Here is a 115,343-nt window from a genome sequence, read left to right on the forward strand (position 1 = left end):
TAATATCCACCCCATAAGCCCATGCCATAGCCACCAAATCTATTTCTTCCTGTTGGTTGAATGTAAACATGGCTTGGAGATACTCTGACAATTCTCCCGTGGTGGGATGAACCGTCACGACATCTAACCGTGACATTTTGTCCTTGGTAACGACGACACTGGTTGTAAAATTGAGACATGATTCCTTCCTCCTATCATAATTTATCACTAGTAGACTATTCTCCCTTTGTCCCTTGTGCCTGTATGTTTGTCTTGGTTTGTCTTAATATAAAAAAATATAATTAGGACTCCCTTACTTTGAGGAGGGATATAGATGAAGAAAAAAATCTTATTATTTGCTGACTTTGGGATAGATGATATAATGGCAATCATTTATGCTTATTATGAGAAAGATATAGAGATTGTTGGAATAGTTGCAGAATACGGAAACGTTGATAAAAGAACAGCTATCCGCAATGCAAGATATCTGCAAAGAAATACAGGAAGATATGATGTCCCGCTTATTGGCGGGGCGGAAAGGTCCATGATCGGTGAACCCCCTATCTATTATCCTGAGGTCCATGGACCTGAGGGTTTTGGAGGATATGTGCTGTCTCAAGATTTTCAGCCGGGAGATGATGTCTTTGAAAACTTTCATCAGATTTATGACATTATAGAAAAATATGATGGCGACTTAACCATTGTCTGTGTTGGAAGGTTAACCTCATTAGCTACTTCTTTTATTCTTTATCCGGAAACGGTAGCAAAGGTAAGGGAAGTATATGTGATGGGAGGTACATTTAATTTTCCAGGTAACGTTACTCCAGTTGCAGAGGCAAATATATTTGGAGATCCATACGCGGCCAATATTGTTATAAATTTCGCAAAGAATTTAACCATCTTCCCATTAAATGTAACTCAGAGAGCGATTTTGACTGCGGATATGGTAAATGATATTGATAAAATAAACAAGGAGAAAAACAATCAATTAGGATCCATTATCAAACCTATGATGGATTACTATTGGCAATTCTACAAATCACAGATTCCAAACATTCCAGGTGCTCCATTACATGATGTAGTCACTTTATGGGGGGTGTTTAATGAACGTGAAATAGTGTATGAAATGAAACCTGTAAAGATTGTAACATCTCCTGGTTCGGCATTTGGGCAAACAATTGGAGATTTTCGTGAATTTGTTCAACTGGCTGAATATCCGGTTCATCGAATAGCAATGGGATTCAACTACCCCTCATTTATAAAACGAGTAATGGATGTATTAACCTTAGAATTAAATAATTTTAATAATCAATAAACCGTACCTTAAAAGAAGCGTACGGTTTTTTCTATAAGAAGAAAAATGATCAAGTTTTATACAAGAGATTTTCATAAAATATCATATGTTGGTAAGCCTACTTATATATGGGGAAATTGGAAGGGTGGTCCATATGAAGAAAAGGAATCTTACTACATACGATATAGGCGATCTTCAGGAGCATTTCAAAAAGACCTTTCATGATAGTCCTGATCTTTTTTTCTATGAAATGAAAAGAAATGATTCATCTATCCTTTTCATATATTTAAAAAATCTTGTTGACCTTACTGTGCTGAATCAAACAATATTACCATCTATTATAGAGAAAACTAAAGATAGTTCTGTAGACTTTCAAGAATTAATTTATCAATTGCCAACTACCTTAGCCAAGCTGACAGATGATATGGATGAAATAATCAATAAGTTATTGGATGGAAATGTATTTTTATTTACCACTAAGGCGGAGAAAGGATTATTAATAAACATAGAAAAAAAAGTGGAAAGAGGTTTGGAAAAAGCAGAAACGGAATCGCTTGTCTTTGGTCCAAAGATTTCTTTTACCGAATCATTAAGCACAAATATTAGTATTATTAGACAAAATATAATCTCCGAAGACCTTTGTACAGAAAAAATGACTGTAGGGAAAAAGAATGAGACGGAAATAAGAATAGTTTACTTAAAAGGAATGGCAGACGAGGAAATAGTCCAATCAATTAGGAGTCAAATCAACTCGTTACAAGTAAATGATATTCTTGATACTTCTGTTTTGGCCCAATTAATAGAGGACAACAGCTATTCGATCTTTCCACAGTATGTTCAAACAGAATTGCCTGATAGGGTGACATATAGCGTAGAAAGAGGAATGGTTGCAGTATTTGTGGAAAGGAGTCCAATGGTACTGCTTGGACCTGCTTCACTTTTTAATTTCTTTGAATCTACAGAAGACGTTTATATGCGATGGAATATGGGAAGTTTTATCAGGTTCTTGCGTTATTTGACCATGTTTCTTTCTGTAATTCTGACGCCTGCATATGTTGCCATCATTACATACCATTATGAAATGATCCCATCTACCTTATTGGTCTCACTTGGAGAATCAAGATCAAAAGTACCCTTTACCCCTATATTTGAAGCATTATTATTAGAAATAATGATTGAATTGCTTAGAGAAGCAGGAGCAAGGCTTCCTACTAAAGTGGGGCAAACAATGGGTATAGTTGGAGGTATTGTATTAGGACAAGCGGCAGTGGAAGCAGGATTTACTAGTAATATTCTCATTATCGTTGTAGCTCTAAGCGCTCTGGGCTCCTTTACTGCACCAAGTTATTTAATGGGGACTGCAGTGAGGGTGATAAGATTTCCGATATTAATTCTAGCAGGTTTATGGGGAGGAATTGGGATTAGTCTTGGGTTATGCTTTTTACTCATTCACTTAATTCGCTTGACAAGCATTGGCGTACCTTACCTTAAACCTATTTATCCATTCGATAAAGAGCATGCATTAAATACTATTTTTCGGATGCCAATCCATCTATTAAGGACCAATCCGGATAAGAAAGGATTTTTTTCTTTTCGTCATCAAAGTTCTCAGGATATAGATGAATAAGGTGAAAAAATGATGAATACTGCTAATAAGAAGAATTCTGTCGTACTATCTGCATATTTGGTCTTCTTTATTGTCCACACAAACCAAACGGGTGTTGGAATTGCTGGTATACAACGTATCATTTTCCTTGAAGCTGGCCAAGATGCATGGATTTCCATCATCATCAGTTATATTGGGATGGCAGTAGTTGTATATGCCATGTGCTACATTCTCAAAACATTTGAAAACAAAGACTTGTTTCAAATACATAAGTTATTATTCGGTAAGTGGATAGGGAACATAATTAATTTAGTCTTAGTCCTCTATCTTTTAGCAGGACTGATGGCGATACTTTTAGGTTATACGGAAATTGTGCAGGCTTGGATTTTTCCAGATTTAGAAACGTGGGCAATCGTCTTAATTTTACTCCTGATTTCCATTTATGGTGTATATGGAGGGATAAAGACTATAGTTGGTGTAAGTTTTTTAGGGTTCTTTTTAACTATTTGGCTTATTTTCATGTTAGTAGTTCCCATACGATACATTGATTGGACAAATTTTTTCCCAATCATGGAAGCTTCTCCAAAAGAATTGCTATTAGGCGCATATAAGACTTCTTTCACTGTTTTAGGGTTGGAGATGGTGTTATTCGTTTACCCGTATATACGTGACAAACAAAGAGTGCATAGATACGCTCAAATCGGAGTTTTTTTCACATTCGCTCTAATTTTTGCAGTAACCTTTGTTGGACTTGGATACTATAGCGGTGAGCAACTCGAAAAAACTATATGGGCAACACTGTCGATGTTTAAAATAGTACAATTTCCAAATCTAGAGAGATTTGAATTTCTTGCAGTGTCCTTATGGCTTGTGATCATTCTACCTAATACATTGTTTATGCTTTGGGCTGCTTCTAAAGGTTTAAAAAGAATTTTTAACCGAAGGCAGAAAAGTTTGGTCATCATATCTAGTGTAATTGTCTTTATTTGTTCCAGTTTTTTTCAAAAACGTGCCAACATCAATGAATTTGTTGATATTGTAGGATTGTTTGGATTTTATTCTATTTTCGTCTACCCCATTCCCCTAGCTGTTATAGCATGGATCTGGAAAAAAACGAAAGGTGGGGACAAGTCTAGATGAAAACAATGATATGGATTTGTTTAATTCTCCTCTTAAGTGGTTGTGTCACCCAAAAACAACTAGAGGAACTCGGGTTGGTGACAGCCGTAGGTTATGATAATGAGGATGGGATGTTAAAAGGGTCCATCATCTATTATGAATTCGACCCGTTGCATCCAAATAACACCAAGATGGTCACATCGCTAGCACACACAAGTAAAGGAGTGCGCCAAAAAGAAAATCTTGCTTCTAGTAGGAGACTAGTATCCGGACAATTGAGAGTGGCGATATACGGTGAGGAGTTAGCGAAAGGTGGTATAATCTCCATTATTGATACATTATCTCGAGATTCTGAAGTAGGAACGATGTCTTATCTTGCGGTAAGTAAACCACAGGCATATGATCTTCTTCAACTTTCTCAAGAATCAGAAGATGTAACAAATGCGGGGACTTTTCTATATGACTTAATTACTCAAAACGTAGAAGCGGATTCACTGCTTTCTCCAACTCTGCATGAATTTATGCAGTGTTATTACAGTGAAGGACGCGATCCAGTACTTCCTTTATTAAACTTCAAAGACGGAACAATTATTATCGAAGGTATTTCCCTATTCCAAGAAGATAAGGTAGTAGGACAAATAGATAGTAGTGATTCTTTCTATTTAAAGCTGCTGTTGGATCCTTTTGAGGCAGGGAGTACGGAAATAATTCTTCCTAAGGAAAAGGTTAAAGAATTTATTCTTACCAATAACAATAAACAAAAGGAAAGTGTATATATTTCACTTGATCATCTTAGAAGTGATACGGACATAAAATTGCAAGAGAAACAAACCCCAACATTTTCAATAAAAATTAAAGTGAAAACCCGGATGCAAGAGATATCAGAAAACTATGATTTAGGCAATCCCGTAGCTATAAAAAAGATGGAAGAGGCAATAGGAAAAGACATGGAACAGCATTTAATACAGGTGCTCAACAAAAGCAAAGAGATGGGCGCAGATCCTATTGGATTTGGTAACTATTATCGAGCCGAAGTAGGGTATGACTCATTCAGTAAAGAGGAATGGAAAGAACATTATCAGAACGCAGAGTTTAAAGTGAAAATTGATGTCGAAATCTTACGCACCGGCGTGATGGATTAAAAGAAGGGACAAAATCCCTTCTTTTTTATTAAATTTGAAACTTTTTCCTATAAGGGTACGTCTAAGAGATAGTTATTTATATATAGAGAAGAGAGATTGTTACATTTAGGGGGAAAAAATGTGAAAGCATGGTTGTTAGTTAAAAAATGTTTGTTATTGATGGTGATTGGTCTATTTTTATATCCGTCATTTTCAAGCGCGGAAACAAACTTGGAAGTGAAAGTGGAATTCGGTGTAGATAACAAAAGTTCAAATGGGCAAAGGTCATCCGATCAAGATTGAAGTAGTGAAATAAAGGCGATGCGATTAAAGGTGATATCGTTGTATTCTCAAGCCCTACATATAATATGTCCGGAAGTTATGTCATCCCGGTTGAGTTAGAAGCAGGAGGATCCAAAACGTTGGAACTAGCAGTTAAAGGGACCTCTGATCATATGTCTTATAACTACTCAGGGACAAGGAATAACTTTGTTAGTTTTTATGAAGGCGGAGTAGAAAATGGGAAAGAAGTAAACATAAAAGGTAATGCAAATGCTCAACCAAGATATATCGGAGATAAACAGAGTGGTCCTAGGAGTACTCAGCAAATAAACATGATGCCGTCAACTTCTTGAAACTAGTAAAGTATACAAAACGAAAGTATGGAATTGTTAAACATCGGCAGTGAGAACATTCCCAATGAATCACATGGACTGGAAATGTTTGATATTCTTTTGGTTCACGATTTCCCACTCGCCACACTTACAGCTCAGCAGCAACAAGCTATTAAAGACTGGGTAAATAACGGTGGTTCTTTGATGTTTGATACAAAGGTAGGCCTTAGTCAAGATTTAGGGGAACTTCAGGAGTTTCAGCTTTTAGATCCTACAGATGAAACATCCCTTTTAAAATTGAATAAAGAAAGTAGTTTTCCAGACCTTCCTGTATTCACTGGTGATCTATTAATAGAAGATACAACGGTATTGACAAAGGATGGAAATACGCCGCTTGTTCTTATGATGAACGCAGGGACGGGGACAGTGACCCAAATAGCAAGTAACTTGGCTTCTCCTCTCTTTGGAGAATGGAGTGAAATAAATACTTGGTGGGGTAGCGTTCTTCAAAAGGTTACATCCAAGAGCCCGAACTACTATAAAATGCCTATCATGGAAGAATTAAGTCACCAATTGAGTCCCATAGGCGAAGCGTTTCCAGGTTCTATCGTTTCGGTACCACTTTTAATAGGTGCCTTTGCAATATATTTAATCTTAGTAATTCCCGTTCTGTATATTATTTTGAAAAGAACAGATAAACGTGAACAGGCATGGTGGATTATTCCAACTGTAGCTATCTTTACAAGTATTGCTGTCTTCGGAATTGGTGCGAAGGACAGAATTTCAGGAACACAAGTGAATGAAGCAAGTATTCTTCTTTTGGACAATGAGACGGCAACTGCCAGTGGCTATGGAGTAGCTAGCATTCTTACGAATAGTGGCGGCGATTACAAAATGGAAACGGGAGAAAATACTACACTTTTCCCAATGACATACGGATATAATGACAATTTCGAATTGATGAAGAACTATGCATACGTCAGTTCTTTATCTAAAGGAACAGAGATCACATTTAATGATGTGGAGTATTGGTCAACCCGTACAAGTATTGGTAACGTGAATGCCTTGTCACTAGGGAAAATAGATCATGCTCTCTCTATAAAAGACGGCAAAGTACAAGGGACCATATCGAATCAGATGCAGTATGAGTTAAAGGACGCTTTTCTACTATCAGGACGCGACTCTGAAGCACTTGGTGACATTAAAGCAGGCCAATCAATAGACCTGGAATATGAGGTATCTGGGGGGAATATCGCCAATGCATTGACTGCACCAAGCAGCACTTCTGCTACTAAGGCCTTTCCAAATTTCCAAAGTTATTATAATCAAGGACCTGGAGCTAATCAAATTGAAAAAGATGAACTTGTAGACTACAAAAAGTTCCAAATGCTGGACTTACTTGTCAATAGAAAAGATATTTTCTCTATAGCCCCTCAACCTATATTGGTTGGTTATGTAACAGAAGGAGTAATGGGGACGAAGGTGGACGGAAAATCCGGAAAATTGAACGCCTCTCATCTTGTTGTATTACCAGTTACAATCACTAATTCAGGTGGAGGAAGCTTTAGTTTTACAGAAGAACATTTGTCTCCTAACCTTGCAGTGACAGAAGGTGAAACAGGAATGGTGCATCATAACGGACTGGATTTTGGAGAGCCATATGTATACCTGGGTGGAGGGACGTATGACTTTACCTACAGCCTTCCGGATATGGTGGATATGACGAAAGATGAATTGAAAGAAGTAAAACTAAAACTTCGTACAAGAGACGGTAGCGTAGAATATTTTATATTCAATCAAAAGACGAAAGAAGCTGAACTTCTTGAAAATAAAGGATCTGTCACTTTAGAAGGAAACCTTGCTGATTATTTCAATGAACAAGGGAGTATAACCGTTCGGGTAACGATACCAAATAATTATGACAGAGATATACAAGTACCGGGAGTACAGGTAGAGGGAGCGTTAAAAGAATGATAGAGACCATTAATCTTACAAAAAAATATGGTAAATTTACTGCGTTGGATTCGTTAAATTTAAAGGTTGAAAAAGGTACAGTATTTGGGTTTGTCGGACACAATGGAGCGGGAAAATCTACCACGTTTTCCATATTATCTACCCTTCTTGCACCTACATCCGGGACTGCTTTTGTAAACGGATATGATGTGACGAAAAACCCAAAAATGGTCCGGAAGTATATTGGATATATGCCTGATTTCTTTGGGGTGTATGACCAGTTTAAAACAGATGAATATTTGGACTTTTATGGAGCAAGTTATGGAATCCCTTTGGACGAAAGGCAGAAGCTGATTCCTCAGCTTCTAGAGCTTGTAAATCTGACAGATAAAAAAGATGCTTATGTAGATGTATTATCAAGGGGGATGAAGCAGCGTCTTTGTCTTGCAAGAGCACTAATACATGACCCTGAGGTATTAATTTTGGATGAACCGGCATCTGGGTTGGATCCAAGAGCAAGAATTGAAATGAGGGAAATATTAAGGGAATTGAAAAGCATGGGCAAAACCATCATGATTTCTTCTCATATCCTGCCTGAACTTGCGGAAATGTGTGATGAAATTGGCGTTATCAACGGTGGTAAGCTTGTTGCTACTGGAAGAGTAGAAGAAATCCATCAACAATTGCAAGCCAATAAAGTATTGAAAGTACTCATACTTAAAGATATTGATAAAGCCATCAGATTTTTTGAAGATATTCCTAGTGTCTCTAACATTCAACTAAGCGAACAACGCGCAAATCTTCTATCCTTCTCATTTGAAGGAACCGACGAAGAACAAGTTGAATTGCTCAAAAAAGCATTAGATTCAGGTGTGATGATTCTTAGTTTAAGTCAAGAAGAATCGAACCTGGAAGATATCTTCTTAGAAATTACAAAGGGTGTGGAATAATGAAAGCTCAACTTATTAACCCCATGTTAAATAAAGAGTTCAAGTTACGCTTCAGGAGTTTTAAAAGCTTCTTGGGAATATTATTCTACCTTGGAGTTTTAGGTTTAATCGCCTTGTTTTATATTTACATGGAAACAAGGTTCAATACGATGGGAATGTTCCGGGCAGAAAATAGTAAAAACATGTTCATGATCTTAGCATTTGTGCAGCTGGCTTTAATCTTCTTTATGACCCCTGGTTTGACAGCAGGAATCATAAGCAGTGAACGCGAAAAGCAGACATTGAACATTCTTTTGACCACACAGCAATCATCAACAAGTATCATTGTCAGCAAGCTGGTGTCATCCCTATCATTTTTATTATTAATTGTAATCTCAAGCTTGCCGTTATATAGCATTGTATTTTTGTTTGGGGGGAATTTCACCAAAGCTACTGATATTGACTTTCGGTGTTTATTTGCTCTCCATGGCTACTTTGGGAAGTATTGGCGTTTTCTTCTCCACGCTCATCCGTAAAACGATTGTAGCAATGGTTTGTACATACGGTGTAGCCTTTTTCCTTGCTGCAGGGACAGCGATTATTACGATGTTCACTATTAGTTTTACGCAATATGGAGCAACTGGACCACAGGCAAACCCACTTCCATACTTTATCGCCATGTTTAATCCCTTTGGTGTCATGCTTGCGCTGTTTGAGCCTGGGGCAGCAATGGAATTGAAGAATGTGACAGGAATAGATATGCACCTGGGTGTAGGATTGATCATTTCATATATCACCATATCTATCGTTTTGATTTTACTTAGTATTAAAAAGTTACGCCCAAATATGAGATCACGAAAAGGGTAGAGGACCTATGAAGGAAAACGATCAAATAGTTAGATTTCTCATTTCCATCAGAAGAAAGCTCAGGCTTCAACACATTTCGAAACACACGCAAATTGCAATCTTGGCATTTTGCATCAGCATTTTAAGTGTGCTCATCGTTGCGAGAGTTGTCGTAACTCCGTACTTATTGGAAAAAGCCCTTTGGTCAGCGGGAGGCGTCTGTTTAGCAGTATTTCTTTTCTACTGGAGAAAGAGACCTTCGACATGGGATGCTGCAAGATATTCAGATGAGTTTCTTGAAGAAGATAGACTTACTACAGCCCTTGATTATGTTAAGGATACCTCCTTGGTCGCACAACTACAGCGCAAGGAGGCTTATCACCATCTCAAGAGAAAAGAAGATGATATCAAAGAGGCAAAATTAAAACATTTTCACCCGAAAATATTACTCATGATTTTGTTAACCGTTTGCGCCATTACCCTATTAATTTTGTTTCCCAACACCAAAATGCAGGAGGCCGAGGCGGTAGAGGCGGAACGTGAAATTGTAGAGGAAACGCTTGAAAAAGTAAAAAAAGATGCTGAGGAGTTAAAAGATAACGAAGGCATTAACGAAGAGTTAGAAGAGCTCAAAGACCTTAAAAATGAGAAAGATGCAAATGAGCTATTGAAAGAGCTGATGGAAAAAGAAAATAACTTAGCTGAAAAAATGAAAGAGCTTCAAGAAAAAGAAGACAGCTTGAAAGAACTTGCAAAGGAACAGCCAGATAATTCATTGGCGAACCTTGCATTAAATAAAAAAAATGAGGAACTAGAAAAACTTCTTAAAGAAATGAAGAAAAATATCGGTTCCTTATCTGACCAAGAGAAGAAAGAGTTGTCGGAACTTTCGGAAAGCCTTTTAGACCAAGCGAATTTGGATATAGAGGAAATGTCTGAGGAGGAACTGGAAGCATTATTAGAACAACTAGAAGAACTGTTACAGGACATTTCGGCACTATCAGATATGGAAGCCTTACAAAATGCTCTACAAGCAGCCGCTTCTAATCAACACGGACAAATGTCGCAAGCAGGGTTGAATCCATCTAAGCTGACTTTATCAAATTCTAACAATACTACTACAAATCAAACTGCGCAAAACCAAGGCCAAGGTCAGGGACAAGGCCAAGGCCAAGGTCAAGGACAGGGTCAAGGCCAAGGTCAGGGTCAGGGACAGGGTCAAGGACAAGGCCAAGGTCAGGGTCAAGGACAAGGCGCAGGAGGAGGCAGCCAAGGACAAGGACAAGGTCCAGCAGGTGGCGGCCTTGGGGCTGGTGTTGGTGTAGGCGAACAAACCTTTACCGTTCCCTCCAACGTTCAAAGCGATATCCAAAATGAAACGGATGGCGGTCCAACCGGAGAGGGACAATCAGAATATGAAGATGCGCCTGATTCTCCGGCGTTAAGAGGGGAAGCTAGACCGTATGGAGAGGTATTCTCTTCCTATGAAAAGTCCTATAGGGAATCACTTGATAGGATGCAATTGCCAGCAAAGTTAGAAAATGTCGTCAAACAATACTTTAGTGAAGTGGATCCGAAGGGAGCAGATTAAGTGATCAGTTTGGAAGAGAAAGAAAAGGAACTCAAATATTATCAAGATACATTGCATGAAGTGAAACAAGAAATTGGAAAGGTCATTGTTGGACAGGAGGAAGTGATTGAACAACTAATTTGGGCGATGGTCTCAGATGGCCATGCTTTGCTTGAAGGGATGCCTGGAGTGGGGAAAACCATGCTTATTCGTACGATATCCGAAGTTTTAAGCTTTGATTTTTCAAGAATCCAGTTTACTCCTGACTTGATGCCATCTGACATTACCGGTACGAAAATGATTGAGATTCATGAAAACGGAAAGCAATCCTTCGTGTTTCATGAAGGCCCTATTTTTTCAAATATTGTTCTTGCCGATGAGATAAATCGTGCCACTCCTAAAACACAAAGTTCCTTATTGGAAGCGATGGCGGAGAAGACCGTGACCATTATGGGTGAAACGAGAAAGGTTTCCTCTCCATTCTTTGTGCTCGCAACTCAGAACCCCATTGATATGGAAGGAACGTATCCTCTGCCGGAAGCGCAAATGGACCGTTTTCTTTTGAAAATTAATATGGGCTATCCAAAGAAAGAAGAGCTATATAAGATTATCAAAAGAACAACAGGTACGGAATCCTATCAGGTTCAAAAACTCTTAACTACGGAGAAGATGCAAAAAATTCAGTTGGCTGTAAAGGAAGTACTAGTTTCCCAGGATTTGTTAGACTATACGGTACAACTCATCATGGCAACACACCCTGAAGAAGAACATGCCAGTGGGCTTGTGAAAAAATATGTCCGATATGGTGTGGGCCCGCGTGGTGTCCAAAGTTTAATCAAGGTAGCAAAAGCAAGAGCTTTTTGCTCTGGCCGCTTTCATGTATCTAAAGGGGATATCAAGCTTGCTGCCATTCCAGTCCTTCGTCACCGCTTATTCTTAAATTTTGAAGGGGAGGCTTCAGGGGTGAAAGAAGATCTTATTCTTGAAGATGCCATTCAGTACACAGATAAAGTGATGAATGTAAGGTAAATGCTATGTTGAATTCAATGATAACCAAGCAGCTACAGGCTCATACTCTACAAGCAGGAAAGCTTAAGAGAAGCTGGCATAAAGGAACAAGAAAGTCGACAAGGTTCGGAGCCTCCCATGATTTCTCTGATTATCGCATGTATGAGCAGGGAGACGACCTTAGGCAAGTGGATTGGAATATTTATGCACGTACGCAAAAGCACTACATTAAAAGATACCTAGATGAACAAGAACTCTCTGCTTCCATTTATCTAGATTGTACAAATTCTATGGCAAGTTCCCCTGCCAAATGGCAGCTAGCCAAAACACTTACAGCTTCCTTTGCCTACATTGGGCTAAGTCAGGATGATCGTATATCCATCATAGGGGTCCATGGAGAGCAGGCTCCTTATTTATATCGTAAAGGTAAAGGCCATCTCTATCAAATGCTTCAATATGTAGAGGAGATAAAAGCGAAAGAGTCCTCCCTACTATTCTCTGAGGCTGCTTTAAACCATGTGCAAAGGAAAAGCAGTGTATCCATTGTTATCAGTGACTTATTGGAGCCTCTTGACTCGGTCATCCACACGTTGAAAATTATCCAAGCTAATAGACAGCAAATCTATTTGTTGCAAGTGTTAGAAGAGGATGAAGTAGACCCAAGTTTTGATGGCGACTATATGCTGATTGACAGCGAAACCAATCAGGAAGTAAATGTGACAGTTTCAGACTTTACTAGGAAGAGTTATAAAGAAAAGATGCAACAAAGGATGGAGTTCTTGGAGAGCTTTTGTTTTGAAAGGGGAATCTCATACCTTGTGTGCCATACAGGAGAGAAAGTAGAAGATATTTTATTCAAAAGGATGACCTCTAAAGGTTGGATTAGGTGATGGGGATGGGTTTTACAGAACCAATATATTTTTTGTTCAGTGCATTTTTACTTTTAGTTATCTTGATGTATTTTTTCCGGAAGCAGTATGATAAAAAAGCGATTCCTTCTGTTTTGTTATGGCAGGAATGGATGAACGAATTTGAAGCCCAGGCTTGGTGGAGGAAGCTACAGCACCATCTGCTGTTATATCTTCAGTTATTGGCTCTTTTATTTCTAATTTTCACTTTGACGCAGCCTTTCTTTGAGAAGGAAGGAATAGAAGGAGACCATCTCATTTTCATTGTGGATACATCCGCATCCATGACCGCACTCGAAGGAGAAAAATCGCGCCTGGAGTTGGCCAAGGAGAAAATGGTGCAAACACTTGATAAAGTGGATGATCAAGAAATGACCATTATAGTTGCCAAAGAAACTCCTGAGATATTATTGGAAAGGTCTCAGTCACAAATAGAAATAGGTAAACTTGTAGAAGACCTTGGACCTACTTACGCCTCAGTAAATTTGATGGATTCCATCAATCTGGCTAAGAGTCTATTAGGAGAAGGGAACGGAAACATACAGCTTTTAACCGACAATTTTTCCAAAGAAACATCATTGGAACTTCATAAGAACACGACATTTTTTGCACATAACATAGGTGAATCCCACCAGAACTTAGCAATAGAAACATTTGGGGTAACCATGCGTGAAAACAAAGTAGTTGGTGTAGTTACTGTGAAAAATGAAGGAGACGTTTCGGCCGACTTTGACTTATTTATCTATAATGATGTGGAGGAAGTCTTACAACAAGTTACTGAGACGGTGGAAGGCAACAAAGTAAAGACTATTTATCTTGAAGAACTGCCACCTGCGACAATGTATAGAGCTATCGTGAGTGGAGATAAGCAATATAAGTTGGATAATGAGCAATTCGCTTTTCTGGGGCAGCAACAAGATCCTACAGTTTACGTTCATAAGGACATTCACCCATTTGCGAGAAAGGCTGTTGAAATAGCAAGCACCAATGTCATCCACCTTTCCTCAAATTCAACAGAGGAAATTAACTTCGATGGTGTCCATCTCATTAAAGGGGTGGCGAGAAGCGACTGGCCTTCTGGTCCTAAGTTAGTGTTCCTTTCAGGTGAAGATGGGGAAAAAGAGGTAGAACTTACTGGTGAAGTTTCGGCAAATATGGAAGATCCATTAACGCAATCAGTGGAAATGGAGAATGTTTATGTGGAAAAGGCATTTACTTCAAATGAACTTTCCTCATTAGATGTTGTTGCAAGCCGGGGAGAAACGCCGCTGATTCTCTCAGGAATTTATGAAGGTGACCCTATAATAGTGGTTACATTTGAACTTGGTTCGAGTGATTGGCCGCTTCATGCGGGTTTCCCGTTATTCATGTTCCATTCTATTCAGGAATTAACAAAGAACAAGGGCATGCTGGGCTATTTTTATCCCGGTCAGACGATGGACTATTTTCCCGCAACCGATGTTAGAAAAGCGGAAATCCTCAATGGGGAAGATGAGGTGGTCTTCGCTTACGATACCTTTGAACAACCAATCGAACTTCCTCATACTCCAGGTTTGTATACATTAAGAGAGACAAAGGACCAAACAGAGGAGTCCAGGACTTTTACTATCATGTTAGAGGATACAGAAAAGTCGATCCAGTCAGAAGAGAGCTTTACCATATCGGCAGAATCCTCTGTCGATCAAGAAAAGGAGACAACAACAAGCCAAAACATATCTTATTTGTTTTTAATACTTGCTCTTGTCGTACTATTGGTAGAATGGGAGGTTTACAGACGTGGAATTTCAAATTGAACACCCTCTCATGCTTTTATTCCTTATTCCGGTCCTAATCAGTCTTGTTCTGTTTTGGCGTAAGAAGAAAACAAAGCGGAAAAAGGAGTATGTGATCATCTCCTTAAGAAGCATTATCTATTTGTTATTGATACTTGGATTATGCATGCCATCTTTTCTTTCCCCTGTAAAGGGGACACATACCGTTTTTCTTGTTGATCAGTCCGACAGTGTAAAAAGAATGGAAGGGGAAATCCTTTCCTCGATTAATCAAGCAATCAAGCAAAAAAAAGAAGAAGATAGTTATAGCATTGTTACGTTTTCGGAAAAACCGAAACTGGAACGCTCCTTTACAAATCAACAAGAGACGATTCAACAACTTTCTTTAAATGACAGTTCTCAATTCACGAACATAGAAGAGGGATTAGAATTTGCTGCAAATTACATTCCGGAGAATCGTAAAGGAAGAATTGTTTTGATGACTGATGGAGTTGAGACAAACGGGAATAGTGCAAGGCAATCCACCTTTTATTCAGGGAGAAATATAGAGATGGATGCCATGGCTTTTCAGTCACCATATGTGGAAGATGTGTCGCTTCAATCCTTTCATACGCCACAATCAAGCTTTGAAGGGGAAGCGGTCCCCTTCCAAATCGGTTTAGAGGCCAATGTAGACACAACAGCCACCCTGCATATCACTCAAAATAATGAAACCATCATAAAAGAAGAAATTGCTATCGCAAAAGGATCGAATAACTATTCCTATTCCATTCCATTAACAGATCCTGGATTGTACACATTTAAAGCAGAAATTTTTCCTAAAGTAGATGAAATTGTAGAGAACAATATCTCTCATTCTCTAACGCAAGTATCGGGAGAGCCTAAAGTACTTATGGTCGACCAAGAGGGTGAGGGGGATAATGTGTTCCGCGCACTAGATGCAAGCGGCTGGAAGATAGATCGCATTCATCCAAGCCTGTTGCCGACGACACTAAGTGGTTTCTTGGCTTATGAAAGTATTATTTTCCATAATGTTTCCGGTCATTTATTAAGTGCTACTCAAATGGAACTAATTGAAACTGCAGTAAAGGATTTTGGTGTAGGCTTTACCATGACAGGAGGCAATGAATCCTATGGTCTCGGTGGATATTTCCAGACTCCGATAGAGAAAATTCTACCGGTCGATATGGATGTAAAAGGGAAAAAGGAAATTCCTTCACTTGGTTTAATCATTGTACTGGACCGTTCAGGAAGTATGATGGGAGAAAAATTTGATTTAGCGAAAGAAGCTGCAGCACGTTCAGTGGAACTGTTAAAAGAGGAAGACACATTTGGATTTATTGCGTTTGACACGGAGGCTTGGACAGTCGTAGAAACAGAACCGATCAAAAATAAAGATGAGGTTATTGAAACTATTCGTTCAACAGCATTGGGCGGTGGAACAGATATTTTCCCAGCCCTAAACCAGGCTTATCAGCAATTAAATGAGATGGACCTAAAACGAAAGCATATTATTCTATTAACGGATGGACAATCCAATGATGGGCCTTATGAGGAAATCATCGAAGAAGGGTTAACGAACAATGTAACATTATCCACCGTAGCGATCGGTGGAGATGCAGATACGTCCCTGTTGGAGGAACTTGCAGAAATAGGAACAGGTAGGTTTTACGAAGTATATGAGGCTAGCGCAGTACCAAGTATTCTTTCAAGAGAAACCGCCCTTACTACCAAAACATATATTGAAGACAATCCGCATGTACCGACTGTCTATGCAGGATATGATTGGTCCAAAAGATTTGAAAGTGGGACACCGTTTTTAAATACGTATATTGCAACCACCTTGAAATCCAGGGCAGAACAGATCATATCAAGTGAAAAAGAAGACCCGATCCTCGCTCGTATGAATTACGGCCTTGGGAGAACGATCGCCTGGACCTCCGATGTTTCCGGAGCCTGGAGTGGTGGATTTCCCTCGTGGGAAGAATGGACCTCTTTTTGGAACGAAATGGTGACATGGTCATTGCCATCCTATGAGCAAGGTGCTTATGACATCACTACCTCCGTTGATGGAGGTAGAGCTTCTGTGAAGGTGGAAGCAATTGAGGATCTATTAATGCCGGTTTCTATATCCATATCAAACAATAAGGGGCAGATTATAGAAGACGCTAAAAGTAAAATGGTGGGACCCGGCCAGTACGAAGTAGAATTTTCAGCCATTCCCGATATTTACTTCCTCAATATTACACAGGAAGAGGAAGGGGAGACAGTCTCTACCTTTACAAGTGGAATGGTTGTCCCTTTCTCCACGGAATTTGAACAAAGGCCTGTAAATTTGGAGTTACTTGAAAGTATTGCTTCTAATCAGAATGGGATGCTTTTACAAGATCCTAAGGATGCCTTCCGTCCATTTCATAAAAATGTGTATCAATCTCAGACGGTTTGGGTGCCTTTTATCATCCTTGCTTTTTTCCTGTTGATACTTGAAATCTTTATAAGAAGGTTTGGATTGATATCCCTTGCCTTCTGGAAAAAAGGGAAGCAGAAAGAGGAAAAGGTCAAATCAGAGAGAAAATGGAAAGCGCCTGTAATTAAAAGAAAGAAAGAGCCACTCATATCAAGTCAACCTGTAAAAAGAGAAGAGCCGAAAATGGAACAAATGAAAGAATTTAAACCACGTAAAGAAACAGAAGATAAACTAAAAGAAACAAAAGCGACAGAGGATCGTATGAATCAACTGTTAAAAGCAAAGAACAGAAAACGTAGGTAAATGAAAGAGGTTGACAGTAATAAAGTCAGCCTCTTTGTTTTTTTCTTGATGGTATGTGGAAGATAGAAAACCAGTTAATGATGGTCTGAATCGAAATGTTCTTATTTTTTTTATCTAAATAAAAGAAGCAAAGGACGGCTTGGATAAGGCAGAGTAATGAAGATAAAACAAAAATCGTGGAAATAGAGACATCCATAAAATAGCCAAACACAATAGGTCCAAGCGCTATTCCAACAAATCTGACCGACCCGTACAGAGCCGTTACAAACCCTCGCGCTTCTTTTCTTACAGAATTAGTGATGATGGCATTCATACATGGTAAAACAATACCAATGGAAGTACCAATAAATGAGAGAATCAAAATTGTCCACCAAAGGCTTTCATTAAGCAATATCGCCAGTAGAAAAAGACTCAGAAGCAAAAAATTCACAATAAGAATTCGATTGATGTAATTGCTGAACTTTCCAATTACGTTTCCAGTAAGAAAAGAAGCAACCGTTAAAAACAAAAGCGGGAAAGACAGTATAACGCCATTCATAAATCCATGCGTCTCAAACTGACTCTCCAAAAGGTCAGAAGAATAAAACAAAATGCCAAAAAGTAGGAAAAGACAAAGTGCACCTGCACTATAACTAGTAAGTAAATAAAACTTATTCTCCTTCATAACCCTTGCTAAATGACTTACATAGTTCTTGAAAACCAATTTTTCAGAAGGTGACTCCTCATTTTTAACATACAAATAGAACAAAACAAACAATATGCTACAAGCAAGTGGAAAGACGAAAAATACATAATGCCACATAATCAATGCAATAAATGCTCCAATCAATGGCGACACAACTTTGCCTAGACTATTGGTTGCCTCCATTAGACTTAATACCTTCAACTGTTTACTTCCCGAAAACATATCTGCCACGATGGCCATTGCGATAGGAGCTGTTCCTGCCGAGCCTATCCCTTGAAGAATCCTGCCAAAAATAATTCCTTCAAAAGAGAAAGATGCTTCTAGAATGGAAGCTATTCCTGAAACCAATCCGCCAAAACCATAAAGCAGTAGTGATGCAAGTATAATATGCTTTCGTGAAAACCTATCTGACAAATATCCGATAAAAGGGATGGTAACTGCTCCCGCAATGGAAAATATCGATAGGATAAGGCTGGCTTGTACTTGAGTCAGTTGAAGATCGTGACGGATTTCAGGCAGCACTGGAATAAGCATGGAATTTCCAAGCACAAGAATAAAGGAAGTAGACGTGATGGAAATAATACTAATATTCTCCGATTCTCTTCGCATCGATGTACCTCCACTGTAGTAAATGTGATTTTTTTATGAATTTGATGTGCAGTGCCTTTTATATCCCAGTGATAAATGGTACGATTTGATTGAAAAATGGAAAATACCAAGAGAAAAAAGGTGAAGCACGTGTTAAATTACAGTAAAATACTGCTAATTGGATTATTCTCAGTCATTCTGGCTGCTTGTGGCGGTAATATACCAGATACTACAGATTGGAAACTGGAAAATTTTCAGTACATAAATCAAGATAACGAGCAGGTTAGTTTAGAGGATTTGAAGGGTGAAGTCACAGTCGCAAATATGGTCTTTACCAACTGCACCACTGTTTGTCCTCCAATGACGGCCAACATGGCCAGGTTGCAAAGAATGGCCGATGAAGAACAATTAGATGTTCAATTTCTATCTTTCTCTGTTGATCCTGAAGTTGATAGTCCTGAAGTACTTAAGGAGTTTGGAAATAACTTTGAAGCGGATTATACTTCTTGGGACTTTTTAACAGGCTATACCCAGGAAGAGATAGAAGCGTTTGGAATGGAAAACTTCAAAACAATTGTAGCTAAACCCAAAAACGGAGGAGAAGTTGTCCATGGAACCAGTTTTTATTTAATTGACCAAGAAGGGACAATCATAAAAAGTTATGACGGGTTGGATGTCCCTTACGAGGAAATATTGGAACATGTAGAAATTCTCTTAAGCCAATAATGAAGTAGTTAGGATCACTCTTTTTTATTCCGAGTGATCCTTTTGTTTTTTATCAAGCTCTTCTTCTCTGCTGGCACTCAATCCATCAGTGACTATTACATGTAATTCCTTTGAAAATAGCTCTTTGGAAACCTCTTCGTTGCAAGCAAGTATTTCTTTTTCCTTCAATTTGACAGCCTCCTAACCTTTTCATTTTTGAAAAATACACTATAGTATGTTATAAAAAGTGTACTGTCGTATAATGTAAGTGAGATTTAAATCCTTAAAAACAATAAGGAGAATGCCTGATGGTTAAATTTTGGAAAATAGCCTTACTGGGCCTTATAATAATTAGTATGGTTAGTTGTTCTGCAGAAAATTCTTCCAGTTACGTTTTAGAAAAAGCGAAAGAACGAAGAGAAAGCCAAAGTGAGAGAAAACTTTTTAAAGATTTTTTTAAAGAAGAGTCTGTGGAGAATCAGAATAAAATAATAAATATTGAAGAAAAAGAGGAAGTTACGGAAGAGTTTTTTGACAGGTCCTTTAAGTTAGTCTTTTTCGGCGATTCCCTTACGCAAGGGGTTGGAGATAAGTCCAAAAAAGGAGGATTCACTTCCATTATCAAGCAACATTATGAAGCTAAACCGTATATCGATAACGTAAGTGTCACCAATCTCGGTGTTAGGGGAAACCGTACAAATCATCTATTAAAAAGACTTGAAGACCCAGAAGTGCAAGAGGCTCTTGCAGAAGCCGATGTGATCTTCATGACAGTTGGCGGAAATGATTTAATGAAGGTTATCCGTGAGAATTTCTTAGATTTAACCTTTTCACTCTTTGATAAAGAACAAGAATTGTACGCCAAAAGGTTGGATAGCGTCCTAGGGGAAGTCAGAAAACATAATGACTCCAGCAGAATTTACCTTGTAGGACTATTCAATCCTTTTTATCACTTCTTTCAAGAAATAGAAGAAATGAATGAGGTAGTGACTAATTGGAATACTACAACCATTTCAATTCTTGATGAATATCCTAATACAGCCTATGTTCCTATACAGGACATCTTTATTGACCCTAAAGAGAATTTGCTTGATGATGATCAGTTTCATCCGAACCAAAAAGGGTATCAATTAATAGGCAATAACATTATTAATGAAATAAAACGATTTAATGAGGAGACCTCATTGGAAGAAATGTTAGAAGAAGAGTAGTGGAGAGGATTATGGTGAAAAAAGTTGTAAATTGGAAAACGGCATTTCTAAGCTTGCTTGTTATAAATATTTTAATTGCCGGAATCGCTATATTTTTGGTGCTATTGCCAAAACACTCGAAATTCAACCTATCCAGCAGGGAAGATGATCGGAAAAGGGTCGCATTTACCATCCAGTCTGATAAAGAAGATTTAAATGAACTTATACGTTATTATTTGGAAAGAGAAACGCGACGCCCTTTGAATTATGAAGTGGTACTGACTGACAGGGTGGAGCTCAGAGGTGAAATGACCGTGTTTGAAAGAGACATTCCCCTGACCATGACATTTATTCCTGAAGTGCAAGAAAACGGCGATGTTGTATTAAAACAGGACTCCATGTCGATTGGAAGGCTGCAAGTACCTGTGTCCATGGTTTTAAAGTATGTAGGTGATAATTATCCATTACCACCATGGGTTAAGATCATACCAAACGAACAGAGCATCTATGTTGCTTTGCAAGAACTCGAGTTACAAAGTGATACAAAAGTGGAATTCACAAAATTCGATGTCGAACGCGACGACATCGAATTCAAACTCCTAGTCCCTGTTGAGGACTAACTCTAAAAAGGATCGGGCATAGACTGCCCGGTCCTTTTTAAGCTGAAAAAAGCTGAAAAATTTTGGTTGGTTGATTAATCGCCGCTGTTCCTTTCCGCAAATAGCTTCTCTTTCCGCGGGACGGTGCTTGAGCCTCCTCACAACGCTTCAGGGGTCTCAACCTACCGTTACTCCCCCGCTGGAGTCTACGCCATTTGCTCCAATCCACAGCTGAAAGTTACTTAAACAATTCGTTAATACTTATTGCGGTAACTCGATCAGATTTCTTTTCAAATACCCTTCGATAAATGAGGTCACCTTGTTGATTGAAGTGGAAGGCGCGTAGACGCCCGCGGGAGGAAGGGAAAGGGGAGACCCCGCAGGCGAAGACGAGGAGGCTCCCGGACCGCCCGCAGGCAAGCGAAGCGCCTGGAACGGAAATCAACGGTACTATATTCTTATTTATCTTTTTAAACCATTTTTATTTTATAAAATTTATTTGGTGCTACAGCGCCAAGGGGCTTAGTAATATAATCCACCCAATTTTTTTGGAACTGGGCATATGCCTTTACCATTACGCTCCCCATGAATACATTATGTATTAGGAAAGAGGGGGAGGTGTAGAGCATGGGTGGTTCTGGTTATGGATCAGGATTCGCATTAATAGTTGTTCTGTTTATCTTATTGGTGATTGTTGGTGCGGGAGTCCTCCACTATTAATTACTAATGTTCGATAGTACCTTTTGTAGAGGAGGTGACAGCTATGAGTTGGTGTGGTTGCGGTTACGGTCAAGTAGCAGGTGCAGGATACGGCGGTGGTTACGGAAGCTCTTTCGTATTAATCGTAGTATTGTTTATTCTATTAATCATCGTTGGTGCTGCTTGGTGCTAATGAAATAGAACAGGGTGCTCAATCACAAGTTGATTGAGCATTTTACATGTTACGGCGCTAAAAAAATTGCTTCCAAAGGTGGACGATTGTTGACAAGTCCAACAGCCACGATAGTATAAGCAACATCCGGTTTCAAGCTTACCCTGTTTAGGGAGAGTACGACATCTTTTGTACCTGCAATACGTACTTCAAGATCGACAGTCATCGGCGTAAGTCCGAGATAGTCTGATATGCCGGTATAAGGAATATCAGAAAAAACTACATCGCCCTTCTTGACCCCAATATCAACAAACGGTGCATCAGGGGACAAGTGCCAAAAACGCAGCTTAGATTCACTTTGAGGTATAGAGGATTCATCTTCTACAGGTATTAGTTGCAGACTATCCTTTGTACTAGCTATTGCAACAGTATAAGACTTACCAGTGCTTGCCTGAAGGGTACCTTCAAATAGTTTTTTACCACTTTGGAAAATTTCTATTTTAATGTTAGTTGGTTTCATTTCTACATAACTGCTGCTGTTCGTATAACGTAGATCTGTCCATCTGGGGTTGTTATTTACATGAACATCCACTGCCTCTGTTCCTGGGGATGCATGGAGAACTCTTAATCGTGAGCTTACACTCGCTTCAAGGTTTCTTTTGGGTGGGTCTTGTATAGAATTCACCCATTGCTGCAAATGAAAGTAGTGCATTTGATAAAAATAAATATGCCGTTGTGGATCTATATATTTATAATAATCAGCCAGTAATTGATATTGTCCTGCGAGGAAGTAATTTTCATCATGGTTCATGTTTGCATACACCCTCCAATTATTCCTGATGCTAAATGGATATGCGAAGAAAAGGGAAATATAACAATATTAACGGTTCCATAAAAAAAGGATAAAAGGCGAGGTGCGCCTTTTATCCTTTTTGGTATTCTGCATGCTTGATGAAAGTGATTTCCTCATCTACATTGCCACAAGTGGCACATTGAATTTTTTGTGAAGGCCCTTTATAAGGGATATGAAAAGGATCCATGGTACCGGATGTATATTCCTCCACAACCTCGCCTGATTGAGGATTTAACTTCACGGATTTTGCCACTTGTTCGATGATGTTAAAGCGTGAACGGTTAGTTTTACAATTTGGGCATAGATATGGGGATGCCATATTAAATCCGCCTCCTTTGATAGTAGCTTTTTCAAACCAGGTAATTTTTATGCGAAACCAAAAACAACCGGTCCTACTAAAGTAGAACCGGTTGGAAATCATGCTGCTTTTTCATTTGAGATATCACTTGAATCAAGTTCGAAATCTGTCTTTCTAGCTGCAATAGCTTTTACATAGAACAACCCAATAATAATGATTGTAAACATAGTAGCACCGATATATGATGCTTCAATTGGTAAACGGAAGCCTATTGGAGCATTTAATATATATGTCGTTGTTGCCATTGTCATAAATATTGCTGGAATCATGGCTATATAATATTGTTTTCTTGCAATGAATAGATACATGGCGCCGACCCATAATGCTATAACAGCTGTGGATTGATTTGCCCAAGAGAAATATCTCCATAACAATTCGAAATCAATCTTTGTCAGTACAAATGAAATGACAAACAAAGGAGCTGCGATCCAAAGGCGGCTGATAATTTTCTTTTGTGAAATATTGAAGTAATCTGCAATAATCATGCGTGCACTTCGGAATGCAGTATCACCAGATGTAATAGGAAGGATAATAACCCCGATGACCGCCATCGTTCCACCGATAGCTCCTAGCATTGTTACAGAAACTTCACTTACAACTGCACCAGGTCCACCATTGGCTAAGATTTCGCTCAATCCTGCTGACCCATTGAACAAACTCATACCTGCTGCTGCCCAGATCATGGCAATGATACCTTCTGCAATCATCATGCCGTAAAAAATTCGACGGCCTTGCTTTTCATTCTGAGTAGTTCTGGAAATAATAGGTGTTTGCGTTGCATGGAAACCAGAAAGTGCCCCACATGAAATAGTTAAGAATAATAATGGGAAGATAGGCACGTTATCTGGGTGCATATTGGTGAAACTTAATTCGGGAATTGGAGCTCCTGTCACAACTAATGATATGCCCACACCTAAAGCACTTATTAATAATAGTGCTCCAAAAATAGGATATAAGCGACCGATAACCTTATCAATCGGTAGCATCGTTGCGAAAATATAATAGATGAAAATAGCTAAAATAATGATACCTAGTGCAACTTTTCCTTCTGCTAGCGTATGAATTAATCCCGCCGGCGCCGTTACGAAAACGGTTCCAACTAAAAGTAAAAGTAAGATAGCAAATGCATTGACTGTATGCTTCATGAATTTTCCGAGGAACTTACCGGCAAGTTCAGGCAAATGTGCACCGCGGTTTCGAATGGATATCATACCTGTCAGGTAATCATGAACCGCCCCGGCAAAAATACAACCTAGGACAATCCATAAAAATGCTACTGGACCATATAAGGCACCCAAGATCGGTCCGAATATTGGTCCGACCCCTGCTATATTTAATAACTGAATCAATGAATTTTTATTTTGACCTAACGGAAGATAATCAACCCCGTCTTGATTGGAATAAGCAGGTGTTTTTCTAGCATCTTTTATACCGAAAACTTTTTCTACAAATCTACCATAAATAAAATAACCTACTATTAATAAGGCAATACCTGTTAAGAATGTATACAAAATGAAGACCCCTTTCTCTTTTATGGAGTATCCTCATTATAAATGAAAAGGCTTTCATTTGTTGTTTGAGTGGCCAAGATGTGCAAAAACAGAAATAACATGTCGGTATAGAATACTGACATGTTATAGTTCGAGTTTCTTTCTAAGTGCTTTTACATAATTACGGCTTACAGAGAGCTTTTCGGAGCTGCCAGTAAGCTCCAGCATATATGCGCCATTGAACCAAGGTGTCAATTTTGTCACATAATTTAGATTAACAAGATAGCTTTTATGTATCCTGAAAAATGGGTAGTCTTGCAATCTTTCCTCCAAATCTTTCAAAGCAAACTTCGACTCAAAGTTGCGGGTGTTTGTATGTATTCGTGAAATTCGATCGTCTCTGCTGATATAAAGGATATCAAGAGGATCTAGGTAATAAATTTCATTTTCATATTCCACTGCCAGCTTAGAGGAAGCAGGTTGTTGTTGAGTTTCCTTTTCTGGTGCTAAATGTTTAATAAGTCGGCACACGGTTTGGGATAATTGCTCCTCATCGAAAGGTTTTAATAGATAATCAACCGCTTCATGTCGAAAAGCATCCACTGCAAAGTTAGGAAACGCAGTGGCAAAAACAATAAGAGGTGATTTTTTTAATTCTTTTAAATGCTTCGCAACATCCAAGCCGTTCATTTTTGGCATTTCTATATCTAAAAAGACGACATCGGGTTGATGTTGCATGCAGAGTAAAAGAGCGTCTTCACCTGTTGCTGCTTCTCCTATTACTTGCAGACAATCATGCTCTTCTAATAAATGCTTAAGTTCATCACGGCTGTATGGTTCATCATCCACGATGATTGTTTTTATGTTATCCATTTGTTTTATCATCCTTATTTAGTTTTTTGGCAATGGTAAAAGAAACAGTGGTACCAATGCTTGCTTCACTATGAAAATGCAATTTTGCTTGATTGCCAAACATCATTATAAGTCTTTTATTAATATTGTAAAGGCCAACCCCAGTACCAGTAGGGGAAGAGACCTGATCTTGCCCAAGCTCACTTATTCGTTCTCTGGTCATGCCTATTCCATTGTCGCTTATGGAAATGAAAATATCAGATTCGCGCTCTCTTATTTCGATAATTAAATGTGCATTTTCCTCCCTGTCTTTAAGTCCGTGTTTAACCCCGTTTTCAACGATCGGCTGTAAGGAAAGGGGGGGGACAAGATAGGAAAGTGCCGATTCATCAACATGATAGGTTACGCTTAATCGATCGGAAAACCTTGCTTCCTCAACAGAAAGGTATGCTTGTACATGTTTAAGCTCTTCTTGGACGGTGGTCCATTTTGCAGTCGTGGCCGTAAGGTTTTGCCGAAAGAAATGCGAAAGTGATATCAATAGTTTTCTAGCTTTTTTTGGATCCGTACGTATTAATGAAACAATTACATTCAAAGAATTAAATAAAAAATGGGGGCTGATTTGAGCTTGAAGCGCTTTGATTTCAGCTTCTTTCACTAGCTTGGATGCATTTTCAGCTTCAGAGATTTCCAACTGATGACTCATTAAAGAGCTGAGTCCTGTAATTAACTGAATAACCACATTATCTATTTCCTTATCGGAAGAAAAGTAAAATTTAAGGGTGCCTACTGTTTCATCTCTCTTTTTTAACGGAGCAATAACTACAGCACCTAGAGGACAAGACGGATCCTGACACTGAATATCATGTTTTCCTGCTACCAATAAATTTCCGTATTTCAGTACTTGTTTTGTGCTATGAGTCTGGATGGGAGAAAGGGGTTTATGATGATTATTCCCCAGTCCAACATGTGCTAGGATCTTTTCCATATCTGTTATGGCTACAGCACTAGCATTTACTTCTCGATAAATTATTTTGCACGTCTCTTCAGCTGATTCCAGTGATAATCCTTTTCTAAGGTGTGTCAACGTATTCTCTGCTAACGACAAAGCTTTTTGGGCTTGAACTGCTCCGACTTTTTCCTCTTCGTTAATCACGGTTAAGATAATGAGGAAAAAGAGAGCAGATCCAACTCCGTTAGCAAAAATCATGGGTAGGCCAATACTCTCCACAAGCGCGAGAGCCTGGGAAAACGGTTGTGAAGTAAGGAGGATGATGCCCATTTGAATCGATTCTGCTAATGCTCCGGTTAGAAGCGCCACAGAAACACTAATTCTTTTCCCCTTATACTTGCTTCGTATGAAACCTGCCAAAAGGCCAGCTACTATAGCAGAAAAGCCGCAAGAAAAAGCTGTAAATCCACCAAGACTCATACGATGTATACCAGCAATTAACCCTGCACCAATTCCTACTTTATATCCACCTAGCAGACCTGCCATCACAATTCCTATCACACGGGAGTTAGCAATTGCCTCTGACTCGTTTAGTTCTGTGATCCAACGATTAAAACCTAATGTTTCCGTACTAAAAGCGAGACCTGTATAGGTACCGATAATGCCGAAAAAGCCAAAAAACAGAATAGCATATGCTTGCTGTTTTCTATCAATTTGCTGCCGGTTGATCAACTGTCTGAAGAAAGATAGCCTAGTCATGATAAAAGCAACAGTTACTATAATACCAAGTCGCTCTAACATGGTTAATAATAATTCAAACATACTTCACGCTCCACTTAAAACCTGATGTGCTAATGGTAGCATAACCAAACATTTCCGTTAAGATTAAATTCAGTTACAGAAAAAAGCATGATTTCCTCCAATGAGATAATCATGCTTAGTTTCTATTTTGTTTAAAATGCGCTTGTATTTGCCCTTTTAACATTTGTTTTTTCCAATTTTCATTCTCTTTTTCTTTCTTTTTCCACTCTCTGCGTATTTCATGAGTCTGAACGCCTTCTTCCATCTGATTGGCAATTTCCATTAGCCTTTCTACATCAGAGAAGGAGTACTTGCGAATGCCTGAGCCTGATCTGGCAGGAAAGATTAACTTTCTTTCCTCGTAATATCTAATCTGTCTTTCGGATAAACCTGTAAGATCGCGTACCGTGCCGATTGAAATGACTTTTCTCTCTTTCAAAGATGGATCTTCATGTGTCATAGCCATTCACATCCTATTCTAGAGCTCTTACAGTTATTATAGTACATTTCTTTCGTGAATTCCTGTGTGTTTGTAAGAAAACCTTACATTTAAATGATACCTTTTATATATTCCGTGTGATAACTTCTGACAAAAATAAAGAATTCAACTTATATGTTAATTAAACTGGAATAAAGAGAGGTGAGTGGAATGGCAAAGATACTAAACAAGGCTATCAATGATGCCAAAGAGTATTATATTACCAAACTTGTTAATGCGGGTTTCTTTATGAATCATAGTGTTCTTTCCACCTACACGTTAAGTGAATTGAAAAAAGAATATACGAATTTAATTGAAAAAGGGAGGAGATAAAGTTGCAGGAGTATCTAAATAATGATTCTTTTAAACTTGCTCACGATATAATTAAACTGGATTGCCGACGAGATCAAATATGGGAGGAGCTTCTTAGAAAGGAAGGAGACCGTGCTTTGGAAATATTAAGGTTAGTCCAAAATTCTAAATGAAAGAGGCCGGCTCCAACGTGGGAGCTGGCCTTTATTGATTAGGAAGGTAAGATCGATACAAGTAGAACAAATACCGATCGAGGGAAATGGAATTCTTGCGGTGGATAATGACTGGATGTTGGTGTTTGGTTCGTCTATTTTGTTGGGAAAATAACTTTGCCAAATGTGTAAAAGATGGGCGGGCAACATAATCACTCAGATAAGCGGGCTTAGTAGCATCTAATTTTCTGGTGCCATTCAAAAACTCAATGATATAGGCTTCATCTTTTATTCCAAGACCGTGCCCAAAATACAAATCGTCACCCATCACGACAGCATTCTCACCTCTCCACCAATAGGTCAGTGGATTGAAATCAGGATTTTTAAAGTAAACAACATCACCAGGAATCGTATAGTAAGTATAGACGGACTGCATAACAAGATCGGAATCAAAATGCCAGCTGTAAAGTAACAAATCTTGAAAGTATTCATTAAAAAGTTTAGGGCCAATTGTATTTAAGATGGCGTGATAATATAAGATTAGTATGGCTGTTGCACATTCAAATGCATAAAGTTGACTGTTTTCAAAAATATCAGTTATGGCATCTGATGGATTGACATCGCCCCGTATTAAAAAGCCGCCAGTCTCCGTTATATTCCAATACGCAGGGTTGCCTTGTGAACCGGCAAATGTTTCAAAGCGCGCTTCTCCCTGTGCCATTAATGCGGCACTTGCGACAATGTTATACCGTAAGGCAATCTCAAATCTTAATTCCTCCATAGAATCATAAGAGTATACCTCTTGATCATTAAGTAAGCGTTGAAAAATGGTTTTTTCGAGGCCTTTTAGATTAGAAAGAGTACTATCTGTAATTGATTCTCCGTTTATAACAATCATGAAATCCCTCTTTTCACAAAAACAGTATAATTCTCATTACTAATCAACATATTCAAGTTGATGGCATTCATGAATGAATAAAAATGAAAAGTGCTGTGCAAATCCTCATTGATTTGCACAGCACTTTCGGTTATCGCTTGTTCTTTTCCAAATTTTGTAATTGTTCTGTTAAAAACTCTACTTTCAAGTCTTCTCCAATAATGACAAGATTCAATGGAACTTTAACCAATTCTTTTAAATAAAGTGGAGTGCCATAAGAATATTGAAACAAATAGATACTGTTTGAATGCTCGAAAGTAAGATAGCCCTTGATGCGGTACACAGAGTCAGGAAGATTTCTAAGCCAGTCTTCAAATTCATCTAAGTCTATTTTAGTAGAAAACTGATACACGAATGTTTTCAAATGAAGAGAATCCTTCACATGTGCACTAGAATGACTTCCTTTTTCTATCTGCTTCGTTCTCTTCCAGCTGTTTTCAGGAATCTTAGCATAGGTGGTTAGAAGAGTGGAAGCATGTGGATTAATGGATTGCAATTCAAACAAAATGCTTGAAACCTCTGCTTCACTTATTAAATCCGTTTTGTTTAAGATAAGCATATCTGCGTGCTTCACTTGTTCTCTTATCAACTGTTTGACTTGAATAGATAAGCTGTCACGTTCTTTCCATCGTAATACATCTAAAAGGGTGATGATTCGAGCTTCAGAAAACTTGTTGGCGAAAATAGGAGAAAGAACCGTGTCCAGCACTTCTATTGGATGTGCAGCACCTGTCGTCTCTATGTAAATGGCATCCAGATCTTTATCAAGTAAAAGGCCTTGCATAGTTGATTCCAATTTCTCTTGAATGGTACAACAAATACAGCCATCAAATAATTCAGACAGTGGGGTTTCCTCCGGTATGGAATCGGAATCGATCGAGACTTTGCCAAGTTCGTTCATGACCACTGCGACTCTTCTATTATCCGCTTGTTCCTGTTGCAGCATTTGGGTCAAAAGGGTAGTCTTTCCGCTCCCAAGAAACCCAGCTAATATATAAACTTCCACTTTTTTGCTCATAAATGGTACCTCCTGAGATATGTACCCCTCATTTTACCATATCTATTATCTTTCTGTAATACGAGCATTCCATTAGGAATTCCTCTATGATATTGCTATAATTCACGTAAATAAATCTAAAAAGGGTGGGTAACTACATGATGAACAAATTAGAGAAAGCAACGTTTGCAGGAGGTTGCTTTTGGTGCATGGTTAAACCTTTTGACGAGCAGGATGGAATCGAAGAGGTAGTTTCTGGTTACACCGGCGGACATAAAGAAAACCCAACATACAAAGAGGTATGTTCTGAGACGACAGGCCATTATGAAGCGGTACAAATTACTTTCAACCCTGAAATATTCCCATATGAAAAAATACTAGACGTTTTCTGGAGCCAAATTGATCCAACAGATGCAGGCGGACAATTTCATGATAGGGGTGATTCCTATCGTACCGCCATTTTCTATCATTCCGATGAACAAAGGGAGATCGCTGAAAAATCCAAGCAGACCTTAAACGAAAGTGGAAGATTTAAAGATCCGATTGTAACAGAAATCCTTCCTGCTAAGCCATTTTATGCAGCAGAAGAGTATCACCAAGATTATTACAAGAAAAATCCTTTTCGCTATAAGATGTATCAAGCAGGATCTGGGAGGGCTGCCTTTATCAAAGAGAATTGGAAAAAAGAAAACAATGCAGACTTGAAAAAGAAGCTAACACCGATGCAGTATGAGGTCACACAAAATAACGGTACGGAATCACCTTTTAAAAATGAGTTCTGGAATCATACAGAAGAAGGAATCTATGTTGACATAGTTTCCGGGGAGCCACTTTTCTCTTCCCTTGATAAATATGATGCGGGTTGCGGATGGCCAAGCTTTACTCAGCCGATTAATAAAGAACAAGTAAAAGAAGAGATGGATGTAAGTCATAGAATGGTGCGGACTGAGGTAAGAAGCAAAGAGGGAGATTCTCATTTAGGTCATGTGTTCGAAGACGGTCCTGTAGACAAAGGCGGTTTAAGGTATTGCATTAATTCCGCTGCTTTGCGCTTTATTCCAGTGAGCCAACTTGAACAAGAGGGTTATGGAGAATACAAAAAGTTATTTTCATAATGATTCATAAAACGGAGTGTACATCACACTCCGTTTTTCTTGATAAAAATGCGGTTTACTTCATTAAAATAAGGTATTATATTTGTTGAATAGATTATTATTTAAAACGATAAAAGTAGGTGAACAAAGTGGGGAAGTATCAATTGGATAACAAAGGTAAGGTAGCTGTGGCAAAGTTTCATGAAAAACAGACACCTGCTAAATTTGATAAAAAGCAGCAACTTGAAAAATTACGTGCAGAGTATTTGAAAAAGAAGCAAATACAAACAGATAAATAATATGTATGAAAACATAGGCAGATTAAATCTCCCTATGTTTTTCTTTTTCTCTGTCAAAATTCAACAAAATAACAGAATTATTGCAGGATAACAGAAGGAACATGAAGAATTAAAAGATATAAAAGATACAAAAGCAACAAAGGATGATGGAGTGGGGGATTATTCAATGTCAGCGGTAAGTGTAAAAGAATTAAAGTTTCAAGACTTAATCAACAAAAATAAGCTTATGTTTTTTGTGATTTTTATCTCTTATGGTGCAGGACTTCTCGTGAATTACTTTGTACCAGCGGCAACAGTGATAACCGTAACTTTATTCGTTGCCTTATGTTTAGGAATTGTTTTACTGTTTTTGACTAGATGGAACACTTGGTTTCATTACTTAGTGCCATATTTTACAGTGGGAGTAACTTTCACCGTATTCTTTATCATTCTTGTTAGCCGAGGAGCATCTTTATCAGGATTCATTCTACCTTTCTTTGTTTTGATGCTTGCAACCGTTTACTTTAATAGAAATGTTTTTATCGTTGGAGGGGTAGGGAGTTTAGTCCTTTTCGCTTATTCTCTTTGGTCATTTCTAAACGGCAACCTGATGACAGACGGACAGCTAGGAAATATAGTCTTGTTATTCTTTTTACTGTTTGTTATTACTTTTGTTCAAGTGAAAATAGGGAAGAAACTGTTTGCTCAATTTGAGGGAATTGTAGACACGATGCAAGCTGTAAGTGAAGAGCGACAAAAGAAGCAGGAAGCCTTTCAGCAGGATGCGATGACTTTAATTGAGCAAGTCAATAAAGTCCATGAGCGCTTGAACATGAATATTCAATCGCAAAAAGAGGTGTCTTTAACGATACAGGAGCTTTCTGTGGGAAGTTCAAAACAAGCAGATCAAATTGGTGGCATAGCGGAACAGACGAATGATGTATCTACTTTGATGGACAATGTTGTAGATAAATCAAATAATTTATATCAAACAACTAATACAACAAAATCTACAGCCGATCAAGGGAAAGTGTTGGCAGTAGAACTTCAGGAAAACATGAAAAGTTTTTCGCAAGATGTTGCGGAAATGGACGCAGTATTCCAGGTTCTTACGGAGAAAATTGATGAAACGAATATTTTGACCCAACACATTAAAAACATTACGGATCAGACAAACTTACTGGCTCTTAATGCTTCGATTGAAGCTGCTAGAGCAGGAGAAGCTGGAAGAGGGTTTGCGGTGGTAGCTGAAGAGATCCGCAAGCTTGCCACATCAACCGGAGAAACGACAAAAGAAATTACAGAAAACCTTTCTTCTCTACATCAAACAAAAGAAGAGGTATTACAACAGTTGCAACTCAACATTGCAAAAATGGGGAAAAACCTTGAAGCAACAAATCAGGTCAATCATTCCTTCCATCAGATTAGTGAAACACTGAAAACATTATTAACCGATGCACAACAATTCCGTGATTTTGCCGGAACAGTAAAAGAAAAAACGGCAAATACTGACTCCTATACGAGTGAATTTGCAGCATTAATGGAAGAAGCGACTGCTGGACTTGAGGAAATCAGCGCGACAGTAGAACAAGTTACAGAGGATAACACGCATATTGAAGAGACATTGAAGAGCATGGTCAAAGTTATTGATAAAATGGAGGAATATAAATAGATTTTTTAAAAATGGGCATATGCACATACAGGACAGCCACCTAGTTCATAAAGTAACAGTGTAAATATTAAACAGGAGTGATGACCATGCACGATTACTGTTACTACACTTGTGGACCATGCGGCTATCCATCTCAAGTTGCCCCGGCACATGGCTGCGGGAATACATTCGTTTTGATCGTAGTTCTATTCATTTTGTTAATCATTGTTGGAGCTTGCTATTGCAAATAAGATAATGTCAGGAAGTATCACTCGGGAACTGTGAGTGATGCTTTTTTATTTGGAGTGTAGATATGATAATACTGTTGATTTCCGTTCCAGGCGCTTCGCTTGCCTGCGGGCGGTCCGTAAGCCTCCTCAGGCTACGCCTTCCGGGGTCTTACCTGTCCCTTCCTCCCGCGGGCGTCTGCGCGCCTTCCACTTCAATCAACAAGGTGACTACATTCAACTTAAGGCGAAAAAAAGAAATCTAACGAGTTACTGAAAAATAATTACTTTTATGTAATTTTCAGCTGTGGATTGGAGCAAATGGCGGAGACTCCAGCGGGGGAGAAAAGGTAGTTTGAGACCCCACAGCGCAGCGAGGAGGCTCAAGCACCGTCCCGCGGAAAGCGAAGCATTTGCGGAAAGGAACAGCGTCGATGCACAAACAACTAAGACTGTTTATTTATCCATAAATTGAACGAAAGATTTCGTTCGAGTGAACATAGAATGAAAGTAAGCTAGCTTATCGACAGCCTGGATTTACTAAGCCTCTTAAAGGATGGGGCTACCATTGCTAGTAAACGGTTACAGGACAGTTGTGGAAAGGAGTAATCGTTTATGGATCAATCCTATCTTATTAAGCCTTTATTAGATAAAGAGTACCCGGTGATTAGCCACGGTAACGGAGTGTATTTGTATGATGTCACCGGTAAGAAGTATTTAGATGGTTCTTCTGGTGCTGTAACGGCAAGCATTGGTCATCATGTACAAGCTGTAATAGATGCGATGGCCGACCAGGCAAGCAAAGTATCATTTGTTTATCGATCCCAATTCAGCAGTGTTCCTGCAGAAAAACTAGCAACAAAATTAAGTTCCATCACACCAGGAGATATTAATTGGTCATTTTTCGTTAATAGCGGCACTGAAGCTGTGGAAACGGCGATGAAAATATCCATCCAATATTGGCAAGAGGTAGGAAAACCAGACAAAAACCAAATCATCTCCCGTTGGAAAAGCTACCACGGTATTACGATTGGAGCACTGTCTTTATCGGGGCACGCTGATCGCAGGAAGAGATTTGAACCTTTGTTGGAAAAATCACCTGTTGTAGAGCCGCCTTATTGTTACCGTTGTCCCTTTAATTTAGAGTACCCTTCCTGTGGGTTGAAATGTGCAGAGGACCTTGAGCGTGCCATCCTCGAAATCGGCAATGGAAATATCGCAGCTTTTGTAGCGGAGCCGGTTATAGGAGCAGCAGCTGGAGCAATCTGTCCGCCTGATGGGTATTATCAAAAGATTTCAGAGATATGCAAAAAGCATGACATTCTTTTTATTGCAGACGAAGTGATGACAGGCATCGGGAGAACCGGAAAAATGTTTGCCATGGAGCATTGGGGCGTAACACCAGACATCATCTGTATTGGCAAAGGCATGAGTGCAGGCTATACACCTATTGCCGCAACACTTGTCAGTGAAAGGATTGTTGAAAGCATTCTAAAGGGATCTAAGGTGATTATGAGTGGGCATACGTATAGTGCCAATCCTCAATCGGCCGCAGTCGCATTGGCGGTTATAGAATACATTGAAAGCCAGAACCTTGTAAGCAATGGCGAACAACTGGGAGATTATTTGTTGCAGAAATTATCTCAATTAAAACAGACGTACTCTTTTATCGGCGATGTTAGAGGCAAAGGGCTATTACTTGGAATGGAGATAGTAGCAGATCACGCGACAAAGTATCCGTATTCCCAGGAAAAGGCGGTCACTCCAAGGCTTGTGGAGCTTGCCCAGAAGAATGGATTACTTATCTACCCTGCATCCGCGGGTATTGAAGGAATCGGAGGGGATGCAGTCATTATTGCACCGCCACTTTCAATAAACCAACTAGAAATGGATGAACTGATTACCATCCTAGAATTGACACTAAACGAACTTCAAGCAGAATTGTAAGGAGTGGAACGGGATGGAAAAAGTGGAGAATACATTTAATAAAATCGTTGAGTTGGAAAAGGTCCGTCATTTATTTTTTGATGGAATGACATTGATGTTCGGTGGCTTTGGGGGAGTGGGGACACCTCCGAAACTGGTTGATACACTGTTGGATTCAAGTGTGAAAAACCTGACCTTAATCGGAAATGACGCCGGGTTTCCAACGATAGGTATTGGAAAAGTGGTTTGTGCAGGAAAGGTAGATAAATTAATAGCCTCCCATATCGGCTCTAATCCTGTAGCAGGCAAAATGATGACAGAGAATAAGATGCAAGTTGAGTTCAGTCCTCAAGGGACATTGGCGGAAAGAATTAGAGCCGGTGGAGTTGGGCTAGGGGGCATTCTGGTTGATGTTGGGATTACAAGTGAAATAGTAACAAGAAACAAGCAAATACTTACATCGGGCGGAAATGATTATATCCTTGAACCGGCGCTTACTGCAGACCTTTCCATCGTTTTTGCCAAAAAGGCAGACCCTTATGGAAATCTTATTTTTGATAAAAGTGCCAGAAATACAAATCCGCTTGTGGCGATGGCAGGGAAAAAAACCATTGTCGAGGTTGAGGAATTTGTTCCCTTAGGGGAGTTGAACCCAGAAGAAATCGTCGTGCCTGGTGTGTATGTGGATTATATGGTTCAAAGCGAGGGGGTGAACTGGACATGGGTATGGGAGGAAACATACGGAACTTAATTGCCAAAAGAGCAGCGAAAGAAATAGAAAATGGAATGGTTGTAAACTTGGGGATTGGCATTCCGTCATTAGTACCCAATCACTTGCCTGAAAATACTCATGTCTTTTTCCAAGCCGAAAACGGTGTGTTAGGGATGGGATCCACTCCATTGCCGGGAGAAGAGGATGAAAATTTATGCAATGCAGCAGGGTATCCGGTGTCTGTCCAGCCAGGTGCATCCTATTTTGATAGTGCACTTGCTTTTGGAATGATCAGAAGAGGGAAACTCGATATTACCATTTTGGGATCGCTCCAAGTTTCAGAAAAAGGAGATCTAGCAAACTGGATTGTACCAGGCAAAAGGGTACCGGGAATGGGTGGCGCGATGGAGCTTTCCCAGAAAGCTAAAAAAGTGATTGTCCTAATGAGTCATACTGATAAATTTGGAAACTCAAAAGTGGTTAAGTCGTGCAGCTTGCCTGTAACAACACCCAATTGTGTGGACATGATAATTACCGATTTAGCAGTTTTTGAGATTAAGAAAGATGGAATGATGCTTACAGAATTGATGCCAGGAGTTAATTTGGAGCAAGTAAAAGAAAAAACAGAAGCAACCTTTACACTATCACCAGCAATTTTATAAAGTAAGCAATTTGATGGATGGAAAAGGGGGGTTGAGATGGAACAGAAATTGATCAAGGAGTGGTTAGGCAAAAATAAGGGAAATGCTGTCAAGCTCCTAAGGAAACTTATTCAAGAAAGAAGTATCCAGGGAAGGGAAAGTTCCGCTCAAGCAGTGGTGATTGAAGCGTGCCGGGAACTAGGCTTGGAAATAGATATTTGGGAACCGGATATAAAGGAAATGAGTGCTCATGTAAACTTTGTATCGACGCGCGACACTTTTGAGGACTCCCCCAATGTAGTAGCAATTTGGAGAGGGACTGGTGGAGGACGCTCGATCATCCTAAACGGACATATTGATGTGGTTCCTGAAGGAGACATACTGCAGTGGGATTGTGACCCCTATGAAGGTAAAGTTCAAGATGGGAAGGTATACGGACGTGGGAGCACAGATATGAAGGGAGGAAACGTTTCCTTACTTCTTGCTATAAATGCATTAAAATCGATCGGTGTAAAACTTAAGGGTGATGTTATTTTCCAAAGTGTAATTGAAGAGGAGAGTGGAGGCGCCGGAACGTTGGCGGCAATTCTACGAGGTTATTCTGCAGATGCGGTACTAATCCCTGAACCTACCAATATGAAAATCTTCCCTAAACAACAAGGGTCGATGTGGTTTCGCGTAAAAGTAAAGGGGAAATCGGCTCATGGTGGTACTAGGTATGAGGGGGTAAGTGCCCTAAGAAAAAAGTGTGATTGTTATGGATAAAATAAAAAGAATTGGAAACGATTCGTAACAGCAGAGTCAATGATCCTTTATATAGCGGGATACCAATTCCACTTCCAATTAATATTGGAAAAGTAGAAGGAGGAAGTTGGCCATCGTCTGTGCCCGATTTGGTAGTTTTAGAAGGAAGAATAGGCGTTGGACCGGAGGAAACGCTAGAAGATGTTAAACAAGAGTTAGCTGCTTTTCTTACGTTCATTGAAGGAAGTTGATACGTGGTTTGGAAACCACCCGGTAGAGTTGGAGTGGTTCGGGGCTCAATGGGTGCCAGGTAGGGTTGAGGTAAACCATCCGTTTGTCAAAGTGATTGATCATGCATATAAAGAGGTTGTTGGAAAGCCTGCCATTGTGGAAGCCTCTCCTTGGGGAACAGATGGTGGATTGTTTACCCAACTTTGCAACATCCCGACAGTCGTATTTGGACCGGGTACAACAGAAGTTGCCCATTATCCAAATGAATATATCTCTATTGATCAAATGATGAATGCTGCTGAAATTATTGCGTTGGTATTGATGGATTGGTGTGAAATCTCCGAAGAAGCATAAATGATGGGATCTCTTACAATAGAGATTCTTTTTTTATATTGAGAAGGGGGCGTGATGGGAGAATAATGTTGAGCTATGTCGTTTTCTTGATATAATCTGTTTTTTCTTGATATATCTCAAAATTTATTGATAAATCCCCCAACTTATTGATATATTGATTTTTTCTTGATTTCCCATCCTGCCCCTGCCCCAACTTTCATCCAATTCATTTACACTATTTTACATATCCTGTCGTAATTAGAAAATACTATCAAGTATATGAAGACCGGAGGCAACTTGATGGTGACATTTTTTACTATCCTACTATTTATAAGTATGGTGCTTTTCACTACCATTTTGGATTGTTATTACTATGACAGTAATATCTTAGATTGTTTTACACGTTTGTTTATTTTTGATCCGGGATTAAGAGAGTGGATGGTTTATTTGACGTTTATATTTGGGATTCTAGTTGCTGTCATCCAGGATGTACGTTTCAAAAATAATAAAGGCAGAGGTAAAGGTGCTAATGAGAAATAAAGAAACAATATCATTATGGCAACTATTTATCTTAATGCTTATTTTTGAAATGGGCAGTGCCACTGTTGTGGGGATAGGAGGAGAAGCCAAGCAAAATGTATGGATGGCCATTAGCCTGGCTGGATTAATTGGAGTAGGGTATATATATGTACTGCATTTCATGCTTGGTAGAAAAAAGGGCTATAATCTATTTGCTCTTATTGAATTCTGTCTTGGCAAGTGGGTAGGGGGAGCAGTAAGTTTTCTTTATATCATGTATTTCATCTACATTTCCTCAAGGGTCTTGCGGGACTTTGGCGAGTTAATTGTGTCCACCATTTTTATCTATACACCAATTGAAATTATTAGCATCACTATAATGCTTACAATTGTTTATATGTTGAATTCAGGCATAGAAGTGATGGCAAGAACCTCTGAAATTTTTTTCCCCTACGTGTTCTTATTTACATTTTTAGTAGGAATATTTATTTTGATGTCAGGCGAAATTCAATTTGAGAACCTGAGGCCATTCCTAGATGAGGGCATAAAACCGATTTTTCAAGCAATTTTTCCTAGCCTATTGACCTTCCCATACGGAGAGCTTATTGCTTTTGCGGTTGTATTACCACTCGTTACAAAATATAAGAAGGCAAAAGGTTTTGCTATGGCAAGTATCATCCTTAGTACATCAGTACTTGTCTATTCATCTGTCATTCAAGTGATGACTCTTGGGCATGAAATGAAAGAGAGGTCGAATTTCCCGCTCCTTTCGGCAGCACGTGAAATCTCTTTATTGGATTTTGTTGAAAGGGTGGATATTGCGGTTGTCTTTGTGGTTATGTTTGGCATTATCGTGAAAATAGGAGTTTTTCTTTTTTGGTGCATTAAAGGGTTTAGAACATATCTCCAAAAGAGAGTACCGCAAATATCTTTTTCCTGTTGGTTCCATAATTTGTTTGTCTTCTATCATCATAACCGATAATTTCGCTGAACATATTGAGGAAGGTTTACAGATTGTCCCTTATTTTGTCCACCTTCCTTTTCAGTTCGCTTTGCCGCTTTTATTACTTGTGATCGTGCTGATCCGTACTAGGAAGAAAAGTGGAAAGAAAAGGAGTGAAGTGGAATGGGAAAGTTGAAAAAAATTCTGTTAGGGGAAAGTGAGAATATCAGTTCTACAGATAAAGAGCTATATTCTGAGGAAGAAACGTCAGAACCACTACTGCAATCACTAAAGGATAATGACGAAATCATACAAAAAGAATTTTCACTTTCCATTGATTTTCATTATTCTACTTTAGTAGTTGGAAAAAGGGATGCCATTGCTTATTATTTCGATACGTTAATTTCAAAAGACAAATTAACTGAAGAAATTTTTGAGCCGCTCGTTGCAGCAGAAGAATCTGAAACGGTATTACAGTCTAGGAATTTGGAAGAGTTTAGAAAAGAATACTTTGCGTCTGTTCCATATAAATTTGCGGAGAATTATCATCAGATTTTTTGGAAACTCCTCAACGGGTATGCAGTCATTATTATAGATGGAATAGAGAAAGCTTTATGTGTCAATTTGGGAAGCATTGAAAAAAGAAGCGTATCAGAGCCAAGTACCCAAACGATCATCAGGGGACCTAAGGACAGCTTTACAGAAACAATGAATACAAATATTAGTTTGATCAGACGCAGAATCCGCAATCCCAACCTTTGTTTTGAACAGTACCGTGTAGGACAGGATACAAAAACGGCGGTTGTGGTAGGGTATATAAAAAACATTACCAACGAGGATCTAGTACAGGAAGTGAAGAGCCGGATAGAAAAGGTAAATGTAGTTGGTCTTTTTGATAGTGGGAACATCGAGGAATACCTGACAGACAAATCAATGACACCTTTTCCGCTTACTTTTAACACGGAAAGACCTGATAATATCGCGGCGAATCTTATAGAAGGTAAAGTTGCAGTGTTAGTGGATGGCAGTCCTTTTGCTTTAAGTGTGCCAACCGTATTCACGGATTTTTTTATTTCAACGGAAGATTATTATCAACCTTTTTTTATGGCTTCTTTCATCAGGCTTATCCGTTATGTGTCATTTATGCTTTCCTTGTTGCTGCCATCCTTGTATGTAGCCATATCTACCTATCATCACGAGCTGATTCCCACGTCGCTCTTAATTAGTGTTCAAGCTCAAAGGGAGGGAGTGCCTTTTCCGGCTGTAATAGAAATACTGCTGATGGAACTTACTTTTGAGGTGTTAAGGGAAGCTGGGGTCAGAATGCCAAGAGCAGTAGGGCAGACGGTTTCTATTGTTGGCGCATTGGTAATTGGACAAGCAGCTGTGGAAGCGGGACTGGTTTCAAGCGTTTTAATTATTATTGTCGCATTAACGGCAATCGCAAGTTTTGTTTCCCCTATATATAACTTTTCCATTGCTACTAGGATTTTAAGATTTGCCTTTATCTTAATGGGTGCATTGATCGGGTTGTACGGGGTACTTCTTTTGGTTGTCATCATGGTTATCCATTTAACGGGTTTACGATCATATGGTGTCCCGTATCTGGCTCCAGTGGCTCCTCTCCTATTGGAAGATCAGAAAGATGTTTTTGTCAGAATGCCTGTTTGGGATAATATTACCCGGCCTTCCTATTTAAAACCCAAACATACGAAGAAAACTACTGATCAAGGAAACAACACTGGCCCATCACAAGATAAGGGGAATTTCTCATGAAGAAATGGTTATGTATTTGCTCTGTCTTAGTGTTATTAACTGGATGTTGGGACAAAGTCGAGCTTAATGAAATTTCCATCGTCACAGGCATTGCAATCGAAAAGGGAGAAAATGCAAAATTCCGAGTCACTGTCGAGACGATAAACGCCCCGCAACTTTCCGCTGACCAGCCTGGTAGCGGAACACCTGTCATTACTTTTCAAGAGGAAGGGAACTCACTTGCGGAACTCTCAGAAAGAATGAATGTCGGACTTTCTAGAAAACTAATCTATTCACACACTAGAATCATTGTTATTGATGAATTACTCGCTAAAGATGGTGTCGGGGATGTATTGGACTTCTTAGAAAGGACGGGAGAATTCCGCAATGACTTTAACATCCTGATATCTAGAGGTACTAAAGCCTCTGATATCGTAAAAACAACCTATCCGTTAGAATTGGTACCCTCTATAAAGGTTCATAAGCAAATTGAGGTGTACTTAGAAGAATGGGGCGGGGATCCTTACGTACGCCTTACAGATTTCATATCCTCGCTGACTTCAAATGGACGACATCCGGTGACGAGCGCTGTTTCCATACAAGGAAAGCCGGAAGCCGGGAAGAATATTGAACAAAATTCGAAGACGGAGCTTGATTCCACTGTTGTCATCTCTGGTCTTTCTGTTTTTAAAAAAGACAAGCTGATTGGATTTTTATCTCGTGAAGAAGCAAGAGACTACCTCTGGACACAAGGACTTAGCAGGACCAGTCTAACTGTTCCATGTTATGAAGAAGGTAATGAGGAAGAGGACAATTTTCTAGATATCCGCATTATTCATTCCCATTCAGATGTAAAAACGATAGAGAAAGCTTCTGGTGTGAAAATAAAAGTGAATATTAGTGGAGAAGCGAAAATACAAGGAACACAATGTCATCAAAACCTAGAAAAAATAAAAACATATGAAAATCATGAAGACGCCCTAAATAAGTATATAGAAGAAAAGATTTTGGCAACCATCCAAAAAATGCAAGAAGAGTATAAAGCTGATATTTTTGGATTTGGGGAGGTATATTACCGTACATCTCCCAAGAAGTTCAAAAAGGTTGAAGACAAATGGGACGAAATCTTTGCAGAAGCGGAAGTGGAGGTCCGTGCAGATTACCGCATCAAACGTTCTGGAATACGAAATAAAAGCTTTTTAACAGATGAACCAGTTTCTGGCCAATAGAAAAGAAATAAATAGGGGAATTTCCTGTTCGATAGCGAATTGAATTAGGAGGGGGGATACAATGAGTACAAAAACAGGTAAAGCCTTACGGATAAAAAATCAAGCCATTTATGTGGACGCATATGAGGATTATTATAATAAAAGATTGAAAATAGAAGATTTCAGAGGAAATATAAAGCAAATCATTGAAACTATAGAGGAATGGAGCAAACAGCCATTTGTAGAGAAAGTAATTATAAAATCTAGACCAGAACATTTAAGCACGCTAATGGAAAGAGGCTTTCTATTGGAAGCATCTGTTCCTGGATACTTTCTTGGTGGAGATGGGTATTTTTTGTGCAAATACAGGAAGGTTGATCGATATAACAGTGATAGATGGTGTGAGGAAGACAGTATCCTTGATACGGTCTGGCAAAAGAAAAATCAAAAGGATGTGCTGCTTGATTCGAATTTAACGTTACGTGTGGCAAAGATATCAGATGCTCAAGCTTTATCCCAATTTTACAAAGATGTTTTCCCAATCTATCCTGTGCCAATTGAAGATCCAAATTTTATTATGGAACAAATGGAAAGTAATACACTTTTTATGCTTTTGGAGGAAAAAGGAGAAATCATAGCGGCTGCCTCTGCGGAAATGAACAAAACATATAGAAATGCCGAAATTACGGACTGTGCGACATCACCTTCCAAACGTAAAGGCGGTTACATGAACACTCTCATTCGTGAACTTGAAGCGGAATTAGTGAAAAAGCAAATTTATTGCAGCTATTCCATTGCCAGGGCTCTTTCATTCGGGATGAATGCTGTCTTGCACAATCTCGACTACACGTATAAAGGAAGATTGAAAAATAACTGTTATATTTTCGATAAGATTGAAGATATGAATGTGTGGAGTAAAGACCTTTCGCTAATGAATGCCCAAAAACCGGCACCAAATGCCGAGAAATAGGCGGTGCTGTACATGCAAACACATACACTATCAAAAGAGATGCTTATCGCTATTTTAGATGGAATTGATGAAGCTATTCATGCCGTAGATAAAGATGGAATCACCATTTATTATAACAAGGTGGCAGCGGGCTACGATGGCATGAACGAAGAGGAAGTACTAGGAAAACATCTTTTACATGTTTTCCCTTCCTTAACGGAAGAAACAAGTACGTTGCTGAAAGTACTGAAAACGAAAAAGCCAATCTATCACGAAAATCAACGATATGAAAATAGAAAAGGGCAACTGCTTGAAACAGTGAATACTACCATCCCCATTCTCAACGGTGACAATTTATTAGGAGCAGTGGAAATTGCCAAAAATTATGGTCATTTAAACACACTATCTAATAAACTGATGGACTTGCAAGCTAAATTTAATAGGTCAGAAGGATCAAAGAAGATCTCACCTTTCCAATCCGCCTACACTTTAGATGACTTCATTACAGATGATCCGGATTGTATATCTATGCTCCAAGACGCCATGTTATTTGCCTCCTCACTATTACCTGTTGTTATTTGGGGAGAAACAGGGACAGGAAAGGAAATCATTGCTCAAGGGATTCATCATCAATCTCTTAGAAAACGCGGACCATTTATTGCGCAAAATTGTGGAGCGATACCGGCTACACTGTTAGAAAGCATTCTGTTTGGTACGGAAAAAGGCAGTTACACCGGTGCAGTTGACCGCAAAGGACTTTTTGAGCTGGCGACGGGGGGAACCTTATTCCTTGATGAAATGAATTCCATGCCATTAGAACTGCAGGCCAAACTGCTGCGAGTCCTTGAAGATGGATCCATAAGGAGAGTTGGAGGAACGACTACGATTAAAGTGGATGTCAGGATTATCACTGCAATGAATGAGTCTCCCGAGACCTGTGTAGAGAATGGATCATTTAGAGCAGACTTGTATTATCGATTGAACACTTGCCCAATATATATTCCACCATTAAGGGAACGACCTCATGATATCCGCCTCCTTTTGCAAAAGAAATTGCAAACCAGAATTCCCTATTTGTTGCCTAAGGTAATGGAAGAAATCTTTGGTTCTTATCATTGGCCAGGTAATGTAAGAGAATTAATCAATACGATAGAATATGTCCTATTAATATCTAAAAAAGAAACCATATCTACTAAACATCTTCCTGCAAAGTTGAACAAAATAAAGAAGCGAGCTCCAACTTTAAAAAATCAGGGTTCATTAAGGACAGAATTACAGAAGACAGAAGAATCTATGATACGAAATGCCATGGATCAGACAGATGGGAACGTAATGAAAGCCGCAAAGATTCTGGACATACCTCGTCAAACTCTTCAATACAAACTGGCTAAACTTGAAGAAAAATCTAATGCTCTTGAAGTGCCAGAAATTCGGCACGCGGATTGATAACAAGTTTCTCCTATTCTACATATATAAGTAATAACTGGGCATCAGCATAGTTGGCACGGTTATTGCATGGTGTAGAACAGGGAGGAGATAGAGATGAAAATGGATCTATATAAGCCCGCACGGCATTGGAGTGAATTTGAACTTTGGAAAGATGTAACCGAAGAACAATGGAATGATTGGATATGGCAGTTGACCAATACCATCCGAACACTTGAGGATTTAAAGCAAGTCATTAATTTAACACCGGAAGAAGAGGAAGGGGTAAAGATCTCCACCAAAACCATTCCTTTAAATATAACGCCATACTACGCTTCGTTAATGAATCCAGATGACCCTAGATGTCCTATACGGATGCAGTCTGTACCAATTTCAAAAGAAATTTATAAAACCAAATACGACCTCGAAGATCCTCTGCATGAGGATGAAGATTCACCAGTTCCCGGTCTGACACACCGATATCCAGACAGGGTATTGTTTTTGGTTACCAACCAGTGCTCAATGTATTGCAGGTACTGTACACGGAGAAGGTTCTCCGGCCAAATCGGAATGGGAGTGCCGAAAAAACAATTGGATGCTGCCATTGCTTATATTGCATCCAATGACCAAATCAGAGATTGTTTGATTTCCGGGGGAGACGGTCTCTTGATCAATGATCAAATCCTTGAATACATCTTAAAAAACCTGCGAGCCATTCCACATCTTGAAATTATCAGGATAGGAACAAGGGCACCCGTCGTGTTTCCTCAACGAATTACAGAGAACCTTTGCAACATCTTAAAGAAATATCATCCTGTCTGGTTAAATACTCACTTTAATACTTCTATTGAAATTACAGAAGAGTCTAAGCTTGCCTGTGAAATGCTTGTGAATGCAGGGGTTCCTGTTGGAAATCAAGCGGTCATACTAGCCGGGATCAATGACAGTGTGCCAATCATGAAAAAACTGATGCACGACCTTGTCAAAATCCGTGTTAGACCTTACTACATCTATCAATGTGATCTTTCGGAAGGAATCGGACATTTCAGGGCCCCAATTTCAAAGGGACTTGAAATAATTGAAGGGTTACGTGGACATACGAGCGGGTATGCTGTTCCAACATTTGTAGTAGATGCCCCTGGCGGCGGTGGTAAAATAGCAGTACAACCGAATTATATTATCTCACAAAGTGCGAACAAAGTAGTGTTAAGAAACTTTGAAGGAGTTATCACCACTTACCCGGAACCAGAAAATTATGTCCCAGGAAGAGCAGAAGCCTATTTTGGAGAAATTTATTCAAACATGGAGGATAAGCGTTCGAATATAGGGATTGCAGCACTGATGAATGATTCCCAATTCAATCTCGTTCCAGAAGGATTAAATCGTTTGAATCGACGCAAGGACTATGAAACTAATCCTGAACACTCCTCTTTAAAAGATAAACGCGACAAACGGGATGAATTAAAAGAAAAGAAATTCCAGGCCCAACAGAAGAAATATATTGTTGGAGAAGAAGAAAACAAGAGTGAATCAAGTTAGGAGGGTACTTGATGAAATGTAATTGGTGTGAAAGCTCACAAGCAGCCTCTTCATCCGGTACAGTTTATTGGGAACTGCCCGATGGTACAAAAGCCGTGACTATAACGGAAACACCCTCTGTCATTTGTGGGGATTGCGGAATGGAATACCAAGAAGAAACAACTGTGAAGGAAATAGAGGATCAATTGTTTTTGATCAACACGAAGGTATTAGAAGCAGAGCTCAGTTACAAAGAGCTTATGGCTAAACCCCGATTGTTAAAAAGAAACTACTTTGACTTTTCAAGCTAATGGTTGTCCTTTACCCTCATTCTAATGTAGAATGAGGGTAAAAAATGGGTGTGGGTGCATTTTGAGAAAGTCGTTTTACCATTATTTAATGAAATTTCGTCATGCTTTGAAAAAAGATGACATCAGTATATTTGCCAATCATGCTTACGACGATCATAGTTTTCCAAAGAACTCAGAGGACTACCATGAAATCAGCAGCTATTTAGAAATGAACGGCCAATACCTAGACAGCATGTCTACCTTCGACAAAGCCTGGGAACTATACGAGGAAGAAGTTTAATAGCTATGTAAAATGCACCCTTTTATGAGGGTGCATTTTTTTGGAGAAAAGTTTAAATCTTTGTTGATTTCCGTTCCAGGCGCTTCGCTTGCCTGCGGGCGGTCCGTGAGTCCCCTTAGGCTTCTCGCCTTCCGGGTTCTCACCTGTCCCTTCCTCCCGCGGACGTCTGCGCGCCTTCCACTACAATCAACTAAGGTACTCCATAAACGAAAGGATTTGTGCGAACATCTAAATTAATTAACTGTAAAAGCACTAACATCTGTTCTCTGATTTTCAGCTGTGGATTGGAGCAAATGGCAAAGACTCCAGCGGGGGAGTAACGGTAGCTTGAGACCCCACAGCGCAGCGAGGAGGCTCAAGCACCGTCCCGCGGAAAGCGACGCCATTTGCGTAAAGAAACAGCGTCGTTTAGCCAAAAACCGATTCCTAAGTCTCGGTTTTTATTATTTTCTGCGTTTAGTAGGGACGGCCGCCTATTAACACATCGGTACAACCACTTTTTGCCCCAACGCTTTGGCGAGTTGGCATCTTGCTGCATATAATAAATTACTATCAAAGCCACAGTGATAAATGGGGAGAAATTATATGGGGAAGAACAAAAAACCAAACAAACCGAAATATAAAATCGGCGACATTGTCGTCATCACCATCTATGGAACTGTCGGTAAAGTGACGGACATGAAGCAAATTGATGGTGCGTATGTATATGAAGTAAATTCAAGTGATGGCCTATATCAAGAAGAGACACTTGCCTTTGTATCTGAATACGAGGGAAAAGTGCTGGTAACCGAACGACTTGATATTAAGTACATGTATTTTATCGGTGATATTGTCCATGTTGCAGGTTATGGGAAAGAATTATTTAAAATAGTCGGTTTCCGCACGGAAATATGGCGATATAAAGAAGACTCATGGGAAGACATCATTTATGAACTGACTCGATTGTCTGATGGGGAATGGTTGGAAGCGGGAGAGGAAGAATTGACAATGGTTGTCCATCACGAACATGCTGAAATACTTATCCACAAACTTGGATTGTCCTATATGTTCAACAAAGAAAATACAAGCTTGGAGTTGTATAATCCGATGACTGGGTCAAACAAACATTTCAAAAAAGAAGAATACAACAAGGAATATCAAAGGATAATTGATGGACTTCTAGATGTCTATAATGATTATAAGGTGCTGTATGATATCTTCGGCGATGAAGAATACATGGAAGTGATGAATCTGGTCATGAAGAATTTGAAAAAGTACATGGATGGCAAGAAACATAGTCAACTAGAAAAATAGTGTGGAGAATTGAAAGATCAAATAGATAAACAACGGACCTCCAATGAGTGCAGTAGCCAAAACCAGTTTGTCCGAAATTTTATCTAACAGTGGCAATAAGACTTCCTCTTCTCCTAATCTTTCTAAACTTGCTAAATACTTCTTCATAATACTCTCCTCCTAATTTGTGACTGCTTGTCCTTATGTCCTCAATGTATGCGCGCATGAACTTTGATATGCACTTTTTTGAAATTTTCGAAAACAAAGATAGCATTTGTCCAACATGATGGATTAATATAGAGAGTAAGACATATATCTTTAAAGACGTACATAAACCTTTAAAAAGGGGTGATATTGTGAAAGAAATCGAAGTGGTCATTGACACAGAAGAAATAGCCGAGTTCTTTTACAATGAGCTGGTAAGGCGGGGGTATGTTCCAGCTGAAAGCGAGATAGAAGAGTTGGCGGATATCATGTTTGATTATTTATTAGAGAAATGCATTATTGATGAAGAGATAGAATAGAAATCGATAAAGAAAAAATCATACAAGCATTGCTGTTTCTTAGGCGAGTTCGTAGCCTTTGGGGCAGCTTTTTTAGGTTTTTTGGAGCTCCCCGTTTATGTCGGAATCTGATTTTTTTACTTATTAAAGAAAACCCCATGAAGCTCAGATATCCCAGTAAGCTTCATCAAATTATAGAGATGTGTTTTCTCCATATCAGCCGGCTCCATGGTAGAAGGGAGATGGAAAAACTTTATCACCTCCTGAATATCTTTGAACCAAGCAACAGGCACAATGGATGGATGATCAATATCCGCCCAAGCTGCTTCTATGGTCGGACTATATATTCTACGGGAATCAGACGTAGATGAAAAAACGACAGGAAGGTAATCTTCCCTTGAACCTGTATGAAAATTCTCCTTGCTAAAACGCAAAGCCCCCTGCAGGACATCCTTGTTCTTAAACAGAAGGATATAAAGCTTTTTTCCTATCTCTATACGGTTGGAAAGGTTGGAGAATTGTTGTACGAGAAGGCCCGTCAATAGGGTGTTTGAACCCTTCCGGTAAGGAAACAACACTAGTGTAAAGCCAAGCTTTTCCTGTAGCTGGTAGGTTAAACTGGATAAAACTTTTTGCTGAAAAAAAGCATTCTGAAGAAGGTTAGACTCAATAAAATTCTGTTCATTAATAATCAAGGAAACGGTGAGCAGTTCTTTTTTGCTGTTGTCATTAAAAAAAAGTGTCCATATCGGATTCATAAAAGGTGAAACGTGAAATTCGGAGAGTAGATAAAATAGAGGTCTCCCGGCTTTTTTACTTTCTTCATAAAGGAGCAGTTGTGGGTAAGCATCTTGAAAAATGAGGTGATTGGCTTTTTCAAGAAAACGAAATAGGATGGAGGCCTTCTCGTAGGATAGCAAGGTCGATATGTGACTGGCTTTCAGGTCTGTCATATTCCAACCGCCATTTCTTGATACCATGTGAGCCAAGAAGCTCCAATGCACTTCAGGGTGTTTAAGATATAAATCCAAATAGGCTTGAGTTCGTGTAACATTGTTTCGATTAAGGATTGCAGTCTTGGTGCGGATTTTGGCCAACATATCTTGTTCTTTTAATGAAGGTGAATGGTTCAAGGGGGATTTTGTCCATTCCTTTTTGAGTTGATTTTCTTCTGTGGTAGTCCATAATTTTATTAAATGATTATTTTGCGGCTTGGATATTGTTCCTGTAAACCACTTCCCAAACATTAAATCACCTCGTATTATCGTATGAGGAATGTAGTGGTTTCATGTTAAACAGGCGAATCATCTACTTTTTTTGCAAAGATTTTCACGTTTCGACAAAACTTTTTATAATTTGATGAAGGATTCGACACCCCTTATTGCTAATTAGTATATATAGAAATGGTTGAGGGGTGAAAAGGATGTTGGCTCTTAAAAGAATGATGAAGATGGGTACAGGCGAATATGATGTGACCATTATGCAAACACCTAATTATGGAGAATCAAAAGGGTACAATCCCATTTTCCGACTAACCATGGAAGGAAGCAGTCATCAGGACATAGTGGATCAAGTATATAAAAAATTCAATGTGACAGACTCTATTCCACGTGATTATGAAGGCCGGTTTATTGCTACTGGAGATATTATCATGATTGATGAAGGTACTTTGGGAATCACTTATTACCGGTTGGAATTTGGAGGCTGGAAGAAAATAAATCGTGTCGCAGTACGCTAATTAAAGTAAGGGCAAAGGTCAACCTTTGCCCTTTTCCCTTTATATATGATTTCCAGGACCGTTTTTTCGCCCTTTAGGAGAATGCTCTTTTTTGTGGGCGGTATGTTCCGCTTCAATTGCATCAGGACTGATATGGTTATTCTTCTTTTGCCCATTAATTCTATTACGGTGTTTCTTTCCCATTTATTTCAGCTCCTTTTTAGTTAATGGTAGACGCCATTTATATAATTTTAGCTTTGCTGCTTATCTCGTCTGGAAGTGTGAGGTTCAGCAGTTTTCTTTTTTGTTGTGTTCGTTGCATTTGCATGTTCTACAGCTTGCTTTAGCTTCTTTTTCAATTAGATCACCTTCCTGAAAGGAGAATTTCTTTCTCTTTTATTTTCTACTGCAACTGTAAAAGAATGCCCTTTTTTTATGGAGAGATTCTTTTGAAACATGGGTAATATATGGTATAGTAGTCATTGTTGTAAAGTAACAATGGCAAGAGCAATTAGGAGGTAACTTAATGAGTGTACATATTGGAGCAAAACAAGGTGAAATAGCGGAAACGATCCTACTACCGGGAGATCCGTTACGTGCAAAATATATTGCAGAAACATTCCTTGAGGATGCAGTCTGCTACAATGAAGTAAGAGGAATGTTAGGCTTTACAGGTACTTATAAGGGTGAAAGAATCTCTGTTCAAGGTACCGGTATGGGAGTTCCATCTATTTCTATTTACATTAATGAACTTATGAATGAATATAACGTGCAAAACTTAGTTCGCGTAGGAACATGCGGAGCTATCCAGAAAGATGTAAAGGTTCGTGACGTAATCCTTGCAATGAGTGCATCCACTGACTCTCAAATGAACCGTTTAACATTCGGTGGAGTGGACTATGCACCGACTGCTAATTTCGAACTTCTCAAAAAGGCTTATGACGTTGGAGTGGAAAAAGGTCTGAATTTAAAAGTTGGAAATGTCTTCACGGCAGACATGTTCTACAATGACAACGGCGAGCTTGAAAAATGGGCCAAGTATGGAATCCTTGCAATTGAGATGGAATCCGCAGCGCTTTATACTTTAGCTGCTAAATACGGCCGAAATGCATTATCTGTTCTAACAGTAAGCGACCATATCCTTACTGGAGAAGAAACAACATCTGAAGAACGCCAATCAACGTTCAGCGACATGATGGAAGTGGCATTGGAAGCTGTATTAAAAAAATAACACGCACTAAGCCCTTGGGAATTTAACTCAAGGGCTTTTTTATACGAGAAAGGATGTCATTTTATGCTACAAACATTAAATCTACAAACACATAAGAGGGATGAGTGGCAAGATATCACGGCTAAGGTGGAGAGTTTGGTTCAAAAATCAGGGGTAAAAGAAGGGCATGTAATGGTATATTGTCCACATACAACTGCAGGAATCACTATTAATGAGAATGCAGATCCTGATGTTATAAAGGACGTTGTGATGCGACTCGATGAAGTATATCCATGGGAACATCCCAAATACCGGCATATGGAAGGCAATACTGCAGCTCACTTGAAAGCAATGACGCTTGGGAACTCCCAGCAGATAATCATCCAAAACGGAGAGCTTGTTCTCGGTACTTGGCAAGGGATTTTCTTCTGTGAATTTGATGGACCTCGTCATAGAAAAATTTATATTAAGGTGATGAAAGACACTGAATAATCGCCTTATGGAGTCTAGTGACTTTTTTCTTATCTTCTATTTTAACAGTAAAATCTTTTTACGGCGTTATGGATTAATGGTACACTGTTTAAGTATGTTTCACATGAGTGGAACTTTTATTTTCAGAAACGAACCAACACATAATGATTATATTAGAATAGTAAAAAGGTGATTATTTTATGAAAAAGAAACATTTCTCTGTCCTGGTGATATTACTCTTGTTAACAGGTTGTTCCAATCAATTGGATGATGTGAATTGGAAGTTTTGGGAGTATTTCACCAATGAAACGGCAGAAGAGGTTGTTGAGGAGACACCGGTAGAAGAAGAACATCTGGAGCAAGAAGAGGAGCCGGAAGAAAGACCACCACAGACTGATGCCCCGCCTGAAACAAATGAGAATCAGTACGTGCTTGAGGAGCCGTTTTTCACCGTTTTAAATGAAGAGAAGGTGATTGAAAACACGGATAACCTATTAGTGCTAGTTAATAAAAATCAGTCCTTGCCAGCTGATTATGTTCCAAGTGATTTGACCATTCCGGATGTCCCGTTTTCTTTTGAAGGTGACTATGAGAAAAAATACCTTAGAGAAGCAGCGGCACGTGCATTGGAAGAGCTTTTTGTTGCAGCAGAAGCTGAGAATGTAGAAATTTTTGCAGTATCTGGTTATCGTTCCTATGAAACGCAATATGGAATTTATAATACCTACTTGAAAAAGTGGGGAGAAGAAAAAACTAATGCTGTTTCTGCTATACCAGGACATAGTGAACACCAAACAGGTTTGGCTATGGACATTTCAAGCAGGTCTGCTGCGCTTGACTTGACAGAGGAATTCGGGGAAACCCCTGAAGGAAAATGGGTGAAAGAGCATGCTAGTGAGTATGGATTTATTATCCGTTACCCGCAGGATGGAGAGGTAATTACAGGTTATCAGTATGAGCCATGGCACCTTCGTTATGTTGGCAAAGAGGTCGCTGCTTATATGAATGAACATGATTTAACCTTAGAAGAATTTTTCGACCGTGCTGTAAAACAATAAACCACCGTTAACGGCTGATCTATGTTTCGCTTTCCATGGGCGGTCCGGAAGCCTCCTCGGGCATTCGCCCTGTGGGGTCTTCCATGTCCCTTCCTCCCATAGGACAGGAAAGCTTCGACAGCGATTCATCGCACGAAGAAAATGCGTTAGCATTTTCGAGGAGTCTTCGTGCCTTCCTCTACGATCAGCAAATATTTCAACAACACAAACCCTCAACCATTCCTTTTGGTTGAGGGTTTTTTATAATATTCCGCTTGAGAGGACATAGGAGCAGAGGAGGCCGAGGGCGGAGAGGAGGCCTACGATGGGACCACCTTCTTCAAATGCTTCGGGCATCATCGTAGAAGCGACCATCGCGATGATTCCGCCTGCTGCAAGTCCACTAACAAGATATATGTAGAGTTCATTTAACTCTTTAAAGACAACAAAACCAAAGACAGAACTTAATGTGGTCAAGGTAAAGACGATTGTCCAAAGAAATAATATTTTTTTTCTGGAGTAACCATCTTTTCTGAGCCCAACCGAACTTGACAACGCTTCAGGAATATTACTGATAAAAATCGCCAGGACAATCACCCAGCTAACCGTATTGGATTTTATAAGGCTAACACCAATTATCACAGACTCAGGGATGGAGTCCATAATAGATCCAATAAAAATCGCCATCCCAGAATGCCCTTCGCTTTTTTCCTTGGACCGTTTGCGTTCTTTTCCCCCCCCTTTTTTATGATCACCATTTCTAAAAGAGTAAACAGAGTGGCGCCGATTAGAAATCCAAAAATGACATAGCTGTACCCTGTCTTCTCTTCCACTTCCCCCATAAGTTCAAAAGATGCTGCACCAATAAGAACGCCGGTTCCAAAGGCCATAATAAATCCAGTTAGTTTTCGAGGGATTGGGATATACAACCCAACTATCGCACCAAGCAATAAAGCTCCGCCTGCGACAGCTCCCCATATTAAAGCGTTTGTCATAACTTTCACCTTACTTATCATCGAAATTCTTATAGTACTAATGTGTACGAAAAAAAATACAACATACTTTAATTGTGTTTTTGACAAAATACAAAGGTACTTGGTTCAATTGTTAGGAGGAATGAAAGTGAACAGGTTTTATCCCTATGTTTTGAAAGTAGCTGTCATCAGTTTGTTTTTACTTAGTTTAAGCATACCAGGCAATGTTTCCGCTTTTGGGGAAAAGGAAGAAACGGCACGCTATTATGCACAGACATCACTTGATTCTGCATATATATCCGAAATGCCAGTTCCAAAGTCGGTTATTAAAGCAATAAAAAAAGGGAAGTGGGTTGAAATTAGCCACCCTGTTCCTCCGACAGATGTATATATTAATCTTGATAAAGATAATAAATACGCGATTGATCATCAAATGAATATATATGACCTAAGAGAAAACAAAGCCATTTTGGAATTGCCAGATAAAGCAGTTCATCAATTAACAAAAGACATGAAGAAACTTTATAAAATTCATTATGGAGATTTGATTACATGGAATGAAGCGAATAGCGCATTGCCTCGATATAGCAGCTTCACCGTATTGGATTTGGATACAGGGAGAACCTTCGAAGTTCAAAGAAGAGCAGGCTCTTATCATGCAGATGTACAGCCTTTAACGAACGAAGATACGAAAATAATGAAAGAAATATACAGAGGAACATGGAGTTGGGATCGCAGGGCCATTCTCATTCTATCTCAAGATCATAAATATGCTGCATCTATGCATGGAATGCCTCACGGTAAAGGGGCCTTACAGAACGGCTTTCCTGGACATTTCTGCATACACTTCCAGGATAGTATCACCCATAAGTCACGGAAAATGGATCATGCCCACTCCATTATGATAAAAAAAGCTGCAGGTGAATGGTTAGATCATACAGAAAAATTGTCACCTGCAGAAATTGTGGATGCAACTGTATTATCCATCCATCAACATGACTGGTTTATTCTTGCGTCCGTTCTAGATGATAAAAATAGAGTCTTGTTGAAGGAAAAAGTGAAGTTTCTAGAAGAAATTGATTTGGTTAAAAGGCTTTCTGACTTGCCTGCGGACCGGGATTATGACACAAAGCTATATTATCCCATCACCGTCAAACTATATATCCATAGGGATAAAACAGGTACCGAATCAAGGCAAGTCACCTTTCAACTTTACAGAGGTTCTATTGAAGAGCCGTGGACAGTGGATTTAGACAACTTGATTCAGCAGCTATAAAAAATGGTTGGGAGGCTTCTGGACAGTCCAGGAGCCTCCTTCTATTTTTTCGGTTTTGTTTTAATAATTTCTATTGGGACCTTGGTAATAGGGACTATTGTTTCTTTTGGTATTCTTATTTCCACAATTCCATCTTGATATTTTGCCTTGGAGCTATTCCCTTTGACCATGCATGGTAGAGGAATGGTCTGTTTGGCCCCGTGAGAGGGTATATTATCAATAAATAATGTAGTCGTATTATGAGATGTTTTAATCTGGGAGAGCTGATCTTCAGATGCAACGGAAAATCGAACAAATACTTCTTCGTGGGTTTCAAATACTTTTGCCTCAAATCCAGGTTTCTTCTTTTTGTTCTTTTTTGCTTGAGCAGATCTTAATAAATCGAATGACTGTGCAAAAAAATCGGTGGAACCAAATGTTTGGGCATTAGGTGGCAATTTTCCTTGCATTGCTTTTGACATCCAGTTTTCCACATCTGTTTGCTTAAATATATCCTGCTTCATGTAATCCTTTGGAAATGGAAACATCTTGTTCCAAGGTAGCATAGGAATCCCTCCAGAAAGACTTTTCTAACTTTAAACTATTCTCCTTTAGCGGAATATGTTAGAACCAATTGTTTGACGTTCAACCGTTTTTTTACTATACTAAATTAATCTCGAATTCAAGATATATCAGAGGAGGAGTGGCTGATTATGAAACATATTTTTAAAAAAAGGACCAATAACCGAGTGTTACTTTTATTGCATGGAACAGGAGGAACGGAGCAGGACCTTCTTCCCTTAGCGGATATGATTGATCCTCAAGCTTCTGTACTAAGTGTAAGAGGAAATGTTTCCGAGAATGGCATGCCGCGTTTCTTTAGACGTTTGTCAGAAGGAGTGTTTGACGAAGAGGACTTGATCTTTCGTACAAAAGAGCTCCATGACTTTTTAGATGAAGCAGCGGAAAAGTATGAATTTGATCGAAATAATGTCATAGCTGTTGGCTATTCCAATGGTGCCAATATTGCCGGCAGTCTGCTTTTCCATTACGAAAACACGCTAAAGGCTGCTGTGTTATTCCATCCAATGGTTCCAAGAAGAGGACTTGAACTTCCAGACTTAAGCAAAACTCCTGTATTTATCGGGGCTGGAAAAAATGATCCGATCTGTCCTGCAGCAGAAACGGAAGAACTAAGCAAGTTGCTAGAAGAAGCGGGATCAACTGTCGAGGTTCACTGGGAATATCAAGGACATCAATTAACACACTCAGAAGTCCAAGCATCAAAAAAGTGGTATGATTCCATCTGAAAGAAAGCGGAATGAGATAATTTTCACTCCGCTTTCGTGTTAATAAATGAGCAAACCATTTTCTTTCCATTGCTTCATATATTAAACTAAAGTTAGAAATAAAATCTGTACATACCTTTGGAGGAACAGAATGAAGATTATTGACCAAAAACATGTGCAAGCCGAATTAGACAAACAGATAAATGTGGAAGTATTCGTTCATTTGGAAACGACTAACGGGGCCTATGCCGGCCACCACAATACTGGTCAAGCAGTGGGTGCATTCATACGTAATGTCCCACTGAACTATGAGCGTGCTAAAATAGTTGGAAACGGACCTTATAGAATTGGATTGAAGCTTCAACACGGCTGGGTCTATGCAGAAGGTGTGACACATTATGAAGTGGATGATAAAGATCGACTGCTACTGGCTGGCTTAAATCCTGAAGGGAAACTGGCTGTGGCATTGCAAATTAGCCGGGAGCCATTTTAAGGGAAGGGAGAGAAAAGAATGGAAGCAGAAAGACACGTACTAGTTGTATTCCCACATCCAGATGATGAGGCATTTAGCTCATCTGGCACCATCAAACTTTTTACCCAAAGTGGTGTTCCCGTTACCTATTTGTGCGGCACACTAGGACAAATGGGACGTAATCTTGGCAATCCACTATTTGCCAACCGTGAGACACTTCCAGAAGTGCGCAGAAAAGAATTATTGGATGCATGTAAAGTCATGGGAATTGAGGACTTGCGTATGCTTGGCCTTCATGATAAAACGTTGGAGTTTGAGGATGAAGAATACCTTGCAGACATTGTGCATGAAGCGCTGGTTGAGTTGAACCCAAGCTTGGTCCTTACTTTTTACCCAGAACACGGCGTTCATCCTGACCATGATGCCATGAGCAATGCGGTCGCCATAGCAGTGAGAAGACTTCCTGAACAGGAAAGACCAACTGTTTATGGAAAAGCTATTTTGAAAAATAGCGTAGAATTGATAGGCGAACCAGATGTGACGATTGATATCCGATCTGTTGCAGAAGAAAAGCTGAAAGCCATCAAAGCACACAAATCCCAAACGAGCGGATGGGTGGAGCTGATGGAAAAACAGTTAAAAGAAAACGCACCAGAAATAGAGGATTGGTTATACCGAGAAACATTCTGGACGTATAATGTATAAGAAAAATCAGGAGATGTGGTCTCCTGGTTTTTTTCATGCCGTGATGAAGACCGCTGTGACGATGGAAAAGGAGGAGAGAAGTCTTCATCGGCGGTATGAAGACCTGAGTGACAAGGAAAACGGAGGAGAGAAGTCCTCATCGGCGGTATGAAGACCTGAGTGACGAGGGAAACGGAGAAGAGAAGTCCTCATCGGCGGTATGAAGACCTGAGTGACAAGGGAAACGGAGAAGAGAAGTCCTCATCGGCGGTATGAAGACCTGAGTGACGAGGGAAACGGAGAAGAGAAGTCCTCATCGGCGGTATGAAGACCTGAGTGACAAGGAAAACGCAGGAAAGAAGTCCTCATCGGAGGTATGAAGACATGAGTGACAAGAAAAAAGGAGGAGAGGAGTCCTCATGGCAGGTATGAAGACCTGAGTGAAGAGAAAAAAGGGGGAGAGAGGTCCTCATCCCCAGTTAACCAATCACTTATTTCAAAATATTCCCTTTACCCCCAAATCGTTCTAATATACTATTAAGGTTAGAGCAATGATCTGTTGGGGAAGGATGACTAGCACTTGAAAACAAAGAAAAAGATATTATGGTTGGATTTATGGCAGATAGGCGAACAAGAAGCATGGCTCTCTGATATGGCAACAAAAGGCTGGGAACTTACAAAGATGACTAAGCTTACCGCTCACTTTAAGAAAGCAGTACCCCAAACAATTACATATAAAACAGATATTTTCAAAGAACCAATCAGTCAAAATTCTGAGCGACTGGAACAATATGAACAAGCCGGATGGAAATATGTTGCATCAAGAGGCCACCTGCATTTCTTCCGGAATAATTCTAATAGCTCCGTAAAAGAACTCCTGCCAGATCCAATAAAACAAGCAGAGTCTTTGAAACTATTAAGAAGCAGTTTAAGAACAAGATTATATCTCATTCCGCTACTAACTTTAATAGGCATAGCTTTAGCTATATTCATGCTTATATTAGATCCTATTAGAAATTATCTAGACGATGAATTTTTGTTTCCAGTGATGCAAATTCTCATTTTCTTTGGTATAAATTTGATGATTTTAAAGGGACTAATCCACTTAAATAAGTTAATAAAAATACTCCATTCCAACAAGGGGATTCAACCCGCATCCGACTTTCAAAAAAAATATTGGCAAAAGAAGATAATTGGATTAAGCGTGATTGTGTTTTTAGCAGTTGTTTTTCTCTATAAGGTGAACACATCGGGTAATACACCATTGGAAAAAAGTTTTCCCCCTATTCCAAAAGAGGATTTACCTGTCGTCCAGATTGGAGATTTTACCAAAAGCTATGAGCCCTATTCTTATGAAGAAAGTATAAGCCGTGAGAATTTCTACTCTGTAAATTCCAGCATCCTTGTACCAGAGCAAAACGAACTCAATCAACTTGTCGAAGTCGAAGGGGAGCAATGGGAAAATGGAAGTGGACCTTACCGGCCTTCCTTGACCTCGCGTCAATTTATTGTGAGGAACGATTTTTTAGCCGAAAGACTATTCCAACATTTAATTGACAGGGAAGAAGAGCTTCATAGAGGTGATGCTACCCATTCTAGTACAACCGCATTTGATGAACTGTACGTATTAGAGAATTCAATCCTCTCGAGAAAGGGTCATATTATCTATTATGTCACCTATTTTGGCAAGGAACCTATCGAAAAAATCATTCATGCAATGGAACAAAAAATAACGGAGTAAAAGCAGATGAGCTAAAAGCCTCTGCTTTTTTTGTTGTGAAAATATAATATTCAGAATTATCAGTTGACATTTCTTCCCTTCAAGGTTATTTTAATGATGTTAAACAATATTACATATTGTATGATGTCGGAATAAATTCGTTATATTAAAAAAGTGAAAGGGGAAATATCGATGATCTTACATGATTCTGAAACTCTTTCTTTACCAGAAATGCAACTCCTTCAATCCTCCAGGTTGAAAGACGCTGTACAGAAAGTCTTTCAACATGTTCCTTTTTATAGACAAAAGTTAACCAACTTTACGATCACACCTGCTGATGTTCAAACCATCCATGACATACACAAATTACCCTTTACCACCAAAAAAGAACTGCGCGAAAACTATCCGTTCGGACTATTTGCTATCCCGAGAAGTCAAATAACAAGGCTCCATGCCTCATCCGGAACCAGTGGGAAGCCTACAGTTGTTGCCTACTCACAAGAAGATATCAATATGTGGAGTGATATAGCAGCACGTGCCATTTCAATGGCTGGAGGAAAGATAGGAGACATCCTTCATAATGCCTACGGGTACGGTCTTTTTACAGGAGGACTCGGACTGCATTATGGCAGTGAAAAACTCGGGATGATTACAGTTCCGGTTTCTGGCGGGAACACAGATAGGCAGATTCAATTAATTCAGGATTTTAAGCCTTCGGTTATTTGTGGGACACCTTCCTATGTGCTCAACATTGCTGACAGGATGATAGATTTAGGAATTAATCCAAAAGAGACTTCTTTACAGTACGGAATTTTTGGAGCTGAGCCTTGGTCGGAAGAGATGAGAAGAACATTAGAAGATAAATTAGCGATAAAAGCATGCGATATATACGGATTAAGTGAAGTAATAGGCCCTGGAGTGGCAATGGAGTGTCATGAGGCGCAGGATGGCCTGCATGTTGCAGAAGATCATTTTTATGTAGAAGTGATTAATCCAGAAACTCTGGATGTATTGCCAGAGGGGGAAGTAGGAGAGCTTGTATTCACTAGTCTTACAAAGCAAGCCATGCCAATCCTTCGTTACAGGACAGGAGACATAGCTTCGATAAAAAGAGAGACATGTGTTTGCGGACGCACGACAACGAAAATGTCAAGAGTTAAAGGTAGAGTAGATGATATGTTAATTATTAGAGGGGTAAATATCTTTCCTTCCGAAATTGAACACACATTATTGCAAATAAAGGATTTAGCACCACATTATCAGATCTTCGTCTCACGTGAGAAAAACTTAGATTCAGTCGAGGTCCAGGTAGAAATGCAAGCGCATACATTTATACAAACAGACTCAGCAAAAAGACAGGAAATGATGAAGATCATCGCACAAAAGGTAGAATATGATTTGAAGTCCAAATGCTTGATTCATGTAAAAGCAAGCGTTGTGGAACCTAGAACTATCCCCCGGTCTGAAGGAAAAGCGGTTCGTATTGTCGATCGAAGGTTTTCGCATTCTTAAAGGTTCAGAACTTTCAGTGTTGATAAACGTATAACATTATATTATAATGACGTTAAATAAACGTTATAGAAATAGGAGGCGGCGAAAATGACCAACTCATTATCGTTTGACCGCTTGACGGAAGAAGAGAAACATGAACATTTTATGCAACGTATTCAGGCTGGAGAAAAGATTGAAGCAGATGACTGGATGCCGGAAGAATACCGTAAAACATTAATTAAACTGATTTCGATGCATGCAATCAGCGAAATAATGGGAGCGCTTCCAGAAAAGGAATGGGTACCAAAAGCTCCTACGTTAAAAAGAAAGCTTGGGATCATGGCGAAAGTTCAAGATGAAATGGGCCATGGACAGCTTCTATTACGTGTGGCAGAAGATTTGATGGAGCCTTACGGGAAATCCCGGGAAGAAATAATGCAAGATTTATTTTCAGGAGATTTGAAGTTTCATAATGTGTTTCATATGGAAGCCCCGACATGGGGTGATGCAGGCCTGATCGGATGGCTTGTAGACGGAGCGGCCATCATATCCCAGACGAATATGCTTGATGCTTCTTATGGACCTTATGCAAGAGCGCTTAAGCGGATATGTGCAGAAGAAGTTTTTCATGCTCAACATGGTGAGGCTATTATTATGGCGCTTGCCGAAGGAACAGAAGAACAAAGAAATATGATACAAGACTCTATTAATCGCTGGTGGGAAGCTTTGTTAATGTTCTTTGGACCGGCAGATGCTTCGACAACTGGTACATCAAAGCAAGACATCACCATGAAATATAATATCCGCACCAAAAGCAATGAAGAACTTCGCCAGGATTTTTTCACTAAATACATCCCAAGAGTATTATCGCTTGGCTTAACCTTGCCAGATGAAACGATGCATTTTGATGAAAAAGAAGAAAAATGGATTTACAAACAACCCAACTGGAATAACTTTAAAGACATTATAAGAAATAAAGGTCCCAAATCACAGGATCGTCTGAGATTAAGAGTGATTGCACACGAAAATAATGCATGGGTTCGTGAAGCGTTAAGCTCCGAAACAACAGCAGGGTGAAGGAGGAGCTTGAAAATTGAGTACAAAAGGCTTTTATAAAGAATTTGAAGTATTTAGTAAAAGAACCCACACAGCTCCGATGCAATATCAGTTCAGTCTACTTGCTCCAAACAAAGAAATTGCGCTTGTCATGGCACAAGAAAACTTTATGAGGCGGGAACCTGCCGCCGATATTTGGGTGGTACAACGCAGTGATATTCGGAAGATGTCTCAAGAAGAACGTCAATCCTTGCAGAGAATTGACAATAAGGACTACCGAAACACGAAAGGTTATGGGTATTTGAAGAAAAAATGGCGCCACTATGAGCAGGGGATGCTTGATGAACAGGAAATCATGTCTTGGGGAGGGAAGAAAAAAGGATGAATATAGCAACTGTAGAAGAAGCCAAAAGGGATGCATCGTATTATAAAGCCCTTACAGCGTTATTATATCAACTGGCCGACGACGATTTCATTATTGCCTACAGGGGATCGGAATGGCTGGGCCTAGCACCGCATATTGAAGAGGACGTTGCTTTTTCTTCCATAAATCAAGACACGATGGGGCATGCTGCCATGTATTATCAACTGCTTGAGGATTTAGGTGAAGGGGATATGGATGCACTTGCACATGGAAGAAAGGCAGCTGATAGGGTTAATGCAGTTCTTTTGGAAAAAGTGAATGGATCCGGTACTTATCTCACGGAACCTAAATATGATTGGGCTTACACAGTCGTAAGGCATTATTTTTACACACAGGCCAAGAAAATTAAAGTGGAGGCATTGAAAAACTCCTCCTATGAACCTCTGAAACATGTGGCTGTAAAGGTGAATATGGAACTTTATTATCACTTATTGCACTGGAGAACCTGGTTCAAACAATTGTGTACAGCAAATGGTGAAGCTAAGACTAGAATGAAAGCGGCCATTGATAGAGTGGTAGAAGAATTTGAGGGTGTACTTTCATTGGGACCTAGTAGTGTTCAAATTACACAGCACCAACTAATAGATTCAGAGGAAGATACTCGCCTTCGCTTTACAGAAGAAATGACGAATATGTTTGAGAAAGTGGAAATGACTTTTCCTGCCAATATGGGAATGAAAAGTGGGAACGGCAGGCAAGGTGAACATACCAAGGACTTGGATGATGCCCTCTTAACGTTGAGCGAAGTCTATAATAGCAATCCAGCAGCAGTGTGGTAAGCGGATCCACCTTTTAGCCCAACAAAAAGGAATGATGACATTATGCAGGAAGAAGTAAATATGATGAAGGTTTGGGATGCCCTGCAGCATGTAAAAGATCCTGAAATAGATTCTGTCAGTGTGGTCGATCTCGGTATGGTGGAAGCAATTGCTGTAAAAAATCAGGAAGTGATGATTCAGATGCTGCCTACATTCATGGGGTGTCCAGCCCTGGAAATTATCAAAAAGAATGTAGAAAACGAGATTACTAACTTAGGATTATTCCAAAAGGTAGACGTTCAATTCATCTACCAGCCACCATGGACTTCTGACCGGATTACAGCACAAGGAAGAATCCATTTGAAAGAATTTGGAATTGCTCCACCGCCGACACTGGATGACTCCGGTGAATGGCATGTGGATTGTCCTTATTGCGGATCGACCTATACCACATTAGATAACATCTTTGGCCCGACCGCCTGTAGAAGCATTCTTTACTGCAAAGGGTGCAAAAATCCTTTCGAAGCAATGAAACCTGTTTCAACCATGATGTAAGTACCACTGCCTTACAGAAGAAATTCTGTTGGGCAATTACATAAATAACGGCTCTTTGACAATAATCAGAGCCCATAAAAGGAGAGATTTAGAATGGTAAAATTAATCGCACTTTACAAACACCCTGAAAACAAGGAAGCTTTTGATCAACACTACTTCGACACGCATGCACCTATCACTGCTAAGATCCCTGGTTTACGCAAAATGGAAGTTACGAAAGTCGTAGGCAGTCCAATGGGCGGAGAAGGCAAGTACTATTTAATGTGTGAAATGTATTACGATAGCCATGACGCGTTAAAGCAAGCGATGAGAACGGATGAAGCGAAAGCATCTGGAAAGGATTTAATGAGCTTCGCCGGCAATCTTGTCACTTTGATGATTGGTGAAGAAGTGAATGAGTAAAACGTACGAGTATATCGAAGTTTCCATTGAAAGCTCGATAGGCATCGTCAAACTCAATAGACCAAAAGTGTTGAACGCAATCAATAGGCCGATGGTTACAGAAATTGTAACCGTTTTAGAGGAGTTTGACCGAAACGATAAAGTCAAAGCTATGGTACTTGCCGGAAATGGACGTGCTTTTGCAGCGGGAGCAGATATTGATGAAATGGCAGAAGCTACAGCTATTGAACTGGAGTTGTTAAATCAATTCACCGAATGGGATCGCCTTGCTTGGGTAAAGAAACCAATTATTGGTGCAGTTCAAGGGTTTGCTCTTGGAGGAGGATTTGAACTCGCATTGTGTTGTGACATCTTATATGCGGCACAAGATGCAGAGTTCGGATTTCCTGAAATTAGCCTCGGGGTCATGCCTGGGGCTGGGGGAACCCAGAGATTGACGAAATTAATGGGAAAATCAAAAGCAATGGAATGGCTGCTTACAGGTGACAGAATGAGTGCAAAGGAAGCCTTGCACTATGGAGTAATCAACCGCGTCATCCCGAAAGAACTATTAATGGAAGAAACCATGCGCTTTGCACATAAAATAGCGAAACAACCACCTCTTTCCCTTCGATTGATCAAAGAATCTGTCCATAAGGCAGTGGACTATTCCGTGTATGAAGGAATGCAATACGAGCGTAAGAATTTTTATCTTTTGTTTGCATCCAACGATCAAAAAGAAGGCATGCGTGCATTTAAGGAAAAGCGCAAGCCTAAATTTGAAGGGGAATAAGGGGGAGATACCATGTTTGAAACTATCAAATATGAAGTAGTGAACCAGGTTGCATGGGTCATCATGAACCGGCCGGATAAATTGAATGCGTTTACAGAGCAGATGAATAAAGAAATCACGAAAGCATTAAAGCAGGCAAGTGGAGATGAAAGTGTTCGAGCCATTGTAATCTCTGGAGAGGGCAGAGCTTTCTCCTCTGGCCAGGACCTTGCGGAAGTAGATGAAAATATGGATCATGGTCATGTCCTGCGTACAAGATATGGGCCGATGATGAAGCAGTTGGCCCGTTGTGAAAAGCCAGTCATTGCGGCTGTTAATGGTGTTGCAGCCGGAGCCGGTTTCAGTCTAGCCTTAGCATGTGATTTTCGAATTGTTTCTGAAAAAGCGAGCTTTGTCCAAGCGTTTATCCATGTCGGATTAATACCTGACTCTGGAAATCTGTATTTTCTCCCTAAGTTAGTAGGTACTGCAAAAGCATTAGAGTTAGCTATATTAGGAGAGAAAATTAAAGCAGAACAGGCAAAAGAATACGGACTTGTCACCAAAGTGGTCCCAGTAGACGGTTGGAACGAAGAAGTGGAAGCTTTTGCGAACAAACTTGCTAACATGCCTACACAAGCGATTGGACTCATTAAACGATCCATACAAGCAAGTTGGAACGTTACGTATGAGGAGTATTTGGAGCAGGAAGCGTATGGTCAGAGAATTGCCGGTCTATCAGAAGACCACAAAGAAGGGGTAACTTCTTTTATAGAAAAAAGAAAACCGGCTTTTAAAGGAAGATAATAAAAACTAAAGGAGATGAGAGTATGTCTACAGTTAAAGAACAAAAAATGGAACAACTGAATATGAAACGAGACACTTATCAACTTATTATCGCGGGTCAACGCTTGGACAGTTCTACAGGAGAAACGTTTACCACTTACAATCCTGCAACTGGAGAAGCAGTTGCAACGATCGCGAAAGCTTCAAAAGAAGACGCGGAGAAAGCGGTCCAAGCAGCGCGTCAAGCATTCGATAAAGGAAAGTGGAAACTGTTCCCTTTAAACAAGCGTGCAAGAACGTTAAATAAAATTGCTTCTATTATGCGCTCCCGTTTCAACGAGCTGGTAGAGTTAGAGATTTTAGATACAGGGAAATCCCTTGCAGCTGCCCAAGGGCAAGTTATGCAAGCAATCGAAGACTTTGAGTTCTATGCAGGTGCGATCGTGGGACACCGTGGATCTGTAAATAATGTTCCAGGTCAATTCCACAACTTCACAGAAAAAGAACCAGTAGGTGTTTGTGCGCAAATCATTCCTTGGAACTATCCATTAATGATGGCAGCATGGAAGATTGCCCCGGCAATAGCGGTAGGTTGTTCCGTTGTTGTAAAACCAGCTACCCTAACTCCGTTAACTGCCATTGTCTTAGGTGAAATCTGCGTAGAAGCAGGAGTTCCTGAGGGAGTTGTCAACATCATCCCTGGTGCCGGATCTGAAGTTGGAAACTATTTGGTTGAGCATCCTCAAGTAGACAAAGTAGCATTCACTGGGTCTACTCCAATCGGAAAAGATATTATGGAGAAAGCCTCTCAAACACTTAAACGAGTAACTTTGGAGCTTGGCGGCAAGTCTCCTAATCTAGTATTTGAAGATGCAGACATTGATGCTGCTGTAGACGGATCCTTATTTGGAATTTTCTATAATACAGGTCAATCTTGTGAAGCGCGTTCCCGTCTATACGTTCACGAAGATATTTATGACGCGTTTATGGAAAAGTTCGTAGAAAAAGCGAAAAAGCTTTCTCTTGGCGATCCTTTTGCAAAAGAAACCCACATTGGGGCCATTATCAACCAAGGTCAGTTAGATGTCATTGACGGGTATGTTCAATCTGCAAAAGAAGAAGGAGCTAACATCGTTTTAGGTGGGAAAGTGGCGAAAGTGGAAGGCTATGAAAATGGTTTCTGGTATGAGCCAACCATCATAACAGGTGTGACACACGAAATGAAAGTGGTAAAAGAAGAGATTTTCGGACCTGTAGTGGTTGTTATGCCATTTAGCGATGAGAAAGAAGCCGTTAAGCTTGCCAATGACAGCGAATATGGACTTGGTTCAGCTATTTGGACAAAAGACCATGGCCGCGCGACACGCGTTGCGAAACAGATTCAAGCTGGAATCGTAATGGTCAACTGCCCATTCTCCGCATTCCCGGGAACACCATTCGGCGGATACAAGCAATCCGGCTTCGGACGTGAACTATGCATTGAAACGCTGGATCTTTACACAGAAACGAAGAGCATCATTTCATACTTTGGAAACCGTCCGCTCAATCCTTTTGGTGTATAAAAAGAATAAATCTTAATTTTTGGAGCAAAGGGGCATGGTCCTCTTTGCTTTTTTTACAGCATGTTGAAGGAGGAGAGTCTACATGGAAAAAGTAGTGGTCATCGGTTCAGGTGTCATGGGTCGTGGCATCGCATATGTAAGTGCCCTAGGCGGGTACCATACAACGTTAATTGATGTAAAAGAAGAACAGCTTGCAGGAGCTAGAAATGAAATAGAAATCATTATCTCCAAAGGGTTGGAAAAAGGGAAATTAACAGAGCAATCAGCAGGAGAATTGAGGGATAGCCTATTTTATTCAACAGAACTTGAGGAAGCCGTGAAGGAAGCAAATCTTATTATAGAAGCAGTACCTGAAAACATGGAAATTAAGAAATCTGTTTACGAAAAGATAGATAAAGTAGCACCTGCACAGTGTTATTTTGCTTCCAACACCTCTACGATGAGTCCAACTGAGATAGGTAGTTTCACTTCAAGACCAGAAAAAGTGATCGCGATGCACTTTTTTAACCCTGTTCATAAAATGAAACTGGTGGAAATTGTCCGTGGTCTAGAAACAAGCGATGAAACGGCAGAATATATCCGTAATGCCGCAGAAAAAATGGGAAAAGAAACGGTGGTTGTCAATGAATTTCCTGGCTTTGTGACTAGCAGAATCAGTGCACTTGTCGGGAACGAAGCCTTTTATATGCTCCAAGAAGGGGTAGGTACTCCAGAAGAAATCGATAAGGCAATCAAGCTTGGACTCAATTATCCGATGGGTCCATTCGAACTTGGAGACCTGGTGGGCTTGGATACTCGCCTAAATAACCTGAAATATCTTCATGAAAAGTTAGGGGAAAAGTATCGCCCGGCACCTCTGCTAGAAAAGTATGTGAAAGCCGGAAGACTTGGCAGGAAAAGTGGAAAAGGAGTTTATGACTACCAATAAACAACGAGAGAGGTGTCCAATATGAAGGAAGTTGTAATAGTAGATGCTTGCCGAACACCGATTGGAAGGTATAAAGGTGCGTTAAAGGCCGTTCGCCCGGATGACCTTGGAGCGGTCGTAATCAAGGCTCTTGTAGAAAGAAATCCGAATGTGCCGGTAAATGAAATAGAGGAAGTCGTGTTCGGCAATGCCAATCAAGCAGGGGAAGATAACCGCAATGTTGCAAGGATGAGTGCTCTATTGGCCGGGCTTCCGGTAGAGGTGGCAGGTACCACGATCAACCGTTTATGCGGCTCCGGTCTTGATGCGGTGAATTTTGCGGCACGAGCCATTATGGTAGGAGAAGGCGATATTTTCATAGCCGGCGGGACCGAGAGCATGACAAGAGCCCCATATGTCATGGCAAAGCCAGAATTGGATTATCCCCGCGGCAATATGGAACTGATGGATACAACTATCGGCTGGAGATTTACAAACAGAAAACTCGAAAAAATGTACGGAGTAGACACGATGCCGCAAACGGCAGAAAACGTGGCTAAAGAGTTCTCCGTTTCCCGTGAAGATCAAGATGTTTTTGCCTTTGAAAGCCAGCAAAAAGCAAAAGTGGCAATGGAATCCGGCCGCTTTAAGGATGAGATGGTTCCCGTCACGATTGTGGATAGAAAAGGCAAAGAAACAATTGTAGATTGCGACGAACATCCGCGACCAGAGACGAGTTTGGAAAAACTGAGTAACCTGAAACCTATTTTTGGCGAAGGTACCACAATCACTGCAGGCAACGCGTCAGGTGTGAATGACGGAGCGTCGGCACTGCTCTTGATGAGTGCAGAAAAAGCGAAAGAGCTTGGCTTGAAGCCTTTAGCGAGGTATGTCACGTCTGCTGCTGCAGGTCTTACTCCATCCATCATGGGAATAGGGCCGATCTATGCCACTAGGAAGGCACTAGGGCGGGCCGGGTTGTCTGTTGGAGATTTAGACCTCATTGAGTTAAATGAAGCATTTGCATCTCAATCGCTTGAATGTATTCGTCAACTGGAATTAGATCCAAGCAGAGTGAATGTTAATGGAGGGGCAATTGCGTTCGGACACCCTCTTGGTGCCAGTGGGGCAAGGATCTTAACTACGCTTGTGCATGAAATGAATAAGCGGGGTGTGCGATACGGCCTTGCGACGATGTGTGTAGGTGTTGGTCAGGGGATTGCTACGATAGTAGAGAGACCACAAGAATCATAGAGGATATTGCTCTATGATTCTTTGGGATGCTTTTTTAGTGGGATGTTAGGATGCGTTTTCCGTTTCCATCTTTTCTATAACGCGTTACTCTGTTAAAATGAAATTACTGTAATATAGCGATTTATCTTATGTGGTAGAAAGAGGATGCTAGAATGAATACAAGATCAATGATTTTTACTCTATATGGTGACTATGTCAGGCATTATGGGAATAAAATTTGGATTGGAAGCTTAATCAAATTATTAAATGAATTTGGACATAATGACCAAGCCGTGCGTGCGGCAATATCACGCATGAATAAGCAAGGATGGGTCCAAGCGGAGAAAAAGGGAAACAAAAGTTATTACTTTTTAACAGAACGCGGCGTGAAAAGAATTGACGAAGCAGCAAAACGTATTTTTAAACTGAAAACGGATACTTGGGATGGAAAATGGCGCATGCTCATGTACACCATACCAGAAGAAATCAGAAGTGTTCGGGATGAACTACGTAAAGAATTGGTCTGGAGTGGATTTGGAACATTATCAAACAGCTGCTGGATTTCGCCCAACTCCTTAGAAAAACAAGTAAAAGATCTTATATCAAAATATGAAATTGAAGAGTATGTAGACTTTTTCATCTCTGAATATCATGGTCCATACGAAAACGAACGACTTGTCATGAAAAGTTGGGACCTGAACGAGATAAATGGAAGGTACCAACAATTTATCCAAGAATATAGTCAGAAGTATATCATCGACAAAAACAAAATCGGGAAAGGTCAAATGACAGACGCCGAATGTTTCGTGGAGCGGACGAAGCTTGTCCATGAATACAGAAAGTTTTTATTCGTTGATCCAGGACTGCCAGAAGAGCTGTTGCCTGATATGTGGCTAGGCAGTCATGCCGCTTCTTTATTTAGTGAGTATTATAAAGAATTGGCAGAGCCAGCTTCCCGCTTTTTTGAAGAGGTCTTTGAGGACGGTAATGAGTTGGAATTGAAGGATAAGAAGTATGATGTGATGAACCATCCTTATATTATGGAGTGAGGGGGGCATTTCCACTTTAGGTGGTGGAAGTGCTTTTTGATTTGTGGAGGCCTTTGGTTTACATAATATTATTATGGTAGATATTGTTAGTGTCGATTTTTGTTGAAAGGTAGAAGGTCGGCTCAAAAGTGTAGAAGGTTTGGTATTTGTGGTAGAACGTCCGCACAATAAGTGTAGAAGGTTCACTTTTTAAGGTAGAAGGTGGCTCCAAAATGGTCGAACCTTAAAAATTAACCCTAAAATCCAATCCAAATCACTCATTTTTATAAAAAAACAAACAATAAAACCGAGCCATCTAAAACCAGCCCGGTCCCGCACGCACGCAACTTCCGTTTATCCCTCGCCCAATTCCTTCTGATAATCCTTCCCTTTTTGCACATATGTATCAATGGACAACTGAATGAGCTCCAAATCCTTGTCTGTTAATTCACGAATAACCTTACCAGGGGACCCAACAACCAACGAACGAGGAGGAATCTTTTTACCGGAAGGAATTAATGTATTGGCACCAATGATACTCTCTTCGCCAATATCCGCTCCATCTAAGATCGTAGAACCCATTCCTACAATGCATCGTTTTCTAACCGTACAACCATGAAGAATGGCAGTATGTCCTACTGTTACTTCATCCTCCACCACTAATGGGAATCCTTCGTATAAATGTGCAGTTACGTTATCCTGTATGCTGCATCTTTTTCCAATGGTTATTGGTCCTTCATCACCCCGAAGAACGGCGTTGAACCAAACCGTCGATTCTTCCCCAATTGTAACGTCACCGATAATTCGTGCGCCAGGTGCTACAAATACTGAATCATGAAGTTGCGGTTTCTTACCACCAAAAGGATAAATCATTCATCAATCACTCCCTAAATATTATTGTCTAAATATTAAAATTAGTATAACATTATTTTTACGAGGGGTGAAATAATTGATGAATAAACTAAAAGAAATTCTAAAAATAAACTTTCCGATCATCCAAGGCGGAATGGGAAATATAAGTAATGCTCCATTAACTGCAGCTGTCTCCAACGCAGGGGGCCTTGGTACAATAGGGGCAGGTACGATGAAGCCGGATGAAGTGGAAGAGATCATTATAAAAACCAAACAACTCACGGAAAAACCTTTTGCAGTGAATGTTGCTTTGTCGGTTTCTTCTTATACAAAAGAAGTTTTAAAACTCATTATTAAGCACCAGGTACCGGTTGTCTCCCTGTCAGCAGGGAACCCGGCTCCTTATATTCCTAAGTTAAAAGAAAATGGGATAACGGTCATTTGTGTGGTCGCTTCACCTAAGCAGGCAATTAAAGCAGAAAATGCCGGAGCTGATATTATTGTGGCAGAAGGATATGAAGCTGCCGGCATCAATTCAAATCTTGAAACAACGACTATGACATTGATTCCACAAGTGGTAGAGGCTGTGTCCATACCTGTTGTAGCCGCCGGGGGAATAGGGAATGGGAAGGGGCTTGCTGCCGCTATCGCCCTTGGTGCATCTGGGGTTCAGATGGGAACCCGGTTGATTGCAACAAAAGAAGCACCTTTTCACAGTCATTACAAGAACTCTATCTTAGAGGCAGATGATCAAGGTACTGTCATTGTTGGTAGAACTGTTGGGAGAGTAAGAAGGGTCATCCGAACTCCATATGCTGACCTACTTCTAAAAAAAGAACAAAAAGGGATAACACTTGAAGAATTTAATTTGTTAACTACCGAGGATCACCATATTAAAGGCGCAGTAGAGGGTGAGCTAGAGCAAGGATTCATTAATGGCGGACAAATATCAAGTATCATCAAAACGATCCCAACTGTAAATGAACTATTTGAGCAAATGGTGACGGAAGCAAAAGAGCAGCTACATAAAGCCATAGCACAATTTTAAATAGCAAGAAACCTCTTATCCAATCGGAGGTTTCTTTTTTTATTTATAAAAGAAAAGGGTTTTAGGGAAAAATGGCGTATTTATTGTAAAATAATAAATTTATTTAAATTTTTCGAATATATTGACACTATTTGTTTTTTGGTGTTAATATAACGTTGAAAAAACGAATAACGTTTTGTCCATCATAGACAAACACAAAATGTAAACGGTTTCAAAGGCTTACATAATTTTATGTAGCTTATAAACATATATAAGGGGGATAAGTATGAAAAAGTTCAAGATGAAATCTATTTTGGCAAGTATGGCATGCGCAGCTTTACTAGTTGGCTGTAGTTCTGATTCAACAAGCGGGGATGCAAAGGACGAAGTGGTTGTAGGGGTAACCCAAATTGCTGAGCATCCTTCTTTGGATTCAGCGTTTGAAGGGTTTAAGAAGGCGTTAGAGGACAATGGCTACAAAGAAGGCGAAAATGTCAAATATGATGTTCAAAATGCTCAAGGAGATCCGAATAACAACAAGCCTATCGCAGACAAGTTTGTGGCAGATGAAGTGGATTTGATCTTTGCTAACTCCACTCCAAGTGCGCAAAGTGTCTTGCAGGCGACAAAAGATATTCCCATCATTTTTACATCTGTAACTGACCCTGTTGGTGCAGAGCTAGTAGAATCTTTTGAAAAGCCAGGTGAAAACATCACAGGTACTTCAGATACACACCCTGATGCTATTGCTACTACCATCAATTTTATGATGGACGAGCTTGGTGCGAAAAATATTGGTGTTATCTATAATACTGGAGAACAAAATTCCGTTGTTCAGGTTGAAACAGTAAAAAGTCTTGTTGAGGAAAAAGGCGGAAAACTAGTAGAAGCATCAATCTCAACATCTGCAGAAGTCCAGCAGGCTGCTGAATCTTTGATAGGAAGAGTAGACGCTATGTATATGCCAACGGATAATCAGGTTGTTTCAGCTATACAATCACTCATTACAATTGCAACGAATGAAAAGATTCCTTTGTTTGCAGGAGACCTTGATTCCATGGAAGCTGGAGCAGTTGCGGCAAGTGGATTTAACTATTACGACTTAGGTTATGAAACTGGCTTAATGGCAGTTCAAGTTCTTAAAGGGGAAAAAGATCCTTCAGAAATTCCAGTATCCTACCCACAAAGCTTGAAGTTAACAATCAACACAGAAGCTGCGGAAGCTCAGGGCTTGGAAGTGCAAGATGCTTGGACTGAGTTTGCAGAATTCTATGATGAAAAATAAGAATTTTTAAGACAACGAGGAGATGATTCTGACATGATAACAGCAATTTTTGGTTCAGTCGAATTGGGAATCATCTACGCAATCATGGCCCTAGGGGTATATCTTTCCTTTAGGGTCCTTGATTTTCCCGATTTGACGGTAGATGGTAGCTTTGTAACTGGCGCTGCGGTTGCTGCGACAATGATTGTCAGCGGATATAGTCCTATCACAGCTACAGTGGTGGCGATGTTTGCAGGATTTATCGCAGGATGCATCACCGGTTCCTTACATACGTTTGGAAAGATTAATCCACTATTATCAGGTATTTTAATGATGATTGCCCTTTATTCCATCAATTTGCGAATAATGGGAAGATCAAATGTGCCGTTATTAAACAGTGATACTTTTTTCACCAACATCCGTTCCTGGTGGGGGAATACCGGAATAGATGAATTTTTAAACAATATTTTTTCCACTATCGGATTAGGAGCTTTTGTTCCTAGAACGTGGGGAATTATTTTCATCATGTTGATTGTCACGTTTGCAATTAAAATCATAACTGATTTATTTTTGAAAACGGAAATCGGTTTGGCAATTAGAGCGACCGGTGATAATAAGCGGATGATTCGTAGCCTTTCTGCCAACACAAGCGGACTGGTTATTCTTGGTCTCGGGATTTCCAATGCCATGGTTGCATTTTCTGGTGCATTGATTGCCCAGCATGGCGGATATGCAGACGTTGGGATGGGAATCGGGATGATTATAATCGGATTGGCATCTGTCATTATTGGAGAGGCTATTTTTGGTACAAAAACGATTGCATGGACGACTTTTGCTGTAATAGGTGGGGCCATCATCTATCGTATTGTTGTGACGCTTGCATTAAGGGTAGAATTCTTAGAAACCGGTGACCTGAAAGCCATTACGGCAACGATTGTTATCTTGGCCCTTATCACCCCTAAATTCATTGATGGCTACAAAGATCGAAAGAGGAAAAAACAGAAGATGCTAAAACTGGGATCTTTACAATCTGCCAATGAAAAGGGGGATCAACGTGCTACATTTAACACAGATTAACAAAATCTTCAATGAAGGAACATTAGATGAAAAAAATGCGCTTGATACCATCAACCTTTCCTTGAAAAAAGGAGATTTTGTCACTATCATCGGTAGTAATGGTGCCGGTAAGTCCACCTTGATGAACATGATTTCAGGGGTACTGACGCCTGATACCGGAAAAGTAGAGATTGATGGCCGTGATGTCACCTATATGGCAGAGCACAAAAGAGCCAGATATATTGGAAGGGTGTTCCAGGACCCAATGGCTGGAACGGCTCCTACAATGACAATTGAAGAGAATCTGGCTATGGCTTATTCACGGAATAAAAATCGCACATTAAAGATTGGCGTGACTAAAAAGAGAAAAACGTATTTCAAAGAGGTGCTGGAAACCCTGCACCTTGGTTTGGAAAATAGATTATGTGCTAAAGTTGGATTGCTTTCAGGTGGGGAAAGGCAAGCACTGTCCCTTTTGATGGCAACGTTCACTGAGCCTGATATCCTCCTTTTGGATGAGCATACCGCTGCTCTTGATCCATCTCGTGCAGAACTGATTACCAATATCACGAAAGAAATTGTTGCAGATAAAGAATTGACGACATTGATGGTAACTCACAACATGCAGCAGGCACTGGATCTTGGTAATCGCTTAATTATGATGGATAAGGGGCAAATCATTCTGGAAGTGGGAGAAGAGGAAAAGAAAACTCTTACCATTGAACGTTTGCTAACGGAGTTCCAGCGAATACGAGGACAAGCAATGACCAACGACAGAGCATTGCTAAGTTGATAATAGGAGGGGGGAATGACCTGGTCATTTCCTCTTTTTTTGTTTAAGAATCTTAAAAACGGTTGATTTCCGTTCCAGGCGCTTCGCTTGCCTGCGGGCGGTCCGTGAGCCTCCTCGGCTGCGCCTCCGGGGTCTCACCTGTCCCTTCCTCCCGCGGGCGTCTGCGCGCCTTCCACTCCAATCAACTTAATGACTCCATTTAATAAAGGTTTAAATGTAAAAGCACTAACATTTCTTCTTCAGAACTTTTAGTTGTGTATTGGAGCAAATGGCAGAGACTCCAGCGGGGGAGTAACGGTAGGTTGAGACCCCGCAACGAAGTGAGGAGGCTCAAGCACCGTCCCGCGGAAAGCGAAGCCATTTGCGGAAAGGAACAGCGGTGATAAACCAATCAACTTAAATTTCTACCATTTATGATTGACTATTTATAAAATTTCTACAATTTATTGACTGTTCATTTAACGAAATGTTATTATAGCGTTGAATAAACGTTATACGTTTTGAGGTGAACTTATGAAGCCTGAACTAACCTTAGGTACGAAACATTCCATTCAAATCACCGTTACCAACAAAATGTTTGCACAGTTTGAAGGAGAACTAGTTCATCCCGTGTATTCCACAGCAATGATGGTCTATCACATGGAATGGGCTTCAAGACAAATAATTTTAGGGGTTTTGGAAGAGACAGAAGAAGGAATGGGTGCAGAAGTTAAAGTAAAACATCTGGCACCGGCAACAGAAGGAACCGTTTTAACAATAGAAGCAACGGTAGTGGATCTTAAGAAAAACTTCATCATCACAAAAGTACAAATATTATCTAAAGACCGCGTGATTGGTGAAGGGGAAGTTACACAAGTGATATTACCAAAAAGTAAAATTAGAGCAATGATAGACTAAAAGAATATTAGAAAAAGGGTGGTTGCTTTGACAAATATGAAAACGCTTACTTCTGAAGTTGGAGGAATGGAAATGTTTGATAAAATTCAACAACACCAACAGGTAGTATTCTGTAATGATCCAGATACAGGACTAAAAGCCATTATTGCCATACATAACACAACTTTAGGGCCGGCTTTAGGCGGGTGCCGTATGCAACCATATCAATCAGTGGATGCGGCTTTATACGATGTGCTTCGCCTTTCAAAAGGAATGACGTATAAATGTGCAGCAGCAGACGTGGACTTTGGCGGAGGGAAAGCTGTCATCATTGGTGACCCGAATAAAGACAAAACGCCTGAACTATTTAGGGCGTTCGGTCAATTTGTCGAATCCTTAAATGGTCGTTTTTACACTGGAACCGATATGGGAACATCACCGGAGGATTTTGTGCATGCTTTAAAAGAAACAAATTGTATTGTCGGGGTTGATGAGGTGTATGGCGGAAGTGGGGATTCCTCCGTTCCAACAGCTCAAGGAGTTATCTATGGAATAGAAGCGACAAACCTGACACTATGGGGTTCCAAAAACCTTTACGGAAAGAGTTATGCAATCCAAGGACTTGGAAAGGTTGGAGCTAAAGTGGCAGAGCAGTTGATGCATGCTGGAGCGGACATTTATGTATCTGACATCAATGAATTCGCCATTAACCAACTAGTGTCCAAAGCAAAAGAGATTGGAGCAGGTATTAAAGTGGTTGGCGGAGATGAAATCTATTCTGTTGATGCAGATGTATTTGTACCATGCGCCCTTGGTGGAATCATTAACGACCAGACGATAGAACAGTTGAAGGTCAAAGCGGTAGTAGGTTCTGCCAATAACCAATTAATCGAAAATCATCACTGTGCCATGCTGCAGGAAAAAGGGATTCTCTATGCTCCTGACTACATCGTTAATGCAGGTGGCCTGATTCAAGTGGCAGATGAATTATATGAACCAAATAAAGAACGTGTACTCCGCAAAACAATGGCTATCTACAACTCTTTGATGGATGTTTATAAAGAAGCAGAGAAAATGAATATTACGACAGTGGAAGCGGCAAATAATTTCTGTGAACAGCGGTTAGTAGACAGAAGCAGAAGAAACAGCTTCTTTACTCATTCCAAGCGACCGAAATGGTCCGTACGAGTTTAATAATAGAGGGGGAAATAAGTTGAACGATCAATTTCCTATCATTCAAATAATCGATAATCAGGGGAATTTCCTTGATAAAATGTATGAAGAAAGAATCACGGAAGATCTGGCAAAGTCCATGTATAGACATTTACTCAGAATTCGTACCTTTGATAAAAAGTGTATAAGTCTACAACGCCAAGGCCGTATCGGAACCTATGCACCCTATGAGGGGCAAGAGGCTTCACAAGTCGGCAGTGCGATGGCATTGAATGAAGATGATTGGTTATTTCCTTCCTACAGGGACCATGGGGCAACTATGACGTTCGGCCACTCCCTTCGTAATATCCTTCTATTTTGGAACGGCAGAAATGAAGGGTGCATTCCGGCAAATGGGAAGAAAGTCTTTCCGCCGGGAATTCCAATCGCGACGCAACTGCCGCATGCGGTAGGCGCAGCCTATGCAGAGAAAAGAAAAGGAACGAAAAATGCAAGTATCGTTTATTTCGGGGATGGAGCAACTTCTGAAGGGGATTTTCATGAAGGATTAAACTTTGCAAGCGTTCTTAAGGCACCGGTTGTGTTTTTTAATCAGAACAATCACTTTGCCATTTCGGTACCCCTATCCAAACAAATGAATAACCGAAACAATTGCTCAGAAAGCCCTCTCTTATGATATGAGAAGCGTCCGAATTGACGGTAATGATGTTTTTGCCGTTTATTTTCATACGTTGGATTCATTAGAAAAAGCAAGAAACGGAGAGGGGCCAACATTAATCGAAGCTGTAACATGGAGATATGGCGCCCACACCACAGCTGATGACCCGACCAAATATCGAGATCAATCTGAAAATGAGAAAAGACGCGAGAATGACCCAATCCTTCGCTTGGAACGCTTTATGAAAAATCAAGGCTGGTTTACAGAAGACTGGAAAGAATCAATGTTAGTGGAGCTATCTCAGGAAGTCGATAGTGCAATTGAAGAAATGGAGAATTTTCCAAAGGCAGACCCTGCTGACATGTTCGACTACGTTTTTGAAAAACCGACGTGGGGAATTGAGCAGCAGAAACAGGAACTTCTTCAACTGATGAGAGGTGAAGCATAGTGGAAACGGCATTGAAAACGAAAACAATGACTATGGTTCAAGCGATAACCGATGGACTAGATACGATGCTCCAAGAAAATGAACAGGTACTTCTAATGGGGGAAGACATTGGGGTAAATGGCGGTGTTTTCCGTGCTACAGAAGGCTTGCAGCAAAAATATGGCGAAGACCGTGTTATCGATACCCCGTTAAGTGAAGCAGGTTTCATCGGAGCTGCAATCGGAATGGCGATAAATGGTTTCCGTCCGGTTACAGAGATACAGTTCCTGGGTTTTATTTATCCTGCCTATGAGCAAATCATGACCCATGCATCAAGAATCAGGGCAAGAACAATGGGGCATTATACCGTCCCTATGGTCATCCGTGCACCGTATGGGGCAGGCGTGAGGGCCCCTGAAATCCACTCAGACAGTACAGAGGCGATTTTTACGCACATGCCTGGAATCAAAGTGGTTTGTCCGTCTAACCCATATGACGCGAAAGGTTTATTGATTGCTGCCATCGAGGATCCAGACCCAGTCCTATTTTTAGAGCCGATGCGCTGTTATCGTTCTGTCAGAGAAGAAGTGCCAGAAGGAAAATATACAGTTGAAATTGGAAAAGGAAAGATTTGCAGGGAAGGCGAGGATGTCACCATTATTGCATGGGGAGCGATGGTTCCGGTTGCCCTTCAATCAGCAAAAAAATTAGAGTCTGAGGGTGTAAGTTGCGAAGTAATCGACCTGAGAAGCCTCTACCCGATTGACAAAGATATTATTGCAGAATCTGTCCAAAAAACAGGGAAAACGGTTATTGTGCACGAAGCCCATGCGGCAACAAGTGTAAGTGGTGATGTGCTTGCCATTATCAATGAAACATCATTCCTTTATCAAAGGGCACCGGTGGAGCGAGTGACAGGGTTTGACGTTCCTGTTCCTTATTTTGGATTTGAAGACTATTACCTGCCAACTACTGACAGAGTCGTTGCGGCAGTAAATAAAGTGATGAAGTTTTAGTATAAGGGGGTTCAACGTATGATTGAGGTCAAACTTCATGATATTGGCGAAGGCATGACACAGGCTGATATTTTATCTTTTTTTGTTAAAAAAGGAGATAAGGTGAAGCCTGATGAACCTCTAGTTGAGGTGCAAACAGACAAAATGACTGCTGAAATACCGGCACCACTTGCTGGAGTAATTAAAGAGATTTTGGTCAAAGAAGGAGAAACCATTCCAGTTGGGACCACCATATTTTTATTGGAAGCTGAATTAGCTGAAAAAGAGACAATAACTTCTACCCAAAATACACTTACAAACACTTCCACAAAATCTGTCGAAACAACAAGAGAGCATCAAACGCCAACAAAGTTGCATTCATTTAGAATCATGGCTGCCCCATATACAAGAAAGATTGCGAGGGACGCCGGGGTTGATATTGAACAGATTGAAGGAACCGGCCCTGCTGGTAGAATCACAGATGAAGATGTATATAGATTCATAGAAAGTAAAGAGCAACCTGCACCTAAAGTGGAAGTGAAAGAAGAGCAAGTTCAGCAAGTTCAAACAAACACAGAATCTAATGATCAGCAAGAATCTCCAACGGTCATTCCATACAGAGGACGCAGAAAACAAATAGGCAAAAAAATGTCACAGTCACTTCTCACAATTCCACATTGCACCCATTTTGAAGAAGTAGATGTAACCAATATATTAGAACTCAGGGAGACTTGGAAAAAAAGCAATCAAAGCATATCTGCAACTGCCTTATTCCTTAAAGCCATCTCCATTGCCTTAAAAGATTATCCAATCTTTAATGCCAGATTGAATGAGCAAGAAGAGACAATCGAATTGATTAAAGAACATCATATCGGAATCGCCACAGATACAGAAGATGGGCTGATTGTCCCTGTGATCCGTAATGTAGAGAGAAAATCAATAAAAGAAATCCATGCCGATTTAAAAGACTTAACCAAAAAGGCTCAGGACAATAAGCTTTCCATGAAGGAATTGACCGGGGGCAGTTTTACTATCAGTAATGTTGGTCCTCTTGGTGGAAGTATTGGCGCCACACCGATTATCAATCAGCCGGAAGTAGGCTTGATCTCGTTTCATAAAACCAAAAAGCGTCCTGTTGTAAATGAGCAAGAAGAGATTGTTATTCGTTCCATCATGAACATTTCCATGTCATTCGATCATCGTGTGGCAGATGGAGCTACAGCCGTCGCCTTTACCAACAGGCTGACGCAACTTTTAGAAGAACCAAAATTATTAATGCTGGAGCTGGTTTAAATGGTTGTAGGCGAACTTACGCAAGAACGGGATGTAATGGTGATCGGCGGCGGCCCGGGTGGTTATCACGCTGCAATCAGAGCGGCCCAGTTAGGGCGACAGGTTACCATCATTGAGAAAAACAGACTTGGCGGCGTCTGCTTAAATGAAGGTTGTATCCCATCCAAAGTACATACTGCAGCAGCCCAGTCTTTCCAACGGATGGGACCTTTTCAGCAGCTCGGACTGGATACTAGCGGAGTTACATTCGATCTACCAAGGTTACAGGAACACAAAAAGAAGGTAGTCAAGCAACTGCTTCAAGGTGTTGTGGCATTATGTAAAGCTAATAAAATCGAGATCATAGAGGGAGAAGCCTCCTTTATATCAGCCACTAAAATAGGGGTGGAGAATGGGCACCAATATGATACTTTCACTTTTAACGATGTAATTATTGCGACCGGTTGCAATAAGAAGCCAATCGCAGAAATGCATCATCATGCTTTAACACCCACTTCGATATGGAATCTTGAAGAATTGCCAAATGAGCTTATTTTATATGGAAACGATGATTTTACCCTTGAAGCTGCAACAACATTTAATAGCCTAGGTTCAAAGGTGACTTTGATTTTTCCGCCAGATCAGCATGAATTTACATTTGATCCTTCCATAAACAAGGAACTGCAGAGGCAATTAAAAAAGCAAAAAATAAAGCTCTATAAAGCTCATACAACTCCTCAGTTCAGGTTCGATGAGGTTCAGTGGGAAATAACATTTGAGCACGGTAAGAATGAATCAGTTATTATAGAAAGTTCACATCTTTATTGTGCGGAAGAAAGAAAACCGTCAACGGAATCACTTGGTGTTCAGCGAGCAGACATTCATTTGAATGATGAAGGATTTATTAAAATTAATGAAGCATGCCGTACAAATGTACCATCCATTTATGCAATAGGAGATATTACTGAAGGCCCAGCCCTGGCAGTTAAAGCCATTAAACAGGGAAAAGTAGCAGCGGAAAACATTGCAGGGCATCAATCCGAGTGCGATTTTACGTTTCTTCCTAGAATCGTGCAGACCATTCCTCCCATTGCAACAGTAGGAATGACAGAAACAGTTGCGATTGAAAATGGATTTGAAGTGAAGGTAGGAGAAAGCACCCTCCAAACAAATGGGTATGCAAGCATTCTTGGACAAAAAGAAGGCTTTAGTAAAACGATAACAGATGCGAAATCAGATTTGGTTATGGGTATTCATATGATGGGAGCCCAAGCGGTAGAAATGATCAGTATCGGAACACTTGCTTTAGAAATGGTTGCAAGGCAAGAAGATTTGCTGTTTCCTTCCTACCCGCACCCGAGTGTAAATGAAAGCGTGTGGGAGTCGGTGGAGGACGTAGAAGGAAAAGCAATTCATAAGGCCCCGAAAGTGACAAAGCAAAAAGTAACATCCTCATAACACGTTGTCGCGTCAAAGCATTCTAGCTTTAAACGAGACTCTTGCAGACTATTAAAATGATAGATTATATTATATTCAGAATAATAATATTTTTTAGATAAAAATTAGGAGGGGTATTTATGAACGTAGAAAAAACGATGCAAGTAAAAGATCAAGCAGAAGAAGTTTTTCCTGTAAAAGATGTGGACTATTTGGAGATCTACACAGGTAACGCTAAGCAGGCATCACATTTTTTTGCTACCACATTCGGTTTCCAACCTATCGCCTATTCTGGTTTAGAGACAGGCAACAGGGAGACAGTTTCCTATGTATTAAAGCAACGTAATGTACGACTTGTTATTACAGGTTCCCTTAAACAGGATACAAAAATTTCTGAGTTTGTTAAAAAGCATGGAGACGGAGTAAAGGATATTGCACTTGTCGTGGAAGATGTTGAAAGTGCTTACAATGGAGCGGTGGAAAGAGGAGCGATTGCGATACAGCCTCCACAAGAGCTGACAGATGAGAACGGAACATTGAAAAAAGCGGTAATTGGTACATACGGAGATACCATTCACACATTGGTTGAACGGAAAAATTATACGGGGGTATTCATGCCTGGATTCAAGGCATACACGAATTCCACACCGGTTAAAGATGCAGGAATTATCGGAATTGACCATGTGGTAGGAAATGTAGAACAAATGGAAGAATGGGTTGCTTATTACGAAAAAGTAATGGGCTTTAAAGAAATGACCCATTTTACAGATAAAGATATTAACACAGAATATTCCGCACTAATGTCTAAAGTAATGCACAATGGCGGCAGAATCAAATTTCCAATCAATGAACCGGCAGAAGGAAAAAGAAAATCACAAATTGAAGAATACTTGGAGTTTTATAATGGTGCCGGTGTTCAGCATATTGCGATTTTAACGGAAGATATTGTACAGACAGTAAGCAAGCTAAAAGAAAACGGCGTAGAGTTCCTAAATACTCCTGACACTTACTATGAAATGTTATCAGAAAGAGTAGGGGAAATTGATGAGGAAATTGCAAAGCTTCGCGAGCTGAGCATTCTCGTTGACCGTGATGATGAGGGATATCTGCTTCAAATTTTCACAAAACCAATTGTAGACAGACCAACTCTTTTCATTGAAGTTATCCAGCGTAAGGGTGCAAAAGGCTTTGGGGAAGGAAACTTCAAAGCGTTATTTGAATCCATTGAAAGAGAGCAAGAATTAAGAGGGAATTTGTAAGCAAGTCACAAAGGGGAGGACCAGTTTCCTCCTTTTTTTATAGGAGGTAGATTAACCAATGGCGGTTAAAGTAAAAAGCCGAGAAATTCTCCAGCATATTGCTGCCTACCCTTTAGGGAAAAGCTTGCAGGATATACAGTCGGAATTAGGAATCGCGAATATAAGAAACATGTCTGAAATTGAAAATGTGTTTGGATGTTCACCGTTTGTAAAGAAACAGTTAATACAAAGATTAGATCATTTATTTACATACCCGGACGGTTCCGCAAGAGCTCTTTCAACTAAATTGGCGGATTTCTTGGGGGTAGCCCAAAATCAGTTGTTCATTGGAAATGGTTCAGATGAAATAATCAGGTTGCTCATTCTAGCATTTCTGAATACTGAAGAAGAAGCCATAATGGCTGATATTACATTCCCCAGATACAAAACCAATGTTTCCATTGAAGGCGGAAAGCCGGTAATCGTTCCATTAAAAGGTGGCGTGCATGATCTGACAGCTATGCTCGCTAATATTACAGAACAGACAAAAATGATGTTTGTGTGCAATCCTAACAATCCTACAGGGACAATTGTAAATAAGAATGATCTTATTTCCTTCATTGAAAAAGTACCAGAGCATATCTTGATTGTGTTGGATGAGGCGTATTATGAATATGCAACAAGTGAGGAATATCTTCAATCCATCCCTTTACTAGAGAAGCATGCCAACCTTGTTATATTAAGAACTTTTTCAAAAGTATATGGCCTGGCTGGATTAAGAATTGGGTATGGCATCATGGATCCTACCATATCAGCAGAATTGAACAAAGTGAAAGAGGTTTTTAATGTAAATCAGCTTGCTCAAGCAGCTGCCATGGAAGCCATTATGGATCAGGATTTTAGAAGAGTGTGTATCCTTCGCAATGAAGAAGGAAGAGTATACGTGGAGTCTGAACTAGATAAACTAGGTTATACCTATTTCCCTACGCAAGCAAATTTCATGATGATACATATCGGAAAAGATGGAAATGAAATCACACAAAAATTATTAACAAAGGGAATCATGGTTAAATCAGGAGCAGTTTTGGGTTATCCAAACAGTATTAGGGTCACCATCTGCTCGATGGAAGATAACCGTTATTTTATCGAGACATTAAAAAAATTGTAGCAAAGTGCAGGTGACAAACATGGATATTCAACCAAGCAATCTTGCCTGGAAAGATGCATACAAGCTGATGGTAGGTTCTATCTTGCCAAGACCCATCGCACTAGTTTCTTCTATTAATAAGGAAGGAGTTGCAAACATCGCTCCTTTCAGTTTTTTTACAGCTATCAGTGCCGAGCCGATGCTTATCTGCTTTTCTCCAATGCGAAGAGGGACAGATGGTTCGAAAAAGGATACCTTATTGAATATTGAAAGTACAAAGGAGTTTGTCATCAATATTGTCAGTGAGGAAATAGTGGAACAAATGAATATCACTGCAACAGAGTTCCCAAGCGATGTGGATGAATTTGTAGAATCAGGTTTTACGAAAGAATCTAGTTTGGTCGTTGCACCGCCACGTGTGAAGGAAAGCCTTGTCCAAATGGAGTGCTCTCTGCATGAAGTATTGCATTTCGGTGATCTACCAGGTTCAGGCAGCCTGGTTATCGGAAAAGTAGAGAGTTTCCACATATCAGATGACCTCTATTTCGAAGGTAAGATAAATACAAAGAAATTGAACCCTGTAGGAAGAATGGCAGGAAGCATGTATACCAAGGCCATCAGTGATATGTTCGAACTTCAACGTAAATAAGGAAATGTGAGGGGTTGTCATGAACTATATTACCTTTAGAAATAGCTCTGGTGAGATAAAAGCCGGCTGGATCAATCATGACATTGTTGTTGACATGAACGAAGCATCAGATGGTCTATTACCAAGCGACCTACTTACATTGATAAATCATTATGAAAAATATCGAGATATAGTAACACTTTATTTAGAAAGTGATCGTACTAAAGGTAGATACAAAAGAGAGGAAGTCACCCTACTAGCACCTTTACCTAGACCTGTAAGCGTTCGTGATTTCTACGCCTTTGAGGAACATGTAAAAACGGCGCGTGCAAGAAGGGGACTGGATGTAATCCCGGAATGGTACGAGATTCCTGTTTTTTATTTTACCAACCACTTGGCCATTAAAGGACCTGAGGATGAGATCGATAAACCATCAGGGTGCAATTGGCTCGATTATGAGCTGGAAATCGCTTGCATCATTGGGAAAGAAGGCAGAAATATAAAAGCGCAGGATGCCGAAGAGTACATTTTTGGCTATTGCATCATGAATGATTGGAGTGCAAGGGACCTTCAAGCAAAAGAAATGAAGGTTGGTTTGGGACCAGCAAAGGGAAAGGATTTTGCGACATCCCTAGGACCTGTCATTGTGACACCTGACGAACTTGAATCGTATAAGACAAGTAAAGGATATAACCTGGAAATGACCGCTTCTGTAAATGGTAGGCTGCTTTCTAAAGGGAATTTCAAGCAGATCCACTATAGCTTTGCTCAAATGATTGAAAGAGCTTCAGCCGATGTTACCTTATACCCTGGAGAAGTGATAGGATCAGGGACGGTTGGTACCGGCTGCATCCTGGAACTTGGTACAGAAGTACACCGCTGGCTAGAACCAGGGGATGAAGTAGAACTTACCATTACAGGTCTAGGAACATTGAAAAACACAATAAAATAAGTGTGTTGTTGCAGAAAGTAATATCCAGCAATAAGTGGATTGGAGCGGAAGGCACTCGACTCCGGCGGGAGGTAGCGGTAGACTTGAGACCCCGCAACGAAGGAGGCCACTGAAAAACCTAGTAACCAATCTTTTGGATAATTTATAGCTGTTGATTGGAGCAATAGGCGAAGACTCCTACGGGGGAGTAGCGACAATGTTGAGACCCTGCAGGGCGTAGCCTGAGGAGGCTCAAGGTCGCCCCGTGGAAAGCGAAGCCGTTTGCGGAAATTAACAGCGGTGTCTTAAAATAATCTAACATCAAAGACTTTTTCAGTGGCCAACAACGAAGTGAGGAGGCTCAAGCACCGCCCCGCGGAAAGCGAGTGCCTGCAGCGAAAAGGAACGTTCAAACTTTAAGTAACAACTAAACAATATAATGAGGTGAGCTCATGTATTATCGTAAAATGGGAGAGATACCACATAAACGCCACACGATGTTCAAAAAGGAAGACGGGACGTTATATAGAGAACAAGTAATGGGTACCAAAGGATTCTCAGGTACACAATCCATACTCTATCATCACTACCTGCCAACAGAAGTGGTGAAATCCACGGTACTTGGCAGCTATATGCCGGAATATGAAGAACAAGATGCCCTGAATCATCGCCACCTACTAACCACTTCATTAGAGACCAAAGGAAATGCACTAAATTCCAGAGAGTATCTATTAGGAAACAGTGATCTATTAATAGGAACAGCGCTGGTCACAGAAAAGATGGATAATTATTACCGAAATGGTGACGGAGACGAACTGTTATTCATCCATTACGGTTCAGGAAAAGTAGAAACCATGTTTGGGACGATAACATACCGTCCTGGAGATTATGTGACCATCCCAATCGGTACCATCTACCGCGTCGTACCTAATGAAGAAACTAAAATACTCTTCATTGAATCATTTAGTCAACTAACCACACCTAGAAGGTATCGCAATGAATATGGACAGATGTTAGAACACAGTCCATTTTGCGAACGTGACTTCAGAGGGCCTGAAGCGTTAGAAACTTTTACAGACAAAGGTGAGTATGAAGTAATCACCAAAACAAGGGGATATTTGCATTCACATGTACTTGGTCATCACCCACTCGATGTTGTCGGGTGGGACGGTTATCTCTATCCATGGGTATTTAATATAGAAGATTTTGAACCGATAACAGGCAGAGTTCATCAGCCACCTCCAGTCCATCAGACGTTTGAAGGACATAACTTTGTTGTTTGTTCTTTTGTGCCTAGATTATACGACTACCACCCAGAAGCGATACCGGCTCCGTATTATCATAGCAACGTAAATAGTGATGAACTACTTTATTATGTGGCAGGCAACTTCATGAGCCGCAAAGGGATTGAGGAAGGATCCATCACCCTACACCCATCTGGAATCCCGCATGGTCCTCATCCTGGTACCACTGAAGCTAGTATCGGAAAGAAGGAGACCTTGGAGCTTGCAGTGATGATAGATACATTCAAGCCTTTGAAGGTTGTTAAAAAAGCTCACAGTATTGAAGATAAAAAGTATATGTTCACTTGGATAGAAAAATAAATTTGTGCGAAACACCAGGCTTTCCAAAACAGCTTGGTGTTTTTATGGTTTTTTATCCATAAAAGTAAAATTTCCTGTAAAGAATGTAACATAACAGTACTATCCTGTAATAAAAAGGACGGTTTTAAAACCTGTCAACACCATTCTTTTAGTATAATTTTAATGTGTTTCATTTTACTGGAAAAATAATTAAAATACAGCGATTTATAGATTCTATGAAATCCTTTGATACATAAAGATTCTTGTAGTATATGGATAATTATAGAAAAATAACATTTTCAATATCCACATTATTCCTCTAATATTACACAAAACCCATGATATGATTTTCGTGTAGCAAGAAAGCAACACAAAAAACTTTCAAGGGGGAAACACACCTATGAAAATCAACAAAAAGTCAATCATCACTGCTGTAACTACTGCAGCTGTATTAACAGCAGCACCATTCGGAATGAATGCAAAAGCAGAATCAAACGCACCAACAAAACCAACATGTGACTTAACAAACAAAGTCACTTCATTTAATAGTAACAAAGCATTTACTAACCAAGAAGACGCAAAAGCATTCTTAGATGGTTACGTAAAAGATCTTGAAGAAAAATATGGTGTTAAAGTAAACTTAAATGGCGCACCATCTGCTGAAGCAGCTGAAAAAGAAGCACCAAAACAAGAAGCACCAAAACAAGAAGCACCAAAACAAGCTGAGCAGAAACCTGCTGAAAAAGTAGAAGCTCCAAAAGAAGAAAAAGCGGAAGCTCCTGCTGAAGCACCGAAACAAGAAGAACCAAAACAAGAAGCTCAAGCTCCACAACAACAAGCTCCACAGCAAAATGCTGAAAAACCAGCAACTGAACAAGCTGCAGGTGCTGTAAGTGAGTTTGAAAAGAAAGTAGTAGAATTAACAAACGCTGAGCGTGAAAAACAAGGTTTAGCTCCATTAGAATTGGATGTAGAATTAAGCAAAGTAGCGAAAGACAAGTCTAAAGACATGCAGCAAAACAATTATTTCTCTCATAACAGCCCGACTCACGGATCTCCATTTGATATGATGAAGAAATACGGAATTCAGTACAACACTGCTGGGGAAAACATTGCACAAGGTCAACAAAGCCCTGAAGAAGTTGTAAATGCTTGGATGAATTCTGAAGGTCACCGTGCTAATATCATGAATGAAAACTTCACTCACATTGGCGTAGGTCATGTGGAAGAAGGTAACTACTGGACTCAAATGTTCATCGGAAAATAATATAGGCACAATTTAAAAGGCAGCCACTCGGCTGCCTTTTTCTATATCTTGTAATTAATGCTTTGCTCAAAACGCTCCATAAAGAAATGTGCTTTCTTTATTTGTTGAGCAACCTTTTGGACGCTATTAGGGTTTATTCGGTTGACTCCAATATCTTGAAGATATGCAAATGCAACGGCCAAAGAAGGTAATAGATAGTCTGAACTCAAAAGATTGGCATCATATTCGATCAAGATTTTTATTTCTCTTTTTAATTTAACTTTATAATTTTTGAACTGTATAATCAGCTCTTTCTGCAATTCTGCTTTCTGTTCATAATTTGATAGTTCATAGCTTTCAAGTAGATCAAGAAGGACTTTTAGCTCATGGCGAAAATAGTGTAAGGAAGCACGGACTTTTTCCATATCATAATCATTCATAGGTATTACCTCACTTAAAAATTATAATATGACTTTTTTCGACAATTTACTACATAAGTCCTTTTTTTATTCCTATAAGAATAGTTATATTTATTTTACAGGTACTGTTGTTGCCATATATCTTTTTTGAAGAATATTTAAACGCCATGAAAGCCCGACAGCTCCAGCTGCTAATCCACAAATTAAGCCAATCCAATAGCCAAATGCTCCGTAGTCAGTAAAGTTTGCGAGTAAATATCCAATTGGCAAACCGATGATCCAATAAGATACAAAAGCTAGCATAAACGTAACATTGACATCTTTATATCCTCTTAATGCTCCTTGGATTGGTGCGGCAATCGCATCTGATAGTTGAAAGAAAATAGCGTATAGAAGGAAAGCGGTTGTAAGTGCAATCACTTCTGGATCCTTTGTATAAAGAAAAGCCACTTCTGCTCTAAAGAAATATAGAAAGACAGCACAAATGGAGGAAAGAAGAACTGCCGAAACTACGCCCATGATGGTGTATTGTTTTGCATCTTGTATGCGTCCTGCTCCAACTTCAAATCCGACCAATATGGTTAACGCCATTGAAATGCTGAGCGGAATCATATAAAGCAGAGAAGCGAAATTCAAGGCCACTTGATGAGAAGCGATCGTTACTGTGTCAAAAGAACTCATCAAAAGTGTAACAGCTGAGAATATACTGGTTTCAAAGAAAATCGAAAGTCCTATCGGAACCCCGATTAATAAGATCTCTTTCCACTTTGAAAAAGAAATAGGATATAGTTTCTTGAAAAGTGGAAACTTCGTAAAAGGCTTTTTCTTTAGGACAATGTATAAAGAAATAATCATGATAACCCAGTAGGTCAATGCAGACGCCACTCCTGCGCCAATTCCGCCAAGGGCAGGGAGTCCAAGTTTTCCGAAAATCAATAAGTAGTTCAGTAAGACATTAATAGGTAAGGACAGCAGTGTGATGATCATAGATGTTCTCGTGTGTCCTAGGGCGTCAATAAAACATCGAATTACTGTGTAGACAAACAATGGAATGATCCCAAAGCCAAGGGCAATTAAGTAATATTTGGCTACATGTCTTACTCCTGTTTCCAAGCTCATTCCAGAAAGTATCGGATTAATCAACAAAGCGCCCACTAAGATAATAAGTAAACTCATGGCAAATGCAACATACACACCTTGTGTGATCGAAAATGGGACACCTTCTGTTTTTTTGGCGCCAACCAATTGCGCGACGATGGGAGTAATGGAGAGTAATATTCCACTAAGACCTGTGTAGACTGGAACCCAAAGGCCAGAACCGATCGCTACACCAGCCAAGTCACTGGCCCCTACGTTTCCGGTCATCATGATGTCAAAGAGATTCATGGAAAATAAGCCGAGTTGGGTAATAAGAATGGGAACGACAATTTTAATAAAAAGATGTAGACGTTCTTTATAGGAGAATACTTGATGCATATCAGTGCCACGACCTTTATATGAAGTAATTATGTAATAATGGTATGGATTATATCATAAAACATTTATTTAGAGTGTAGAAATAAAATATTAGAAATTTAAGACAATAGACAGACAAATCAGGAAAAAAATATTATGTTGACACATTTCTATAAAGCTACTAGAATAGGTTTATATTAAAACTACATATGCACAAGCCCAATCAAAGGGGAGTAGCTATGAGAACGATATTGCCGTCATGACGTGACTGACTGAATCAGCACCGGCTTTATCGGCAACCTTGATGTTGTTAGCAAGACCTTTGCCTAAACTGGAAATTGGACAGTTCTAGGTAAAGGTCTTTTATGTGTTCATAAAAGCCTTTACCTGTTTTCCAGGAAAGGCTTTTGTTATGTAAAAAGGAGAGGAAACCATGGAATTATCATTATTATTGGAATACGGCTGGGTTCTTCTTGTCTTGATTGCACTAGAAGGTATTTTAGCGGCTGACAACGCATTAGTACTAGCAATTATGGTTAAGCACCTCCCGGAAGAAGCACGGAAAAAGGCTTTATTTTACGGGCTGGCCGGAGCACTCGTCTTCAGGCTTGGATCCTTATTCGCAATTTCTTACTTAGTAACTATTTGGCAGGTGCAGGCGATCGGTGCCGCATACTTGCTGTTTATTGCACTAAACCATATATGGCGACGGTTTGCTGTGGCAAAAGTGGAGCATGCTGCCACTGTTGACAATCCCAAAAAACAATCCGGTTTTTGGATGACAGTTTTCAAAGTAGAAGTTGCAGACATTGCATTCGCAGTAGACTCTATTCTTGCAGCTTTCGCATTGGCCATGACATTGCCAAAAACTAATCTACCTCAAATAGGAGGAATAGATGGAGGACAATTCATCATCATCTTCCTTGGTGGATTTATCGGGGTAGTCATCATGCGTTTTGCTGCTACCTTGTTCGTTAAGTTGTTAAAAGAAAGACCAAGTTTGGAAACAGCCGCATTTTTAATTGTAGGTTGGGTAGGTTTCAAACTTGCTATGTACACATTGGCACACCCAAGTGTTGGCGTGCTTCCATACCACTTCCCGCACAGTCCACTGTTTAAAGCAATGTTCTGGATTGTCTTAATCGGTATCGCTGTTGGTGGCTGGATTGTTTCCGGTAAGAACAAAGTAGTTCAAGAAGTAGATAGCATTAAGTAAGTTAGCTCTTTTTACTTCAAGTAACATACAATAATTGATATAATGTACTAGGCTGTTGACAATCTAATGTCAGCAGCCTTTTTCAATAATACGATATCTACGCTCAAAATGTGGGATACTAAATGGAATAAGTTAAAAGGAGACTGAAAGATGTTTGCTATAGATCAATTACCTACAGCGATTCAAGAAAAGATAAAAAGAAATAAAGAAAAAGAGGGTACAAGCTCCCTTATAGGATCGGCAGGGTATACTTCTTCAGACAATGATGTTTTGTTTGATTGTATTATTGCTTTATCTATGGGAAAGAACGTTCTATTAAAAGGGCCAACCGGCTCAGGAAAAACGAAATTGGCAGAAACGTTATCTTCCATTTTTCATCAGCCGATGCATAGTATCAACTGCTCTGTAGATTTAGATGCTGAAGCACTACTTGGCTTTAAAACGATTCACAATAATGATGGAAAAGCGACGATAGAGTTTGTGCCAGGTCCAGTGATCAATGCAATGAAACAAGGAAACCTTTTATATATAGATGAGATAAATATGGCGAAACCTGAAACCTTGCCAATTCTAAACGGAGTATTGGACTACCGTAAAACCATTACGAATCCTTTTACAGGTGAAGTAGTGAAAGCAAATCAGGACTTTGGCGTGATTGCGGCAATTAATGAAGGGTATGTGGGAACGGTACCATTAAATGAAGCATTGAAAAATCGTTTTGTTGTCATCGATGTACCTTATGTACAGGGAGAGGTTTTGCTTCAAGTATTGAAAAGTCAATCTCAATTAGATGATGAAAAGCTACTTAGTAAGTATGTAACATTATCTGCTGACCTTATCGCGCTTGTTGAAAACGGAAATCTATCCGAAGAAGCTGCGTCTGTGCGCGCGCTATTAGACACTTGTGATCTTAGTCTATACTTGCCACCGCTTAGAGCAATTAAGCGTGGTATTGTAGAAAAGTTGGAAGATGATAGAGAAAAAGCCGCTATCTTAAACATCGCACAAACTTTGTTTGAATGAGGAGATTAACGTGAGACCTATCGTTTTTAATGATAAAAAAATTGATTCCTTTCTATTTATGGAGTTATCAGACTTAGCGACTTCCCTTTCTAAAAAGAAAGACCTTGAGGTGGAATATGCGTTCAAGTCCTACTATGACCCATATATAAATAAAATGTATATCAGTTTATTTTGGGATAACCATCCTACTTTTGAAAAACTGCACGGAATGAAAAGCGATGTGTATTTACGAAGTGTGGGATCTGTTGTGCATACAGACTATAAAGTGATTAAACAGCTTTTTGGGTTTATGAAAAAAACACATTTATCAAGCTTTAGCAGACAATTGTTTATTTTGATGGAAGATATAAGACTTGAGGAACTTTGCAAACGGGAGCGGCCAGGCACCACTAAAACCTTTATGGTACGAAGAGTGGAATATCGCAAATATTTCAGAAGCCAGCTAACGGTCAATTTGGAAAGAAACATTATGACAGATGCGCTGTACAATTTGTTGTATCTTTTATTGACGTCTGATAATCCCTTGGAGGAAGTGCCTCCATTGAATGAAGAGTTAGACCTTGCACTCCCATTCCTTCGGGACGAAATTGCTAAATCTTATGAAGCAAAAAATACGAAAGATATCTTTGGTAGTGTCCAAACCATCGTAGAAGTAATAGAAGATCTCCTGGACAGAGATATGCTTAATACGTATTTCTTCTTACCGGACTTTTCAGAGGTGCCTGAAGAAGACGAGTCCCCGACCTTTGATGAAATGAAAAGAAAAAGTGAACTGAAAAATGACGATATAAAACAACATGATAATGAAGATGATGAAGAAGACGTTCATGAAGACAAGCTACCAACATGGCACCGTGAATCAGAAAGCAACAACAAAAGCTTCCTCCAATTCGATATGGAACAAGGAACAAAAACGGATCTAATGGGGGAAGGCGTGCGCGAAGGAGAAGATGGAGACCAGGCAATGGGCTTTGTTCAGGGTGAAAGTCAGCAGACGATTAAGAATGATTATTCCAAGCTGGAAGCGCTGGACGTTCTAAATGATACAAAAAAAGAAGGAGGAAGCGGCGCAGAGTTTGGGAAAGAAAACAAATTCGCTTATCCTGTCTTCTTAAAACCAGAGAATATATCATCGGAACATTATGCGGGGTATGATGAATACAAACTGTTTGTCTCCACCTACCAAAAGAAATTAAAACAACTGATACAGAAAACGTTAGAGCACAAAAAAATCATGCCAAGAAGCGATCTTCCATTCGGAAGACTAAGTAAAAAGCTTTTACCTTGGTTTACAGAAGAAAACCCAAGAGTTTTTTATAAAAAAGATAATCCTTCCATTGAAATTGATGCTGTGTTCTCTCTGTTGGTTGATTGTTCGGCTTCCATGTTCGATAAAATGGAACAGACCAAATATGGAATAACGCTTTTTCATGAAGCGTTAAAATCCGTATTTGTCCCGCACGAAGTGGTAGGATTCTGGGAAGATACGAATGATGCAACAAAGACAAGCCAACCGAACTACTTTAAAACTGTGATAGATTTTAATTCAAGTCTCAGACCTGCTTCCGGGCCAGAGATTCTCCAGCTTGAACCTGAAGAAGATAACAGAGATGGTTATGCGATCAGACACATGACCAAAAGACTTGTACACCGCAGTGAAAAACAAAAATTTCTACTCGTATTCTCCGACGGGGAACCTGCAGCGATGGATTATGAAAAAAACGGGATAGTCGATACCCATCAAGCTGTTATGGAAGCACGGAAAAACGGACTTGAAGTAATCAACGTATTCTTGGCTAACGGTGAAATTGATGAGGGACAAGTAAAAACCATACAAAATATGTATGGCAAGTATAGTATTTTAGTTCCGGATATTGAAGAGTTACCAGATGTCCTTTTTCCCCTATTGAAAAAATTATTGTTAAAAAGCTTATAAAACAAGCAATTAGGCTAACTCTAAGAAACAAGGAGTTAGCCTTTTTTGTCGGGAGTGACATCATGAATAGTTATATAAAATCTAACGCTATGTTTAAAGTAAGTGGGATTCTTTTTTCCTTTTTCTATTGGTAGCATTATTGACAAATATAGAAGCAACTGAGTCTTGGGACAGGATGATTGGTGAAAGCCTTTATAGAATAGGTGAGATGGATGGATTTTATATCTTTTTATCTTATATTGGATCAAGGCGGTTTTTCTATCCAGCACTTGTTGTCATGACCCTATTCATTCTTTTTAAGCGAAACTGGTATTTGGCTCTCTTTCTTTGGGCTAATCTTGTAGGCGTTCGATTGCTAAATACATTTGTAAAGACGATTTTTTCAAGAGACAGACCAAGTTTAGACCATGTTGTAGACGCAGGGTTCTATAGTTACCCTAGTGGACACTCCATGAATTCCATGGCATTCTTCGGGGCTATTGCATTCTTATGTTACATAAAAATCAAGCAAACCTGGCTTAGGAATATCTTGATGACTGGTTGTTTTGTTCTAATAGGACTAATAGGATTTAGCAGAGTCTATCTAGGAGTTCACTACCCACTAGATGTATTAGGCGGATTTTCAATGGGTGCATCATGGTTATTGTTTTTAACTGGAATTTATTTAAAAGTTGTACATAACAAAAAGACTATAATGAAGACCTCAGTGACGAGGAAAAAGGAGGAGGGAGGTCCTCATCATGGTGATGAAGACTTCAGTGACGAGGAAAAAGAAGGAGAGACGTCCTCATCGCCGTGATGAAGACCTCAGTGACGAGGAAAAAGGTCGAGAGATGTCCTCATCGCCGTGATGAAGACCTCAGTGACGAGGAAAATGGTCGAGAGACGTCCTCATCGCCGTGATGAAGACCTCAGTGACGAGGAAATTGGTCGAGAGATGTCCTCATCACCAGTATAAAGACCTCAATCAGAGTACTTGAGAATAAGCTTACAAACGGAAATTTCGAGTGGCGAATTAATTCATTCCGTGGTATAGTTTTCTTACAACAACACAAGTGATCGGAGAAACTATCATGTGGAAAAACCGGAATGTATGGATTATTTTAATAGGTGAATTTATCGCTGGATTAGGCTTATGGACGGGTATTATCGGAAACTTGGAGTTTATGCAGGCATTGGTGCCTTCAGACTTTGCCAAGTCACTTATTTTGTTTGCGGGATTACTTGCAGGAGTGATGGTAGGCCCTTTAGCTGGTAAAATTATTGACTCAACAAGTAAAAAACGTGTAATGCTAGTATCAGGATTTGGCCGGATGATTAGTGTAGTATTTATGTTTTTAGCGATTGAATATCAATCTATTCTGTTTATGATCATTTTTATGATTGCTATTCAGTTGTCTGCCGCATTTTATTTTCCTGCGTTGCAATCATCTATTCCGTTGATTGTGAAAGACAAAGATTTATTAGAAATGAACGGGGTGCATATGAATGTATCCACTGTTTCTAGGATTGCAGGGACAGCACTTGCGGGAGCGATGCTAGTCATCATGAGTTTGTCTTCCTTGTATATGGCATCCATGGTTGCATATGGAATACTATTCTTACTTACCTTTTTACTAAACTTTGAAGAACCGAACAGTAACGACTCACTAGAAGGCAAGAACAAAAGATCCGGAGACTTCAAAGAAGTCCTGCCGGTTTTAAAGGAAACACCGATCGCTCTGACCGTATTGATTCTAACGTTTATTCCATTCCTTTTCATCGGCGGGTTCAACCTGATGGTTATTAACATCAGTGAAATCCAAGATGATCAAGCAATTAAAAGTTGGATATACACAATAGAAGGTGTCTGCTTTATGATTGGTGCATTCGCCGTAAAACGCATTTCCAATGATAACAATATGGTACCGTTAATGTTTTTCTTTGTTACGTTAATCGCCATTTCTCACCTAAGTTTGTATTTTGCAGACATTAAATGGATGACATTGTTCTCGTTTGGGTTATTTGGCTTGGCGGTTGGGTGTTTCTTTCCTATTGCAGCAACCATCTTTCAAACGAAAATACCGAAAGAGTACCACGGGCGCTTTTTCTCATTCCGAAATATGCTGGATCGCGTGTTGTTCCAGGTAGTTCTTCTTGGAACCGGGCTGTTCCTTGATACTATAGGACTTCAGATGATGGCTATTGTTTTTGGGATGTTATCTTTAACATTGATTTTGATATATGGTTTAAGATTATTTCGTCAACCAGTTGCAGTTGCCGAACAAAAAACACCTTAACGGGTGTTTTTTTGTGTTCAATAAAGGGAATGTCCCATAAAGAGTGAATATATTAAAGAGAATGTCCTGAAAACTTTTAATTGGAGGGAACACAATGGAAAAATATTCGATGTACATAAACGGTGAATGGGTGAATACCGAGGAAGTAATTGAGGTGACAAACCCAGCAACTGGCGAAGTGATTGGTACGGTACCTAGCATCTCTGAGGACCAATTAGAAAATGTGGTCCAACATGCCGAAGAAGCCTTTCAAACTTGGAGGAACTATACGGCATACGAGCGTGCAGATATTTTAAATAAATGGTTCCTTTTATTAGAGGAAAATAAAAAGCTTATTGCAGAAACCCTTACGAAGGAGCAAGGCAAACCGTTCCGCGAAGCGTTGGGAGAGGTTGGGTATGCGAATAGTTTTGTAGATTGGTACAAAGAGGAAGGGAAAAGAATTTACGGAGAAACCATTCCATCTTCCTCTAAGGATAAAAGAGTTCTGATTCAGAAGCAGCCGGTTGGAGTTGTAGCCGCAATCACGCCTTGGAATTTCCCTGCGGCCATGATTACTAGGAAAGTTGCTCCTGCTCTAGCTGCTGGATGCACAGTGATCGTGAAGCCAGCTGGACAGACTCCACTGACTGCCTTACTTCTGGCAAAATATGCAGACGAAGCAGGGCTCCCTAAAGGGGTTCTTCAAGTCATCACCGGAAAATCTTCCGTTATTGGCGAGTCATTAATGAAACATAAAGATGTGAAAAAGCTTACCTTTACAGGCTCTACGGAGATTGGTAAGAAATTAATGGAACAAGCATCTCATACAGTCAAGAAACTATCATTGGAGCTTGGCGGACATGCCCCGTTTATCATATTTGAGGATGCGGACCTGGAAAAAGCAGCAAAAGGACTTGTTCAGTCAAAATTCAGAAATGCCGGTCAAACTTGTATTTGTGCCAATAGAATATATGTACAGGAGAGTGTAGCGGAAGAATTTACTTCACTTTTCGTCAAAGAGGTTTCTAAACTAAAAGTTGGAAACGGGATGGAACGTGGAGTGGATCTTGGTCCACTGATTGATGAAGATGCATTGGAAAAAGTGAAAGAGCATTTAAGCGATGCCAAAGAAAAAGGTGCAGCGGTTGCTTTTGGCGGCGAAGTGAAAGAAAAAACGTTCATGGAACCGACAGTCATAACTGGCGTAACAGACGAAATGCTTTGCATGAACGAGGAAACATTTGGTCCTCTTGCACCAATTACAACCTTTAAAGAGGAAGAAGAGGCAATCAAGAGAGCTAACAATTCTCCTTATGGATTGGCTGCGTATGTATTTACCGAGAAAATGTCCAGAATTTATCGAGTTACGGAAGGGCTTGATTATGGCATTATTGGTGTCAATGATGGGGCACCTTCTGTTGCACAGGCCCCATTTGGCGGGTTAAAAGAAAGTGGTATCGGCAGAGAAGGCGGACATCACGGGATGGAAGAATATTTGGAAGTGAAATATGTTTCCATAGGAATTTAATAAACTTTAAAGCCTTTGATTTTTACATAATCAAGGGCCTTTTTCATCTTTTCTAGTTGCTGATACATAAAATATTTCGTATTCCGACTTCTTTCCTATATAATAAAACTATAAATAATTGAAACCTTTCCCTTGTTAAATACGTAAGAAAGGTATAGTTTATCTTAAGCCTTTAAAAAAGGTGAGGAGTGAAAATATGAAACGGTTCTTACTGCAAAGTTTTATTATTATCCTATCGTTTAATTTAGCTGCCATCGGATTTTTAATAGTATTTCTTCTAACTGGTAATCAAATTCAACTTGGTATCCTTGGCGCCTTTGGTGGCTTTCTTGGAAGCTATTGGGCGTTGAAGAGAAAATTGCTACCTAATAATGACCTGGAAAAGATTGAACGAAAAGAGAAAAAATATGTTATTGCTCAATTAAGAGAAGCGAAAGAAAAAGCAAAGAAGATAAATAGTTCAAGGTTTAGAGTACGCTCTATTTTTGTTTATCAAACGATAACAAAATTATCTAAAATCTCGACTAAAATCATTAAAATGGTGGAAAAGGAACCGGTTCGGTATCGTACAGCACAAAGCTTCTTTCACCATCATCTGGATTCCTCTGCTATCATCACTGAAAAATATGTGCACCTATTAAATCAACCAGTGCGAACTCATGAAGTTTCTCAAGCGCTTCGAGAAACAGAAAGTGCTTTAAAACAATTAGAACGCAGTATGGAAAAAGAGTTGATGGCAGTGCTTTCAGGGGATATGAATAATCTTACGACAGAAATTAAACTGATGAATTATCAACAGCTTGATACAGATAAGAGAATAATTGAGAAGAAGTAGCTTATGGGGTGAGTGACAATGAAAAACAATGATCAAGTAAAAAACCAAGTAAAAGAAGATACACTGAATGACTTATTAAGCAATCCATTCGAGACACCGAAAATGGAAAACGAAATGATGATGCAAGATCTAAATGAGGTTCAATCAGAACCAAAAAAAGAAAAGGTAATGGATACCCTTTCTGAAGAGTACAAAGCGAAAGCAATTGATATCGCAAAACAAATTGATCCAAATGACCAACACGCTATATCTTCCTACGGTGTCACTGCACAAAACGAATTGTCCACTTTTTCTAATTCCATATTGTCTCATGTTCAGGCAAAGGACGCAGGCCCGGTAGGAGAAGTGGTTTCTGAATTAATGAAAAAGATCAAAGAAGTAAAACCTGGAGAGCTGGAACCTCAGAAAAAAGGCTTCTTTGGTAAATTTTTTGGAAGTGTCAATAATTCAGTACAACAACTTTTTGCGAAATACCGTAAAATTGGTTTTGAAATTGATAAAATTTCAGATCAACTCGAAAGCTTTAAAAAGGTGTTACAGCGTGACAATATTATGCTTGAATCTTTATACGACAAAAACAAAGATTATTTCCAGGCATTAAACATTTATATCGCTGCTGCGGAGCATAAATTTGATGAAATTCAAGGGACCATCATTCCGGAGCTAGAACAGAAAGCAAGGCAAACGAATAATCAAATGGATGTACAGGCCGTTAGTGATATGATGCAATTTGCAGACCGCCTTCAAAAGCGCACACATGACCTGAAAATCAGCCGCCAAATCACCCTGCAAATGGCACCGCAAATCAGAATGATCCAGCATACAAATCAGACACTGGTGGAGCGAATTCAATCTTCCATTCTAACAGCAATACCTCTATGGAAGAATCAACTGGTTATTGCGGTTTCCTTATATAATCAGCAAAAGGCAGTAGATACACAGAAGAACGTATCGGAAACTACCAATGAATTGTTATTGCGAAATTCCGAAATGCTTAAACAAAATACAATTTCTGCAGCACGTGAAAACGAACGAGGTCTGGTCGACATCGAAACGCTGAAGAAAACGCAAGAAAACCTAATCGAAACACTAGAAGAAACCTTACAAATCCAACAAGAAGGCCGAGAAAAGCGCCATCAAGTAGAACTAGAACTCGTCCAAATGGAGAACGACCTCAAAAACAAACTGTTAGAAGTCCGTTCCAAAGCGAAACGTGACTGATTGAAATATAGGAAAAATCAGGTTTGGTCCCAAGGAGGATTAGACCTGTTTTTTTATGGATACCACCAAAGCTTAACCTCTTTCATTTTACTAGTTTATACACTGGGGAAATGGAATTGGCTTATTCAACAAACGGGCCATTTAATGGAAGATGAAAGTGAATTATATATGTTGAAATAAGGAAGGGGATAAAGAAAATATAAAGTGAAAAGGAGTAACGATGGGAGAAAAGAGTAGGCATTGATGTTAGTGACTTAATGGGGAGGGGGGTTTTTCTGAATACCTCTACTCTGATAGAACTCTTTAAATATAAGAAGTATAAGCGAGGAAATGAAGTGGCTTATGCCCCTTTATACGTGAATGAAGAAGATGTAGAAGACGTTACTATTGTCGGTGAAGGATTATCTAAGGAAGAACTCATTAAGGTCAATCCCAATTCCTTAATTATTGGAGAAGACTTTGATAAAAATGGGAGCTGGGTTTTTAATTCAGAAAACAAAGCTGATTATGATGTCGCAGAGGCTATATACGAGGGGATGATCTGGCACTATAAAGATATGCAATAATGAAAATGCTGATATGAAGGGGAATCTTTTAGGATTCCCCTCTAATACATTGTTTTTAGAGCCGATTCTAAATCGTTCTATCAAATGGAATTTTCCTCTATTAAAATAATGGTCAAGAATTAAAAGATTCTTAAGGAGCGCTGGCTATAAAGGTGTAAGTGCTTCATTTTATTTTAAAAAATTCTGTCTGGTTGTGCAAATTCCATCTGGATCATATCATGTTTATTGGCATATGTTTTTATTTTTCTATACGACTATCAAAAATCTGTGAAAATTTTCAGGGAAAGCTTATTTAAGTAGCCAATACTCTAGATAAAACCAATTGTTTTTAACAATACAACTACTCCTGAATGTTTGATAAGGTAGAATTAACAACGGAGGAGGAATAATATGAAAAAACTTTTTACAATTTTCCTCTTGGTCACTGTTGTATTTGGACTGTCTTTTAGTCCTGCTGCCGCAGAGTCGTCAACAGTGAAAACAAAGTCAAAGAATGAAATGTTGGAGCTGCTAGGTTTTACGAAAGAGGATGTTAAGAGTTTACTGAGTAACAAAGGCGAAGTAAAGCTAAAAGGTGAAAACAAAGAGAAATTAAATTTAAATAAAAAAGATATTTTACATCTAGCTAATCTTGGATTTACAAAAGAGAGAATTGAGAGATTCACTCAAAGGGACTGGGACCACTTTAAAGATAAGGAACCTGCTGATCTAGTAGATGTAAAAGTTTCATATTCTAAATACAATGAATTAACCGGAAAAATGGAGCCAGCTACTAAGGAAGAGTATGAAACAGCTGAAAAAAATAATAAAGAAAAGTACAAAAAAGCAAAGAAAAATAAATCTCCGGGTGGGGAATTCTCGGCTCAACTATGTGATATCGACACTACGTGTGAAGGTTCTAACTCATCTTCCATGGTTAGATTGGTAGTTGCAGCAACACATTCAACAACCTATGCCATCGTTTCTGATTTTGATTGGGTGTACGATTCAAACGAAAGACATATTGATCTTTTTGGTAGTGGTCATAAAGAAGCTCTAACAGTAGATTATAGTACAATTTTCGGTTCTTGGACAACTGAATATCATGATAATTATGGGTATGTAGCGTCTAGAACTACTTCTACAGGGAGCTACTACCCTGACTCTAACGGATATTATCATAAACTCGACAGAGATTCTTATAGCCACGAGGAATATTGGCAACGTGATGGTCAATGGCTGCAAGCGGTAGATGATAGCGGATATACTTACGCAGAATTTGACTGGTCATATGGGACAAGTTCTTCAGCTTATGCTTTATACACACATATGAAGACAGGATGGAGTACAAGTTTTGGAGTATCACTCCCTGCAGGCGCTTCAATTTCTGTCTCGAATACAACTAGTGATGTACCAATAAGCTCTGCTGCAGTTTCCTTCACAAAATAACATTTCTTTAAAGCCTTAGAATTTACCATTCTAAGGCTTTTTTGTAAAATGGAATATAGGGGACAGAGAGGTAGGTGAATGCAGTGAACAGGTGCGTAAAGTTTTTAGTTGTAATTCTCGCATTGTTTGTTTTAGTGGGGTGTAGTGCTGTTGAAGAAGAAAGAGATTTGGACGAAGTTAAAAAGTTAGGTTTTTCCTATAGCGAAATGAAGGATTTATGGGAAAAACCCGAAGAAGTAAATGATATAAATCAACTTCAAAATAAAGAGGTTCTTCAACTGATTATGTTAGGTTTTTCTAAGGGTATCATCAAACAGTTTAGTGATGACGAAATAACTCGATTCTTGGAATATGATCCTCCTACAAACTACCGATCGACTTATAAATTAGTGGGAGATGGCACTGAGTGGGACATCACCTCTAAGGAGGGGGATACCTCGGAGAACGAGGAGGACATTAATCAGTGTGACACAAATGAAAGCATAGTTTGTTCAAAAACTTATAGATACCAGGCGGATAACGGAGATGTTTTAGAGTTAACCACTTCTATTTCACAGTTAAGTAACGGTGGTTATGTATCTACAAACTCGTTTGATTGGGTATATGGTTCAGAAGATGAAGGTACCGATATCTTCGGTTTGCTATCAAATGAAAATTTAACCGTAGACTATTCTACAGTTACCGGAAGGTATCAAACTGAAGAGTTTCCAACTTCCTACAACGCGTCAACAGAAGGCTATATCCATAAATTTCAGTTGAATAAAAGCAACAATAACCAAACGGGTTATAATTTTGCTGAAGTTCTCTCTGGAGATAGTAGTATGCCTGTGGAAGTGGGTACAGTGTATATCCATAAGAGTGAAGGAATTGAACAAGAGAAAATCTTTAAAGCTGGACAATCCTATGAATCAGAAGTAGATGAGATAAAGATGATTAAAACCCCTGTTATTAAAGCTATACTCAGATAACCTGCCTAAGTGGTGGGTTTTTTTGTTTTTATATTTCTAGTCTATACGCACTTGGGGTTTGTTAGATAAATCAAATTTGAAAAAATAATGTGAGTATTAGCGCAAAACGTACAGTATTTTATAAAATTTTCAAATTTCTTTTACTTCTTTCTTTACTACTAACGAAAGGTTCAATGGGATAATTTGACTTACGGTAAATTTTTCAATATTCTAAATGTAGGCTAAAGAGAGTAAGGTTGCTGTGAGGATAGACAAAAAGTCATATATCTACTTGAACACAAAAACGGCGAGGGGTATCGATTAGTGTGAGAAACTATGGGAAAATCCTGAAGTTGAGAAGGAAAGAATTGAAAATTACACAAATGGAACTTTGCGAAGGTATTTGCTCTCATACATATCTAAGTAAGGTGGAGAATGAGAAAGTAGACCCTCATCCGGATACGTTGAAATTAATTTTAAAAAGGCTTGGTATTTCAGAACAACAAGAAAACATCTTAGAACTTTCTATGAGGGTTAAAGAAGATCTGGATACGATTAACAAGCAATTGTTTCTTGAACACAACAATCCATCAAAGGTAAGAGAAAGACTTAATTCTATAGTTGATGTTGATCGTTTCCGTTTGGAGCCAAAAGTTCAGTTGTTAATCAGATTGACTGAGTTAAGGTTGTTTATTTTAGAAAGTGATCATCCGGCCGCCCTGAACATTATCCAGCATATAGAACCTATTTTTTCTCAACTAGAGGATGATAACCGCTTTTATTATATTTTGTACTCAGGGTTGTATTATGTAAAAGCTCAGAATTATGAACGGGCATTAAATCAATTGTTGAAAGTGGATATGCAGCATAGCAGTTATCCTGGCACACCCTTGTGGGCAAAAGGGTATTATTATTACTTACTGAGCCTGTGTTATAGCTACCGATATAATACTTCAAAAAGTTTGTACTATGTAGAAAAGGGTCTGGAGATTTTCAAAGGTCAATTCATTATTTCACGTAGTGTAGATTGCTACATCTTAAAAGGTATATGTGAATACCGATTAAAGGACTATAACAATTCGATTGAAGACTTTGCTGTTTGCGTGGAATACCTGACTGAAAAGAGAGATATCAAAAGATTGGCGAAAGTAAATCATAACTTGGGCTTAGTTTATCAAGCAATAAATGAAAGTGAACGAGCATTAGAATATTTTGAAAAAGTTATCGAAGGAAAAGAATCAATAAATGATAGGACAGAATCACTAACTAAGCTGATTTTAATTAAAGTTTACTTTTCATTAGGGGAGATCTCAAAGGCCAAGGTCTTGTTGGACGGGGTGAGTAACTACTCTAGCTCTCTAGCCCCCGAGGTCGAGCTATTGGGTATTTTAATTAATAGGAAAGTTCCATTGGTAAATGTACAAAAGAAAATTAACAGACATATGAAAGAGTTGATTTCTTTAGAGAAGTGGAAAGAGGTAAAAGATTTCTCAATTTGGTTTGCGGAAGCTTTTGCAAAAATTTATCAATATAAGAAAAGCAATGGGTTTTATCAGCAAGCAATCTACTCTTATTCTAAAATATCATGAGGTGAATGAATAATGTCATATTCGAGAAATTTTTTGAAAGTGTTATCAATTGTGTTATTGGCGCTAGGTCTTTTCAATGGGAACTTGGTAAGTGCGGCAGACGAAGACCATCCAGATCCTAATGTCGAAATAGAGGAGAGATAAAAGGTCTATATATCGTAAAGTCTTGATTCAACTAGCAAAAAATGACCACATTGTTCCAAGAGTTTCGGGACCAGCATCTAATAAGTCATCTACAAATACTGGCAACATCGGCTCCAATGGGGCATAAGTAAAATTGAACAGGAAGGTGACAAATGCTATTAAAATTAACACTTTATATGAAAAGATAAAACTGAATCCCTCTTTTGTATCAATTAAAAAACGATGTAATTTCAGTCCATAATATCAAGTTTTTCTTCTTTTTGCTTATTTTCACCATTATGGTATGTTCCTGATGGAATAATAAAATATAATAGTGCTGCCACAATAAAGCATACTACGTTTGAAAAAAAGCGTCATTGGTGCACCTATTAAAGCCGTACTTAACCCACCCAATGCCGGTCCAATAAGTGAACCGGAAGCTAAGACATGATTTATATAGTAAATATTTTTGATAAACACGTTCTTGATGGAGCGTGTTTATTATATTAAATGGAATAAAGCATTGAATTATAAGGATTTTTTTGAAATAATTGGTATTAATCAATCGGGCAGGATACTGGAACACGCTATTAAAATGGTGAAATCTATAAATTAATTCAAATAGAAATTCTTCAATTTACTGGATATTTCACAAAGTTTAAACAATAGAACCTTTGCAATGAAGTTTGTTTTGCAGCTAATCACCACAAATCATAAATGATTTACCAGACATATTTGCTTTACATCCGATTAGGAAGTAAGGCTTTTTTATTTTTTTGTATACATATACACTTTTATTACGTCTAAGTAGATGTGAAAGGAGATGAAGAAATGGGGAAGCCCTCAAATGAGGAAATCACCAAATTATCAAACGATATTTATCAAAAACTTTGCTCGATGGGGGCTAATCCTGAAGATGCAAAAGAAATTGTTCAAGAATCTCTTTATCGTGCATTTCTTAATATTGATGGTATTAATTCAAAAGCATTTAAGTCTTGGCTATTTAAGGTTGCCATCAATCAATATTACGATTTATATAGAAGAAAAAGCAAAAGTACATTAATAGAGTTTGAGGATTATTTATTGGAATCAGAAGAAAGTCTTGTCGAAGAAATCCTGATTAAAAAAGAAAAAAAAGCAGAATATGAACAAGTTTTATTGCAATTAAAACCCCTTGAGCGCAAATTGATAAAGATGAAATACGAAGGTGGATTTACGTATAAAGAAATTTCGGAGCACCTTAATGTGAAAGAAAGTAACGTTAAGACCTATTTGTATCGTGCTAGGAAGAAGCTTACAAAATTTTTTAGGAGGAATCATTATGGAGAATGAGGCATTCCAATCAAATGATATTGATAAAATAGTCAATAAAGCAAGAAGAAAAAGTGTTATACGAAATATTATCATTTCCACTTTTTCACTAATAGTTGTGGGGGCGCTATTTTTATTTATAAATGGCCAGGTTGTTAGTAAGGCGCATTTAAAAGCAGCTGATACAAATAGATTGTTATATGAAATATCGCACCCTAATGTCCAAATTGGAGGGGGAGAGGTTGATTATGATTATTTTTTCAGGAAGCTATACCTACAATCAATTTAAAATAATTGAAAATAGAATAATCCCTTGGGGGCTAGAGTTACGATCTTTTAACGGAATAGGGCATAATAATAAATCCTCTGCAATAGCCGTATACGATGAAATTAGGGTAGGAGAAAACGAAGATGAACTTCGTCGTTATAACACAACAAACGGACAAAGGGTGATGGATTTTTATCACCCTTGGTTGGATTATTTGGCTGTGCACTATGATTTGGACTTAATACAGGATGCTCCTAGTGATGCGGTAATGGAAGTAGCCATCTCTTTTGATCAACCTTACACAACTAATGAAATACAAGAAATATTTAAACTAAATAATAAAATAACATGGTTTTGGGTAAATGAATATAAACAAAACGATAAAAAGCACTTGGAAGGTCTTCACAGTTCGGGAACTTCTGCCTCAAAAGTTTATGGTTTTAATGTTGAAACACTTAGAGGAGAAGGAGACATTGTCATTCAGGATGAAAAGGATTTTCTTGTTATTTTAGAAGAACTAAAAAGCACAGGGAATTATGATTTTATGATAGATCCTCTCCTAGAAAGTACAAAACAAAACATGAATGAAGGATTAATAGTTGGTGCAGTTATAACAGGAACGAAAGATGAACTATTAAAACTAAAGGAAGAAAAACATATTAGAGCAATTTCTTTAGGAGCTGTTGTAAGAAACTATTAAAATTAATAAAATAACTACTTTTAAGTAAGATAGGATGATCCAGAAGGATAATCGCTTTTTTAATAAAATATAATAAGTAGGTCTTCAGCAATCGGGCGCGTTTATTTAACAATGCAGTTTATCTTCGTGTAATGGGCCAGTAGAACAAGGAGTTTGACTCTTTTTTAGTAAAATGATAAACAATAAAAACATTCCAAAGTAAAGGTAATTTTAGTTGAAAAGTGATGTTTATCAATAGGGACAGATTGTAGATAATTAAATTAGTATGGAGTTTTATTTGATAAGAGGTGAATTTATGAAAAGAGTTGATAGTGAAGACAATGGTGAATTAAGTAATTTAGTAAAAGATCTAGATGAAATGTATAGAAAACGTCAAGCATATTTGGTCGAATACTATCCAACTGATATACCAAATAAAGTATGTAATCATGCTTTTATAAAAGGAATTAAATTCGAAAATAGTTTTAAACCTAAAGAATACGATTTCGTTCCGTTAATGAAATGTGGTGACGAGGAATTATTCGTATGGACACATACAAAAGATACATACACTGCATTAGTCTCAAGGGTCTCAAGTAATGTAAAGGATAAGAATTTCTGGAAGAACATTGGAACAGTTATTCAACTAGCATATTCTTACTCTAGAGACTTTGAACACACTATTGATATGGAATATAAATGGTGCTATTACTTTGATTCAAATAAATCAATATCAGAGCAGGAAATATATGATTGTAGTGATTACGATAGACATAGTTTGCTGAATGGGAATATTATAAAGCTTTCTGATTTATCTTATATCTCTCCAATTATAGAACTGCTTTTACGTGATGATAAGGCATATACTGCTCTGAGTAACTTTTTTTCATCAATGAAGACACATTATTGTTGTTTAATATGTGAGCTAGATAGATTTCCGTATAAAAAGCACACAAGTCATGAACCAAAATCTTGGGAGCAAGCAAATGTGATATCAGAATATGAGGCAGCAATTTTACAGGCTTGTAGGTGTGTGGAAGCGTTAATTGGAAAACCGCCTAATAAAGAAAGTAGAAACCGTTTTTTAGAGCATAAAAAAAAATGGATAAACCAAATTGGAATAAATCCAGATGATATTTTCACAAAAGGTGAAACTACATATATAGATTTCTACTATAAACTATTTAGTCTTAGAAATGCAGCTGCCCATAGTTATGGAACGATACCTTTTGAAGTTGAAAGAAAACAAGCCGTATATGCACAATGCTTTGCATCGTTATTGCTCGACGGGTATGTCGCAAAAAATGTATTATCTGAAGAAATAGTTATAGGGAAACTCGGAATAAATCAGAAACTAATAGAGAAAGTCGATGAAACAATGAGTACCCCTAAAACTTACCAAAAAGAAGAGTAACATTTGGGGCTGGGTATAGGTTAGTTCTAAAACATAAAAATTCATTTATTCATTTAATTACCCGGCATTTTTCTTAAATGCAAAGGGTCTTTTTGTATTGTACTAGATTATGAAAAACATCTCTTAAAAGAGATTGAAGTTTCATTAAGGTGTAGGAAGAGAGTGTGAAGGATTACACTTAAACAATCGTGGGAGCAATCTAAAAATAGATGAGCAGTTGATATACAGTACAAATATTACGTTCACGATAATTGATCTTCAACGGGCGCGATCCAGGAACAAGGATCAGCGCTTGTTTTATTTTTACTAGGGTGAAAATATATTGTTGGGATTTATAAATTATGAAATAATTGGTATTAAGATATCTGGTAGTTTAGTTAAGTAGGATCAAAAATATTAAGTTACGAGTTTTTGCTTAGATTATAACTAAGAGGTGGATGATTTGCCCAAAATAGCGCTCTTAACAGTTACTCACGACCCTCAAGGGAAAAACATAAGATTATTCAAGGAACTTAAAAATGAGCTAGAGGATATTTATGAAGAATTGTTTTTGACGGTCAGTGAAGAATCTTCAATCGATTTGATTAAAGAAATAGAAAACAGCAAATTTGCTATAAAAATCATACCCAAAAAAGGAGCAGCCGAGGCAAGGAGAGAAGTTGTGAATTTTGGACTGAATGGGGATAGTGTATTTTACCATTACTGCGACTTTGATAGGCTCTTAACTTGGGGTAAGAATCATTTGCAAGAATTAAAGACGATTGTTTCAACTTTACCGAATCACGATTACCTTATTTTAGGTCGTACCGAAAGGGCTATGAATACTCACCCACCTGAATGGATTGAAACCGAGAAAATCACCAACAAAGTTTGTTCCCTTGAACTGGGTTTAGATGTGGACATCACTGCTGGCGCATGTTCATTTTCAAGAAAAGCCGCTGAATGCATCAATAAATATTCGTTTGAAAGAATGACTGATTCTGAATGGATAATGATTGCTCAAAGAATGGCGAATTTGAAGGTAGATTATGCTCAGGTGGAAGGATTGGAATATCATGAAGAGACCAATGGATTAAATAGGGTTATTAGTGATTCTGAAAAATGGTTAGGCAGGTTAAAGCTGGCTTTGATAATAAGTGAAACTGCTATAAAGACTGGAAAGTAACCTAATATTCATTAGTTCTTTCTTCAACTAAACGGCGCTAATCTGTAATAGAGAGGTGGAATAAATGGAGATTATAAGAGGTAAACGAAGTTTTGATTTGGATGAATTCCTAAAAAAACCATTATTTGCTCATCTATCAACGGCTTCATCGGAAGGACCAAGGGAATCTCCGGTGTGGTTTTTTTGGGAAGATAAATGCCTTTGGATTATAGGAACTCCTGGAGATACTTTTCCAATAAGAATAGACAAAAATCCGAAATGTGCCGTCGGTATTGTTGAGTTTGATCCTTCTACAGGGAAGGTATTACATGTAGGTTTCAGAGGAAAAGCAACCGTAGAACCATTTAACTTTGACTTAGCAAAACGATTATTTGCAAAATATTTGGGTTCAGAAGAAAAGGACTGGGATTCTAGATTCAAAAATCAAGATCCCAAAAATGTCTTCATTCGTTTTGTACCTGAGACTGTAGTAGTTAGGGATCAATCATATAACGTCAATAGATAATATTCAACGATCGGGCGCGATCCTGGAATAAGGATTCAGCGCTCATTTTCAGTTTTGAACAAAACATTGGTTAACTTATTGGAAGAAATTAATAAAATAAATGGTTTATTGCAGATTCGCTCCAGAAGGAGATTGACCCGCGAAATCAAGGGGAAAAGCCTGTTTTCCCATCATTAATTTTAGATGCATTTAAGCGGTAGTTATCAAACTATCTGGCGCTAACCAGTTATGTCATCGTCGGTAGGATCCAATTCAACATTAGTCTTCCGTTATCGGGCGCTATCCAGGAAGATCAACGCCCTTTAAACTCAAGCAGATGTTCGTTTTAATAAAGTTTGTTTTTATAAAAATTTACAGAATTTTCTTTGACAAAAGTAACTCTTTCGTTGTATTATATTGGAAAATTATTTATTTTATTTGATGACGAGAATAGTAGGCTATAATCCCTGTCTATAGAGAGTCGCTGTTAGCTGGAAATGCGATGACATATTTTAGTTGAAAATCATCTCCGAGAAGTTTACCTGAAATTACTTTGTAGGGTGAACCGGTAAACGGCCGTTATCCGTTTTGTTTACCAAGTGCCGTGAGGAAAATCACGGAATATGGGTGGTACCGCGGATTCAATCCGTCCCTGTTTAGTTTTATATACAGGGGCGGATTTTTTTGTTTTATCTAAAAAAGTTTAATGAGGTGATTTCATTGCGTAATGTGAATACAAAAGAGGCAGCTTTGGAACGTGAGAACAGAGTCAAGAATTTCTGGAAAGAAGAAAATGTATTTAATCGTTCTATTGAAAATCGCGATGGAGCAGAAACCTTTGTGTTTTATGAAGGTCCTCCAACAGCAAATGGGCTCCCGCACGCAGGGCATGTACTTGGACGAGTCATTAAAGACTTTGTTGCTAGATATAAGACAATGTCTGGATATCAAGTATTTCGTAAGGGGGGCTGGGATACGCATGGATTGCCTGTTGAGCTCGAGGTAGAAAAACAACTAGGGATTTCAGGGAAACAAGAGATTGAAGCATATGGAGTGGAAAAGTTTATTGAGGAATGTAAAAACAGTGTGTTTAATTATGAAAAACAGTGGAGGGACTTTACAGAATCCATAGGATATTGGCTTGATATGGAAGATCCATATGTTACTTTGCAAAATAAATACATTGAAAGCGTTTGGTATATTTTAAGTGATCTTCATCGTCGGGAATTATTGTATAAAGGTCATCGTGTTACTCCTTATTGTCCAAGTAGCCAAACAACATTGAGCTCTCATGAAGTTGCACAAGGATACAAGGATGTGAAAGATCTTTCAGCAACAGCTAAATTTAAACTAGTAGATAAAGAAAATGAATACTTCCTAGGTTGGACTACTACTCCATGGACCCTTCCGGCCAATGTCGCACTTGCTGTGAACCCTGAGCTTACTTATATTAGAGCTAAAAAGGGGGAAGAAATTTTTATCGTTGCAGAAGATTTAGCCAGCAAGAATCTAGGAGAAGATTTTGAAGTGATTTCTTCGCATAAAGGTAGCGAATTTAAAAATGTTACCTACCTTGCTCCGTTCCCTTACATGAAACCAGAACGCGGCCATTTTGTTGTGGAAGGCGATTTTGTCAATGCAGACAGTGGAACGGGGATTGTCCACATCGCTCCAGCATATGGGGAAGATGATTATAACTTAGTCAAACAGCATGATCTTTCCTTTTTTAATGTTGTAGATGGAAAGGGTACTTATACAAAAGATATTCCTCCTTTTGCAGGTCGTTTCGTAAAAGATTGCGATGTAGATATTGTAAAGTACTTAGCGAATGAAGGGCTTCTATTCCATAAAGAAAAATATGAACATAGTTATCCTCACTGCTGGCGTTGTGATTCTCCACTGCTTTATTATGCTATCGAAAGTTGGTTCATCAAGACAACGGAACTAAGGGATCAATTTTTGCAAAACAACCAGAAAGTGGAATGGTATCCGTCTCATATCAAGGATGGGCGTTTTGGAAACTTCTTGGAGAATATAGTCGATTGGAACATAGGACGAAATCGCTATTGGGGTACTCCGCTTCCGGTGTGGATTTGTGATTCTTGTGAACATCAATATGCTCCGAATAGTGAGGCGGACCTTAAAGCAAGGGCACTAGATGATATCGAGGAAATTGAGCTTCATAAACCATATGTAGATCGGATTCATTTGGAGTGCGAAAAATGTAAAGGTTCTATGTCTCGTGTTTCAGAAGTTATAGATGTTTGGTTTGATAGTGGCTCCATGCCTTTCGCTCAGCATCATTATCCATTTGAAAACAAAGATAAATTCGAACAGCAGTTTCCGGCAGATGTCATATGTGAAGGGATAGACCAGACTCGTGGATGGTTCTATAGCCTGCTTGCCGTATCAACCTTGTTTACAGGAAAGGTTCCTTACAAACGTGTATTATCAACAGGCCATATCTTGGATGAAGAGGGACGGAAAATGTCAAAAAGCAAAGGGAATGCATTAAACCCGATGGATTTGGTGGATAAATTCGGGGCAGATGCTTTCCGATGGGCGCTTCTGGCTGATAGTGCTCCTTGGAATAATAAGCGATTCTCAGAACGTGTGGTTATAGAAGCGAAGTCAAAAGTAATTGACACGCTAGTCAATATGCACGGCTTTTATACCTTGTACGCAAACATAGATGGCTATCAATTCAATGAAACAGAAACTGGTGAGAAAACATTATTAGACAGGTGGGTTTTAGCTCGTTTATATAGTGTAACAGCAATTGTTTCGGAAGCTTTGGAAGAATATGATTTTACTAAGGCAGCAAAAGCACTTGAAACATACGTAGATGAAATTAGTAACTGGTATATCCGACGTTCTCGTGATCGCTTTTGGAAAGAGGGGATGACGGAAAACAAAAAAGCAGCATACTATACACTTCATCAAGTGCTGGTACGTACAAGTCAACTCCTAGCTCCATATATACCGTTCCTTGCGGAAGATATCCACTTGAATTTGACAGGAGAAAGTGTCCACCTTACTCACTTTCCTAAAGTAATTGTAAAGGAAGTAGATTCAAAGTTAGAAAAGGAAATGGATGCGGTTTTACAAGTGGTAGAATTAGCACGAGGTGTACGGAATGCCGAAGCAATCAAAACGAAGCAACCACTTTCTGAATTAGTCGTAATCCCGGTTAACCCCGAGATGGGGAAAGCCCTAGATAGGTATAGCGAGATCATTAGAGACGAAATCAATGTGAAAAAAGTGTTAGTTAAACAAACCTCTGACGACCTAGTCCGTTATGATATAAAGCTGAATTTCCGAGTGGCTGGACCCGTTCTAGGAAAAGAGATTAGTACGGTTAAAGGATATTTAGAGAAATTATCTGAAGAAGAAGCTGCAAAAGTCGTTCAAGCTCAAAAAGTGATGGTTCCAACTGGTGCAGGAATAATAGAGGTGCCTTTAGACCTTCTCGTTGTGGAAAGACTCGCCGAGTCAGGTTTAGCGATGGGGGGGAATCAGTATTTTAACGTTGTACTGGATACTACCATTACTGAAGATCTTCGTTTAGAAGGGCTTGCAAGGGAAGTAATCCGTGCAATCCAAGATGAACGAAAAAAACTCGATTTGCCAATTGACCTTCGTGTTGACTTATTTCTAGATGGCGATAATGAAGTTAAAACCGCAATAAGACAAAATGAAGAAATGATCCGTAAGAATGTTCTTGTAAATAACCTGAATATCGGAGATACCGAAAATATGAAAGAAGTCTCACTTGGCACTAACCAAGTCAAGGTTGCAATAAGTAAATAAAAAGTATGAAAGAGTCTTGTTGGTAAATTCCAGGACTCTTTCTTTTTTTTCAGAACTTCCTCATATCTAGGGTATTCAACAATCGGGCGCTTATTCAGAATAGGATAAGCGCCCTTTTGGCGGGGATTTTTCATATGGAAAACTTTTTATAAATACCAGCCTACTTGTATAACTTAGTCGTGGGAAGTTATTAAGCAATATGCGAATGAATTAAATCCATAACTGTTGAATTTAGTCAAAATATAAAACTCTTTTAGATTGAGCATCGTCTAATATACAGGAAAAAGAGGTGAAATAAGTGGATTTACTGTATTTGAAGACAGAATGCAACAATGAAGATGAAGTGATGACTCACTTAATGGAAAAGCATGGTCAGGAACTTCTTTACTTGACATATTCGTATGTGAGAAATAAAGAGGCTGCACAGGATTTAACGCAGGAAGTTTTTATT

General features: G+C 39.2%; 115 protein-coding genes, 4 pseudogenes and 1 other annotated feature (2 of these 120 running past the window's edge). Of the genes and pseudogenes, 100 read left to right on the top strand and 19 right to left on the bottom strand.

What is annotated here, in order from left to right; translation table 11 throughout:
* A protein-coding gene (locus tag M313_RS0107440; RefSeq protein ID WP_083800888.1) for a hypothetical protein crosses the window boundary here: on the bottom strand, positions 1-179 show its 5' portion. Its footprint begins 82 nt before the window's first position; the window shows 179 of its 261 coding nt (coding positions 1-179); it begins with the start codon at positions 177-179; its stop codon lies off the left edge, out of view.
* 134 nt (positions 180-313) lie between these two features.
* Here M313_RS0107440 and M313_RS0107445 point away from each other — a divergent pair, with 134 nt between their 5' ends.
* The 15 genes and pseudogenes from M313_RS0107445 (at position 314) to M313_RS23000 (ending at position 17,489) form a co-directional block, all read left to right on the top strand.
* Positions 314-1,294, top strand: coding sequence for a nucleoside hydrolase (locus tag M313_RS0107445; RefSeq protein ID WP_010193830.1), 981 nt, complete (start codon positions 314-316; stop codon positions 1,292-1,294).
* Between the two features lie 133 nt (positions 1,295-1,427).
* Positions 1,428-2,900: a spore germination protein gene (locus M313_RS0107450; protein ID WP_010193831.1), complete on the top strand. Its 1,473-nt coding sequence runs from the start codon at positions 1,428-1,430 to the stop codon at positions 2,898-2,900.
* A 9-nt stretch (positions 2,901-2,909) separates the two neighbouring features.
* Positions 2,910-4,019: a GerAB/ArcD/ProY family transporter gene (locus tag M313_RS0107455; protein ID WP_029326385.1), complete on the top strand. Its 1,110-nt coding sequence runs from the start codon at positions 2,910-2,912 to the stop codon at positions 4,017-4,019.
* Positions 4,016-5,140: a Ger(x)C family spore germination protein gene (locus M313_RS0107460; RefSeq protein ID WP_010193834.1), complete on the top strand. Its 1,125-nt coding sequence runs from the start codon at positions 4,016-4,018 to the stop codon at positions 5,138-5,140. Before M313_RS0107455 ends, M313_RS0107460 begins: the two co-directional genes overlap by 4 nt.
* Before the next feature lie 120 nt (positions 5,141-5,260).
* Positions 5,261-5,422, top strand: a complete 162-nt coding sequence (locus tag M313_RS25775; RefSeq protein ID WP_010193836.1) for a hypothetical protein — start codon at positions 5,261-5,263, stop codon at positions 5,420-5,422.
* A gap of 20 nt (positions 5,423-5,442) precedes the next feature.
* Positions 5,443-5,754, top strand: a pseudogene (locus M313_RS0107470) (hypothetical protein); the annotation flags it as partial.
* Positions 5,755-5,781: 27 nt separating this feature from the next.
* Positions 5,782-7,707, top strand: coding sequence for a DUF8725 domain-containing protein (locus M313_RS0107475; protein ID WP_010193839.1), 1,926 nt, complete (start codon positions 5,782-5,784; stop codon positions 7,705-7,707).
* Positions 7,704-8,636 carry an ABC transporter ATP-binding protein gene (locus tag M313_RS0107480; RefSeq protein ID WP_010193840.1) on the top strand — a complete coding sequence of 311 codons (933 nt, stop codon included), beginning with the start codon at positions 7,704-7,706 and terminating at the stop codon, positions 8,634-8,636. Before M313_RS0107475 ends, M313_RS0107480 begins: the two co-directional genes overlap by 4 nt.
* Entirely contained in the window at positions 8,636-9,151 is a 516-nt protein-coding gene (locus M313_RS26330) for an ABC transporter permease (protein ID WP_010193842.1), read from the top strand. Before M313_RS0107480 ends, M313_RS26330 begins: the two co-directional genes overlap by 1 nt.
* The gene (locus M313_RS26335) at positions 9,102-9,482 is read left to right on the top strand and encodes a hypothetical protein (protein WP_234946551.1); all 381 of its coding nucleotides are present in this window, start codon (positions 9,102-9,104) and stop codon (positions 9,480-9,482) included. Before M313_RS26330 ends, M313_RS26335 begins: the two co-directional genes overlap by 50 nt.
* Positions 9,483-9,489: 7 nt before the next feature.
* Entirely contained in the window at positions 9,490-11,052 is a 1,563-nt protein-coding gene (locus M313_RS24550; protein WP_010193846.1) for a coiled-coil domain-containing protein, read from the top strand.
* A complete protein-coding gene (locus M313_RS0107495) occupies positions 11,053-12,060 on the top strand; it encodes an AAA family ATPase (protein WP_010193849.1) in 1,008 nt (335 codons plus the stop codon).
* 5 nt (positions 12,061-12,065) lie between these two features.
* Positions 12,066-12,929 (top strand): DUF58 domain-containing protein, encoded by an 864-nt coding sequence (locus tag M313_RS0107500; RefSeq protein WP_010193851.1) that lies wholly within the window; start codon positions 12,066-12,068, stop codon positions 12,927-12,929.
* Positions 12,930-12,934: 5 nt separating this feature from the next.
* Positions 12,935-14,740 (top strand): vWA domain-containing protein, encoded by a 1,806-nt coding sequence (locus tag M313_RS0107505; protein WP_162014424.1) that lies wholly within the window; start codon positions 12,935-12,937, stop codon positions 14,738-14,740.
* Positions 14,724-17,489 (top strand): VWA domain-containing protein, encoded by a 2,766-nt coding sequence (locus M313_RS23000; protein ID WP_010193853.1) that lies wholly within the window; start codon positions 14,724-14,726, stop codon positions 17,487-17,489. The genes M313_RS0107505 and M313_RS23000 overlap by 17 nt, the downstream gene beginning before the upstream one ends.
* 25 nt (positions 17,490-17,514) lie before the next feature.
* On the opposite strand, the gene M313_RS23005 is transcribed toward M313_RS23000, so the two are convergent.
* Positions 17,515-18,783, bottom strand: coding sequence for an MFS transporter (locus tag M313_RS23005; RefSeq protein WP_010193854.1), 1,269 nt, complete (start codon positions 18,781-18,783; stop codon positions 17,515-17,517).
* A gap of 96 nt (positions 18,784-18,879) precedes the next feature.
* On the opposite strand from M313_RS23005, the gene M313_RS0107520 reads away from it, so the two are divergent.
* The gene (locus tag M313_RS0107520) at positions 18,880-19,488 is read left to right on the top strand and encodes an SCO family protein (protein ID WP_010193856.1); all 609 of its coding nucleotides are present in this window, start codon (positions 18,880-18,882) and stop codon (positions 19,486-19,488) included.
* Between the two features lie 24 nt (positions 19,489-19,512).
* Here M313_RS0107520 and M313_RS25780 read toward each other — a convergent pair whose 3' ends face one another.
* Positions 19,513-19,656, bottom strand: coding sequence for a hypothetical protein (locus M313_RS25780; protein WP_010193857.1), 144 nt, complete (start codon positions 19,654-19,656; stop codon positions 19,513-19,515).
* Between the two features lie 119 nt (positions 19,657-19,775).
* On the opposite strand from M313_RS25780, the gene M313_RS23010 reads away from it, so the two are divergent.
* The 4 genes from M313_RS23010 to M313_RS25105 all read left to right on the top strand — a co-directional run bounded on the left by M313_RS23010 (position 19,776) and on the right by M313_RS25105 (position 22,148).
* Positions 19,776-20,678 carry an SGNH/GDSL hydrolase family protein gene (locus M313_RS23010; protein ID WP_010193863.1) on the top strand — a complete coding sequence of 301 codons (903 nt, stop codon included), beginning with the start codon at positions 19,776-19,778 and terminating at the stop codon, positions 20,676-20,678.
* Positions 20,679-20,689: 11 nt separating this feature from the next.
* The gene (locus M313_RS0107535; protein WP_010193866.1) at positions 20,690-21,277 is read left to right on the top strand and encodes a YpmS family protein; all 588 of its coding nucleotides are present in this window, start codon (positions 20,690-20,692) and stop codon (positions 21,275-21,277) included.
* Positions 21,278-21,883: 606 nt separating this feature from the next.
* A complete protein-coding gene (locus M313_RS25100) occupies positions 21,884-21,976 on the top strand; it encodes a YjcZ family sporulation protein (RefSeq protein WP_010193868.1) in 93 nt (30 codons plus the stop codon).
* Between the two features lie 43 nt (positions 21,977-22,019).
* A complete protein-coding gene (locus M313_RS25105) occupies positions 22,020-22,148 on the top strand; it encodes a YjcZ family sporulation protein (RefSeq protein ID WP_010193870.1) in 129 nt (42 codons plus the stop codon).
* A gap of 49 nt (positions 22,149-22,197) precedes the next feature.
* Here M313_RS25105 and M313_RS0107555 read toward each other — a convergent pair whose 3' ends face one another.
* From M313_RS0107555 to M313_RS0107580, 6 genes are all read right to left on the bottom strand, one after another.
* Positions 22,198-22,938: a DUF4397 domain-containing protein gene (locus tag M313_RS0107555; RefSeq protein ID WP_010193871.1), complete on the bottom strand. Its 741-nt coding sequence runs from the start codon at positions 22,936-22,938 to the stop codon at positions 22,198-22,200.
* 112 nt (positions 22,939-23,050) lie between these two features.
* The gene (locus tag M313_RS0107560; protein WP_010193873.1) at positions 23,051-23,299 is read right to left on the bottom strand and encodes a hypothetical protein; all 249 of its coding nucleotides are present in this window, start codon (positions 23,297-23,299) and stop codon (positions 23,051-23,053) included.
* 98 nt (positions 23,300-23,397) lie between these two features.
* Positions 23,398-24,849: a carbon starvation CstA family protein gene (locus tag M313_RS0107565; RefSeq protein WP_010193875.1), complete on the bottom strand. Its 1,452-nt coding sequence runs from the start codon at positions 24,847-24,849 to the stop codon at positions 23,398-23,400.
* 123 nt (positions 24,850-24,972) lie between these two features.
* Positions 24,973-25,701 carry a LytR/AlgR family response regulator transcription factor gene (locus M313_RS0107570; RefSeq protein ID WP_010193877.1) on the bottom strand — a complete coding sequence of 243 codons (729 nt, stop codon included), beginning with the start codon at positions 25,699-25,701 and terminating at the stop codon, positions 24,973-24,975.
* Positions 25,694-27,454, bottom strand: coding sequence for a sensor histidine kinase (locus tag M313_RS0107575; protein ID WP_010193880.1), 1,761 nt, complete (start codon positions 27,452-27,454; stop codon positions 25,694-25,696). Before M313_RS0107575 ends, M313_RS0107570 begins: the two co-directional genes overlap by 8 nt.
* Before the next feature lie 115 nt (positions 27,455-27,569).
* Complete coding sequence (locus M313_RS0107580) at positions 27,570-27,893, bottom strand: MerR family transcriptional regulator (RefSeq protein WP_010193881.1); 324 nt, start codon at positions 27,891-27,893, stop codon at positions 27,570-27,572.
* Positions 27,894-28,082: 189 nt separating this feature from the next.
* On the opposite strand from M313_RS0107580, the gene M313_RS25110 reads away from it, so the two are divergent.
* Complete coding sequence (locus tag M313_RS25110) at positions 28,083-28,244, top strand: Fur-regulated basic protein FbpA (protein WP_010193883.1); 162 nt, start codon at positions 28,083-28,085, stop codon at positions 28,242-28,244.
* 2 nt (positions 28,245-28,246) lie between these two features.
* Positions 28,247-28,396 carry a protein YkzB gene (gene ykzB / locus M313_RS27130; RefSeq protein ID WP_010193886.1) on the top strand — a complete coding sequence of 50 codons (150 nt, stop codon included), beginning with the start codon at positions 28,247-28,249 and terminating at the stop codon, positions 28,394-28,396.
* A gap of 31 nt (positions 28,397-28,427) precedes the next feature.
* Here the strand turns inward: ykzB and M313_RS0107595 are convergent, their stop codons facing one another.
* Complete coding sequence (locus M313_RS0107595; protein ID WP_010193888.1) at positions 28,428-29,273, bottom strand: protein-glutamine gamma-glutamyltransferase; 846 nt, start codon at positions 29,271-29,273, stop codon at positions 28,428-28,430.
* Positions 29,274-29,403: 130 nt separating this feature from the next.
* The gene (locus M313_RS0107600) at positions 29,404-30,330 is read right to left on the bottom strand and encodes a CobW family GTP-binding protein (protein WP_010193889.1); all 927 of its coding nucleotides are present in this window, start codon (positions 30,328-30,330) and stop codon (positions 29,404-29,406) included.
* 137 nt (positions 30,331-30,467) lie between these two features.
* Here M313_RS0107600 and msrA point away from each other — a divergent pair.
* The 19 genes and pseudogenes from msrA to yodN all read left to right on the top strand — a co-directional run.
* A pseudogene (gene msrA / locus M313_RS26340) lies at positions 30,468-30,989 on the top strand (peptide-methionine (S)-S-oxide reductase MsrA); the annotation flags it as partial.
* Positions 30,975-31,424, top strand: a complete 450-nt coding sequence (gene msrB / locus M313_RS26345; protein ID WP_268741875.1) for a peptide-methionine (R)-S-oxide reductase MsrB — start codon at positions 30,975-30,977, stop codon at positions 31,422-31,424. The pseudogene msrA and the gene msrB, both read left to right, overlap by 15 nt.
* Before the next feature lie 128 nt (positions 31,425-31,552).
* A complete protein-coding gene (locus M313_RS26115) occupies positions 31,553-31,702 on the top strand; it encodes a hypothetical protein (RefSeq protein WP_010193891.1) in 150 nt (49 codons plus the stop codon).
* 1,036 nt (positions 31,703-32,738) lie between these two features.
* Positions 32,739-33,353, top strand: coding sequence for a methyl-accepting chemotaxis protein (locus tag M313_RS26940; RefSeq protein ID WP_442778099.1), 615 nt, complete (start codon positions 32,739-32,741; stop codon positions 33,351-33,353).
* Positions 33,354-33,439: 86 nt separating this feature from the next.
* Complete coding sequence (locus M313_RS25115; protein WP_148966292.1) at positions 33,440-33,583, top strand: YjcZ family sporulation protein; 144 nt, start codon at positions 33,440-33,442, stop codon at positions 33,581-33,583.
* 591 nt (positions 33,584-34,174) lie between these two features.
* Positions 34,175-35,506, top strand: coding sequence for an aspartate aminotransferase family protein (locus M313_RS0107620; RefSeq protein WP_010193893.1), 1,332 nt, complete (start codon positions 34,175-34,177; stop codon positions 35,504-35,506).
* Between the two features lie 13 nt (positions 35,507-35,519).
* Positions 35,520-36,236 carry a CoA transferase subunit A gene (locus tag M313_RS0107625; protein ID WP_010193896.1) on the top strand — a complete coding sequence of 239 codons (717 nt, stop codon included), beginning with the start codon at positions 35,520-35,522 and terminating at the stop codon, positions 36,234-36,236.
* Positions 36,206-36,859, top strand: coding sequence for a 3-oxoacid CoA-transferase subunit B (locus tag M313_RS0107630; RefSeq protein ID WP_010193899.1), 654 nt, complete (start codon positions 36,206-36,208; stop codon positions 36,857-36,859). The genes M313_RS0107625 and M313_RS0107630 overlap by 31 nt, the downstream gene beginning before the upstream one ends.
* Positions 36,860-36,895: 36 nt before the next feature.
* Positions 36,896-38,167 (top strand): annotated as a pseudogene (locus tag M313_RS23015) (peptidase).
* 279 nt (positions 38,168-38,446) lie between these two features.
* Complete coding sequence (locus tag M313_RS0107640) at positions 38,447-38,686, top strand: hypothetical protein (RefSeq protein WP_010193907.1); 240 nt, start codon at positions 38,447-38,449, stop codon at positions 38,684-38,686.
* Complete coding sequence (locus M313_RS23020; protein WP_010193909.1) at positions 38,676-39,647, top strand: GerAB/ArcD/ProY family transporter; 972 nt, start codon at positions 38,676-38,678, stop codon at positions 39,645-39,647. The genes M313_RS0107640 and M313_RS23020 overlap by 11 nt, the downstream gene beginning before the upstream one ends.
* 144 nt (positions 39,648-39,791) lie before the next feature.
* The gene (locus M313_RS0107650; RefSeq protein WP_010193911.1) at positions 39,792-41,384 is read left to right on the top strand and encodes a spore germination protein; all 1,593 of its coding nucleotides are present in this window, start codon (positions 39,792-39,794) and stop codon (positions 41,382-41,384) included.
* Positions 41,381-42,592, top strand: a complete 1,212-nt coding sequence (locus M313_RS0107655; RefSeq protein ID WP_010193912.1) for a Ger(x)C family spore germination protein — start codon at positions 41,381-41,383, stop codon at positions 42,590-42,592. Before M313_RS0107650 ends, M313_RS0107655 begins: the two co-directional genes overlap by 4 nt.
* Before the next feature lie 61 nt (positions 42,593-42,653).
* Positions 42,654-43,541, top strand: coding sequence for a putative beta-lysine N-acetyltransferase (gene ablB, locus M313_RS0107660; RefSeq protein ID WP_010193913.1), 888 nt, complete (start codon positions 42,654-42,656; stop codon positions 43,539-43,541).
* A gap of 12 nt (positions 43,542-43,553) precedes the next feature.
* On the top strand, positions 43,554-44,966 hold the full coding sequence (locus M313_RS23025) for a sigma-54 interaction domain-containing protein (protein ID WP_010193915.1): 1,413 nt from the start codon (positions 43,554-43,556) through the stop codon (positions 44,964-44,966).
* Between the two features lie 96 nt (positions 44,967-45,062).
* Positions 45,063-46,484: a lysine 2,3-aminomutase gene (gene kamA, locus M313_RS0107670; RefSeq protein ID WP_010193917.1), complete on the top strand. Its 1,422-nt coding sequence runs from the start codon at positions 45,063-45,065 to the stop codon at positions 46,482-46,484.
* Positions 46,485-46,495: 11 nt separating this feature from the next.
* Positions 46,496-46,774 (top strand): YokU family protein, encoded by a 279-nt coding sequence (locus M313_RS0107675; protein ID WP_010193918.1) that lies wholly within the window; start codon positions 46,496-46,498, stop codon positions 46,772-46,774.
* A 31-nt stretch (positions 46,775-46,805) separates the two neighbouring features.
* Complete coding sequence (locus M313_RS0107680; protein ID WP_050780660.1) at positions 46,806-47,054, top strand: YozE family protein; 249 nt, start codon at positions 46,806-46,808, stop codon at positions 47,052-47,054.
* Positions 47,055-47,639: 585 nt separating this feature from the next.
* Positions 47,640-48,347: a germination protein YodN gene (gene yodN, locus M313_RS0107685; protein WP_010193922.1), complete on the top strand. Its 708-nt coding sequence runs from the start codon at positions 47,640-47,642 to the stop codon at positions 48,345-48,347.
* Here yodN and M313_RS25785 read toward each other — a convergent pair.
* Entirely contained in the window at positions 48,336-48,494 is a 159-nt protein-coding gene (locus M313_RS25785) for a hypothetical protein (protein ID WP_010193923.1), read from the bottom strand. The genes yodN and M313_RS25785 overlap by 12 nt on opposite strands.
* 188 nt (positions 48,495-48,682) lie before the next feature.
* Here M313_RS25785 and M313_RS25125 point away from each other — a divergent pair, with 188 nt between their 5' ends.
* Positions 48,683-48,850, top strand: coding sequence for a YozD family protein (locus M313_RS25125; RefSeq protein WP_010193926.1), 168 nt, complete (start codon positions 48,683-48,685; stop codon positions 48,848-48,850).
* A gap of 116 nt (positions 48,851-48,966) precedes the next feature.
* Here the strand turns inward: M313_RS25125 and M313_RS23030 are convergent, their stop codons facing one another.
* On the bottom strand, positions 48,967-50,076 hold the full coding sequence (locus M313_RS23030) for a DUF2515 family protein (RefSeq protein ID WP_010193930.1): 1,110 nt from the start codon (positions 50,074-50,076) through the stop codon (positions 48,967-48,969).
* A gap of 176 nt (positions 50,077-50,252) precedes the next feature.
* On the opposite strand from M313_RS23030, the gene M313_RS0107705 reads away from it, so the two are divergent.
* A complete protein-coding gene (locus M313_RS0107705; RefSeq protein WP_010193931.1) occupies positions 50,253-50,567 on the top strand; it encodes a YodL domain-containing protein in 315 nt (104 codons plus the stop codon).
* 39 nt (positions 50,568-50,606) lie between these two features.
* Here the strand turns inward: M313_RS0107705 and yoyE are convergent, their stop codons facing one another.
* A complete protein-coding gene (gene yoyE, locus M313_RS26120) occupies positions 50,607-50,750 on the bottom strand; it encodes a protein YoyE (protein ID WP_010193932.1) in 144 nt (47 codons plus the stop codon).
* Positions 50,751-51,072: 322 nt separating this feature from the next.
* Here yoyE and deoD point away from each other — a divergent pair, with 322 nt between their 5' ends.
* The 3 genes from deoD to M313_RS0107730 all read left to right on the top strand — a co-directional run bounded on the left by deoD (position 51,073) and on the right by M313_RS0107730 (position 53,285).
* Complete coding sequence (gene deoD, locus M313_RS0107720) at positions 51,073-51,777, top strand: purine-nucleoside phosphorylase (protein WP_010193936.1); 705 nt, start codon at positions 51,073-51,075, stop codon at positions 51,775-51,777.
* A 63-nt stretch (positions 51,778-51,840) separates the two neighbouring features.
* Entirely contained in the window at positions 51,841-52,248 is a 408-nt protein-coding gene (locus M313_RS0107725; RefSeq protein WP_010193939.1) for a secondary thiamine-phosphate synthase enzyme YjbQ, read from the top strand.
* A gap of 179 nt (positions 52,249-52,427) precedes the next feature.
* A complete protein-coding gene (locus M313_RS0107730; RefSeq protein ID WP_010193942.1) occupies positions 52,428-53,285 on the top strand; it encodes a D-Ala-D-Ala carboxypeptidase VanY in 858 nt (285 codons plus the stop codon).
* 240 nt (positions 53,286-53,525) lie between these two features.
* On the opposite strand, the gene M313_RS23035 is transcribed toward M313_RS0107730, so the two are convergent.
* Positions 53,526-54,059 (bottom strand): ZIP family metal transporter, encoded by a 534-nt coding sequence (locus tag M313_RS23035; protein ID WP_326929593.1) that lies wholly within the window; start codon positions 54,057-54,059, stop codon positions 53,526-53,528.
* A gap of 327 nt (positions 54,060-54,386) precedes the next feature.
* On the opposite strand from M313_RS23035, the gene M313_RS23040 reads away from it, so the two are divergent.
* A complete protein-coding gene (locus M313_RS23040) occupies positions 54,387-55,514 on the top strand; it encodes a hypothetical protein (RefSeq protein WP_010193945.1) in 1,128 nt (375 codons plus the stop codon).
* 41 nt (positions 55,515-55,555) lie between these two features.
* Here M313_RS23040 and M313_RS0107745 read toward each other — a convergent pair whose 3' ends face one another.
* Positions 55,556-56,059, bottom strand: a complete 504-nt coding sequence (locus tag M313_RS0107745; protein WP_010193946.1) for a spore coat protein — start codon at positions 56,057-56,059, stop codon at positions 55,556-55,558.
* A gap of 147 nt (positions 56,060-56,206) precedes the next feature.
* Here M313_RS0107745 and M313_RS0107750 point away from each other — a divergent pair, with 147 nt between their 5' ends.
* From M313_RS0107750 to paaX, 16 genes are all read left to right on the top strand, one after another.
* Positions 56,207-56,803, top strand: coding sequence for an alpha/beta hydrolase (locus tag M313_RS0107750; protein WP_010193949.1), 597 nt, complete (start codon positions 56,207-56,209; stop codon positions 56,801-56,803).
* 130 nt (positions 56,804-56,933) lie between these two features.
* Complete coding sequence (locus M313_RS0107755; RefSeq protein WP_010193952.1) at positions 56,934-57,275, top strand: YojF family protein; 342 nt, start codon at positions 56,934-56,936, stop codon at positions 57,273-57,275.
* A gap of 18 nt (positions 57,276-57,293) precedes the next feature.
* Complete coding sequence (bshB2, locus tag M313_RS0107760) at positions 57,294-57,959, top strand: bacillithiol biosynthesis deacetylase BshB2 (RefSeq protein ID WP_010193954.1); 666 nt, start codon at positions 57,294-57,296, stop codon at positions 57,957-57,959.
* A gap of 559 nt (positions 57,960-58,518) precedes the next feature.
* A complete protein-coding gene (locus M313_RS0107770) occupies positions 58,519-59,679 on the top strand; it encodes a DUF2812 domain-containing protein (RefSeq protein ID WP_010193958.1) in 1,161 nt (386 codons plus the stop codon).
* A 171-nt stretch (positions 59,680-59,850) separates the two neighbouring features.
* Positions 59,851-61,170 carry a phenylacetate--CoA ligase family protein gene (locus M313_RS0107775; protein WP_010193961.1) on the top strand — a complete coding sequence of 440 codons (1,320 nt, stop codon included), beginning with the start codon at positions 59,851-59,853 and terminating at the stop codon, positions 61,168-61,170.
* 87 nt (positions 61,171-61,257) lie between these two features.
* Positions 61,258-62,226 carry a 1,2-phenylacetyl-CoA epoxidase subunit PaaA gene (paaA, locus tag M313_RS0107780; RefSeq protein WP_010193964.1) on the top strand — a complete coding sequence of 323 codons (969 nt, stop codon included), beginning with the start codon at positions 61,258-61,260 and terminating at the stop codon, positions 62,224-62,226.
* Between the two features lie 16 nt (positions 62,227-62,242).
* On the top strand, positions 62,243-62,590 hold the full coding sequence (paaB, locus tag M313_RS0107785; RefSeq protein WP_010193971.1) for a 1,2-phenylacetyl-CoA epoxidase subunit PaaB: 348 nt from the start codon (positions 62,243-62,245) through the stop codon (positions 62,588-62,590).
* Positions 62,587-63,408, top strand: coding sequence for a 1,2-phenylacetyl-CoA epoxidase subunit PaaC (gene paaC, locus M313_RS0107790; protein ID WP_010193973.1), 822 nt, complete (start codon positions 62,587-62,589; stop codon positions 63,406-63,408). Before paaB ends, paaC begins: the two co-directional genes overlap by 4 nt.
* Positions 63,409-63,450: 42 nt before the next feature.
* A complete protein-coding gene (gene paaD, locus M313_RS0107795) occupies positions 63,451-63,942 on the top strand; it encodes a 1,2-phenylacetyl-CoA epoxidase subunit PaaD (protein ID WP_010193975.1) in 492 nt (163 codons plus the stop codon).
* A gap of 93 nt (positions 63,943-64,035) precedes the next feature.
* Positions 64,036-64,344, top strand: a complete 309-nt coding sequence (locus M313_RS0107800) for an EthD family reductase (protein WP_010193977.1) — start codon at positions 64,036-64,038, stop codon at positions 64,342-64,344.
* Positions 64,337-65,116, top strand: coding sequence for an enoyl-CoA hydratase/isomerase family protein (locus M313_RS0107805; protein WP_010193979.1), 780 nt, complete (start codon positions 64,337-64,339; stop codon positions 65,114-65,116). The genes M313_RS0107800 and M313_RS0107805 overlap by 8 nt, the downstream gene beginning before the upstream one ends.
* A gap of 12 nt (positions 65,117-65,128) precedes the next feature.
* A complete protein-coding gene (locus tag M313_RS0107810) occupies positions 65,129-65,902 on the top strand; it encodes an enoyl-CoA hydratase-related protein (RefSeq protein WP_010193981.1) in 774 nt (257 codons plus the stop codon).
* 23 nt (positions 65,903-65,925) lie between these two features.
* Complete coding sequence (locus M313_RS0107815) at positions 65,926-67,443, top strand: aldehyde dehydrogenase family protein (RefSeq protein WP_010193982.1); 1,518 nt, start codon at positions 65,926-65,928, stop codon at positions 67,441-67,443.
* Positions 67,444-67,525: 82 nt separating this feature from the next.
* On the top strand, positions 67,526-68,371 hold the full coding sequence (locus M313_RS0107820) for a 3-hydroxyacyl-CoA dehydrogenase (RefSeq protein ID WP_010193983.1): 846 nt from the start codon (positions 67,526-67,528) through the stop codon (positions 68,369-68,371).
* A gap of 21 nt (positions 68,372-68,392) precedes the next feature.
* Entirely contained in the window at positions 68,393-69,604 is a 1,212-nt protein-coding gene (pcaF, locus tag M313_RS0107825) for a 3-oxoadipyl-CoA thiolase (protein WP_010193985.1), read from the top strand.
* Positions 69,605-69,756: 152 nt separating this feature from the next.
* A complete protein-coding gene (paaX, locus tag M313_RS0107830; protein ID WP_010193986.1) occupies positions 69,757-70,632 on the top strand; it encodes a phenylacetic acid degradation operon negative regulatory protein PaaX in 876 nt (291 codons plus the stop codon).
* Between the two features lie 333 nt (positions 70,633-70,965).
* Here paaX and M313_RS0107835 read toward each other — a convergent pair whose 3' ends face one another.
* Positions 70,966-71,484, bottom strand: a complete 519-nt coding sequence (locus M313_RS0107835) for a gamma carbonic anhydrase family protein (RefSeq protein ID WP_010193988.1) — start codon at positions 71,482-71,484, stop codon at positions 70,966-70,968.
* A gap of 79 nt (positions 71,485-71,563) precedes the next feature.
* Between M313_RS0107835 and M313_RS0107840 the strand changes: the two genes are divergently transcribed.
* The 16 genes and pseudogenes from M313_RS0107840 (at position 71,564) to M313_RS0107915 (ending at position 89,235) form a co-directional block, all read left to right on the top strand.
* Positions 71,564-72,511, top strand: a complete 948-nt coding sequence (locus tag M313_RS0107840; protein ID WP_010193990.1) for an NAD(P)H-dependent flavin oxidoreductase — start codon at positions 71,564-71,566, stop codon at positions 72,509-72,511.
* 265 nt (positions 72,512-72,776) lie between these two features.
* Positions 72,777-73,775: an ABC transporter substrate-binding protein gene (locus M313_RS0107845; RefSeq protein WP_010193992.1), complete on the top strand. Its 999-nt coding sequence runs from the start codon at positions 72,777-72,779 to the stop codon at positions 73,773-73,775.
* 33 nt (positions 73,776-73,808) lie between these two features.
* On the top strand, positions 73,809-74,831 hold the full coding sequence (locus M313_RS0107850) for an ABC transporter permease (RefSeq protein WP_010193994.1): 1,023 nt from the start codon (positions 73,809-73,811) through the stop codon (positions 74,829-74,831).
* On the top strand, positions 74,809-75,603 hold the full coding sequence (locus tag M313_RS0107855) for an ABC transporter ATP-binding protein (protein WP_010193995.1): 795 nt from the start codon (positions 74,809-74,811) through the stop codon (positions 75,601-75,603). Before M313_RS0107850 ends, M313_RS0107855 begins: the two co-directional genes overlap by 23 nt.
* Positions 75,604-76,116: 513 nt before the next feature.
* On the top strand, positions 76,117-76,500 hold the full coding sequence (locus tag M313_RS0107860; protein WP_010193996.1) for a thioesterase family protein: 384 nt from the start codon (positions 76,117-76,119) through the stop codon (positions 76,498-76,500).
* A 36-nt stretch (positions 76,501-76,536) separates the two neighbouring features.
* Positions 76,537-77,673 carry a Leu/Phe/Val dehydrogenase gene (locus M313_RS0107865; protein WP_010193997.1) on the top strand — a complete coding sequence of 379 codons (1,137 nt, stop codon included), beginning with the start codon at positions 76,537-76,539 and terminating at the stop codon, positions 77,671-77,673.
* Positions 77,674-77,692: 19 nt separating this feature from the next.
* Positions 77,693-78,758, top strand: a pseudogene (pdhA, locus tag M313_RS23045) (pyruvate dehydrogenase (acetyl-transferring) E1 component subunit alpha).
* A gap of 26 nt (positions 78,759-78,784) precedes the next feature.
* On the top strand, positions 78,785-79,753 hold the full coding sequence (locus M313_RS0107875; protein WP_200859857.1) for an alpha-ketoacid dehydrogenase subunit beta: 969 nt from the start codon (positions 78,785-78,787) through the stop codon (positions 79,751-79,753).
* 18 nt (positions 79,754-79,771) lie between these two features.
* Positions 79,772-81,025, top strand: a complete 1,254-nt coding sequence (locus M313_RS0107880; protein ID WP_010194000.1) for a dihydrolipoamide acetyltransferase family protein — start codon at positions 79,772-79,774, stop codon at positions 81,023-81,025.
* Positions 81,026-82,462, top strand: a complete 1,437-nt coding sequence (gene lpdA / locus M313_RS0107885) for a dihydrolipoyl dehydrogenase (protein ID WP_010194003.1) — start codon at positions 81,026-81,028, stop codon at positions 82,460-82,462.
* A gap of 119 nt (positions 82,463-82,581) precedes the next feature.
* On the top strand, positions 82,582-83,700 hold the full coding sequence (hppD, locus tag M313_RS0107890; protein ID WP_010194005.1) for a 4-hydroxyphenylpyruvate dioxygenase: 1,119 nt from the start codon (positions 82,582-82,584) through the stop codon (positions 83,698-83,700).
* Between the two features lie 58 nt (positions 83,701-83,758).
* Complete coding sequence (hisC, locus tag M313_RS0107895; protein ID WP_010194007.1) at positions 83,759-84,847, top strand: histidinol-phosphate transaminase; 1,089 nt, start codon at positions 83,759-83,761, stop codon at positions 84,845-84,847.
* A gap of 19 nt (positions 84,848-84,866) precedes the next feature.
* Complete coding sequence (locus M313_RS0107900; RefSeq protein ID WP_010194008.1) at positions 84,867-85,475, top strand: flavin reductase family protein; 609 nt, start codon at positions 84,867-84,869, stop codon at positions 85,473-85,475.
* Positions 85,476-85,494: 19 nt separating this feature from the next.
* Positions 85,495-86,406, top strand: coding sequence for a fumarylacetoacetate hydrolase family protein (locus tag M313_RS0107905; RefSeq protein ID WP_010194011.1), 912 nt, complete (start codon positions 85,495-85,497; stop codon positions 86,404-86,406).
* Positions 86,407-86,837: 431 nt separating this feature from the next.
* The gene (locus M313_RS0107910; RefSeq protein ID WP_010194013.1) at positions 86,838-87,989 is read left to right on the top strand and encodes a homogentisate 1,2-dioxygenase; all 1,152 of its coding nucleotides are present in this window, start codon (positions 86,838-86,840) and stop codon (positions 87,987-87,989) included.
* Positions 87,990-88,368: 379 nt separating this feature from the next.
* Positions 88,369-89,235 (top strand): CAP domain-containing protein, encoded by an 867-nt coding sequence (locus M313_RS0107915; protein WP_010194015.1) that lies wholly within the window; start codon positions 88,369-88,371, stop codon positions 89,233-89,235.
* A 41-nt stretch (positions 89,236-89,276) separates the two neighbouring features.
* On the opposite strand, the gene M313_RS0107920 is transcribed toward M313_RS0107915, so the two are convergent.
* Positions 89,277-89,654, bottom strand: coding sequence for a hypothetical protein (locus M313_RS0107920; protein WP_010194017.1), 378 nt, complete (start codon positions 89,652-89,654; stop codon positions 89,277-89,279).
* Positions 89,655-89,744: 90 nt separating this feature from the next.
* Positions 89,745-91,109 carry an MATE family efflux transporter gene (locus M313_RS0107925; RefSeq protein WP_010194018.1) on the bottom strand — a complete coding sequence of 455 codons (1,365 nt, stop codon included), beginning with the start codon at positions 91,107-91,109 and terminating at the stop codon, positions 89,745-89,747.
* A 412-nt stretch (positions 91,110-91,521) separates the two neighbouring features.
* On the opposite strand from M313_RS0107925, the gene M313_RS0107930 reads away from it, so the two are divergent.
* The 21 genes from M313_RS0107930 to M313_RS0108030 form a co-directional block, all read left to right on the top strand.
* Positions 91,522-92,304 carry a TerC family protein gene (locus M313_RS0107930; RefSeq protein ID WP_010194020.1) on the top strand — a complete coding sequence of 261 codons (783 nt, stop codon included), beginning with the start codon at positions 91,522-91,524 and terminating at the stop codon, positions 92,302-92,304.
* Positions 92,305-92,454: 150 nt separating this feature from the next.
* A complete protein-coding gene (locus M313_RS0107935) occupies positions 92,455-93,327 on the top strand; it encodes an ATP-binding protein (RefSeq protein WP_010194022.1) in 873 nt (290 codons plus the stop codon).
* Positions 93,328-93,337: 10 nt separating this feature from the next.
* The gene (locus tag M313_RS0107940; protein ID WP_010194024.1) at positions 93,338-95,263 is read left to right on the top strand and encodes a vWA domain-containing protein; all 1,926 of its coding nucleotides are present in this window, start codon (positions 93,338-93,340) and stop codon (positions 95,261-95,263) included.
* Positions 95,264-95,402: 139 nt separating this feature from the next.
* Positions 95,403-96,062, top strand: coding sequence for a phosphatase PAP2 family protein (locus M313_RS23050; RefSeq protein WP_157182432.1), 660 nt, complete (start codon positions 95,403-95,405; stop codon positions 96,060-96,062).
* A gap of 274 nt (positions 96,063-96,336) precedes the next feature.
* Positions 96,337-97,542, top strand: coding sequence for an MFS transporter (locus M313_RS0107950; protein WP_010194028.1), 1,206 nt, complete (start codon positions 96,337-96,339; stop codon positions 97,540-97,542).
* 94 nt (positions 97,543-97,636) lie between these two features.
* A complete protein-coding gene (locus M313_RS0107955; protein ID WP_010194031.1) occupies positions 97,637-99,052 on the top strand; it encodes an NAD-dependent succinate-semialdehyde dehydrogenase in 1,416 nt (471 codons plus the stop codon).
* A gap of 196 nt (positions 99,053-99,248) precedes the next feature.
* A complete protein-coding gene (locus tag M313_RS23055; protein ID WP_010194033.1) occupies positions 99,249-99,887 on the top strand; it encodes a 5-bromo-4-chloroindolyl phosphate hydrolysis family protein in 639 nt (212 codons plus the stop codon).
* An 18-nt stretch (positions 99,888-99,905) separates the two neighbouring features.
* A complete protein-coding gene (locus M313_RS0107965) occupies positions 99,906-101,108 on the top strand; it encodes a toxic anion resistance protein (RefSeq protein ID WP_010194034.1) in 1,203 nt (400 codons plus the stop codon).
* Positions 101,109-101,443: 335 nt separating this feature from the next.
* Entirely contained in the window at positions 101,444-101,674 is a 231-nt protein-coding gene (locus tag M313_RS0107970) for a hypothetical protein (RefSeq protein WP_157182433.1), read from the top strand.
* 390 nt (positions 101,675-102,064) lie between these two features.
* A complete protein-coding gene (locus M313_RS0107975; protein WP_029326392.1) occupies positions 102,065-103,102 on the top strand; it encodes a hypothetical protein in 1,038 nt (345 codons plus the stop codon).
* A gap of 74 nt (positions 103,103-103,176) precedes the next feature.
* A complete protein-coding gene (locus tag M313_RS0107980) occupies positions 103,177-104,070 on the top strand; it encodes a hypothetical protein (protein ID WP_010194037.1) in 894 nt (297 codons plus the stop codon).
* A 305-nt stretch (positions 104,071-104,375) separates the two neighbouring features.
* Positions 104,376-105,638, top strand: a complete 1,263-nt coding sequence (locus tag M313_RS0107985) for a helix-turn-helix transcriptional regulator (RefSeq protein ID WP_010194038.1) — start codon at positions 104,376-104,378, stop codon at positions 105,636-105,638.
* A gap of 12 nt (positions 105,639-105,650) precedes the next feature.
* Complete coding sequence (locus M313_RS26610; protein ID WP_010194041.1) at positions 105,651-105,782, top strand: hypothetical protein; 132 nt, start codon at positions 105,651-105,653, stop codon at positions 105,780-105,782.
* 810 nt (positions 105,783-106,592) lie between these two features.
* Positions 106,593-107,093 carry an RNA polymerase sigma factor gene (locus tag M313_RS0107995; RefSeq protein ID WP_010194042.1) on the top strand — a complete coding sequence of 167 codons (501 nt, stop codon included), beginning with the start codon at positions 106,593-106,595 and terminating at the stop codon, positions 107,091-107,093.
* Positions 107,083-107,361 (top strand): sigma factor regulator N-terminal domain-containing protein, encoded by a 279-nt coding sequence (locus M313_RS0108000; protein ID WP_010194043.1) that lies wholly within the window; start codon positions 107,083-107,085, stop codon positions 107,359-107,361. The genes M313_RS0107995 and M313_RS0108000 overlap by 11 nt, the downstream gene beginning before the upstream one ends.
* Positions 107,321-108,040 carry an anti sigma factor C-terminal domain-containing protein gene (locus M313_RS0108005; RefSeq protein ID WP_010194044.1) on the top strand — a complete coding sequence of 240 codons (720 nt, stop codon included), beginning with the start codon at positions 107,321-107,323 and terminating at the stop codon, positions 108,038-108,040. Before M313_RS0108000 ends, M313_RS0108005 begins: the two co-directional genes overlap by 41 nt.
* Before the next feature lie 295 nt (positions 108,041-108,335).
* Positions 108,336-109,433, top strand: coding sequence for a hypothetical protein (locus tag M313_RS0108010; RefSeq protein WP_010194045.1), 1,098 nt, complete (start codon positions 108,336-108,338; stop codon positions 109,431-109,433).
* A gap of 442 nt (positions 109,434-109,875) precedes the next feature.
* Complete coding sequence (locus M313_RS0108015) at positions 109,876-110,598, top strand: hypothetical protein (RefSeq protein ID WP_010194046.1); 723 nt, start codon at positions 109,876-109,878, stop codon at positions 110,596-110,598.
* A gap of 64 nt (positions 110,599-110,662) precedes the next feature.
* Entirely contained in the window at positions 110,663-111,103 is a 441-nt protein-coding gene (locus tag M313_RS0108020; RefSeq protein ID WP_010194048.1) for a pyridoxamine 5'-phosphate oxidase family protein, read from the top strand.
* A 411-nt stretch (positions 111,104-111,514) separates the two neighbouring features.
* Positions 111,515-111,739 (top strand) — a binding site (T-box leader).
* A 63-nt stretch (positions 111,740-111,802) separates the two neighbouring features.
* A complete protein-coding gene (gene ileS / locus M313_RS0108025) occupies positions 111,803-114,892 on the top strand; it encodes an isoleucine--tRNA ligase (RefSeq protein WP_010194049.1) in 3,090 nt (1,029 codons plus the stop codon).
* Positions 114,893-115,238: 346 nt separating this feature from the next.
* Positions 115,239-115,343: the 5' end (the start) of a sigma-70 family RNA polymerase sigma factor gene (locus tag M313_RS0108030; RefSeq protein ID WP_234946554.1), read on the top strand. 453 nt of this gene lie beyond the right edge of the window; the window shows 105 of its 558 coding nt (coding positions 1-105); its start codon is at positions 115,239-115,241; its stop codon lies beyond the right edge, outside the window.

The organism is Bacillus sp. m3-13 (assembly GCF_000175075.1).
Taxonomy (GTDB): domain Bacteria; phylum Bacillota; class Bacilli; order Bacillales; family Bacillaceae_I; genus Sutcliffiella_A; species Sutcliffiella_A horikoshii_C.

Excerpts from the sequence above, each read along its gene's own strand:
- M313_RS0107445 (WP_010193830.1), top strand. The coding sequence starts at position 314 with ATGAAGAAAAAAATCTTATTATTTGCTGACTTTGGGATAGATGATATA.
- M313_RS0107450 (WP_010193831.1), top strand. The coding sequence starts at position 1,428 with ATGAAGAAAAGGAATCTTACTACATACGATATAGGCGATCTTCAGGAG.
- M313_RS0107455 (WP_029326385.1), top strand. The coding sequence starts at position 2,910 with ATGATGAATACTGCTAATAAGAAGAATTCTGTCGTACTATCTGCATAT.
- M313_RS0107460 (WP_010193834.1), top strand. The coding sequence starts at position 4,016 with ATGAAAACAATGATATGGATTTGTTTAATTCTCCTCTTAAGTGGTTGT.
- M313_RS0107475 (WP_010193839.1), top strand. The coding sequence starts at position 5,782 with ATGGAATTGTTAAACATCGGCAGTGAGAACATTCCCAATGAATCACAT.
- M313_RS0107480 (WP_010193840.1), top strand. The coding sequence starts at position 7,704 with ATGATAGAGACCATTAATCTTACAAAAAAATATGGTAAATTTACTGCG.
- M313_RS26330 (WP_010193842.1), top strand. The coding sequence starts at position 8,636 with ATGAAAGCTCAACTTATTAACCCCATGTTAAATAAAGAGTTCAAGTTA.
- M313_RS26335 (WP_234946551.1), top strand. The coding sequence starts at position 9,102 with ATGGCTACTTTGGGAAGTATTGGCGTTTTCTTCTCCACGCTCATCCGT.
- M313_RS24550 (WP_010193846.1), top strand. The coding sequence starts at position 9,490 with ATGAAGGAAAACGATCAAATAGTTAGATTTCTCATTTCCATCAGAAGA.
- M313_RS0107500 (WP_010193851.1), top strand. The coding sequence starts at position 12,066 with ATGTTGAATTCAATGATAACCAAGCAGCTACAGGCTCATACTCTACAA.
- M313_RS0107505 (WP_162014424.1), top strand. The coding sequence starts at position 12,935 with ATGGGTTTTACAGAACCAATATATTTTTTGTTCAGTGCATTTTTACTT.
- M313_RS23005 (WP_010193854.1), bottom strand. The coding sequence starts at position 18,783 with ATGCGAAGAGAATCGGAGAATATTAGTATTATTTCCATCACGTCTACT.
- M313_RS0107520 (WP_010193856.1), top strand. The coding sequence starts at position 18,880 with ATGGAAAATACCAAGAGAAAAAAGGTGAAGCACGTGTTAAATTACAGT.
- M313_RS23010 (WP_010193863.1), top strand. The coding sequence starts at position 19,776 with ATGGTTAAATTTTGGAAAATAGCCTTACTGGGCCTTATAATAATTAGT.
- M313_RS0107535 (WP_010193866.1), top strand. The coding sequence starts at position 20,690 with ATGGTGAAAAAAGTTGTAAATTGGAAAACGGCATTTCTAAGCTTGCTT.
- M313_RS25100 (WP_010193868.1), top strand. The coding sequence starts at position 21,884 with ATGGGTGGTTCTGGTTATGGATCAGGATTCGCATTAATAGTTGTTCTG.
- M313_RS25105 (WP_010193870.1), top strand. The coding sequence starts at position 22,020 with ATGAGTTGGTGTGGTTGCGGTTACGGTCAAGTAGCAGGTGCAGGATAC.
- M313_RS0107555 (WP_010193871.1), bottom strand. The coding sequence starts at position 22,938 with ATGAACCATGATGAAAATTACTTCCTCGCAGGACAATATCAATTACTG.
- M313_RS0107560 (WP_010193873.1), bottom strand. The coding sequence starts at position 23,299 with ATGGCATCCCCATATCTATGCCCAAATTGTAAAACTAACCGTTCACGC.
- M313_RS0107570 (WP_010193877.1), bottom strand. The coding sequence starts at position 25,701 with ATGGATAACATAAAAACAATCATCGTGGATGATGAACCATACAGCCGT.
- M313_RS0107575 (WP_010193880.1), bottom strand. The coding sequence starts at position 27,454 with ATGTTTGAATTATTATTAACCATGTTAGAGCGACTTGGTATTATAGTA.
- M313_RS0107580 (WP_010193881.1), bottom strand. The coding sequence starts at position 27,893 with ATGACACATGAAGATCCATCTTTGAAAGAGAGAAAAGTCATTTCAATC.
- M313_RS25110 (WP_010193883.1), top strand. The coding sequence starts at position 28,083 with ATGGCAAAGATACTAAACAAGGCTATCAATGATGCCAAAGAGTATTAT.
- M313_RS0107595 (WP_010193888.1), bottom strand. The coding sequence starts at position 29,273 with ATGATTGTTATAAACGGAGAATCAATTACAGATAGTACTCTTTCTAAT.
- M313_RS0107600 (WP_010193889.1), bottom strand. The coding sequence starts at position 30,330 with ATGAGCAAAAAAGTGGAAGTTTATATATTAGCTGGGTTTCTTGGGAGC.
- M313_RS26940 (WP_442778099.1), top strand. The coding sequence starts at position 32,739 with ATGAAAAGTTTTTCGCAAGATGTTGCGGAAATGGACGCAGTATTCCAG.
- M313_RS25115 (WP_148966292.1), top strand. The coding sequence starts at position 33,440 with ATGCACGATTACTGTTACTACACTTGTGGACCATGCGGCTATCCATCT.
- M313_RS0107620 (WP_010193893.1), top strand. The coding sequence starts at position 34,175 with ATGGATCAATCCTATCTTATTAAGCCTTTATTAGATAAAGAGTACCCG.
- M313_RS0107625 (WP_010193896.1), top strand. The coding sequence starts at position 35,520 with ATGGAAAAAGTGGAGAATACATTTAATAAAATCGTTGAGTTGGAAAAG.
- M313_RS0107630 (WP_010193899.1), top strand. The coding sequence starts at position 36,206 with ATGGGTATGGGAGGAAACATACGGAACTTAATTGCCAAAAGAGCAGCG.
- M313_RS0107640 (WP_010193907.1), top strand. The coding sequence starts at position 38,447 with ATGGTGACATTTTTTACTATCCTACTATTTATAAGTATGGTGCTTTTC.
- M313_RS23020 (WP_010193909.1), top strand. The coding sequence starts at position 38,676 with ATGAGAAATAAAGAAACAATATCATTATGGCAACTATTTATCTTAATG.
- M313_RS0107650 (WP_010193911.1), top strand. The coding sequence starts at position 39,792 with ATGGGAAAGTTGAAAAAAATTCTGTTAGGGGAAAGTGAGAATATCAGT.
- M313_RS0107655 (WP_010193912.1), top strand. The coding sequence starts at position 41,381 with ATGAAGAAATGGTTATGTATTTGCTCTGTCTTAGTGTTATTAACTGGA.
- ablB (WP_010193913.1), top strand. The coding sequence starts at position 42,654 with ATGAGTACAAAAACAGGTAAAGCCTTACGGATAAAAAATCAAGCCATT.
- M313_RS23025 (WP_010193915.1), top strand. The coding sequence starts at position 43,554 with ATGCAAACACATACACTATCAAAAGAGATGCTTATCGCTATTTTAGAT.
- kamA (WP_010193917.1), top strand. The coding sequence starts at position 45,063 with ATGAAAATGGATCTATATAAGCCCGCACGGCATTGGAGTGAATTTGAA.
- M313_RS0107675 (WP_010193918.1), top strand. The coding sequence starts at position 46,496 with ATGAAATGTAATTGGTGTGAAAGCTCACAAGCAGCCTCTTCATCCGGT.
- M313_RS0107680 (WP_050780660.1), top strand. The coding sequence starts at position 46,806 with ATGAGGGTAAAAAATGGGTGTGGGTGCATTTTGAGAAAGTCGTTTTAC.
- yodN (WP_010193922.1), top strand. The coding sequence starts at position 47,640 with ATGGGGAAGAACAAAAAACCAAACAAACCGAAATATAAAATCGGCGAC.
- M313_RS25785 (WP_010193923.1), bottom strand. The coding sequence starts at position 48,494 with ATGAAGAAGTATTTAGCAAGTTTAGAAAGATTAGGAGAAGAGGAAGTC.
- M313_RS23030 (WP_010193930.1), bottom strand. The coding sequence starts at position 50,076 with ATGTTTGGGAAGTGGTTTACAGGAACAATATCCAAGCCGCAAAATAAT.
- M313_RS0107705 (WP_010193931.1), top strand. The coding sequence starts at position 50,253 with ATGTTGGCTCTTAAAAGAATGATGAAGATGGGTACAGGCGAATATGAT.
- yoyE (WP_010193932.1), bottom strand. The coding sequence starts at position 50,750 with ATGGGAAAGAAACACCGTAATAGAATTAATGGGCAAAAGAAGAATAAC.
- deoD (WP_010193936.1), top strand. The coding sequence starts at position 51,073 with ATGAGTGTACATATTGGAGCAAAACAAGGTGAAATAGCGGAAACGATC.
- M313_RS0107725 (WP_010193939.1), top strand. The coding sequence starts at position 51,841 with ATGCTACAAACATTAAATCTACAAACACATAAGAGGGATGAGTGGCAA.
- M313_RS0107730 (WP_010193942.1), top strand. The coding sequence starts at position 52,428 with ATGAAAAAGAAACATTTCTCTGTCCTGGTGATATTACTCTTGTTAACA.
- M313_RS0107745 (WP_010193946.1), bottom strand. The coding sequence starts at position 56,059 with ATGCTACCTTGGAACAAGATGTTTCCATTTCCAAAGGATTACATGAAG.
- M313_RS0107750 (WP_010193949.1), top strand. The coding sequence starts at position 56,207 with ATGAAACATATTTTTAAAAAAAGGACCAATAACCGAGTGTTACTTTTA.
- M313_RS0107755 (WP_010193952.1), top strand. The coding sequence starts at position 56,934 with ATGAAGATTATTGACCAAAAACATGTGCAAGCCGAATTAGACAAACAG.
- bshB2 (WP_010193954.1), top strand. The coding sequence starts at position 57,294 with ATGGAAGCAGAAAGACACGTACTAGTTGTATTCCCACATCCAGATGAT.
- M313_RS0107775 (WP_010193961.1), top strand. The coding sequence starts at position 59,851 with ATGATCTTACATGATTCTGAAACTCTTTCTTTACCAGAAATGCAACTC.
- paaA (WP_010193964.1), top strand. The coding sequence starts at position 61,258 with ATGACCAACTCATTATCGTTTGACCGCTTGACGGAAGAAGAGAAACAT.
- paaC (WP_010193973.1), top strand. The coding sequence starts at position 62,587 with ATGAATATAGCAACTGTAGAAGAAGCCAAAAGGGATGCATCGTATTAT.
- paaD (WP_010193975.1), top strand. The coding sequence starts at position 63,451 with ATGCAGGAAGAAGTAAATATGATGAAGGTTTGGGATGCCCTGCAGCAT.
- M313_RS0107800 (WP_010193977.1), top strand. The coding sequence starts at position 64,036 with ATGGTAAAATTAATCGCACTTTACAAACACCCTGAAAACAAGGAAGCT.
- M313_RS0107805 (WP_010193979.1), top strand. The coding sequence starts at position 64,337 with ATGAGTAAAACGTACGAGTATATCGAAGTTTCCATTGAAAGCTCGATA.
- M313_RS0107810 (WP_010193981.1), top strand. The coding sequence starts at position 65,129 with ATGTTTGAAACTATCAAATATGAAGTAGTGAACCAGGTTGCATGGGTC.
- M313_RS0107815 (WP_010193982.1), top strand. The coding sequence starts at position 65,926 with ATGTCTACAGTTAAAGAACAAAAAATGGAACAACTGAATATGAAACGA.
- M313_RS0107820 (WP_010193983.1), top strand. The coding sequence starts at position 67,526 with ATGGAAAAAGTAGTGGTCATCGGTTCAGGTGTCATGGGTCGTGGCATC.
- pcaF (WP_010193985.1), top strand. The coding sequence starts at position 68,393 with ATGAAGGAAGTTGTAATAGTAGATGCTTGCCGAACACCGATTGGAAGG.
- paaX (WP_010193986.1), top strand. The coding sequence starts at position 69,757 with ATGAATACAAGATCAATGATTTTTACTCTATATGGTGACTATGTCAGG.
- M313_RS0107835 (WP_010193988.1), bottom strand. The coding sequence starts at position 71,484 with ATGATTTATCCTTTTGGTGGTAAGAAACCGCAACTTCATGATTCAGTA.
- M313_RS0107840 (WP_010193990.1), top strand. The coding sequence starts at position 71,564 with ATGAATAAACTAAAAGAAATTCTAAAAATAAACTTTCCGATCATCCAA.
- M313_RS0107845 (WP_010193992.1), top strand. The coding sequence starts at position 72,777 with ATGAAAAAGTTCAAGATGAAATCTATTTTGGCAAGTATGGCATGCGCA.
- M313_RS0107850 (WP_010193994.1), top strand. The coding sequence starts at position 73,809 with ATGATAACAGCAATTTTTGGTTCAGTCGAATTGGGAATCATCTACGCA.
- M313_RS0107860 (WP_010193996.1), top strand. The coding sequence starts at position 76,117 with ATGAAGCCTGAACTAACCTTAGGTACGAAACATTCCATTCAAATCACC.
- M313_RS0107865 (WP_010193997.1), top strand. The coding sequence starts at position 76,537 with ATGAAAACGCTTACTTCTGAAGTTGGAGGAATGGAAATGTTTGATAAA.
- M313_RS0107875 (WP_200859857.1), top strand. The coding sequence starts at position 78,785 with ATGACTATGGTTCAAGCGATAACCGATGGACTAGATACGATGCTCCAA.
- M313_RS0107880 (WP_010194000.1), top strand. The coding sequence starts at position 79,772 with ATGATTGAGGTCAAACTTCATGATATTGGCGAAGGCATGACACAGGCT.
- lpdA (WP_010194003.1), top strand. The coding sequence starts at position 81,026 with ATGGTTGTAGGCGAACTTACGCAAGAACGGGATGTAATGGTGATCGGC.
- hppD (WP_010194005.1), top strand. The coding sequence starts at position 82,582 with ATGAACGTAGAAAAAACGATGCAAGTAAAAGATCAAGCAGAAGAAGTT.
- hisC (WP_010194007.1), top strand. The coding sequence starts at position 83,759 with ATGGCGGTTAAAGTAAAAAGCCGAGAAATTCTCCAGCATATTGCTGCC.
- M313_RS0107900 (WP_010194008.1), top strand. The coding sequence starts at position 84,867 with ATGGATATTCAACCAAGCAATCTTGCCTGGAAAGATGCATACAAGCTG.
- M313_RS0107905 (WP_010194011.1), top strand. The coding sequence starts at position 85,495 with ATGAACTATATTACCTTTAGAAATAGCTCTGGTGAGATAAAAGCCGGC.
- M313_RS0107910 (WP_010194013.1), top strand. The coding sequence starts at position 86,838 with ATGTATTATCGTAAAATGGGAGAGATACCACATAAACGCCACACGATG.
- M313_RS0107915 (WP_010194015.1), top strand. The coding sequence starts at position 88,369 with ATGAAAATCAACAAAAAGTCAATCATCACTGCTGTAACTACTGCAGCT.
- M313_RS0107920 (WP_010194017.1), bottom strand. The coding sequence starts at position 89,654 with ATGAATGATTATGATATGGAAAAAGTCCGTGCTTCCTTACACTATTTT.
- M313_RS0107925 (WP_010194018.1), bottom strand. The coding sequence starts at position 91,109 with ATGCATCAAGTATTCTCCTATAAAGAACGTCTACATCTTTTTATTAAA.
- M313_RS0107930 (WP_010194020.1), top strand. The coding sequence starts at position 91,522 with ATGGAATTATCATTATTATTGGAATACGGCTGGGTTCTTCTTGTCTTG.
- M313_RS0107935 (WP_010194022.1), top strand. The coding sequence starts at position 92,455 with ATGTTTGCTATAGATCAATTACCTACAGCGATTCAAGAAAAGATAAAA.
- M313_RS0107950 (WP_010194028.1), top strand. The coding sequence starts at position 96,337 with ATGTGGAAAAACCGGAATGTATGGATTATTTTAATAGGTGAATTTATC.
- M313_RS0107955 (WP_010194031.1), top strand. The coding sequence starts at position 97,637 with ATGGAAAAATATTCGATGTACATAAACGGTGAATGGGTGAATACCGAG.
- M313_RS23055 (WP_010194033.1), top strand. The coding sequence starts at position 99,249 with ATGAAACGGTTCTTACTGCAAAGTTTTATTATTATCCTATCGTTTAAT.
- M313_RS0107965 (WP_010194034.1), top strand. The coding sequence starts at position 99,906 with ATGAAAAACAATGATCAAGTAAAAAACCAAGTAAAAGAAGATACACTG.
- M313_RS0107975 (WP_029326392.1), top strand. The coding sequence starts at position 102,065 with ATGAAAAAACTTTTTACAATTTTCCTCTTGGTCACTGTTGTATTTGGA.
- M313_RS26610 (WP_010194041.1), top strand. The coding sequence starts at position 105,651 with ATGTCATATTCGAGAAATTTTTTGAAAGTGTTATCAATTGTGTTATTG.
- M313_RS0107995 (WP_010194042.1), top strand. The coding sequence starts at position 106,593 with ATGGGGAAGCCCTCAAATGAGGAAATCACCAAATTATCAAACGATATT.
- M313_RS0108000 (WP_010194043.1), top strand. The coding sequence starts at position 107,083 with ATGGAGAATGAGGCATTCCAATCAAATGATATTGATAAAATAGTCAAT.
- M313_RS0108005 (WP_010194044.1), top strand. The coding sequence starts at position 107,321 with ATGATTATTTTTTCAGGAAGCTATACCTACAATCAATTTAAAATAATT.
- M313_RS0108010 (WP_010194045.1), top strand. The coding sequence starts at position 108,336 with ATGAAAAGAGTTGATAGTGAAGACAATGGTGAATTAAGTAATTTAGTA.
- M313_RS0108020 (WP_010194048.1), top strand. The coding sequence starts at position 110,663 with ATGGAGATTATAAGAGGTAAACGAAGTTTTGATTTGGATGAATTCCTA.